Source organism: Marinobacter sp. LV10R520-4 (assembly GCF_002563815.1).
Classification (GTDB): Bacteria; Pseudomonadota; Gammaproteobacteria; order Pseudomonadales; family Oleiphilaceae; genus Marinobacter.
Map to the genome: position 1 here is coordinate 2,859,179 of NZ_PDJM01000001.1, position 115,343 is coordinate 2,974,521.

Annotated in this window: 100 protein-coding genes, 2 tRNA genes, 5 pseudogenes and 1 riboswitch (1 of these 108 cut by a window edge); of the genes and pseudogenes, 89 read left to right on the forward strand and 18 right to left on the reverse strand. The window is 52.2% G+C overall.

From position 1 onward, the window contains the following. Positions 1-62 precede the first annotated feature (62 nt). From ATG98_RS13960 to ATG98_RS13975, 4 genes are all read left to right on the forward strand, one after another. A complete protein-coding gene (locus tag ATG98_RS13960; RefSeq protein WP_228706146.1) occupies positions 63-650 on the forward strand; it encodes a virulence RhuM family protein in 588 nt (195 codons plus the stop codon). A 21-nt stretch (positions 651-671) separates the two neighbouring features. Then, the gene (gene tenA, locus ATG98_RS13965; RefSeq protein ID WP_098423511.1) at positions 672-1,340 is read left to right on the forward strand and encodes a thiaminase II; all 669 of its coding nucleotides are present in this window, start codon (positions 672-674) and stop codon (positions 1,338-1,340) included. A gap of 71 nt (positions 1,341-1,411) precedes the next feature. Continuing rightward, positions 1,412-1,897: an antitoxin Xre/MbcA/ParS toxin-binding domain-containing protein gene (locus ATG98_RS13970; RefSeq protein ID WP_179888157.1), complete on the forward strand. Its 486-nt coding sequence runs from the start codon at positions 1,412-1,414 to the stop codon at positions 1,895-1,897. After that, positions 1,897-2,373: an RES family NAD+ phosphorylase gene (locus tag ATG98_RS13975; protein ID WP_098423515.1), complete on the forward strand. Its 477-nt coding sequence runs from the start codon at positions 1,897-1,899 to the stop codon at positions 2,371-2,373. Before ATG98_RS13970 ends, ATG98_RS13975 begins: the two co-directional genes overlap by 1 nt. 59 nt (positions 2,374-2,432) lie before the next feature. Here the strand turns inward: ATG98_RS13975 and ATG98_RS13980 are convergent, their stop codons facing one another. Next, positions 2,433-4,019: a DUF4139 domain-containing protein gene (locus ATG98_RS13980; protein ID WP_098423517.1), complete on the reverse strand. Its 1,587-nt coding sequence runs from the start codon at positions 4,017-4,019 to the stop codon at positions 2,433-2,435. Between the two features lie 201 nt (positions 4,020-4,220). On the opposite strand from ATG98_RS13980, the gene ATG98_RS13985 reads away from it, so the two are divergent. From ATG98_RS13985 to ATG98_RS14005, 5 genes are all read left to right on the forward strand, one after another. After that, the gene (locus ATG98_RS13985; RefSeq protein WP_098417790.1) at positions 4,221-4,460 is read left to right on the forward strand and encodes a type II toxin-antitoxin system Phd/YefM family antitoxin; all 240 of its coding nucleotides are present in this window, start codon (positions 4,221-4,223) and stop codon (positions 4,458-4,460) included. 1 nt (position 4,461) lies between these two features. Next, on the forward strand, positions 4,462-4,857 hold the full coding sequence (locus tag ATG98_RS13990; RefSeq protein WP_098423519.1) for a type II toxin-antitoxin system VapC family toxin: 396 nt from the start codon (positions 4,462-4,464) through the stop codon (positions 4,855-4,857). A 206-nt stretch (positions 4,858-5,063) separates the two neighbouring features. Beyond that, positions 5,064-5,798: a glutamine amidotransferase-related protein gene (locus ATG98_RS13995; RefSeq protein ID WP_098424455.1), complete on the forward strand. Its 735-nt coding sequence runs from the start codon at positions 5,064-5,066 to the stop codon at positions 5,796-5,798. A gap of 118 nt (positions 5,799-5,916) precedes the next feature. Beyond that, on the forward strand, positions 5,917-7,266 hold the full coding sequence (locus ATG98_RS14000; protein ID WP_098423521.1) for a glutamine synthetase family protein: 1,350 nt from the start codon (positions 5,917-5,919) through the stop codon (positions 7,264-7,266). Beyond that, positions 7,266-8,576, forward strand: coding sequence for an NAD(P)/FAD-dependent oxidoreductase (locus ATG98_RS14005; RefSeq protein WP_098423523.1), 1,311 nt, complete (start codon positions 7,266-7,268; stop codon positions 8,574-8,576). Before ATG98_RS14000 ends, ATG98_RS14005 begins: the two co-directional genes overlap by 1 nt. Before the next feature lie 25 nt (positions 8,577-8,601). Here ATG98_RS14005 and ATG98_RS14010 read toward each other — a convergent pair whose 3' ends face one another. Beyond that, positions 8,602-9,204, reverse strand: a complete 603-nt coding sequence (locus tag ATG98_RS14010) for an iron-containing alcohol dehydrogenase (protein WP_228706148.1) — start codon at positions 9,202-9,204, stop codon at positions 8,602-8,604. 260 nt (positions 9,205-9,464) lie between these two features. Between ATG98_RS14010 and ATG98_RS14015 the strand changes: the two genes are divergently transcribed. Together ATG98_RS14015 and ATG98_RS14020 are read left to right on the forward strand one after the other, a co-directional pair. Further along, positions 9,465-11,483, forward strand: a complete 2,019-nt coding sequence (locus ATG98_RS14015; RefSeq protein WP_098423525.1) for a hypothetical protein — start codon at positions 9,465-9,467, stop codon at positions 11,481-11,483. A 40-nt stretch (positions 11,484-11,523) separates the two neighbouring features. Next, complete coding sequence (locus tag ATG98_RS14020) at positions 11,524-11,997, forward strand: LysR substrate-binding domain-containing protein (protein ID WP_267283842.1); 474 nt, start codon at positions 11,524-11,526, stop codon at positions 11,995-11,997. A 66-nt stretch (positions 11,998-12,063) separates the two neighbouring features. Here the strand turns inward: ATG98_RS14020 and ATG98_RS14025 are convergent, their stop codons facing one another. Continuing rightward, positions 12,064-12,252 (reverse strand): DUF2892 domain-containing protein, encoded by a 189-nt coding sequence (locus ATG98_RS14025; protein WP_098417796.1) that lies wholly within the window; start codon positions 12,250-12,252, stop codon positions 12,064-12,066. Positions 12,253-12,385: 133 nt separating this feature from the next. Between ATG98_RS14025 and ATG98_RS14030 the strand changes: the two genes are divergently transcribed. The 5 genes from ATG98_RS14030 to ATG98_RS14050 all read left to right on the forward strand — a co-directional run bounded on the left by ATG98_RS14030 (position 12,386) and on the right by ATG98_RS14050 (position 17,864). Further along, entirely contained in the window at positions 12,386-12,994 is a 609-nt protein-coding gene (locus tag ATG98_RS14030; protein ID WP_098417797.1) for a Crp/Fnr family transcriptional regulator, read from the forward strand. Between the two features lie 26 nt (positions 12,995-13,020). After that, positions 13,021-15,834 (forward strand): intermembrane phospholipid transport protein YdbH family protein, encoded by a 2,814-nt coding sequence (locus ATG98_RS14035; RefSeq protein WP_098423527.1) that lies wholly within the window; start codon positions 13,021-13,023, stop codon positions 15,832-15,834. Between the two features lie 24 nt (positions 15,835-15,858). Continuing rightward, entirely contained in the window at positions 15,859-16,074 is a 216-nt protein-coding gene (locus ATG98_RS14040) for a YnbE family lipoprotein (protein WP_098423528.1), read from the forward strand. Between the two features lie 113 nt (positions 16,075-16,187). After that, entirely contained in the window at positions 16,188-16,532 is a 345-nt protein-coding gene (locus tag ATG98_RS14045; protein WP_098423530.1) for a YdbL family protein, read from the forward strand. A gap of 96 nt (positions 16,533-16,628) precedes the next feature. After that, positions 16,629-17,864: a DUF5610 domain-containing protein gene (locus ATG98_RS14050; RefSeq protein ID WP_098417801.1), complete on the forward strand. Its 1,236-nt coding sequence runs from the start codon at positions 16,629-16,631 to the stop codon at positions 17,862-17,864. A 57-nt stretch (positions 17,865-17,921) separates the two neighbouring features. On the opposite strand, the gene ATG98_RS14055 is transcribed toward ATG98_RS14050, so the two are convergent. Further along, complete coding sequence (locus ATG98_RS14055) at positions 17,922-18,626, reverse strand: dienelactone hydrolase family protein (RefSeq protein WP_098417802.1); 705 nt, start codon at positions 18,624-18,626, stop codon at positions 17,922-17,924. A gap of 180 nt (positions 18,627-18,806) precedes the next feature. Here ATG98_RS14055 and ATG98_RS14060 point away from each other — a divergent pair, with 180 nt between their 5' ends. After that, positions 18,807-23,870, forward strand: coding sequence for an alpha-2-macroglobulin family protein (locus ATG98_RS14060; RefSeq protein WP_179888159.1), 5,064 nt, complete (start codon positions 18,807-18,809; stop codon positions 23,868-23,870). A gap of 79 nt (positions 23,871-23,949) precedes the next feature. After that, positions 23,950-25,914 (forward strand): transglycosylase domain-containing protein, encoded by a 1,965-nt coding sequence (locus ATG98_RS14065; protein ID WP_179888161.1) that lies wholly within the window; start codon positions 23,950-23,952, stop codon positions 25,912-25,914. A gap of 262 nt (positions 25,915-26,176) precedes the next feature. On the opposite strand, the gene ATG98_RS14070 is transcribed toward ATG98_RS14065, so the two are convergent. The 4 genes from ATG98_RS14070 to ATG98_RS14085 form a co-directional block, all read right to left on the reverse strand. Further along, a complete protein-coding gene (locus tag ATG98_RS14070; protein WP_098423535.1) occupies positions 26,177-26,848 on the reverse strand; it encodes a DUF1826 domain-containing protein in 672 nt (223 codons plus the stop codon). Further along, the gene (zigA, locus tag ATG98_RS14075) at positions 26,845-28,056 is read right to left on the reverse strand and encodes a zinc metallochaperone GTPase ZigA (RefSeq protein WP_098424456.1); all 1,212 of its coding nucleotides are present in this window, start codon (positions 28,054-28,056) and stop codon (positions 26,845-26,847) included. Before zigA ends, ATG98_RS14070 begins: the two co-directional genes overlap by 4 nt. Before the next feature lie 252 nt (positions 28,057-28,308). Continuing rightward, positions 28,309-29,541, reverse strand: a complete 1,233-nt coding sequence (locus ATG98_RS14080; protein ID WP_098417806.1) for a D-amino acid dehydrogenase — start codon at positions 29,539-29,541, stop codon at positions 28,309-28,311. Positions 29,542-29,704: 163 nt separating this feature from the next. After that, a riboswitch (glycine riboswitch) is annotated at positions 29,705-29,804 on the reverse strand. An 11-nt stretch (positions 29,805-29,815) separates the two neighbouring features. Continuing rightward, positions 29,816-30,100, reverse strand: coding sequence for a hypothetical protein (locus ATG98_RS14085; protein WP_098423536.1), 285 nt, complete (start codon positions 30,098-30,100; stop codon positions 29,816-29,818). Between the two features lie 170 nt (positions 30,101-30,270). Here ATG98_RS14085 and ATG98_RS14090 point away from each other — a divergent pair, with 170 nt between their 5' ends. From ATG98_RS14090 to betA, 3 genes are all read left to right on the forward strand, one after another. Beyond that, the gene (locus tag ATG98_RS14090) at positions 30,271-30,570 is read left to right on the forward strand and encodes an aldehyde dehydrogenase family protein (RefSeq protein ID WP_098417808.1); all 300 of its coding nucleotides are present in this window, start codon (positions 30,271-30,273) and stop codon (positions 30,568-30,570) included. 220 nt (positions 30,571-30,790) lie between these two features. Next, on the forward strand, positions 30,791-32,806 hold the full coding sequence (gene betT / locus ATG98_RS14095; RefSeq protein WP_098421595.1) for a choline BCCT transporter BetT: 2,016 nt from the start codon (positions 30,791-30,793) through the stop codon (positions 32,804-32,806). A gap of 148 nt (positions 32,807-32,954) precedes the next feature. Next, positions 32,955-34,661, forward strand: a complete 1,707-nt coding sequence (betA, locus tag ATG98_RS14100) for a choline dehydrogenase (protein ID WP_098423537.1) — start codon at positions 32,955-32,957, stop codon at positions 34,659-34,661. A gap of 386 nt (positions 34,662-35,047) precedes the next feature. On the opposite strand, the gene ATG98_RS14105 is transcribed toward betA, so the two are convergent. After that, complete coding sequence (locus ATG98_RS14105) at positions 35,048-35,656, reverse strand: site-specific integrase (RefSeq protein ID WP_098423539.1); 609 nt, start codon at positions 35,654-35,656, stop codon at positions 35,048-35,050. A 285-nt stretch (positions 35,657-35,941) separates the two neighbouring features. On the opposite strand from ATG98_RS14105, the gene ATG98_RS14110 reads away from it, so the two are divergent. Continuing rightward, positions 35,942-36,018 (forward strand) — tRNA-Met (locus tag ATG98_RS14110). Between the two features lie 105 nt (positions 36,019-36,123). Here the strand turns inward: ATG98_RS14110 and ATG98_RS14115 are convergent. Next, on the reverse strand, positions 36,124-37,971 hold the full coding sequence (locus ATG98_RS14115) for a GGDEF domain-containing phosphodiesterase (protein WP_143751473.1): 1,848 nt from the start codon (positions 37,969-37,971) through the stop codon (positions 36,124-36,126). A 98-nt stretch (positions 37,972-38,069) separates the two neighbouring features. Then, the gene (locus ATG98_RS14120) at positions 38,070-38,396 is read right to left on the reverse strand and encodes a hypothetical protein (RefSeq protein ID WP_143751475.1); all 327 of its coding nucleotides are present in this window, start codon (positions 38,394-38,396) and stop codon (positions 38,070-38,072) included. Between the two features lie 378 nt (positions 38,397-38,774). Between ATG98_RS14120 and ATG98_RS14125 the strand changes: the two genes are divergently transcribed. After that, the gene (locus ATG98_RS14125; RefSeq protein WP_098417813.1) at positions 38,775-40,859 is read left to right on the forward strand and encodes an EAL domain-containing protein; all 2,085 of its coding nucleotides are present in this window, start codon (positions 38,775-38,777) and stop codon (positions 40,857-40,859) included. A gap of 23 nt (positions 40,860-40,882) precedes the next feature. Beyond that, positions 40,883-41,173, forward strand: coding sequence for a hypothetical protein (locus ATG98_RS14130; RefSeq protein ID WP_098423545.1), 291 nt, complete (start codon positions 40,883-40,885; stop codon positions 41,171-41,173). 24 nt (positions 41,174-41,197) lie between these two features. Here ATG98_RS14130 and ATG98_RS14135 read toward each other — a convergent pair whose 3' ends face one another. Further along, positions 41,198-41,662: a helix-turn-helix domain-containing protein gene (locus ATG98_RS14135; RefSeq protein WP_098417815.1), complete on the reverse strand. Its 465-nt coding sequence runs from the start codon at positions 41,660-41,662 to the stop codon at positions 41,198-41,200. Positions 41,663-41,914: 252 nt separating this feature from the next. Between ATG98_RS14135 and ATG98_RS14140 the strand changes: the two genes are divergently transcribed. The 60 genes and pseudogenes from ATG98_RS14140 to wecA all read left to right on the forward strand — a co-directional run bounded on the left by ATG98_RS14140 (position 41,915) and on the right by wecA (position 101,520). Then, the gene (locus ATG98_RS14140) at positions 41,915-42,718 is read left to right on the forward strand and encodes a hypothetical protein (protein ID WP_098417816.1); all 804 of its coding nucleotides are present in this window, start codon (positions 41,915-41,917) and stop codon (positions 42,716-42,718) included. Between the two features lie 90 nt (positions 42,719-42,808). Next, positions 42,809-43,780: a hypothetical protein gene (locus ATG98_RS14145; protein WP_098423547.1), complete on the forward strand. Its 972-nt coding sequence runs from the start codon at positions 42,809-42,811 to the stop codon at positions 43,778-43,780. Further along, positions 43,777-44,136, forward strand: a complete 360-nt coding sequence (locus ATG98_RS14150; RefSeq protein WP_098423549.1) for a hypothetical protein — start codon at positions 43,777-43,779, stop codon at positions 44,134-44,136. The genes ATG98_RS14145 and ATG98_RS14150 overlap by 4 nt, the downstream gene beginning before the upstream one ends. A 163-nt stretch (positions 44,137-44,299) precedes the next feature. Next, positions 44,300-44,782: a transcription termination/antitermination NusG family protein gene (locus ATG98_RS14155; RefSeq protein WP_098423550.1), complete on the forward strand. Its 483-nt coding sequence runs from the start codon at positions 44,300-44,302 to the stop codon at positions 44,780-44,782. A gap of 186 nt (positions 44,783-44,968) precedes the next feature. Further along, the gene (locus ATG98_RS14160; protein WP_098423552.1) at positions 44,969-46,087 is read left to right on the forward strand and encodes a polysaccharide export protein; all 1,119 of its coding nucleotides are present in this window, start codon (positions 44,969-44,971) and stop codon (positions 46,085-46,087) included. Positions 46,088-46,089: 2 nt separating this feature from the next. Further along, on the forward strand, positions 46,090-46,548 hold the full coding sequence (locus tag ATG98_RS14165; protein WP_098423554.1) for a low molecular weight protein-tyrosine-phosphatase: 459 nt from the start codon (positions 46,090-46,092) through the stop codon (positions 46,546-46,548). Continuing rightward, a complete protein-coding gene (locus ATG98_RS14170; RefSeq protein ID WP_098423556.1) occupies positions 46,541-48,772 on the forward strand; it encodes a polysaccharide biosynthesis tyrosine autokinase in 2,232 nt (743 codons plus the stop codon). The genes ATG98_RS14165 and ATG98_RS14170 overlap by 8 nt, the downstream gene beginning before the upstream one ends. Positions 48,773-48,785: 13 nt before the next feature. Next, positions 48,786-49,850: a dTDP-glucose 4,6-dehydratase gene (gene rfbB / locus ATG98_RS14175; RefSeq protein WP_098423558.1), complete on the forward strand. Its 1,065-nt coding sequence runs from the start codon at positions 48,786-48,788 to the stop codon at positions 49,848-49,850. Further along, entirely contained in the window at positions 49,847-50,779 is a 933-nt protein-coding gene (gene rfbD, locus ATG98_RS14180; protein WP_098423560.1) for a dTDP-4-dehydrorhamnose reductase, read from the forward strand. Before rfbB ends, rfbD begins: the two co-directional genes overlap by 4 nt. Further along, the gene (locus ATG98_RS14185; RefSeq protein WP_098423562.1) at positions 50,773-52,581 is read left to right on the forward strand and encodes an ABC transporter ATP-binding protein; all 1,809 of its coding nucleotides are present in this window, start codon (positions 50,773-50,775) and stop codon (positions 52,579-52,581) included. Before rfbD ends, ATG98_RS14185 begins: the two co-directional genes overlap by 7 nt. A 37-nt stretch (positions 52,582-52,618) precedes the next feature. Next, positions 52,619-53,500 (forward strand): glucose-1-phosphate thymidylyltransferase RfbA, encoded by an 882-nt coding sequence (rfbA, locus tag ATG98_RS14190; RefSeq protein WP_098423564.1) that lies wholly within the window; start codon positions 52,619-52,621, stop codon positions 53,498-53,500. Further along, positions 53,497-54,597, forward strand: a complete 1,101-nt coding sequence (locus ATG98_RS14195; RefSeq protein WP_098423566.1) for a DegT/DnrJ/EryC1/StrS family aminotransferase — start codon at positions 53,497-53,499, stop codon at positions 54,595-54,597. Before rfbA ends, ATG98_RS14195 begins: the two co-directional genes overlap by 4 nt. Continuing rightward, entirely contained in the window at positions 54,594-55,283 is a 690-nt protein-coding gene (locus tag ATG98_RS14200) for a WbqC family protein (RefSeq protein ID WP_098423568.1), read from the forward strand. Before ATG98_RS14195 ends, ATG98_RS14200 begins: the two co-directional genes overlap by 4 nt. A gap of 41 nt (positions 55,284-55,324) precedes the next feature. Next, on the forward strand, positions 55,325-56,131 hold the full coding sequence (locus tag ATG98_RS21575; RefSeq protein ID WP_143751477.1) for a hypothetical protein: 807 nt from the start codon (positions 55,325-55,327) through the stop codon (positions 56,129-56,131). Positions 56,132-56,325: 194 nt separating this feature from the next. Continuing rightward, on the forward strand, positions 56,326-57,342 hold the full coding sequence (locus ATG98_RS14215; RefSeq protein ID WP_098423574.1) for a sulfotransferase: 1,017 nt from the start codon (positions 56,326-56,328) through the stop codon (positions 57,340-57,342). Positions 57,343-57,605: 263 nt separating this feature from the next. Further along, positions 57,606-58,778 carry a hypothetical protein gene (locus ATG98_RS14220; RefSeq protein WP_098423576.1) on the forward strand — a complete coding sequence of 391 codons (1,173 nt, stop codon included), beginning with the start codon at positions 57,606-57,608 and terminating at the stop codon, positions 58,776-58,778. Between the two features lie 288 nt (positions 58,779-59,066). Then, positions 59,067-60,257 (forward strand): UDP-N-acetylglucosamine 4,6-dehydratase, encoded by a 1,191-nt coding sequence (locus ATG98_RS14225; RefSeq protein ID WP_098423577.1) that lies wholly within the window; start codon positions 59,067-59,069, stop codon positions 60,255-60,257. 7 nt (positions 60,258-60,264) lie between these two features. Then, on the forward strand, positions 60,265-61,413 hold the full coding sequence (locus ATG98_RS14230; RefSeq protein ID WP_098423579.1) for a LegC family aminotransferase: 1,149 nt from the start codon (positions 60,265-60,267) through the stop codon (positions 61,411-61,413). Next, positions 61,413-62,048 carry an acetyltransferase gene (locus ATG98_RS14235; protein WP_098423581.1) on the forward strand — a complete coding sequence of 212 codons (636 nt, stop codon included), beginning with the start codon at positions 61,413-61,415 and terminating at the stop codon, positions 62,046-62,048. Before ATG98_RS14230 ends, ATG98_RS14235 begins: the two co-directional genes overlap by 1 nt. After that, on the forward strand, positions 62,045-63,046 hold the full coding sequence (gene neuB, locus ATG98_RS14240) for an N-acetylneuraminate synthase (RefSeq protein ID WP_098423583.1): 1,002 nt from the start codon (positions 62,045-62,047) through the stop codon (positions 63,044-63,046). Before ATG98_RS14235 ends, neuB begins: the two co-directional genes overlap by 4 nt. Next, positions 63,043-64,212: a UDP-N-acetylglucosamine 2-epimerase gene (gene neuC, locus ATG98_RS14245; protein ID WP_098423585.1), complete on the forward strand. Its 1,170-nt coding sequence runs from the start codon at positions 63,043-63,045 to the stop codon at positions 64,210-64,212. Before neuB ends, neuC begins: the two co-directional genes overlap by 4 nt. Positions 64,213-64,356: 144 nt before the next feature. After that, positions 64,357-65,412, forward strand: coding sequence for a nucleotidyltransferase family protein (locus ATG98_RS14250; RefSeq protein ID WP_098424457.1), 1,056 nt, complete (start codon positions 64,357-64,359; stop codon positions 65,410-65,412). Beyond that, the gene (locus ATG98_RS14255; protein ID WP_098424458.1) at positions 65,405-66,109 is read left to right on the forward strand and encodes a cytidylyltransferase domain-containing protein; all 705 of its coding nucleotides are present in this window, start codon (positions 65,405-65,407) and stop codon (positions 66,107-66,109) included. The genes ATG98_RS14250 and ATG98_RS14255 overlap by 8 nt, the downstream gene beginning before the upstream one ends. Before the next feature lie 120 nt (positions 66,110-66,229). After that, the gene (locus ATG98_RS14260) at positions 66,230-67,681 is read left to right on the forward strand and encodes a hypothetical protein (protein ID WP_098423586.1); all 1,452 of its coding nucleotides are present in this window, start codon (positions 66,230-66,232) and stop codon (positions 67,679-67,681) included. 32 nt (positions 67,682-67,713) lie between these two features. Beyond that, positions 67,714-68,280, forward strand: a complete 567-nt coding sequence (locus ATG98_RS14265) for an acyltransferase (RefSeq protein ID WP_098423588.1) — start codon at positions 67,714-67,716, stop codon at positions 68,278-68,280. A 279-nt stretch (positions 68,281-68,559) separates the two neighbouring features. Continuing rightward, positions 68,560-69,546: a glycosyltransferase family 52 gene (locus ATG98_RS14270; protein WP_098423590.1), complete on the forward strand. Its 987-nt coding sequence runs from the start codon at positions 68,560-68,562 to the stop codon at positions 69,544-69,546. A gap of 264 nt (positions 69,547-69,810) precedes the next feature. Next, complete coding sequence (locus tag ATG98_RS14275; protein WP_098423592.1) at positions 69,811-70,932, forward strand: glycosyltransferase; 1,122 nt, start codon at positions 69,811-69,813, stop codon at positions 70,930-70,932. A gap of 232 nt (positions 70,933-71,164) precedes the next feature. Then, positions 71,165-72,292 (forward strand): glycosyltransferase, encoded by a 1,128-nt coding sequence (locus ATG98_RS14280; protein ID WP_179888163.1) that lies wholly within the window; start codon positions 71,165-71,167, stop codon positions 72,290-72,292. A gap of 22 nt (positions 72,293-72,314) precedes the next feature. Next, positions 72,315-73,442: a glycosyltransferase gene (locus ATG98_RS14285; protein WP_098423596.1), complete on the forward strand. Its 1,128-nt coding sequence runs from the start codon at positions 72,315-72,317 to the stop codon at positions 73,440-73,442. Then, positions 73,439-73,582 (forward strand): hypothetical protein, encoded by a 144-nt coding sequence (locus tag ATG98_RS21870; RefSeq protein WP_179888165.1) that lies wholly within the window; start codon positions 73,439-73,441, stop codon positions 73,580-73,582. Before ATG98_RS14285 ends, ATG98_RS21870 begins: the two co-directional genes overlap by 4 nt. A gap of 67 nt (positions 73,583-73,649) precedes the next feature. Then, positions 73,650-75,608 carry an asparagine synthase (glutamine-hydrolyzing) gene (gene asnB, locus ATG98_RS14290; protein ID WP_098423598.1) on the forward strand — a complete coding sequence of 653 codons (1,959 nt, stop codon included), beginning with the start codon at positions 73,650-73,652 and terminating at the stop codon, positions 75,606-75,608. Between the two features lie 152 nt (positions 75,609-75,760). Beyond that, positions 75,761-76,816 (forward strand): EpsG family protein, encoded by a 1,056-nt coding sequence (locus tag ATG98_RS14295; protein ID WP_098423599.1) that lies wholly within the window; start codon positions 75,761-75,763, stop codon positions 76,814-76,816. A gap of 135 nt (positions 76,817-76,951) precedes the next feature. Beyond that, entirely contained in the window at positions 76,952-78,103 is a 1,152-nt protein-coding gene (locus tag ATG98_RS14300; RefSeq protein ID WP_098423601.1) for a glycosyltransferase family 4 protein, read from the forward strand. Between the two features lie 16 nt (positions 78,104-78,119). Further along, positions 78,120-79,385 carry a Vi polysaccharide biosynthesis UDP-N-acetylglucosamine C-6 dehydrogenase TviB gene (gene tviB / locus ATG98_RS14305; protein ID WP_098423602.1) on the forward strand — a complete coding sequence of 422 codons (1,266 nt, stop codon included), beginning with the start codon at positions 78,120-78,122 and terminating at the stop codon, positions 79,383-79,385. 173 nt (positions 79,386-79,558) lie between these two features. Then, positions 79,559-80,533, forward strand: a complete 975-nt coding sequence (locus tag ATG98_RS14310) for an Rpn family recombination-promoting nuclease/putative transposase (RefSeq protein WP_098423604.1) — start codon at positions 79,559-79,561, stop codon at positions 80,531-80,533. 136 nt (positions 80,534-80,669) lie between these two features. Then, positions 80,670-81,599 carry a hypothetical protein gene (locus ATG98_RS14315; RefSeq protein WP_098423606.1) on the forward strand — a complete coding sequence of 310 codons (930 nt, stop codon included), beginning with the start codon at positions 80,670-80,672 and terminating at the stop codon, positions 81,597-81,599. A gap of 76 nt (positions 81,600-81,675) precedes the next feature. Then, a complete protein-coding gene (locus ATG98_RS14320; protein WP_098423608.1) occupies positions 81,676-82,665 on the forward strand; it encodes a nucleotide sugar dehydrogenase in 990 nt (329 codons plus the stop codon). A gap of 453 nt (positions 82,666-83,118) precedes the next feature. Beyond that, positions 83,119-83,520 (forward strand): helix-turn-helix domain-containing protein, encoded by a 402-nt coding sequence (locus tag ATG98_RS14325; RefSeq protein ID WP_098423610.1) that lies wholly within the window; start codon positions 83,119-83,121, stop codon positions 83,518-83,520. Beyond that, positions 83,514-84,863, forward strand: coding sequence for a type II toxin-antitoxin system HipA family toxin (locus ATG98_RS14330; RefSeq protein WP_179888167.1), 1,350 nt, complete (start codon positions 83,514-83,516; stop codon positions 84,861-84,863). Before ATG98_RS14325 ends, ATG98_RS14330 begins: the two co-directional genes overlap by 7 nt. A 510-nt stretch (positions 84,864-85,373) precedes the next feature. Next, positions 85,374-86,336 (forward strand): DHH family phosphoesterase, encoded by a 963-nt coding sequence (locus ATG98_RS14335; RefSeq protein ID WP_098424460.1) that lies wholly within the window; start codon positions 85,374-85,376, stop codon positions 86,334-86,336. Between the two features lie 56 nt (positions 86,337-86,392). Beyond that, on the forward strand, positions 86,393-87,307 hold the full coding sequence (cysD, locus tag ATG98_RS14340) for a sulfate adenylyltransferase subunit CysD (protein ID WP_098423612.1): 915 nt from the start codon (positions 86,393-86,395) through the stop codon (positions 87,305-87,307). 9 nt (positions 87,308-87,316) lie between these two features. Beyond that, positions 87,317-88,729 (forward strand): sulfate adenylyltransferase subunit CysN, encoded by a 1,413-nt coding sequence (gene cysN / locus ATG98_RS14345; RefSeq protein WP_098423614.1) that lies wholly within the window; start codon positions 87,317-87,319, stop codon positions 88,727-88,729. Positions 88,730-88,747: 18 nt separating this feature from the next. After that, entirely contained in the window at positions 88,748-89,353 is a 606-nt protein-coding gene (gene cysC, locus ATG98_RS14350; RefSeq protein ID WP_098423616.1) for an adenylyl-sulfate kinase, read from the forward strand. Positions 89,354-89,357: 4 nt separating this feature from the next. Further along, positions 89,358-91,124, forward strand: a complete 1,767-nt coding sequence (locus tag ATG98_RS14355) for an SLC13 family permease (RefSeq protein WP_098423618.1) — start codon at positions 89,358-89,360, stop codon at positions 91,122-91,124. Between the two features lie 17 nt (positions 91,125-91,141). Further along, on the forward strand, positions 91,142-91,306 hold the full coding sequence (locus ATG98_RS21875) for a hypothetical protein (protein ID WP_179888168.1): 165 nt from the start codon (positions 91,142-91,144) through the stop codon (positions 91,304-91,306). A 60-nt stretch (positions 91,307-91,366) separates the two neighbouring features. Next, positions 91,367-91,711, forward strand: a complete 345-nt coding sequence (locus ATG98_RS14360; protein ID WP_098423620.1) for an ATP-binding protein — start codon at positions 91,367-91,369, stop codon at positions 91,709-91,711. A gap of 36 nt (positions 91,712-91,747) precedes the next feature. Continuing rightward, complete coding sequence (locus ATG98_RS14365; RefSeq protein WP_098423622.1) at positions 91,748-91,984, forward strand: hypothetical protein; 237 nt, start codon at positions 91,748-91,750, stop codon at positions 91,982-91,984. A gap of 41 nt (positions 91,985-92,025) precedes the next feature. Then, positions 92,026-92,745 (forward strand): annotated as a pseudogene (locus tag ATG98_RS14370) (nucleotide sugar dehydrogenase); the annotation flags it as partial. Positions 92,746-93,042: 297 nt separating this feature from the next. After that, a complete protein-coding gene (locus tag ATG98_RS14375) occupies positions 93,043-93,420 on the forward strand; it encodes a hypothetical protein (RefSeq protein WP_098417850.1) in 378 nt (125 codons plus the stop codon). Between the two features lie 2 nt (positions 93,421-93,422). Next, complete coding sequence (locus ATG98_RS14380) at positions 93,423-94,559, forward strand: hypothetical protein (protein WP_098417851.1); 1,137 nt, start codon at positions 93,423-93,425, stop codon at positions 94,557-94,559. Positions 94,560-94,632: 73 nt separating this feature from the next. After that, a pseudogene (locus ATG98_RS14385) lies at positions 94,633-95,216 on the forward strand (nucleotide sugar dehydrogenase); the annotation flags it as partial. Positions 95,217-95,483: 267 nt separating this feature from the next. Further along, the gene (locus ATG98_RS14390) at positions 95,484-95,903 is read left to right on the forward strand and encodes a DUF6088 family protein (RefSeq protein WP_218925867.1); all 420 of its coding nucleotides are present in this window, start codon (positions 95,484-95,486) and stop codon (positions 95,901-95,903) included. Next, a complete protein-coding gene (locus ATG98_RS22745; protein ID WP_267283843.1) occupies positions 95,900-96,031 on the forward strand; it encodes a hypothetical protein in 132 nt (43 codons plus the stop codon). The genes ATG98_RS14390 and ATG98_RS22745 overlap by 4 nt, the downstream gene beginning before the upstream one ends. Positions 96,032-96,042: 11 nt before the next feature. Next, entirely contained in the window at positions 96,043-96,258 is a 216-nt protein-coding gene (locus tag ATG98_RS14395) for a hypothetical protein (RefSeq protein WP_143751479.1), read from the forward strand. 666 nt (positions 96,259-96,924) lie between these two features. After that, positions 96,925-97,260, forward strand: a complete 336-nt coding sequence (locus tag ATG98_RS14400) for a DUF1778 domain-containing protein (RefSeq protein WP_098417853.1) — start codon at positions 96,925-96,927, stop codon at positions 97,258-97,260. Further along, entirely contained in the window at positions 97,211-97,744 is a 534-nt protein-coding gene (locus ATG98_RS14405) for a GNAT family N-acetyltransferase (RefSeq protein WP_018403292.1), read from the forward strand. Before ATG98_RS14400 ends, ATG98_RS14405 begins: the two co-directional genes overlap by 50 nt. Positions 97,745-97,812: 68 nt before the next feature. Further along, positions 97,813-98,376: pseudogene (locus ATG98_RS14410) on the forward strand (GDP-mannose 4,6-dehydratase); the annotation flags it as partial. A 93-nt stretch (positions 98,377-98,469) separates the two neighbouring features. Beyond that, positions 98,470-99,204, forward strand: coding sequence for a YdcF family protein (locus tag ATG98_RS14415; RefSeq protein ID WP_098424462.1), 735 nt, complete (start codon positions 98,470-98,472; stop codon positions 99,202-99,204). A 226-nt stretch (positions 99,205-99,430) separates the two neighbouring features. Continuing rightward, positions 99,431-100,474 (forward strand): SDR family oxidoreductase, encoded by a 1,044-nt coding sequence (locus ATG98_RS14420; protein ID WP_098424463.1) that lies wholly within the window; start codon positions 99,431-99,433, stop codon positions 100,472-100,474. A gap of 41 nt (positions 100,475-100,515) precedes the next feature. Further along, on the forward strand, positions 100,516-101,520 hold the full coding sequence (wecA, locus tag ATG98_RS14425; protein WP_179888170.1) for a UDP-N-acetylglucosamine--undecaprenyl-phosphate N-acetylglucosaminephosphotransferase: 1,005 nt from the start codon (positions 100,516-100,518) through the stop codon (positions 101,518-101,520). Positions 101,521-101,605: 85 nt separating this feature from the next. On the opposite strand, the pseudogene ATG98_RS14430 reads toward wecA, so the two are convergent. The 3 genes and pseudogenes from ATG98_RS14430 to ATG98_RS14445 all read right to left on the reverse strand — a co-directional run. Further along, positions 101,606-101,773: pseudogene (locus tag ATG98_RS14430) on the reverse strand (transposase); the annotation flags it as partial. Positions 101,774-102,154: 381 nt separating this feature from the next. After that, the gene (locus ATG98_RS14440) at positions 102,155-104,128 is read right to left on the reverse strand and encodes a diguanylate cyclase (RefSeq protein ID WP_098417858.1); all 1,974 of its coding nucleotides are present in this window, start codon (positions 104,126-104,128) and stop codon (positions 102,155-102,157) included. Continuing rightward, positions 104,125-106,701 (reverse strand): EAL domain-containing protein, encoded by a 2,577-nt coding sequence (locus ATG98_RS14445; protein WP_098423633.1) that lies wholly within the window; start codon positions 106,699-106,701, stop codon positions 104,125-104,127. Before ATG98_RS14445 ends, ATG98_RS14440 begins: the two co-directional genes overlap by 4 nt. Before the next feature lie 744 nt (positions 106,702-107,445). Here ATG98_RS14445 and ATG98_RS14450 point away from each other — a divergent pair. The 3 genes and pseudogenes from ATG98_RS14450 to ATG98_RS14460 all read left to right on the forward strand — a co-directional run. Beyond that, a pseudogene (locus tag ATG98_RS14450) lies at positions 107,446-107,589 on the forward strand (transposase); the annotation flags it as partial. After that, positions 107,564-109,441, forward strand: a complete 1,878-nt coding sequence (locus ATG98_RS14455; RefSeq protein WP_228706149.1) for a DUF6701 domain-containing protein — start codon at positions 107,564-107,566, stop codon at positions 109,439-109,441. The pseudogene ATG98_RS14450 and the gene ATG98_RS14455, both read left to right, overlap by 26 nt. After that, positions 109,432-109,944, forward strand: a complete 513-nt coding sequence (locus ATG98_RS14460) for a DUF6701 domain-containing protein (protein ID WP_323807760.1) — start codon at positions 109,432-109,434, stop codon at positions 109,942-109,944. The genes ATG98_RS14455 and ATG98_RS14460 overlap by 10 nt, the downstream gene beginning before the upstream one ends. A gap of 59 nt (positions 109,945-110,003) precedes the next feature. On the opposite strand, the gene ATG98_RS14465 is transcribed toward ATG98_RS14460, so the two are convergent. Then, positions 110,004-110,309 (reverse strand): BLUF domain-containing protein, encoded by a 306-nt coding sequence (locus ATG98_RS14465; RefSeq protein ID WP_098417862.1) that lies wholly within the window; start codon positions 110,307-110,309, stop codon positions 110,004-110,006. Positions 110,310-111,471: 1,162 nt separating this feature from the next. Between ATG98_RS14465 and ATG98_RS14475 the strand changes: the two genes are divergently transcribed. Then, positions 111,472-112,617, forward strand: a complete 1,146-nt coding sequence (locus ATG98_RS14475) for a hypothetical protein (protein WP_098417863.1) — start codon at positions 111,472-111,474, stop codon at positions 112,615-112,617. 332 nt (positions 112,618-112,949) lie between these two features. Here ATG98_RS14475 and ATG98_RS14485 read toward each other — a convergent pair. Beyond that, positions 112,950-113,026, reverse strand: a tRNA-Pro gene (locus ATG98_RS14485). A gap of 155 nt (positions 113,027-113,181) precedes the next feature. Further along, on the reverse strand, positions 113,182-113,469 hold the full coding sequence (locus tag ATG98_RS22990) for a hypothetical protein (RefSeq protein WP_416376578.1): 288 nt from the start codon (positions 113,467-113,469) through the stop codon (positions 113,182-113,184). A 409-nt stretch (positions 113,470-113,878) separates the two neighbouring features. Between ATG98_RS22990 and ATG98_RS14495 the strand changes: the two genes are divergently transcribed. Then, positions 113,879-115,343, forward strand: partial view of a BCCT family transporter gene (locus tag ATG98_RS14495; protein WP_098417865.1) — the 5' portion only. It continues 137 nt past the right edge of the window; the window shows 1,465 of its 1,602 coding nt (coding positions 1-1,465); its start codon is at positions 113,879-113,881; the stop codon falls past the right edge of the window.

Consider the following 115,343-nt stretch of genomic DNA (forward strand, 5'->3'; position numbering starts at 1 on the left):
AAAGCCTTCACCGGCGAACTGACGGCAAATAAGATGGGAAACGAGGCCAGGGAGGCTATGATATGACTACTAAAAACGCAACCCCGATTATTATCTACGAAAACGCCGATAATGCTGTTGAAGTGCGGCTGGACTTGAGCCACGAAACGCTCTGGCTGACTCAGGCACAGTTGAGCATGCTGTTTGATGTCAAACCGCAGAACATCACCATGCACCTTAAAAACATCTTTGCTGAGGGAGAACTCACAGAGGCGGCAACTTGTAAGGATTTCTTACAAGTTCAATCCGAAGGTGGCCGGAACGTTGAGCGCAAACGCAAACACTACAGTCTGGACGCCGTTATTTCAGTCGGCTACCGCATTAGTTCTGCCCGCGCGACTCAGTTCAGAATATGGGCCACTCGCATCCTCCGAGAACATCTCACCCAAGGATGGACCCTGAATCGCGACCGCTTTGAAACCAACGCTCGCGAACTGGAAGCGGCTCTGACACTGGTACGTAAAACCGCCCAAAGCCCCGAACTGGGCGTGGATGCCGGGCGCGGACTGGTAGATATTGTCGCGCGCTACGCCCAGACCTTTTTGCTGCTACAACGTTACGATGAAGGCTTACTGACCGAGCCGCAGGCCGGCGGCCGACTTCGCGCATAGGCAGATTAAACAGGAAACAAAATGCCCTACCAATTTGAAGATCTAAAAAACAGCTGCTCTGCCGAATGGCGCGCCTACATCGAACACGATTTTGTGCAGCAGCTGGGGGACGGGTCCCTTGCACCAGAGGCCTTTCAGCATTACCTGAAGCAGGATTATCTGTTTCTGATTCAGTTCGCCCGTGCCTATGGCCTGGCGGTTTACAAAAGCCCGACGTTGTCTGACCTGAAACAGGCCAAAGAAGGGTTGAAAGCGATTGTGGATATCGAGCTGGATTTGCACATTGGTTATTGCAAGGAGTGGGGCATTTCAGAGCAGGAGCTTGCTAACCTGCCGGAAGCTCGGGCAACACTGGCCTACACGCGTTATGTGCTGGATACCGGCAACCGCGGCGACCTGTTGGATCTGCACGTGGCGCTTTCGCCCTGCATGGTGGGTTACGGTGAAATCACCAACTGGTTGAACAGCCGGGCGGAAACGCTTCGAGGCGACAACAATCCATACGATGCCTGGATTGCCATGTACGAAAGCACCGAATTTCAGGACGCCATGCAGTCCGAGATACGTTGGCTGAACGAGAGGTTGGCCGATGTCTCCCCTGCCAGGTTCGATCAACTTACCCGTATATTCAGTGACGCTACCCGCCTTGAGATTGATTTTTGGCAGATGGGGCTGACGCAGAGCGATTAAATGGAACAGCGCAACTATGTGATTAATCGGATTGAGGCTATACTCACATCATAATGATGAGGAGTTTGATTATGCTTGCCCTTGAAAAATCGGATCCCGCTGCCAAAGCCTACAAGCCCAACTTGCAGAAAATTAGGGCCAGAAAATCTCCGGGAAAGATTTTTAACACGATCCCGAGCGAGATTTTTGAAAACAGCCAGTCAATGATCAACGCTTCAAAAGCCGGGGTTCCGGGGGCTTGGCTGAAGGGTGTTATTGACGCTGTGGGCTTACGCGACGTGTTTGTTTCTGCTTTTAATATCACTTCGCCAAATCTGAGCAGGATGTACCGCAGAGCTACCCTTGATAGGGAGGACTCCGAGGAGTTTCTGGATACTGTTCGTCTGTTGAAAAAATCTAACGAGGTCTGGGAAGACGAAAGCCTGAGTCTGGGCTGGCTGGATAGCCCTGTACCTGCGTTGGGCGGCCAGAAACCGAGAGAGTTAATAGACACTTTTGAAGGCCGTCGATGGGTAATGAAGGTGTTGAGCAAGATTGAGTACGGGGATTTCAGTTAATGCAGCTCTTTCGGATCACGAAAGAACAGTATCTGGAAAACCTTAGTGGGCTGGGTGGTAGTTATGAAGACGGTGCCAGGTGGAACCTTCCTGGCACTCCGGTGATTTATTTTGCGCTGTCAGCCGCTGTTGCGCAGCTGGAAATGGCTAATTACACCGTTAATCCAAGGATGGTCCCGAAGTCGTACCGGTTGGGTGTCTATCAGTTGGATGATGCTGTTGAGCTTGACCGGCTCGATCCAGACAGTTGGCCGAAGGGCTGGTATGAGTTCCCTTACCCAAAAATAACCCAGCAAATTGGTGATCAGTTTCTTGGAGCCAGGCATAGCCTTGGTTTGATTGTTCCAAGCTGCGCAATACCCGGTGGGCTAGGGGAGATAGTCGTTATTAACCCCTACCACGCCGACATTGAGAAAATCAGGCTTGTTGCCACTCACAAAAATATTTTCAACCCCCGCGCTTTTTTAGGGGTGTAACTCCGTCTTTTTAAGCCACCGATCGATCGCCAGAGTGGTAATGGGTGGTTCTTCTGCTTTTAAAGATCGGGCAGCTGTTTGCCCTGTGGCACGCGCACTTCAAATCCGGATTGCACGCTGACTGTTTCGCCAGCCGGTACGGTGCGGTTCCACGCTAATACGCCTTTTTTATCGTCCACGTTGCGTTCCACCGGTTCGCTTATTTGCAGCGGTTCTACGGTGAGGATGTCGATTTGCGACACCGGCATGCGGTCAAATATCCGCACGTTTACAGCCTCGTCGTGATGATTGGTGATTTCAAAGCGGTTTTGCCGGCGTTGTACCTGTTCGCTTTTCCAGATGCCTTCTTCGCCGGTGCGTTCAGTCTCGTTGATGACGGCAACCCGTATGGCTTCATCCACACCGAAGCCCAGGCGCAGTTCTTCGCCGTTGGTCATTTCAGGCAGGTAGGTACTGCCGACACTCTGGCCATCGCGGAACAGCTGCGCGGGGCCGGCGGGTATGGGGGCATCGGCGGTGAATATCCCCGTGGCGTGCACATAGCCTGTTGGGTCATACGCCGGTGCTGTCCATACTGCCATTTCCACCGCTACTGTGTGCTCGGCTACGATAAGGCGCTGGCCATTGCCGCCGCTTGGAACGCTGACAGGCTGCGCCAAGCGGTAGCTCTGGGTAAAGGTGCTTTGGCGCTCTACGCTGGCGCCGAAGTCTGCCTGGGATTCGGCCGTGGCGCTGCTGTTAAGCATGAGGGCGGAAGATTTCATCTGGCGCTCCAGCAAATCAGGCTGTGCCGGGCTAACCACCCAGGAATCCAGAGCTGGCATGTTGGTTCCACGCCGGGCATTGGCGGTTGATAGTTGCAGTTCAACGTTGCTCCAGTCATCACCGGTGGTCTGCTGCACAACGGCGAGATGTTGTAGCGTTAGTTCACCGCTTTTTTGGTCGCTGCCTTCCTGACCCGCTACCCGGGAGTTCAGTTGGGCGTTGTATTCGCTGCGCCAGCGCGCTTCGTTGCTTTGGAATTCCAGTGTGATGGTCAAATCGCCACCGGCAGGGGCGCGGTAATGAATCTGTGCTGTTTTGCTGGCCCGGGCGTTTTGCTGCGCTTGTGACAGTTCCCGTTCCAGGCGATCTTTCAGGGCTATGTCGTCACGCATTTGGGTGCGTATGCCGCGAATTTCTGCCAGTGCTTCCAATGTTGTCTGCTTCAAGGCGGCAGCCATGTCGCTCAATTGGGTGGCCGACAGTTCGTGCGGGTTCTCGGCGGCTTTGGTCATCAGGGTGACTTGCTGGTTCCAGGCTTGAATCGCGTCTTCTTGCGCCTGAAGTTGTTCTTGCACTTGGGTCAGCTCGTTACGCAACCGCTGGGTTTGTTCTGAGATGTACCCGGCTTGCTCAATGCGGCCAATCTCAATCTGCTGGATTTGCGCACCGGCGACTCCGCCCAGTGATACGCGCACACTTTGGTCCTGCAGGCTGACGGGCAGGCGGTCAATAGCAATAACGCCATTTCCCTGTTTCACCGTTTGAGTTTCTTGCCAGGTCAGGTCGCCATGGGAGGGGTAGAGGGTGGCCTGGGTGATTTCTGCCATGGCCGTGAGGGGCATGGCGGCGATGGCTAAAGCAAGAAGGTTTTTATTAATCATAATTCTCTACCATTAAGTGTGTGTTATTTGCATTCTTAATTTCTGCGTCTGCTGAAGAGATACTCATAGAATAGCTTGTAGCGCCAACCACGTGAGGTCATTACTTAAACTTATAATTACATGGACTTGAATGCGATAGAGGAAAGTTTTGCGAAACAGAGCTAAACTAAGGTTTAAGAACTAAGTTTAGTGAGGTGGCCTATGGAATCTGTAAATATGCATGAAGCTAAAACCCGTTTGTCCCAGTTGGTGGCAAGGGCGCAGAAAGGTGAAGCGTTTATCATCGCAAAAGCGGGCAAGCCTGTTGCACGAGTAACCGCGATTGATGCGCCCGAGTTCGCGCAACAGAAGCGTGTGGGCTTTCTGAAGGGACAGCTTAACATTCCTGATGATTTTGATCGTATGGGGCAGGATTGTATTGCCGAGATGTTTGGGGGCTGATGTGAATCTATTGCTCGATACCCACATTTTATTGTGGGCGGCTTCGGATGCGATGCAGCTTTCGCCAGAGGCTAAAGAATTAATACTTGATCAGGAAAATACGCTGTACTTTAGCGCGGCCAGTTTGTGGGAAGTTGTTATAAAAAATGGCCTGGGCCGTGAGGATTTTAAGGTAGATCCACACCTCTTACGTCGTGGCTTGGTTGAAAATGGGTATCGTGAACTGCCTATCACATCTCAGCATACCCTTGCGGTTGGTCATCTCCCTGATATACATAAAGATCCGTTTGATCGCATTCTTGTGGCTCAAGCTCAAGCCGAGGGCTTCCTGTTGCTAACGGCTGATGAGTTGGTTATGCGTTATCCAGGCCCAATTCGTTGTGTTCAAGAGACGTAGCTCTTAAAAAAATTAATTCAGTCGTAGATTTTGGATTTAATCAGTCAGCAGCCGGGTTTGCGATGCCCAAAATGAAGCTGCTGGTTTTGCCGGTGTTGGCGCTGACATCAGAGCCCTTTGTGAGCCAGCACAGCTATTATAACCCACACCCATTATGTGCCTTGAGCACGCCTGCCTGGCGGGCTTTGTGTCATTGGAGAACCCGGATGACCTTGAAAGTTGGCATTCTTGCCGCCGGTATTACGCCGGACAATCTGCTACCCGAATTCGGCTCTTACGCTGACATGTTCAAAGATCTGTTCAAACGGGCCGGCTATGAATTTGACTATGCAACGTTTGAGGTACGTGACGACGACTTTCCCGGCTCGGCCAGTGACTGCGATGCTTGGGTTATAACCGGCTCGAAGGCGAATGTTTATGAAGATCTGCCTTGGATGCGACGCCTGAAGTTGCTGATTCTGGACATTTACCAAGCCGACCGCCCCATGCTGGGTATCTGTTTTGGCCACCAGATTATTGCTGAGGCCTTCGGTGGCTCTGTGGATAAGTACTCTGAAGGTTGGGGCGCTGGCCTGCACCATTACGAGTTGCTTCCCGGGGTAAGCGCCGTGAAGCCGAATAGCAACGAATTTACCCTCAGTGCGATGCACCAGGACCAAGTGGTGGTGAAGCCCGATCAAGCCAATGTTCTGGCGTTTTCTGCGTTTTGTCCCTACGCGGCTCTGCAATACGACAATCGCATTTTAACCTTTCAGGCACACCCCGAATTCGATGTGACGTTTGAAACACGGCTTGTTCGTCATCTTCGAGGTCAGTCTTTGCCGGAAGGTGACGCTGACCAGGCGCTGGAGGAGCTGGTTGGGCCTTCCGCAGCCACGGACTCCCTGGCGATTGCAGACTGGATGGCGCGCTTCGTGATACGAAACCAGGAGAGTTTTTAGAGGTATCTGGCCATGGAAGCAGGTTCCGGCCGCCTGCAAGATGGCGCTCTTTAAAATAATGATATGAATATTTGAAAAGTGATATCACACTATTTAAAACGGTATTGAAAGGTGACGCATGTCTGACAATAAGGCCGAAATTTGGCTGGCACAGCATCCTGAGATTGATTCCATTTTTGCCTGCGTTTGCGATTTGAACGGCACCATGCGTGGCAAGCGTGTTCCGGTTGATCAGTTGTCCAAGGTCATAGAGGGCGGGCTACGGATGCCATTGTCGATTGTCGGCATGGATATCTGGGGCGAAGATGTCGAAAACAGTGAGCTGGTTTTCGAGACGGGCGATTCCGATGGCTTGTGCGATTTTACTGGCCGTCAATTGATGCCGATCACCTGGACCAGTCGCCCGACGGCGCTGGCGATGCTGTGGATGCGGCAAGAAAACGGCGAACCGTTTCCGGGCGATCCGCGCAGGGCTCTGGCGCGCGTTGCCGAGCAATACAAGGAGCGCGGACTGACGCCTGTGGTGGCGACCGAGCTGGAATTCTATCTGGTTGATCCCTCGGAAGATTATCCGCAGGCGCCGCGGTCCCCGGTCACCGGAAAACGTCTGGAATCCGACGGCGCGATGTCGCTGGATGAATTGCAGCATTTCGATGAATTTCTGAACGACGTTTACGATGCCTGCGAATTGCAGGGCATTCCTGCAGATGCTGCGATTTCGGAAAACGGGGCGGGTCAGTTTGAGATCAACATGCGCCACGTTGCCGACCCTTTGCGCGCTGCCGACGATGCCGTGCTGTTCAAGCGGCTCGTGCGCGGCATTGCCCGCAAGCACGAGCTTGCGGCTACCTTCATGGCGAAACCTTATGGCGACCTGTCTGGCAGCGGGTTTCACACGCATTTCTCATTGATCGATGAAAGCGGGATAAACGTCTTCGACAACGGCGGCGACGAGGGCACACCGCTGTTGCTGAACGCGGTGGCTGGATTGTTGGCCACGATGCAGCAAAACACGCTGACATTTGCGCCCCACGAAAATTCATACCGCCGCTTGCTGCCCGGCGCCCACGCGCCGACAAGCGTCTCTTGGGGCTATGAGAACAGAACCGCGGCTATTCGCATTCCCGGCGGTGATTCAAAAGCACGGCGTATAGAGCATCGCGTCGCTGGCGCCGATGCCAACCCCTACCTTGTGCTGGCCAGCATTCTGGGCGGAGCGCTCCTTGGCATCGAGAACGAGATGCAGCCGGCGGCACCCATCACCGGAAACGCGTATTCGATGAATCTGGACAATCTGCCGCTGGACTGGGCAACTGCCATTGACGCCTTTCGCAAGGGTGCCGATGTGCCGACCATCTTCTCCAAACGGCTGCAAACCATGTTGGTTGAATGCAAGATGCAGGAATTGCGTAAATTTGCCCGTTACGTAACCAAGTTCGAATATGACAGCTACCTGGAGATTGTGTGATGAATTCCCGGAATCACTCCTACGCCGGTGACGGCAGCCACACCTCAAGTTACTACGCCGCCTCGGCTAATGCCGCGCCGGAACGGCCGGAACTGGCCGGTGATCATCAAATCGACGTTTGCATCGTCGGCGCCGGATACAGCGGGCTCTCGACAGGGCTTTACCTTGCAGAAAAAGGCTACAAGGTTGCCATCATTGAGGGTGCGCGGGTTGGATGGGGCGCCTCGGGGCGCAATGGCGGGCAGATTGTCAACGGGCTGAACGCCAGTCTGCAAACGATCAAGAAGCGCTATGGGCAAGACACGGCCACATTCGTCGCCGGTCTGGTGCAGGAAGGTGGCGAAATTATCCGCGAACGAATCAGCACCTACGACATCCAATGCGATTTGAAAGAAAAGAACATCTTTACCGGTTTGACCAGCGTTCATATGGGCGAGCTGGAAGAACGGATGAAGCTTTGGGCCAGCTACGGCCTCAAAAATCAGGAGATGCTGGACAAGAACCAACTGCGCGAGCACGTGAATTCTGACCTCTACGCAGGCGGGCTGATCGACCATTCCGGCGGCCATATGCACCCGTTGAATCTGGCCCTGGGCGAGGCAGCGGCGTTTGAGCAGAACGGTGGAACGATCTATGAGATGTCGCCGGTGATCGACGTTGATCACGGGGCGGCTCAGCCAGTGGTTAGAACGGCCAAAGGCACCATGACCTGCAAGACGCTGGTTCTGTGCGGTAATGCTTATTTGGGCCACGTGGTGCCAACGCTCACTTCACGAGTGATGCCGGTGTCAACGCAGGTGATGGCGACCGAGCCTTTGGGCGAGGCCCGTGCGCGGGAGTTGATACCGACGGATGCCTGCGTCGAGGATATCCGCTATATCCTCGATTACTATCGCCTGTCTGGCGACAATCGCCTGCTGTTTGGCGGCGGCACGGTATATGGTGGCGCAGATCCCAGTGACATCAAAGCCAAGTTGCAGCGCAACATGGACAAGGTGTTCCCGCAGCTTAAAGGGGTCAGGATCGACTATGCTTGGAGCGGTAATTTCGCCCTCTCGTTCAGCCGCGTCCCCCAGATGGGCCGCATCGGCGGGAACACCTATTTCGCCCACGGCTACAGCGGCCATGGCGTTACCGGGTCGCACACCTTCGGGCGCATCCTGGCCGAGGCAATCCACGGCGACCTGACTCGGTTCGACGTGTTTGCCAAGGTACCCTGGTATCCGTTCCCTGGTGGGCGCATGTTCCGCGTTCCCTATTCGGTGATAGGTTCCTGGTGGTACGGGGTGCGCGACAAAATCGGTATCTGATCAAAAACCCGAAGGTTTTTGCAGTTTAACGCAGTGACCGCTGCAATACGCGGCGGCACATGTCGGGTGTTACGTCGCCGTTTTCACCCAATTTGTTCATGCCGTTTTTCTTCAGGCTGTCGATGAGTTCTTCAATGTGTTCTTCGCCCAGCTGGTAATCAACCAGGTGGGTTTTTACGCCCATGGATTCGAAGAACGTCTGGGTTTTGTCGATAGCGGCGTCGGCTTTTTGTTCCGCGCTGCCCTCAGTAATGTTCCAGACCCGTTCGGCGTATTGCACCAGTTTGTCCTGCTTCGCGGCTTTGCGTTCCCGCAGCATGGATGGCAGCACAATGGCCAGGGTTTGTGCGTGGTCCAGGTTATGCAGGGCGGTGAGCTCGTGGCCCAACATCTTGCGAGTAACCACTGCGCCCTGGTTCATTTCCGAACCGGTGGCTGGCAGGGTCAGTACCGCGCCAAACGGCAAGGCTTTATCTACGTTGTTGCCGCCTTGCAGCAAAATGTCCCACTCATCGCCTTCAAACAGCGCGGCAGCTGCAACAAATTTTGCGCCGTCGATAACCGACCCGCCACCTACCGCAAGCAGAAAATCAATCTTTTCATCGCGCACTTGGGTAACCGCACGCATCCGCGTAGGGTCATAAAGACTGTGCTGGTCACGCTGGACCTTGCAAAGTATTTCAGCTTTTGTAACCTGCTCACGGGTTTAATGTTCACTAGGGCCCTATACTGTTGTTTGATTCAAAAACCACGGAAGAATCAACGACCACACTCTTCCGAATGAAGTGGTGGATGCAAAAGGTTATGCCGGCTGCTTTGGTGTTTACCTCCCATCGACCGTTTCACGATGCATCACCGGGCCGGTAGCACGGCCCTGAGGAACTGGCTTTGAACGATTATCAATTGGACAGTACGGTTGTGGCTGTGAGTCTCGACAGACTGGTTGCCAAGCTGGACGATGCCATTCGGGCGCTGGAACAAAGCGAATCTCTGGCAAAGTTTGGCAAATTACCCAGGGTATTTGGTAGCGCCCGCCGGGTGCTGCTTCAGCCTGGTGGCTGTGAGGCCGTTGAGGCGCGGATTCAACGCCTGGAGCAGGCGGGGATTTTTAACGGCACGGATTGGGCCGAACCCGGTCTCTTGGTGCCGGCCCTGACCACTTATTCGCTGCAAAGCAAAAACGCCGATACGGTTGTGATTGAGGCGCTCAGTGAATTGCGATTACTGGCGGTGGTGCGCGAATTCTATTTACACCCGTCGGTGTCTGCTGATCAGGCCAGGCATTATCTGATTCAGGTGTTGGCGATTAACCTTGGTCTGCTGTTCGGTATGACCGGCGAAGCGGAACGCGAGCAGGGCGATCTGTCGTTAATCAGCGAAGCCGTGGTGCAGTATGTGGCCCAGAATATCGGCTACGAGCACGTGATTGAAAATCTGATTGAGGAAATCTGGCGCATCTTGCAGCAGCGGCCCATTCGTGTGTCGGGTGTTCGCAAGATGATCACCCAGATTGCCATTTGCCGCGCAGACCCGAATGTGGATTTGGGCGCAGCCGGCGGCGGTGCTGAACGTTTGATCAGTAGCCTGTATGGCCCCACGCGGGCGTGCAGTGAAGACCCGGGCATTGTTGTTTACGAGCAGCGCCTGCAGGCGATGGACGCGCAAAATCTGCAAAATGAAGCCACCAGTTTTGCCCGCTCGATGCACGATACGGGTCTTGTGTCGCCGTATCACGCCAGCTTTGTACGCTTTATTATGGATGATGGCCAGGACGCGCTGCTGAGCGCGGCTTTGGGGCTTTCCAGTACCGGTCGCGACTGTTTGTTGTGTTACCGGGAATTGGTGCACACGCTGATTACCGAAGGTATCTTCGCTGAGACCGCCCAGGGCCTTTACGGCATGGCGTTGCTATTGGAGCGTGGAGTTCTTTACCAGCCGCCGGTTGCGCCGGCGCTCTGGCGACAAGCCAAGCTATCGTTAAGCGCCGAGGCCCGGGAACGCCTGCAGCTGGCCTATGGCTATCAGCCCCAAGCCAATGCCTGGTTGATTCAGGGTGTGTTGAACATGTTGGGCCAGCCTTTGGGCGTGGGCCAAGGTAATAACCCGACCTGCCAATCGGCGCGGGCATTGTCTATGTGGGCCTATAACGACCCGGACTATCTGTTACAGATGGTGACCTGGGCTGCGCGGGATAACGAAATTGTTATGCACTTTGAAGGTGTGCCAGTGTCTTCGGCGCACAGTGGGGCCGGTTTGGCCACTGAGGTAACCTTTGATCTGGACCCCGTATCGCTGGTGGTGGTGCCCCATCTGGACCGTATCTATGTGGAGATGGGGCGCTTGTGCGTTGGCCGCGAAGGCGATCCCCACCGCTGGGTGAACCCCGAGTTTCACGGCTGGTCTGCAGGCCGCGGTTTTGCCATTAATGTGGATGTGGCGACCGGAAATCTGCATGAACTGGACGGTTTTTTAAGGCACTTTTACGCCAGTTATCACCCCTATTACAACGGCAATCAGCCGCTGATTCACCCCCAGCCAGCGGGCATAGCGGTAACCGACAGAGCCGGGCGCTTTATTGGCTGGCACGCGATTACGATTCTGCGGGTAGCGCTGGACCCGGAAGGGAAAATGCGGGCGTACTTCTACAATCCGAATAACGACAGCGGGCAAGACTGGGGCGACGGCGTGCTGGTGAGTACATCCGGCTGTGGTGAGCGTTTTGGTGAGGGTTCGCTGCCGTTCGAAGAGTTTGCATCGCGGCTGTATATTTTTCATTTCGATCCCCTGGAGCGGGGCGAACTGGCGGATGTAGACCAGGAAGAACTGCAGCGGGTAGTCGAGCGGATTTATCGTAGTTGGGGCGCGAGCCGTTTACCGGCGGCGCTGCAGGCCGAACCACCAGTTTAATATCAGCCTGCACGACGAAAACGCCCATTATGTGTGCCAGATGGTGGCTAGCGGCGAGGTGGACTTGGGTATTACCAGTTTGTGGCAAAACAGCGAAGAGCTGCACTACAGCCATTTGTTCGAGGACAAAATTGGCGTGGTGTGTCGCCGTGACCACGCCCTGGCCCAGCACAAAACCTTGGACTGGCAGCGCCTGCGCGGCGAAAAGCTGATTGGCAATGGTACCTCGCGGTTATTGATGAACACCGCGGCGGCCGAGTTGGTGGAGAACAGCGCCTTCTATATATCCAATATGATTTCTTTGCTGGCGATGCTTGAAGCCGGAGCCGGCGTAACCACCCTGGCGCGGTTGGCGTTCCCCGAGCAGAGCGCTAGCTTGTGTTTTATCCCGCTGCACAATCCGGACGTAGTGCGCCGCATTGGTCTGGTGAAATCTGCCAACCGCACCCTGGCGCCGGCGGCCCAGGCGATGGAGGCGTTTGTGCTGGAGCAGCTGCGGGCAGATGTGGTGTAGCGGGTAGGTAGGGGACAGATTTAAAATCCGTCCCCGGTTGTTCCATAGCTGTTTTACGCCTGGTGTTTAAGGCGTTTTGCAGGTTTTAATGCCTAGCAGTGAGTAGGCAGGGCAGTTACCGATCAACGCGGTGGCCAGCGGCACAATACCAATCCAGCCCCAAGGCGTTTGCGGGCCGACAAACACCAGCGCGAGCAGTACAATGCCGATGATTGCACGGATGATTCGATCTGCAGATCCCATATTAACGGTCATAGTCTGATCTCCTGTATTGAAATAGTGCGACCATGTGAATTTTAGACCTGCCGCCCTTGTAAGTCAGTGATAATGTCACAGTGGATGCGCCGGCCCGGCGTTGTGGTGAACGCCCAAAACCCAGGAAGGATTTATGTCGCAACACAGTATTCTGCACACTTTGGCGCCCCAGCTACGGAAACAGTTTGCAGAGCAGACCCAGGTGATGACATTCCCGTCCGGCCAGATTCTGTTCAATCCTGGTGAACGCTGCCAGGGCTTGCCACTGGTGCTCAGTGGTGTGGTGAAAGTGCAGATGACCGGCGCTTCCGGCAACAGCATTGTGCTTTACCGCATGGGCGCGAACGATATCTGCACCCTGTCTATCGGCTGCCTGATGACCGGTTTTGGCTACCGTGCAGAAGCCAATGTGGAAGACGAAGCCGAGGTGATCATGGTGCCGCGGCCTTTGTTCGACCTTTTGATGGACCAGTCTGACGGCTTTCGCCAGGGTATCATGGAGTCTTACGGCCGCCGCCTGGACGACCTGATGCTATTAGTGGAAGAGGTGGCCTTTCGCCGCATGGACGAACGCCTCGAAGAGTGGCTGCAGGCTCGGGCCGAGCGCAGCCCGCTGTTGATTACCCATCAGGACCTGGCCATTGAGCTGGGTACCGCGCGGGAGGTGGTTAGTCGCCTGTTGAAAGAACTGGAGCGCAAGAATCGGGTGCGCCTGGCGCGGGGCCGCATAGATATATTGTGAAAAAAATACGGGGGAAGGACTCCGCAATGGACACTGGGCGCAAACACAAAACCCGCTCGACGGTGGTTATTCTGTTGTTGATTGTGCTGCTGGCTTTGGTGGCCGGTGCTTTTTGGGTGAAGCACAGCTGGGAAGCAATACTGGCACAGAACAACATTGAGCAGGTTCAGTGGCAGGTTACCCGGTTGGGTTTGCACGGCGCGTCGGTCGGCGAACTGCGGGCTATTCAGCTAGGCCCTGAACGCCGTCTTATCATAGAGGCTCGCGATATCACTCTGGGCTGGCACTGGGGCGGTGGCGGTAAGTGGCAATGGCAAAACTGGTTGCCGCAGTTGAATACTCTGAACGCGCAGCAGCTGGAACTCGAGATTGTTGCCACCGAGCCTGAGTCAGCCGTTGATGACTCTTCTGTAACACCCGCTTTTTCGTTATTTGAACAAATTCCGCCGCGGCTCACTCTTCAGCAAACACATTGGCTGCCCTCACGCGTTCGTGTCCAGCAATTTCAGGCCACCCTTCCTTGCGCCAGCGGCCGTTGTTCGCTGCAAGGAGCTCTTGATATTCAACACAGCGCTCAAGGAACAGACAATGGTTTGCCTATAAACGCGAGTTTGCTGCTCGAGCACCAAGGGCACCGGGTCGATTTTGTTGCCACGCTCGCTTCGACGCAAGAAGGTGCTTGGACTGAAGGAAGTGCGTTGAGTGGCGGGGATAGTGCTGCACCCGGTGAGCAGGGATTGCAGATGTCAGCGACCGTCGATATCGACAGTACGCGCAACCTGACTCTGGAAACCTGTTACCGCCCGCTTGAGTCGAACACAGAAATGCACTGGCAAGGGTCCCTCTCCGTGCCGGAACTGCCCAACGCGGAGTGGTTGATTGCCTGGGTTCAGAGCTGGACGCCGTTGCCCCAGGAGGCGGGTTTTGCCCAGCCAGAGCAAGGCTCGGTGAATGTCCGTTGGGATTTGCAGGGGCCACGCCAGAGCTTTTTTACGAAGGCAACAGGCACGGTCAATGCCGAAGCCCGGGTGCCACAGCCCTGGCCGGTGCCGGGCCTGGGCAGTGTAAAGGGTGATTTGGCTTTGGCGTTGGCGCTCAACCAGGGCACTTGGCAACCTCAAACCTTAAGCGCAGACCTGATGCTAACGCAGCCGGCGCAGTGGGCTGCGGCATTGCCTGTGCAGTTGCGCCCGCAACAGCTAGAGCTGTCTTTACGCCCGGCCTCCGTTTTACCTGGAACGGCATCTGCCCAGGCTGGCGCCGATGAAACGAGTGCAAACGAAAACCCGGCGAATGCGCCTCTACCGTTGCAGGTCGCCCTGCGCAGCCGCGGCGCGACCGATATTAACCTTGACGCCCATTTGGCGATTTCTACGTCGGCGCCCTGGCAGGTGCAGCTGGCCGAAACCCGGCTTTCAGCAAACCTGGCCCGGCTGGATGTTGGCCAGTGGCGTATTGATAAGCCCGAACTGGCTCTGTTGATGAGCGGTGAACTGACATCGACAGAAGCGAATCTGACCTTTGCCCAATCATCTCTGGTTTCCGCTACTCGGATTAAATCTCTGGGCGGCAATGATGCCGAGGCGCTCGAGCTACAAAACCCGCAATTGGCGTTGGCGGGCAACAACCTGGCGGCAAGCTTCAACGCTGCCCCGGCGACCTTGGATAGCCTGACATTCAGCGGGCCTTTGGACGTAAGCGTCAAACAGATAAAATACCCGCAGTTGCTGACGCAAGGCTGGCAATTCAACGGCAAAACGAAAGCCGATATGAATGGGCTGCAACTGTCGGGAATAGCCAAAGCGAACAGCGGCACCTCCGCCAATATCAATCTTAAAGTTCCTTATGGCACCGCGGCCGCACAGGCCATTGTTGTCAACGCGCAAATGCGGGTGAGTGGCAAGCGGGAAATTGACGGCCTGGGGCGGGTGCTTGTGGCCTGGCCGGAACTGCTTGACGCCAGCGGCGGTACGGTAAGTGCCAATGTGAAGGCACAGTTGCTGCCGGGCCAGCCGTTGGTTGTGGATGGCAAGCTGGTGTTTCTGGACGTTGGCGGTACCTGGGATCGCACCTCATGGCGCAACATGAATGGCACGGTTGAAGCCACCTTGAAGTCTGACCAATTTCAGGTATCGACATCGCAGTTGACCCTGGATGAGATCAATCCCGGCATTCCACTCGGGCCCCTCGTCCTGGCCGGGGATTACCGTGGGCCAGCACAACAGCCAATGGCGGGCCAGCTTACCTTAACCCAGGCTAATGCTGGCGCCTTGGGTGGGCAGCTGAGCATTGCGCCGGGAAGCTGGAATTTTGCCGCAGCTCCGGTGACCGTGCCTTTGGAGCTGGATCGCCTGAGCTTGGCACAGCTGCTGCTGGTTTACCCGGCAGAAGGCTTGGCTGGCACCGGCATACTCAGCGGCACCATTCCTCTGCTGGTAGACCCTGCCACCGGCGTGCGGGTTGAGCGTGGCCGCCTGGTTGCGTTGGAACCGGGTGGCCAGTTGCAATTGAGTGCGGAACGGCTGCGCGCCCTGGGGCAAAAAAACCAAACCATGGAGTTAGTGTCGAAAGCTCTGGAGAACTTTCGTTATTCGGCTCTCAGCAGTGATATTGATTACGACGAAAACGGCACTTTGATGCTGGGCCTGCATTTGAAAGGCAGCAGCCCGGAGGTGGGTGATGGCCGTGCTGTGGTGTTGAATATTAATATCGAGGAGAATATCCCCGCCTTGCTGACCAGCTTGCAACTGAGCGGCCGGGTGACGGATGCGGTGGCCGAGCGGGTGAAAAAGCTGCTTAAAGAGCGCGAGCGCGAACCCGCGGAAGACCTGATATATTAAGGGGCAACAAAGGAGCATCTTATTATGACGTACGTTGGTTTGAATTTTTTTCGCCCGCTAACGGCGCTGTTTGCGGGTTTGTTGCTGGCCACGGTGGTGGCTGGTTGTACGCCCACGGTGCGAGTGCAGGCACCCCAAGAGCCGATTACGGTCAACCTGAACGTAAAAATTCAGCACGAAATTTACGTGAAGGTCGATAAGGATGTGGACGAGCTGTTCAGTGAAAAAGGCCTGTTCTGAGTTCGCAATCCTGTTAAAAGCACCCGACGATAACGGGCGCACGTACCAAACAATCAAGCGTGTGCGTACCTGAGAATAAAGAGTGTACGTATTCGATAATCAAGGAGTTGAATATGACTATTTACCAGCGCATCGCTGCCTTGCTGCTAACGATGAGCCTGAGCATTCCGGCGTTTGCCATGAGCCTCGACGAAGCAAAAAATGCTCTGGATTCTGCAAAAAGCCAGGGTTTGTTGGGTGAAACGCCGTCGGGTTACCTGGCTCCGGTGACGTCTGACGCCCGCGCCCGCGATATTGCAGAGGCCATCAATGATGCCCGTCGCGAAGCGTACACAGACATTGCCCAGAAGAACGGCATTGCAGTGTCAAAAGTGGAAGCTGTGGCGGGCCAGAAAGCGGTTGAGAAAACTGCGGCCGGGCAATACATCGAAATAGATGGCCGCTGGGTACAAAAATAAACCGGTTAAAGTTTGAGCGCCGCGCGCCGATACCCGTTGTAACTGGGTTGGCTGTTTGTGAATTGCAGCCCGTACGCTTGAACGAGGTTTGTTGCCATGGTTTCGCTTTTATACGGTCCGCTTTCGCCGTCATCACCACAGTCGCCTTCGCAATCACGGGTAACCAACGAGGCGCAGCCTCAGCGCCGTGATGCCCCGCTGCCCGGCCCGGGAGCTAGCGAAGCGAAAGCCACAGAATCTGCCAGCAAATCCCAGCGCCAGGTTATTCGCACGCCAGAAGATGCCATCAACGCGTTGCGCTCGCGTCTTCAGCAGCAAATGGAGCAAAGCCTGGGCAAGCTTGAAGACCCGGGCGCCGCTGCAGCCCGCAATCTTGGCAGTGGTTTTCAGCCGCCGTCTGCCGCGGACGTGGCGGGCACGGTGCTGGGCTTTATTCAGCTGCGGCTGGAACAGGAAGCGGCAGCCGGAGCAGACCCTGAACGCCTTGCCAACCTGATGGAGCAGGCCCGCGCCGGCATTGAAAAAGGCTACGGCGAAGCCCGCGAGCAAATTGAAGCCCTGGGGTTGATGAATCCCAAACTCGCCAGCGAGATTGATGACGGCTTCAACCGCATTCAGAACGGCCTGGACAAACTCGCCGAGCGCTTTTTGGGCCAGCCGGCGGTCGCCGATGGCGGAGTACCCGTTAGCAGAAGCGGTATGCAGGTTGAATCTGCTTCCCGCGGCGCTTTTCGCTTTGACGTAACTACCGCCGATGGCGACAAAGTGTCTATTCTGATGGAAGAGAGCCGCTATCTCGCAGTTCAAAGCCGTTCAACGGGCAGCGAGAGCGGTGAGTCGAATTCACTGACTGCAGTCAGTGCTTCTGCCGGGCGCTATTCTTTCAGTGTGGAAGGTGATCTGGACAGCGGCGAACGCGAAGCCATTGCCGGCCTGCTGGAGCAGGCGCAGGGCGTTGCCGGGCAGTTTTTCCGCGGCGATGTTCAGGGCGCGTTTGAATCCGCACGGGGCTTAAACCTGGGCGGCGAAGAACTGGCCAGTTTCAGCCTGAACCTGTCTTCCAGCCGCACGGTATCAACCACGGCCTATGAGTCCACATCTGGCCAACCGTCACTGGCCAGCCAGCTGCGCCCGTTGGCCGGGTTGGCTCAGAATGTTCGCGAGCTGGGGCAGGGTGGCATCGACAAGGGTCTCGATACCACCACGTTGAACGATTTGGTGCAGAGAATGCTGGATGACCAGCAGGATGCGATTAGCGAAAGCTCGAACAGCAATCGCCCGATGATGGACGAATTCATTGGCGCCATCCTCAACGGTTTGCAGCCAGGCTAATATCAGCCCAGCCCAGCCCAGCCCAGCCCAGCCCAGCCCAGTCCAGTCTAAATAAGCTCAGCCCGCCAGGTGCTGAGCCAGAAACACCAGCGTGCGGCCGCGGGCCAAAGCCGCCGCACGTTGGTTGTAAGCCGGTCGCCCCCAGCAATTGAAGCCGTGATCCACTCCGTCATAGGTGTGAATATTGGTGTGTTCCTGGCCTTCAAAAGCTTTGTGCACTTGGTCAACAGCGCTGGCCGGTATTAATCCATCCAGGCCGGCGTAATGGAACAATATGGGTTGGCTTATCTGCTCGGCCAGGTCCAGATGGTTTTGAATCCCGCCACCGTAATAGCTGACAGCGGCGTCTGGCATGCCGCTGGCGGCAGCCCGATAGGCCAGCTGCCCGCCCATGCAAAAACCAAGCACGCCCACCTTGCCAGACACTTGCGACAATCCCCGTAGATGTTCAATGGCGGTCACAACGTCTTCTGCCGCCTGGGTGAAGTCGGTGCCCTTCATCAGCTCAAACGCTTCGGCGGTGCCCGCTTCGGTATAGTCCAGATTGGTTCGGGTTTGTTGGCGCCAGAACACATCCGGTGCCAGCACCACAAAGCCGTCCAGCGCATACTGCTCGGCAACGGCACGAATGTGATCGTTTACGCCCCATATTTCCTGAATCAGCACTAGGCCAGGGCCTGTTCCAGCCGGTGGCAATGCCAGGTAGCCGGAAAACGTGTTTTTATCGGCGGGTGAAATCGTAATCCATTTTTCTGATGTCATTTCGATGCCTTTCAATAGATGCCGGTTAACATTAGGCGCCTGTAAACAGATGCCTGTGAAATATGGCGAAATGTGGCGTTCGAGTGAATTATTCTGCGAATACCTTGGTCACCATGGCTGGCGTCGCAGTGTTCGTCCATCATTACAGATATTCGACATCCGATGGAACAGGATTCCGCTATGGGTTATTTATGGTTTGTGGTTGCGCTTTGCATGTGTTTGGCCGCGCCTTTGTCAGCAGAGGGCCAGCAAGCCCCTTGCTCTGATCCAGACTGTGAAGACACAGCGCAGTCTTCGTCAGCCCGGAAAAAGCTGGCGGGCAAGCCGGTTGTGGACGAGTACGCCCAGGCCCGTGGCCGCGCTGAAATACGTTTTCCACTGCTGACCCAACCCGATTTGAGCGCAGACCTGCGGCCCTATATCCAGGTAAAAGATGCCGAAAGCGGCTCTTCTGTGCCTTTCGGCGTGCTCACCCGCGAAAAGCAGTTGCTGATCACCGGGCTTGAGCCAGTTACGGCCTACACGATCAGGTTCCGCAAAGGGCTGCCGTTAAGCACGGGCTCGCTGGCACAAGCGCAGACCCTAACAGCAACCACGCCCAAGCTGAAAAATAGCCTGACCATTACCAATGGCAGCGGCGTGGTGTTAGTACCTGCCGGCAGTGCGCCGTCTTTGCAGGTGCAGGCGATAGGCCATCAGCGGGTTCAGGTTACCGTGCAGGCCCTTTTGCCGGCGGTTGCCCGTCGCTTGCTGGAATCAGAGCAGCTTAGCGAAAAAGGGTATTTCGACACTAACGAAAGCAAGCTGTTGCACCAGCAAGTGATTGCGCTGCAACCGAACGTTTATGGCGAAGCCAGCCTGAATATTGATTTGAGCAAAGCGGACCTGCCCGCGGGTGCTGCGTATTTGGCTCGGGTGTCGCCCTGTCGCGATGCAGACTGCGAGCTAACCCGCTATCGCAGTTATGACGATCAGCAAGTGGTGGTACTGCATTCGCGCTACGCGCTTTCAGCCTTGGTGGCCGATAGCGAAACCCTGGTGTCGATGCGGGATTTTGACAGCGGCGAACTGATTGCCCGCGGCAGCATCGAACTGCTGGCTAAAAACTCCGAATCCTTGGGCAGCTTCGCCATTCGTGGCGATGGCTACGCCCGAATTCCCAACGCGCTGATGCGCGGTCAGAACGGCTCGGCGCCCGCCTTGTTGATCAACGAAAACAATCGCGCCCTGAGCTATCTATCGCTGAATGAATCGCCTTTGTCGCTGGCGCAATTGCCGGTGGATGGCGCTGACACCGCGGTGTTGGGTGATGGCTATTTGCGTACCGAGCGCGGCGTGTATCGCGGTGGTGAAAGCGTGTATTTCAGCGCCATCGCCCGCGCTGACGATCTGGTGCCCATGGCCGGGCAGAATCTCACCCTCAAAATCATCCGCCCGGACTCCAAAGTATTGACCAGCCAGCCTGTTACTAGCGACAGCAACGGGTTGCTCAGCACCGAAATAACCCTTGGTGCCACGGCCCATAAAGGTCGATACCGCGCGCAATTGCTGCTGGGTGATACCCAGCTGGCCAGCACCGGTTTTCAGGTGGAAGATTTTGTACCAGAAACCATGGAAGTGAACATCACCGGGTTACCGGAGTTCGCGGCTATTGATCAAACGCTGGCCTTTTCAACCGAAAGCCTGTTTCTGTTTGGCGCGCCGGGTGCCGACAGGCCCATTTCTGCCCAGCTGCGGGCAAACCCCACGCGCCAACCCTTCGACGTATTCGACGGTTTTAAATTTGGTGGGCTGGATGAAAACCATCAGCAGCAAGCTCTGCTGGACTCGCAAACCCTGCAAACCTCGGAGGCAGGCCGGGCGGATTTCGAATTCAGCGCCAGTGCGTTTGAATCCATCGCCAACAGCGAACTGCCCCAGCGCGTAACGGTCGCTGTGGAGCTGGAAGAAGTATCCGGCCGGGTAACCCGCCAAAAAGAATCGGTGTTTGTGGCGACCCAGCCGAGCTGGATAGGTGTAAAACCCGCTGACGCCCAGAGCGGGTATGGCAGCGGCAGTACACCCGAATTTTTGCTGACCAGTGTTAATGCGCGCAGCGGCCAGGCTAACTCGGAAACCGTGCGCTGGCGGCTGATTGAGGAAGAGTGGGACTATTACTGGACCCGCAGCGGCGAAGGCTGGGATTACCGCATCGAGTATTACGAGCAGGGCGTTCGCGCCAGCGGTACGGTTGAGGTGAACGCAGCCAGCAACCTTGCCCAGGCGACCCTGACCTTGCCGGCTTTGAGTAACGGCCGTTACAAACTGGAGCTGCTACCGGAAACCGGCCAACCCACCCAGACCCGCCTACAAGTAGGCTGGTGGAGCACTTCCGGCGCCAGCGCAGCGGTGCCCGACGTGCTGGACGTTGCGGTGTCTGACCTGCAACCGAATGCCGGCGACACGGTGACCGTGTCTATAGATGCACCGTTTAACGGCACCGCGGAAATCATGCTGGTGACCGATAGTGTTCTTAGCGTTCATCAGGTTGTATTGGCCGATCGCAAAGCCAGCGTGGATGTAAAAGCTCCGGCCGGTGCCAGCCAGGCCTACGTGCTGGTGAAAGCCTATCGCCAGGCGCCTGCCGGTTCGGCTGGCGCTGCCCGTGCGGTTGGCGTGGCTCATCTTTCCATCGAGCCGGAGCGCTTTCGCCGCCAGGCATCTATGGATTTGCCTGAGTTTGTGCGCCCAAACCAGACCGTGAGCCTGACGGTGAATGTGTCGGATGCAGCCGACGGCGCCAGCCTGGTGGTTTCAGCGGTGGATATTGGCATTCTGAACCTGACTAATCACCCCCAGGCCACGGCGTTTGACTGGTTCACCCGCAAGCGGAGCTTTAGTGCGGACCTGTTCGACCCATATGGTTTGGTGTCGCGCCTGAGTGATGACATTGGCGGCACCAATCTGGTGGTGGGTGGCGACGAAGCCGCCGCTGAACAGCCCAGTCGCAAAACCTTCTTCGAGACCATTGCCCTGCAAACCGGTGTGGTGAAGGTGCGTAACGGCAAAGCCGAGTTTGCGCTTGATATTGGCCAGATCAACGGCCGCCTGCGCTTGGACGTAACCGGCTCTGATGGCCGCCGTTCCATACAGTTTAGCGACGAACTGATTGTGCGCGAGCGCGTAGCCGTAAATTCATCGGTGCCGCGTACCGTTACCCGGGGTGATCGCTTTCAGGCCGGAGCCTCGCTGACGCTGACCGAAGGCGAGGCGCAAACGGCCGCTTTGGAGTGGTCGGTGACTGGGCCGTTTGAGCTGGGAGCCTTTGAGCGGGGACAGTCCGAAGGACAGTCCCCTCAATCCCAGCCGTCCGGCGAAGCCCGGGGACAGTCCGAAGGACAGTCCCCTCAGTCTGGCCAAGCCCGGGGACTGACCTCTGGTCTGTCCCCTAAGTCTCAGTCCCGGGGACTGACCTCTGGTCTGTCCCCGCAGTTAACCACCAAGATAACCTGGACAGCCTCCGGCCAGACCCGCGAAGTATCCGTACCGGTGAAGGTAACCGCCAACGGTCAGGGCAGCATTGGCCTGCGCGTTACACTGGCAGATGGCCACGAACAATCGTACCAATGGCCGCTGCTGTCACGCCCCGGCGGCTCGTTGATTACCCTGACCGAAACCCGGGAAGTAGCGCCTGGCGCCACAACCGCGGTACCACTGGACCTGCTGGCAGTGTTAGATGACGGCCGCGCCAGCCTGTCGGTCAGCCGCTTCCCGTTGCCAGACCGCACCGCATTGGCGGCGAGCTTATCGCGCTACCCCTACGGTTGCCTGGAGCAAACGGTGTCCCGGGCGTTTCCCCTGATTGTGATGGATCAGCAGTTGGCCGAGCGCGGCAATTTCACCGAAGCGCGTGAGCACCTGGGCAAAAGCTACCGCCGCATAGCCGATCTGCAACGTTCCTCCGGCATGTTCAGTATGTGGAGTGACGGTGGCGATTCGGAAGAATGGCTCAGCATGTACGCCTATGAATTTCTGCTGCATCCGTTGCCCGAAGGCGTGTTTGAGCCCGACGAAGCCCGAAGTCTTGATCGCCTGCGTCAGCAAATGCTGACGGACATGGCGCCCAATTTGCCGCGGTTGATGGGCTCCAACAACGCCGAGGTAAAGATTTATGCGCTGCTGCTAGCTGCTCGGCAGGGCAACGCGGATGTGGGCGAAATGCGGTATTTGCTGAGCCAAGCTGACGGACTGGCCATGACCAGCGCGTCTCAGCTGGCCATGGCGTTCAGCCTGCTGGGCGACAAGCCCCGCGCCGAGCAGGCTTTCGCCATCGCCGCTCGGGCGGATATCGAAAGTTACCGGTATTCTACCTACGCTACGCCGGTTCGCCACAGAGCAGCACTGGCCCGTTACAGCGCCGAAGCCAAATCGGATAAGGCGGAAAGCGCGCTGGCCGCGATGACGACCGCGGTAAACAGTGACCCGTGGCTGAACACCCAGGAAAAAGCCTGGGCTTACCTGGCCACAGAAGCCGCCCATGCCAGTGCAATGCCAAAAGACGGTGCCTGGTCACTGAACCGCCCGGTAAACGAGTTGAATCTGAGCGAAGCGGACAAAGGCCTTACGCTGACCAATCATTTCGACGAAGCTCTGCACCTGACCCTGGTGGCAACGGGCAATCGTGCCGAACGCGGCTCTGAAGAGAATGCCGGAAATGAGCCTGCTAAAAACTTGCCGCCATCCATTGCAAAACTGTTGCAGGGTGATACCGAAGGCAAACCCGCCGATGTCAGCCTAATCCAAGGTTTCGCCATTGTTGGTACTGATATGAAGCCCCGTGAGGCTAGCCTTAAAGACGGCATCATTGAACTGCAACAGGGTGAGCTTCTGGTGAGCACCGTGGCCGGAAAAATCACTCTTGAGCGGGCGGATGGTGAGTGGTTGATTGAGCAAAAAGCCGCCGGCGGGCTTGAGATCGAGAATCCGAATCTTGGCGGCATAAGCGTAGAAACTCTATTTGAACTGCTGGGTTTTCCTTGGCAGCCAAAAGATAGCGCGCACTCGCTCTATCTGGACGACCGCTTTACCCAAGTGATTAGGCCGCGTTATCGGTTTGGTAAAAACGACCGCCTGGAATCCGTGTCGGTGTGGCGCGCTGTTACGCCTGGAAACTACCGTATGCCGGCGACCTACATGGAAAATATGCTGAACCCATCGTTGAATGCCTCCACCGAGGGTGTTCGCATCCATGTTACGGCGAACTAGTTTTGACGGTAGTCATAAGCCTGGTCTCAAACCGGGTTTTCACAGAAACGTAAAAAGAGACGCTGTAAAAAGCCGCTGGTTGAAGCTGTTCGCCGCGACATTCATTGTTGCGGGTTTGCTGGCTCAGCCGCTGGTGCAGTGGGCGGCGCTGCCGATGGAACGCTTGGATCAGCAAAGCCTTGTGTTGGCGGACAATCAGGGCGAATGGCTGCACGTGCGGCTGCTGGGCGAAAGCTACCGGTTGCAGCCCCAAGGGGAAGTCAGTCAGGCCTATATCAATCTGCTGCTGGCCTACGAAGACCGGCGCTTTTACCAGCATCCGGGTGTAGACCCGCTGGCCATTGTGCGGGCCACCATCAACAACGTGAGCCACGGAAGAGTGGTATCGGGTGCGTCGACTATTTCCATGCAGGTCAGCCGTTTATTGCGGCCCCATACGCGTACGCTGGCGGGCAAAGTGCGCCAGGCAATGGGCGCGCTGTGGCTGGAGGCTCATTATTCCAAGCAGGAAGTTCTTAATGCCTACCTCACGCTGGCCCCTTTTGGTGCAAACGTGGAAGGCATCGAAATGGCCAGCCGCTATTGGTTCGACAAATCGCCGGTGGCACTGACCCACGCCGAAGCCGCGCTGCTGGTAGCGCTGCCCCAGCGCCCGGCGAAACATCGGCCGGACCGGTTTCCAGAAATAGCCCGTGCGGCTCGGGACCGGGTGCTGCGCAAAGGCTTTGAAAGCGGCCTGTTGACCCTTGCCGAATACACCGACGCCACCTTAAGCCCGCTGCCAGTTAATTCCGTGAGTTTCGCCCAGTTAGACCACCACCTGGCAGATCGGGCCATGGCGAAGGGCTTGTCTGGCTTGAATGCCACAACCTTGAACCGCACCACCCAGCGCAACCTGAACGCCATGAGTGCGAATTGGGCTTTGCCCCCTGGCGTCAATGTGTCAGCGCTGGTGCTAGATACCAACGGTGCAATGGTCGCGCACCTGGGTTCCCAGGACTATTTCAACGCTCGCTCCAGTGGCGCTGTTGATTTCAGCGTGCAAGCGCGTTCGCCAGGTTCGGCCCTGAAACCGCTGATTTACGCCTACGCCGAAACCGCCGGCGTACTGCGATTTGAAGAGATTTACACCGACCAGCACACCGATTTTGGCGGCTACACGCCGGATAACTTTGACCATAGTGAAAAAGGCCAGCAAACCTTTGGCGATGCGCTCACCCGTTCCCATAACCGCGCAGCGGTGGAAGCCCTGCAACGTTTGTCGCCCGCGGCCTTTGAGTCTGAACTCCGCGCCCGCGGCGCCACTCTTTATGGCGATATTGGTCTGCCTATTGCCGTTGGTGGTATTGGTCTTACCCTGCAAGATCTGGCGGGTTTGTACACCGGATTGGCCCAAGGCCAGCACAGCTCAAAAGCGCACTGGCTAAAAAGCGCCGAAGCCGTAACGCGACCAATGAATGACCGCAGTGCGGCCCGCACCACTCATCATTTGCGGCGGGTGGCGTTACCGGAAAACCGCGCGCGCACGTCTACACTGAATAATTTCGCCCTGAAAACCGGCACCGGCCCCCGCGGCAGCGATGCCTTGTCTGTGGTGTATACCCGCGATCACGTTATAGCGGTGTGGGTTGGCAGCCCGGATAACGCCGAATTGCCCAGCCACACCGGCCTGCAAACCGCCGCGCCCATTGCGCTGGCGATACTGGATGCCCTGGGGCCCGGGCGGCCACCCTTGTCACTGGCCTCTGGCCCAGCCATAAAACCTGATTCTTGGCGTCAGCAGAGTATGAAAGTGGTGTTCCCCTGCAATGGCCTGGAGCTGGCCTTTCCACCGGGACGAGACGCCATACGCCCGCGCCTGACCGGGGCCGAGTACCCGGTGAGTGTGGTGTTGAACGGCCAGCAACTGGTAACCCTGGAGTCGCCGCGGGATACGCTGCGCTTTCCAACCGCCGGATTCTGGACGCTGGACATTCAGGACGCCCGCTCGCAGCATGCAAGTCTTGCGCTGCGGGTAATGGGGCAGAGTGGGAGTGAGCAGTAAACAGGCAGGTTCAAAAAATCTGGACTAAAGTGCTAATCACTGCCAACGAGGATGGACTCATTTTGAAGAAAAGCGCGTTACCTATTCTGTTAGCGGCGGAATTGCTGTCAACACTGCGCAACCGTTACTCGTTAAAGCCGAAGATTTTGGTTTGGCTGGCGGTATAGAGGCTCTGCGTGAAATAGCAGGTCTAACCTCTATAGCCACTGCCGTGCCGGTAACGGCGAATTTGGTGTTCCGGGTTAATAAATAGCATCAATGTTCATGGATTAGCTGGCGAAAGAAAATCAAAAGACAGCAGCAATCGACGCTCGTCGGGATTCATAGAAGGCGAACGATGAACCATGCCCGCGCCCTCGTTACCCTCCCACAGCTCGCCTTTTAATAAAGCGACGTCCCCGGGTAACAGCGTTTTGATATGATTTTCCGAGGGGTACAGGCCGCTTTCTTCATCGTTCAACCCGCCGTTGCCGGCGCCAAGCTTGCTGCGATTGACGCTTTGATGGGGGAGCCAGTCCGTGCCTGTGCCCAGATAGGTGGTAATCAGGCGACAAGGTATTCGATCAACATGGAACCTCGGGCACATGGCATGGGTCAGCGTCGCAAAGCGAAGGCCAATCATGTTGAGTTCAAACAGGCAGCCAAACATATCAACCAAAAAGCCGATATCTTTTTGCAGGTGAGGATAGGCCTCCAGATGGGGCAGGGCCTCTTCAACATTAGGCGTGTTTGCTGCGGACATTATGGTTCGATGACTGCTGATCCCTTTTTTCTGGCTCAGGGCCTGAGCTTCCGAAATTAACTCGGCGCCCATGGAACGCCGCCAAACAGCCATGTTGACATCGTCTCGATAGATTTCTGCAAGGACATCGGGCAAGTCCCCAAAAACAGCTTGCCGCGCTCGCGATAGATTTTGTGATGCCTTTGACATCATGCCTCAGCCTCCCAGATCGGAAACGGATCGGCCAGGTGTTGCCACTGAGTCGGCCCGGCCAGCAGTTCATCGTCGTTCAGCAAGCAGTCGTTGAGCGCTTGGTTAAATTGCGACTGGTCGAGATTCTGGCCTATAAACACCAGTTCTTGCCGCATATCGCCGAAGGGGTCTTGCCAGTTTTTTTGAATCTCGTTAAGGGAGTCTTCATCTTCCGGCCACTGGTCTTTTGGCACCGCCTTCCAGAACATACCGGCAAAGCCGTGGCGAGCCATGCCGCCTGCCTGGCTCCAGTGTCCGGCGAAATCGGGCCGGCTGGCGAGCCAAAAGTAGCCTTTGGAGCGAATCAGTTTGCCTTTGATACCGTTACCGTGCAGGAAGTCGTAAAACCTTTGGGGATGGAAGGGTCGGCGTGCGGTGTAGGTAAAGCTGCCGATGCCGTATTCTTCGGTTTCCGGCACGTGCTCGCCACGCATTTCCTTTAGCCACCCGGGGGCCTGCTGAGCGCGCTCGAAACTGAACTTACCTGTGCCCAACACTTGGTCGACATCTACCTGTCCGTTCTGGATAGGCACTATTTCCGCTTCGGTATTCAGTGCTTTCAGTATGGCGATCAAGCGCTGCAATGTGCCTTCGTCAACCAGATCGGTCTTGCTGATCAGGATAACGTCGGCAAACTCCACTTGATCCACCAGTAAATCGGTAACGCTGCGTTCATCCTCTTCGCCCAGATGTTCACCGGTTTCCTGCAAGTCTTTGGCCTCGTCGTAATCTCCCATGAAATTCAAGGCATCCACAACCGTCACCATGGTGTCCAGCTGGGCGATATCAGACAGACTATTGCCGTCTTCATCGGCAAAAGTGAAGGTTTCCGCGACAGGCAACGGTTCGGAGATGCCGGTAGATTCAATCAATAAATAATCAAATCGACCCTCATCAGCTAGCTTGCGTACCTCCAGCAACAAGTCTTCACGCAAGGTGCAACAGATGCAGCCGTTGCTCATTTCAATGAGTTTTTCCTCGCTACGATTTAATTGCACCTCGTTTTTCACGTCACTGGCGTCAATGTTGATTTCGCTCATGTCGTTGACAATAACTGCCACCCGACGGCCCTCTCGATTATTCAACAGGTGGCTCAAAACTGTGGTTTTGCCAGCACCAAGAAAGCCCGATAGCACGGTGACGGGTAGTTTTTTGCCAGTATTTTTCATAAATTTCCGCTGCTTCTGATAAGAATTAAAAATGTTATAACATATCATAAGTCAGAGGCGAGAATAGGACAACTCCTGTTTTAACAATACTTTTGATGGGGAATAAGGCTTCGCCTACCGAGTCGGTAGGCGAACTCGTACTTCTGCGTTCATTTACAAAAGTGCGTTATTCCGGCGTAACCTGGGTGAGGTGATTGCCCTGCACATCGCTTCATATCAAGACTGAAAAACCGCCCGGGATCGAATGTTGTTTCAGCGCTTCTGGTAAGCAGGCGCCGTTTCAACGGCCTCAGCCAGCATCTCGGCGGTAATGGCTGACAGGGTCCAACCCAAATGGCCGTGACCAGTATTGTAGAACACCGTCGGCAGGCGACCCGGGCCAACGCGCGGCATCATAGTGGGAAGCATAGGGCGCAGACCTGCCCATGGCACAACGCGCCGGGTACTGACACCGGGGAAGCATTGCTCAACCCAACGGGTGAGCGGGCGAATACGGTCATCCCGGATGTTGCGATTGTAGCCGTTGAATTCCGCCGTACCCGCAATGCGGAAACGATCATCGCCCAACCGGCTGGTGACCAGTTTGGTAGCATCGTCCAGCAGGCTGACGGTTGGTGCCGCTTGCCGAGACGCTTCGTCGTCCAGTTCAACCGTGATGGAATAGCCCTTCACCGGATAAATGTTAACGCGGTCGCCCAGCTTCGCCGCCAGCTCCTTGCTGCCGACGCCAGCGCAAACCACGACACCGTCGAAGGTGTTACGAATCTGTTGTTCGCCATCAAAAGACGTTACCCAGGCATGGGATTGATCTGCGCTCAGCTCGGTAACCGTGTGGCCGTAACACGTTTTGACGCCGCGGCGCTGGATGGCATCGGCCAGGCCGCTGGTAAACTTGTGAATATCACCCGTGGAATCGCTTTCAGTGAAAAAGCCACCGTAGTAGGTGCCAGCCAGGGTGGGTTCGATGGCCTTCATTTCATCGGGGGTGACGGCCCGGCGTTCCAGACCTCCTGCTGCCAGCAATTTCGAGACCTTTGCCGCGTGGTCAAAGCCGGCCTTGTCGCGATAGATATGCAGAATGCCCTGTTCCTTTAAGTCGAAATCAATACCTTCTTCTTTTGCCCATGAAAACAGATGCTCACGGGCAGCGATCGCCATGCGGGTGGTTTCAGTGGTGTTTTTCTCGTACTGGGGAATGGCCGCGATAAACTCGGCAAACCAGCTCATCTTGTGCCAGGAGGGCTTGGGATTCACCAGCAGCGGGGCATCGCTGTGGAACATCCATTTCATGCCTTTGATCACGGTCTGCCAGTTGTTCCAGACTTCGGCATTGGACGCCGAGAGTTGTCCGCCGTTCGCGAAAGACGTTTCCATAGCCGCATAACGATGCTTTTCATAGACGGTGACGTCGAAGCCGCGCTTCGTTAAAGAATAAGCGGTGGTGATGCCGGTGATGCCACCGCCAATAACTGCAATATGTTTCATAACAATCTCCAGAGAGCGCCCAGGGTTGGCTGCCTACCCAAAATGGTAGAAGCACCCCTTCCGTCTCTGGACCTGAGAGATTCACGAGCCGTTTCAGTAAAACCGGCCGCTTGCTCCTTCGGTGTGCCAAGTGACGCAGTCATCGGCAGCTCTTCGGAAAGTTATCGTGTTAGCGGTCCCTTTTGCCTGAGAGTTTCCGGGGCAGTTGCTCCTTCGGCGCCGGCCACACAGCTGTGTGGCACAGTCTCTCCCGCTAACACCTATAATCTGCAGTTTACGTCAGTTTGATGCGCAATAAAAAGAGCAGGCTCGTTTTGCGCATCGGTTGCAGCAAGAGACGATGCTGCTTCATGAATTTATCTATTACAAGCCCCATTTGCGCCTGACAGTAGACAGCGTCAACTAGCTTGGCTATTGCCGGCAGGCGTTCAACGCCTTCGAGACCAAGCAGTGACCAATCAGGAGGACGCCGCTTGAATGTGATCAGGAATCGTCGTTCTGATTCTGTTAATGATGAATTGACAAGATAAACAAGGCGATCCACGACACCCAGATCCATAGTCACACCACGAAAACCTTATTCTCTCGTGTTTGTGGGCATGACGTGACTGGTGCCTGGCCCTTCTTAGCTCGATCGACCTTAAAATAAATCTTTCCCGGGCTTTGTAGAAATGGCGAAATAGTAGCCTATACTTTTTGCGTGAGGTACGTTCTTACAGGAGGTGCACCATGGGCAAAATAGAACGCCGTGGATTGTGGATCGCCGGAGAATCCGTCAGCGGGGAGCAGTCCCGATGGTTCGCCACGATGAATCCGGCAACGAATGAGGTCATCTGCGAGGTGGCCGAAGCCGGCGATGAGGATGTGGATTCCGGGGCAGACTGCCTCAAGTACTGCGCAGGCCAGGCCTCGTCTCTGCAGGGCGAGTACCAGCAACTCAACGGCGCCTTTTTCTATACCCGCCCCAAGCCTCTTGGCGTCTGCGCCGGTATAGGCGCCTGGAATTATCCCATTCAGATTGCCTGCTGATATCACTCCCGTCGAGATGCCTTTCGGCGGACACTGGAGCATTACATACGGCTGAAAAGCGTTTACGTTGCAACCGAAGACGTGGACTCACCTTATTGACGCATTCTATAGAAGGACCTGGCCATTATGGTCATGGGGCGGGCCCGGAATGTTTGCCTGAGAGTTCGGAGGAAAACTCCGGTGCCGTCTCTGAACGGAGTGCGCAATAGTGAAGCAGCAAATGAAGGAATCTGGTGATCGGCTCAACCCGGTGGTCTTCTTCGGGTCCTCAATCCTCATCGTGGTGTTCGCCTTGTGGACGATGTTTTTCACCGAGAATGCCGAGGGTCTGATCAACACGCTTCTCGGCTGGGTCTCGGACACCTTCGGGTGGTACTACTTTCTGACCGTGGTGGCCTACCTGGTTTTCGTGATTTTCATCGCGGCATCGCGCTTCGGTGACATCCGCCTGGGCCCGGATCACTCCAAGCCCGAGTTCAACCTGGTCTCTTGGGCATCCATGCTATTTGCCGCGGGTATCGGGATTGATCTGTTGTTTTTCTGTATTTCCGAACCGGTCTCACAGTTCCTCAATCCGCCTCAGGGTGAGGGTGGTACGGTGGAGGCAGCACGCCATGCGATGGAACTGACGTTTCTGCACTGGGGCATTTCCGGCTGGGGCATCTACACCCTGGTGGGCATGTCACTGGCCTACTTCAGTTACCGGCACAAGCTGCCACTGACCATCCGGTCTGCGCTCTACCCCGTTTTCGGCGAGCGTATTTATGGGCCGATCGGACATGCGGTGGACATTGCCGCAGTGCTTGGCACCGTGTTCGGGATTGCCACCAGTCTCGGTATTGGCGTCATCCAGCTCAACTATGGCCTGTCTACAATGTTCGGCCTTCCCGAAAGCACCTGGATCCAGGCACTGCTGGTGACCATGATCGTGGTGTTCGCCACGTTATCAGCCGTCAGTGGCGTGGAGCGGGGAATCCGGCGCCTGTCGGAGTTCAACATGCTGTTGGCCACTGCCCTGATGATCTTCGTGCTGTTTGCGGGGCCGACTCTGTTCCTGCTGAATGCCTTTGTTCTGAACGTGGGGGATTATGTCAGCAATTTTATCAGCCTGTCCTTTAATACCTACGCCCATGACCAACCCGAGGATTGGCTGAATGCCTGGACGCTCTTCTTCTGGGCGTGGTGGATCGCTTGGGGGCCATTCGTTGGCCTGTTCCTGGCGCGCATTTCCCGGGGACGGACCATCCGCCAGTTCACCATAGGGACACTGATACTACCGCTGACATTCATGATGATCTGGATGTCGATCATGGGCAACAGTGCCATTGACATGGTGATGAAAGGTGCCCAGGAATTCGGTGAGCTCGCTGTCGAAACGCCGGCCTCGTCGATCTACATATTCATGCAGAGCCTGCCCTGGGCCGGGGTCACCACTATTGTGGTATCCATCCTGGCTCTTGTCTTCTTCGTCACTTCCGGCGATTCGGGGGCGCTGGTGCTGTCCAACTTAACCTCCATCCTTACGGATGTGAACCATGACGCCCCGATCTGGATGCGCATCCTCTGGGCGGTGATCATCGGCCTGCTGACCCTGGCACTGCTGATGGCCGGCGGGCTGGGCGCCCTTCAGGGCACGGTGGTCATTATGGGGCTGCCATTCTCGGTGGTGCTGTTCTTCATGATGTTTGGCCTGTTCAGGGCTCTCAAGACCGAATCACTCAAGCACGGCATGAGTCCCATGCACGGGATGCCCACGGCCGCCGAAGGCAAATCGCTGTCCTGGCGCCAGCGGCTTGCCCGGGCCATGAGCTTTCCGGATCGGAAGGGCGCCCTCAAGTTCATGGATGAGACGGTGCGCCCGGCCATGGAGGAGATCCGTGACGAGCTTCGAAACAAGGGCGTGGCGGCGGATATTCAACGGGACAAGGATGAGCCCCATCTTTCGCTGGACGTAGACCTTGGCAACGATGGCCACTTCACCTATCAGGTTTGGCCACGGTCAGTTCCAATGCCCGCGTTCGCCATTCGACCACATTCCGAGACCAGCACTTATTACCGGTTGGAAGTACACCTGATTAATGGCGGCCAGGGTTACGACCTAATGGACTACGGTCGCTCCCAGATCATCGAGGATATTCTCGATCAGTATGAGCGTCATCTGGCCTATCTGCAGCGCCTCCGAGAAGCGCCGGGCGATGTCTCCATGCCGGGTCTGGGCGATCCTGTAAAAGAGTGAAAGCATGTGCCGAACGCCAAATGACCTTCAACGATCAGAAAAGGAGTTTGCACATGCGTAATACACGAGTCGATGCGGCAGGTGTTGACCAGGCAACAAGGCTCTGGGCACATCCTTTTTCAGGCCAAGCACAGGGGAGTATTGTCACGTGACTGATGAAAGTTTCGACCGGACAGCCGACTATGTCATCATCGGAGCCGGTTCGGCCGGCTCTGTTCTGGCCAACCGACTGAGTGCCGATGGCAACAGCAACGTTTTGGTGCTGGAATTCGGTGGCAGGGACAACTCGATCTATATCCAGATGCCGCTGGCATTCTCCATTCCGCTGAACAAGCCCCGCTTTGACTGGCAACTGCATACGGAACCCGAACCCGGACTTAACCACCGCTCCCTGCACCAGGCCCGCGGTAAAGTTATCGGAGGCTCCTCGTCCATCAATGGTATGGCCTACGTCCGGGGCTCGGCGGGCGACTTCGAGGAATGGGAGTCCCTGGGTGCCGAAGGATGGGGGTATGCTGATGTACTGCCATACTTTCGCAGGGCCGAGGATTGTGTCTATGGAGCGGATGCCTACCGGGATACCGATGGGCCAGTGGGGGTGTGTAATGGCAACAACATGCGCAACCCGCTCTATCGGGCGTTCATCCAGGCCGGGGATGAAGCTGGCTACGGCCGCACCGAGGACTACAACGGCTACCGTCAGGAGGGCTTCGGCCGCATGGACATGAGTGTCCGGAACGGTGTGCGATCATCCACCGCCAACGCCTACCTGAAACCGGCCCTCAAACGCAGCAACCTGTCGCTGGAGATGCATGCCCTGACACGGCGGATCATCATGGAAGGAAAGCGAGCCGTGGGGGTGGAGTACCAGCAGAAGGGCCAAATTTTCCGGGTGGCGGCACGGAAGGAAGTGCTGGTTTGTGCCAGCGCCTTCAATTCCCCCAAGCTACTGATGCTCTCCGGCATCGGGCCTGCGGAACAGCTTCGCGAACATGGCATTGAGGTGGTCCATGACCTGCCCGGGGTGGGGGAGAATCTCCACGATCATCTCGAAGTCTGGGTCCAGCACCGCTGCACCCAGAAAATCACGCTCAATGGCTGGTTGAATCCATTGGCTCAGGCCTGGATCGGCGCCCGCTGGCTGTTGACTCGCACGGGCCTGGGGGCGAGCAACCAGTTCGAATCCAATGGCTACATACGCAGCCGGCCGGGCCTCCGCTACCCCGACCTGCAGTATCATTTCCTGGCTGGGGCGATCGCCTATGATGGCTCCAGTGCCGTGAAAGGGCACGGCTTCCAAGTACATCTGGGCGCCAACAAGCCAAAAAGCCGGGGCTGGGTGAGATTGCGCTCTGCTGATCCGGAAGATCCGCCACGGATATTCTTCAATTATCTCTCGGATGAGGCCGACAGACAGGCGTACCGGGATGGTCTCCGCCTTACCCGTGAGCTATTCGCCCAACCGGCTTTCGATCCCTTCCGCGGAGAAGAGGTTTCTCCGGGGTCGGACGTAACAACAGACGACGAGATTGATGACTGGGTTGCCGGCAGCGCCGAGACCGCCTACCACCCCTGCGGCACCTGCCGCATGGGCACTGACGAGCTGGCGGTGGTCGACACCGAGTGCCGGGTACACGGTGTGGAAAACCTGCGGGTTGTGGATTCCTCAATCATGCCCGCAGTAACCAACGGCAATATCAATGCCCCCACAATCATGATCGGCGAAAAGGCCGCCGATCACATACTCGGAAAAGGGCTCCTAGAACTGTCCGGGTCCGCTTCATACGCAGCCCCGGACGGGGGTACGAAACAGCGCGAAGGAACACCGCGGCGGCGGGCTGACGAGGTGGAGTAACAGCCCGGCATGCCCTGGTGAAAAGTCATGTCCTGATGGACTTTCTGGCAGAAGCCGTTTGCTCGCTACCTATTCCCAAGCATTCCGATAAAATAAGAAGCAACGGAAGCGGAAGTGTTTGGGTGCAGAAATGCTGCACGTCAAAATATCGTTAACTGACTCGATGCGAATCAGAGGGCGATGGTGGGTTTATGTACCCGACCTGTACCCAGCCAGAAACGAAAAAGGGCACACCCGAAGATGTGCCCTAAGTCTTGAAGTATGGTCGGGACGGTAGGATTTGAACCTACTATAGACATCTCACCGTCCTCTCTCGCACAGTAAATCAAACGGTTACGTGCGTAGAGGTGCGGTACTAAGGTCAGATTGGGACAAGTTTTGGGACATCACTTTTTTTCCAAGGTGAGCTTCAACTTTTCCATTTCACGATAACTTTCTTCGCCATTCAACCACTTGGCGTATGTGGTCAACAGAACGATAATGCTGTGCCCGAGTTGGTTCGCTACGAAGGCGGGCGCCATCCCGGCCATTAGACATTGCGTGGCATAAGTGTGGCGCGTGTTATAGGTTCTCCTGTGTCGCATGCCTAATGCCTGTAGAGCGGCGGTGAAGACCACTCGTGGTGGCTTGTCGGTGAGCCATGCGTCGCCTGTCCTCGGGCTTCGGAAAATCTCTTCGCCGAGCTGACAGGTAAGTTTCTTCGCCTCTTGTAATGCTTCTTGCGCGCGATCATTCAGTAAGACCTCACGATTTTTTTTGGTTTTTGTTTGAAGGTTGAGCTTACCGTCAGTGCGTGTTTTGCTCACCATTGCTACACCTCGATTCCAGTCAATATCCTTCCAGGTCAGAGCTAACATCTCAGAAGTTCGCATTCCAGTCCAGAATGCAAATTGGATGTACGTGGCGTAAATCTTCTCATTTGCATTATATTTATTGTAAAGGTAGTCAATTGTTTTTTCAGCCTCTTTAATTGTAAATGGATCGTAACTATTCAGCTCAAATTTTCTAAAAAAGTTCTTGACAGGGTTTTGACTTCAATTCCGAGAACTTTGGCCGCACTCAGTGCGAGGCCATAAAGTCGTGCGCAGAACCTCCACCATCCTCTCGGTGCAGTCTTGTGCTGTCGCTCATCCCTTGGGCGCAGTGGCCTTGAAAAAGTCGCTCAAATCCGCGCTCAGGACGAAAAATTCGACCTGAAAAAGTCGTGCGATAATAACATTGTGGACAACTGGGTTGAAAATCACCGCTAACGGCGTACTCATAGTATAAAGTTCTCACAGCGCGGGGTGGAGCAGTCTGGTAGCTCGTCGGGCTCATAACCCGAAGGTTGTAGGTTCGAATCCTGCCCCCGCTACCATATTTAAAAAGCAGATCAGTAAATTACTGATCTGCTTTTTTTCTTGCCAAAATCCCGTCTTGCCTTCAGCTTGCGACTGGCTGCTCTATGTTGCTATTGGATAGACTAGCCTGTGATCAGTTTCTCAACTGCTATGTCATGGGCTTTCTCTACCATTAACAGGTGGTGGAACAGTTTGGCTTCCATTGGCATGTAATAGTAAAAGCCCTGAACGTAGTCAGCGCCGTGCCGGATGGCAATATCACCTTGCTCGCGAGTTTCGATACCCTCAACAATGGTTTGCACACCCATTTTACTGGCAATGCTAATAATTCCCGCCAAAAATTGGCTTTTTTTGGCGTTTGTCTCGATGTCGGCCACAAAACAACGATCAATCTTAAGCTTGTTAATTTCCAATCGATGCAGATACTCAAGCGATGAATATCCGGTTCCGAAGTCATCCAGCGCGAATTGGATGCCCATGCCACGAATTTTTTGGATCACGGGAACGCTTCGCTTGAAATCGATAGCAGCATTGTCTTCAGTGACCTCAAGGCATATCTGACGGGCTGGAATGTGACGACTGAGCAAATGTGCTTTAAGAATATCCGGCAGTTGCTCACAAATCATGGACGGGTTCAGATTGATCGATAAAAATCCGTTAAAATTCATTGTTGAGAATAAATGTGCAGACTCCAAAGCTGCTTGACGCAAAATCCAGATCCCCAAGTCCTTGCCCAGGCCGTTTTGCTCACAAATATTGACAATCTGATTGGGCGGGATGTCAATTTCATCATTTAAGCGGCCCCGCAGAAGAACTTCAGCACCGGCAATCCGGGTACTGAACATCGCCGTCACGATGGGCTGATACACAAGCCAGAGTTTCAAGTCGCCCTTGTTGTGACGAAGCAGTTTGACCAATCCCCGCAAAATTTTTGCCCTGGTATTAAATGCTAAGCGCATTTCGTCGTCGCTTATACGGTAGTTGATCTGTTTTTCAAGGGCATAGTTAAGCGCTCTGAGAGCGTTACGGTGGCGCGTATGCCAGTGTCGAGTTGTATGTTTGTCGCAAACAGCAGAGTCCACGCCCGCAACGAAGCGTATAGGAACCTTGGTATTGCCTATCGTCCATTCAAAATTAGCTCTATCTATCAGTTGATCGATAATCGGTCCACAGTTATTCGGTGAGCTATTTTTCTTAACAATGACAAACTCGCAGTAAGACGTATGAATCAGTAAATCGTGCTTTTGAATGCTGTTGCTTAACCGCTCCGCGCAGAGTCGAACTAACGTATCAGCCTCTGCGCCGCCGTGTTCTGTCAGGATTTGCTGGGAGTTTTTAATCTCCACGGCAATGTAAGTGTCTGATTCGTTGACAACACATTTACGCTGCAGGTAGTTGCGGTTATAAGTTCGCGTAATTGAATCCATTACGAATTTTTTACGTATATGAATCAAAGCAAAGGCGCAATAGACAAGCACACCCCAGAGCATGACTAGCAACCCTACTTTTATAATCCGGATTTGGTTCAGGTCTCTGTCAAGCTGCTCGGTTATATTGCCACTTTCACCGTCTATTAAATTTTTGATTACCATCTGTCTGATGTCCACGTTGATGCCATCCCATCGTTCATGGATAAGCGCCAGCGTGGCAGCGTCTGAGGTGCCGCCAGCAATGTCCGCGACTGGCTGGCTCAGTTGATTAAACCGGGTATAAAGATCTTCAATACTCTCTGTATTAGAGTCGACGCGCCGAAGCACAGATGCCTCGACGCTATTTAAAAGATAAGTAAAGCGATTCCACAAAATGTCATAGTGGATCGTCAGCGATAACGGGTTTGCAAGCTCTGAATCTACCAGCAACAGATATCTGTCAAACATGCTGGCTTCATTGCGGAGCTGTGCTAGGTTCAACGAGGCTAAATGGATATCCTGCAACGACACGTAGTTGCGTTCGCGAGCGTTCAGATTCATAAAACTGGATGCAACAAACAACAGTGCTAGGCAAACGAGAACGCCGATCGTTATTTTGTAGGAAAACAGCCGGTGTAAAACGCTAGAGCCCGACCAGATCACTGCGACTCTCCAATAATAATATCGCTGAGTTGCCAACTCATTAGTCGATAAAAATCTTCGTTTTCCAGGTCTGGCCTCTTGATCAGCGGGAAAATGATCCAGAACGGCCCGCGATCCCTGATCGACATCGGAAGATCGTTTTTTCTTGTCGCCACGATGGCGTCGGCGTGTTTTAGCTTGCCGAACGTGGTTTGAGTGGAATAGTTGTTGAGCGCAACAAGTTTTAGAGGCGTACTTTGAAAAAATACCCCGAGTACGTCAGAAAATGCAGTTAAATTTCCTTTGCAGTTTTTGATGAGTGTAGGCGTTTTCATGTGGCTCACTCTAACCTCCCTCCTTGAATACTAAAAATTTATAGGAACATTACATTAAAATAGTACGTTTTTCTCGTCTATTCGATCCAGAATCGAAAATTCCAAATTCCAAATTTCAAACCGTTTTTTATCGATATAAACTCTAATTATTAGATAATAATCAAAAGGTTAGTTTTTATTTCGATGTTTCAGAGTGATTTTTTAGCCATGATTTTAGGTCGATTAAAAAATTTCAAGAATAGAATTTTGTCAGATTTTTTTCTGTTTTGAAATTTTTTATTCATTAATAGTAATATAAAGTCCAAATATTATTGACAATATAGGTTTAGAAACACTACATTTTCACTATAAAAAGGCCTCACAAAAAGTTGGCGTGAAAATGCAGCTATGATGTTGATCAAAGGTGGCAAGAAGTCTGTTGATACAGGTCGGCCAGTTTCGACAAAGGGGCCGAGTGCCCCTATGTTCTATTCGCAGGTTTTTTACGAGTTGCCTATCCCGGGTTTCATTGTAGATGTCGAAGCCGGTAGCAAGATCGTCGATGCCAACTGGGCCGCAGTCGATGCGTTCGACACAATGCCGTCAAAAATTATTGGTTTTGCATTTGCTGAGTTGTTTGTTGTTAATTCCCCGGACAGTTGTCTCGACTACGACCAGTTGCCTTCAATTGGTAGCGAATTTACATGCCATTTCATGGAATCAGGTTCACAGTCTTCCATCGAAGTTTCGGGTGTCTCACGCTTTGATATTGACGGGAAAACGTTCGCCACTATACTTTTCCGCCTCAAAAAACTGTCCGACAGGGTTCAGGCAGACCTGCAAGAGCGAATGTTTCTGGATATTCAATCAGGCTTGCCGAATGGCTTCGCGGCAAAGCGCAAGCTGGAAATGTTTGGCCAGACAGGCTTAAGGCAGTCCAGAATTTATGCGGTCGCCATTTTTTCACTTGAAAACTGGCAGCAAACCAAGGTGCTGCCAGAGGTCAAAGTTGCTGCCATCATTTTAAAGTTGGCGCTGCGTATAAAACTTTGGGAGGAGCGCGGCGTTTTCTTGTCGCGTCACGAAAAAAATGGTTTTCTTATTATTTTGCAAGACAGGGCAGACTATAAAAAAATCCTGGAAAATATTTTTGGCGACTTGTCAGAGCCCGTGGTGTTAGAAGGCAATATCTACACTTTTCCGGTAAATGCGGGCGTTTATGTCTGGAGCGTTTGGGAGCCCCCCGTGGCGCTCGAAATGCTGACCAAGGCCCGCGAGGCCCATTACCAGTCACTACTGATTGGCCCAAACAGGTGGTGTTTTTACAGCGAGGGCAAAAATCGCAAAGACTGGCAAAAAATTGAAGGCCGGCGCATTACCGATGCATTTCGCCGCGGGAACTTCTGTCTGTACTTCCAGCCGTTGGTGCAATTTAACTCTGCAGTTCCCCATAGTGCAGAAGCGTTGCTGCGCTGGAATGACCCAGGCAAAGGCATTAAAGAGCCTGTTGAGTTTTTGGCCAAATTAAAAAGCCTACCTATTTATGACGATATCAGCCTTTGGGTATTGGACCTGGCGCTCATCACGCTAGAGCGTTGGTACAAGTCCGGTCATTACACAAAGCTGTGCATCAATATTGAAGCAGTGCAGTTGGCGAAACCTGAGTTCGTTGAGCGAATGTTGAATGTCATGAATGGGTTTTCGTCCAGAGCCTTCAGTTTTCTCAGTATTGATATTGTAAATAGTAGCAAGCTAGATGATTGTGGTGCCCTGGTGTCTTCACTTCGAGCGCTTGGCGCTTACGGCGTGGATTTCTCAGTTGATGATTTTGTTTTCAGCGATGCTCGGCTGTTGGAAGCCAAACCGGTTTCGGTACGGTCGTTAAAGATAGCCCGCCACTGTGTGAAAAACCTGGAACACAATCTAACCGACATGCGTTTGGTGCGAAACGTGGTTTGCTTGGCCGCTCGGCACGGAGTAACCGTGTATGCCAAAGGCGTCGAGCGTTCCGCCCAACATAACGTATTGAAGGCTTTGGGGTGTGACGGTGTGCAGGGTTATTTGCAGTCGGGCCCCTTGGTGGAAGCCGACTTTTTGAGTTACTTGGCGACATGTGATCAACCAGAAAATGCGGCGGAAGACGCTGAGTATCTGAAAGGTTTCTCAGAGGCTTTGTCTAATGCCCGTCGTACGCTTCAGGATCAACTTTGGGCCTGCCTTAATACCTGCAATGTTCAACTAATTTCAGAATCTGTGCTGCAATCGTTACTGATCACAATGAGTGACATTGAAGCGCGAGAGTGTTTGACGGAAAAAGGAATCAGCAAGGTTAAAACAGCCGAACAAGCTGCGCGTCACATACTGAAATTGACCAGCAAAGCAACAACGCTGCCTTCTACTGAAGACGATGAGAAGAAGAGAGATAGGCTGCTGCTCAGAATTCTTGTTTCGCTTAGTGACCTGGTTGTTGCTCTTGACAGCATTATTGAGTAAGACGCAAGGGGTGGGGTGATCATATGCAAAACAGGTACAATCAGGCGTCGACGCTGCTAGGCCTTGCTATTTTATTGTTATGTTGCGCTTTGTACGTTCTTTTTCTTGAAAAGCTTTATGTTCTCGCCGTTTTTCTTTTACTACTGGATTTGCTGGTAGTGTACCTGGCGTTAAGCCTTATCAAACAATTTGCCAAGGATGACACCGGAAAAAATAAATTTTATCCGGTGAGGGCCAGTAATAAAGACATTGTTTTGAGTGTGAAAGTAGCTAAAGACGAATTGCTAATCAGAGCAGAACGCCCTTTTTATTAACGTTGTACCCAGCGAAATCACGCATCAGGCCGTCTTCTTGCTCGGCATGCTGCCTTCGCTTTCCTGGTTGTCGAAAAACTGTGCCTGTAGGGTTTCGAATCGGTGCTCCAGCGCACGCAACCGTTGCCGGTGTGCTGCCTCGCTTAGAATATCTTCTAAATCTTCGTGGGGTAAGCTCTCAAGAATTTCGTAAATCTGCATTCGTATGACCGAATCTTCACCCGTTGCGTTGGGATTAAAGGTGGCGGGGCTGGCTGATTTGTCGCGCATCATGTGGCCTTCGCCATACAGAAGCCAGTCTAAAGAAGCACCTTTGGTTTTCGCGCACTCTGCGCACAGCGCGTAAGGAACCGCTGCGCGTTGCCTCCAGGAGCTTAGCGTTTGTGGACTGATCGCGAGCGCTCGCGCTAGGTCAGCGTCCCGTTCGACGCCAAAAATCTTCTTCATCCTCGAAAGTACGGTATCTACCTCAGAGCTCATACTGTTCATACGTGCCTCTTTTAAATCGTCATAATTATTGACAGTTCCGGCAGTGCAATACTAATATTGCGTACGAGTGCAAAGGGGAGCCTGTCATTACACATTTACTCTAACGCGTTCGCCTGCTGAAAATCAAAACGGTGTCACAATTTTGTCATATACATAATTATATTAATATTTTGTAAATTTCATCCGGTTCGTTGCACCAGTTGTATTTGGGATTTTCGTTTGTTTTAGAGTCTTATAAAAAGAGGGTAGCATATGTTACGCAATACAAGGCTGAACAAAAAGCAACCATGCTGCGGTACAACTTTGGATTCTGCGTATTCTGCTTACGAAAGCACCCTCAAAGGCATTGCGGTTTACAGTCGCAGAACGGATTTGGTCGGATTCGCGTTTGCCTTGCAGGGGGCAGGGTGTTGTGAAGAGTGTAGTAGAGAGCACAGTGAGCCTGGCCGCGAAGCGCTGTCGGTTGCCAGCCTGAACGAGGCGGTTGCCAGTTTGGAACGAGTATTGGCAAGCTGCACTTCTGCTAACAGCCTGTCGGGGCCATCGGGTTTATTTCGGTACGCACAGATCATACTTAAAATTAATGTACGTTTGCTACTCGTTGAACGTTTCTGCCGCTTGCTGGTAGAGGCTTCAGAAACGCTTACCCTGGCTGGTTACAACCTTTCAATTGCGGTTGACAGTAACAATCTCTTGTTTGTGCGTGAATATCGAGAGCTGCGGCAGATTATGTTCTCGTTGGCCGATGTGGGTGTCGACTTCACTCTTGAAAACCCGGCGCATGAAGCAGGCTTACCGGCGCAGATGACGGCCTTGGAAGGCGCTTTTTCTTCCGTGTCGGTAACCCCGCAGTGGTTGGGCATTCATCAGTCGGAAGACGAGCTGGACTTGTCGCATTACATGGCGGCCGTAAGTCGGCTGAGTGTTCTGATTCATGAAAAAGGCAAACACGTCATTTACGATGGTGTTTCAAACAACTGGCAGCGCTCGTTTGTGACGGCGCTCCCGGTCAGGCTGTACACAAGCCCTGGCAGCTCAGATGACATTTGTGTTTGATGGCAAACCAGGCTGTGCCTGCAGTGAGGCAGAGCCCGAAACGCTCGGAATCTTTGAAGCTTTCGATCCCCAAACCCAGGAGTTTTTTTGATGCACCAAGCGCTTAGAAACGAGGCGGAAACATCCGTGGCGCAAACGGGTTCTGCAGAAGGCATTGCTGTATTACTGGGGCGACCCCCCCGCCGTGCGACCAGTGGTAAGCGGTGCCTTCTGCAGATTTTAGTTGCCGCACTGGTGTTGCCAGCGTCGCTGGCCCAGGGGCAAAACGCACTGTCAGAACAAGAGTTTTTGGACTACCTGCGTAGCCTATCTCAGCCTGCCGACAACTCAGAGCCGTCTGCGGCCCTGCAGCGGCAAGTGTCCACCTTTGCACTGGGCATGATGGCGCTGCCGCCGCCCAACGTGTCCACGTTTGGCATCAACAGCGGTTTTGGCCTGCCCGGGGGTTCCATGTTTGCCGCCGGCGCCATAACCGACGTGCGTGACCGCGTTCAGGGCTCCAGCGTGGACGGTTCAGGCGCCGTGGGCTTGGGTTTCGGCGATGCCAGTCAATCGATAGGTGCAGATTTAAGCGTGGGTATTCTAAGTGTAGACCCAGACGACTTTGGCGAAGACGGCAACGTCAGCGCCCGGGTGTTTCGCCAGCTACCAGGATTTGGCAGCAGCGGCATCAGCAGTGTCGCCCTGGGTGTGGCTAACGCGGCAAACTGGGGCTCTGCCAAAAACATCGACAGCAACTACTTCATTGCCGGCTCTACCATTATCGACATCAGCCCGAACGCCTCCGGTTACCTGCCGCTGATGCTCAGCGCCGGTTATGGCACCGGCGTAAAAAATCTGGAACGCGACCCGGCTGGCTTTTTTGGCGCCGGCATCGGCTTCACCTCACGCTTCTCTGCCAGCACATCCTGGAGCGGCGACGAGGTCATGGTAGGCCTGGGTATTCGCCCATTCCTTCGCTACAGCAGCCAAATAACCCTCGGCATGGGCGATGTCACCAACCGGCTGGATGGCCGCCGCTGGATTATCACCGGATACTGGTTTTGGGAGGACGTATTTTGAAACCGAATCAGGCGTTACACATCGTCATTCTGTTGGTACTGGCCTTTGGCGCCGGGCCTGCTCACAGCGGGGAAGTATCGGTTATTCCACCGACCGCCATCATAACTCCGCCAATGACCATAACCCCGCCAACGATTGTTATTCTGCCAGTCAGCCCGCCCTCGGCTGCCGCAGCTCTGCAGCGCCTGCAGGCAGTTATTGCTGCATTCCCGCTCAGTGCTATGAGCACCCAGGGCCTGCAGCAGGCCGCCAACTTAGTAAAACAGGCGCAAGCGGCCGGCACCCTAACGCCGGCGGAACAAAGCGCGTTGGCTGATTTGGCAAATAATATTCAAGACGAGTTGTCCGGCCGTTAGCCGGTTGGCAGAAATCCTTAATATGAATACTAATGCTACAAAAAAACACAAAAATCCGATTTTTGTTACTTGTATCGAGTATTTTCACCGGTATACTTTGTACTTCATTTGAGGCTAAAGAGGCTTCAACAGGAACTACACAGCGCAACAGCGGGGCACGGGCATGGCTTGGTACGTGGTTCAGTACAAACCGCTGGAAGGCGACAGAGCATTCGTTAATTTATCGCAACAAGGTATCGAATCCTTTTTCCCGAAAATTACCGTGCAGCGCATTCGCAACCTTAAGCGTACCTGGGTTGAAGAGCCACTGTTCAAAGGTTACCTGTTCATCAACATGCAAACGCAAGATCCGCTTTGGTCAAAAATACGCTCAACCCGTGGCGTTAGCCGCATAGTCATTTTTGGTGGGCGCCCGGCCGTGCTGGCAGACACCGTAATGCAGGAAATACAGAAAACCCTGGACGGCATCAATAACCAGGATGGCCTTCAAAAGGGCCAGGAGTTGAAGCTCGAAGGTGGCCCGTTTAGCGGTATCAATGCCATTTTTCAAAGTTACGACGGCGATGAAAGAGCCATCGTGCTGATCACCTTTATGCAGAAGCAACAAAGGGTAAAAGTGCCGCTGTCGGCCGTAGCGTCGGCCTAGTACAGGCCTAGTACAGGCCTAGCGTCGCTCAGCCGGTAAACACATTGCAGTAGTGAATTTTTGAGCAAAAACCAGCGATTGCGCCGGTTTGCATTTTCTTGATGGAATCTTTTTTGTACTAGGCCGGTGAAAACCGTGCGGTAGCGTGCCCAGTCAAAATTTTCAACCAGTCGGAAATATTCCTTAATGATACGAAATTTTGTGATCGGCTTATTTGCGTGTGTCGTGCTGTCGGCTTGCACCATCATACCGGGCAGCCATTTGTCAGTACCGGCGCCCGAAAATACCGGCATCGATCAAGACCTAAGCCAGCAAGTAGACGTCTACGCCATTACCCAGCAGCTGGTGGCCTCCATGGTAAAAACCGGCAGCTACCAACCCATAGTAGACAACGGGCTGAGCAAGCAAATAAAACAGTACGATTACATTGTGCGCCCTGGCGATACCCTGAAAATAACACTGCACAGCCACTCACAGATCAGTAGCGGACAAAGCGCAGAAGGCGATGCCGCGGCCAGTGGTTACTACGTCCACCACGACGGCAACATTATTTACCCTTACCTGGGCGTCGTACCCGTGGCCGGGTTAACCACCATAGAAGTCCGCCAAGAGCTGACGGAAAAACTGCTGCAATACTTACAAAAGCCGGTGCTAGACGTAACCGTGACCAACTTCCGCTCCAGCAGCGTGTACATCACCGGTGCGGTGGGTAGCCCCGGCAAGCAGTACCTGTCTAACGAAGCCATGACCCTGTTCGAAGCCGTCACCCTGGCTGGCGGGCTTAGCAACAACGCTGACTGGACCAACGTAACGCTGATTCGTGACGGGCAATCCATACGCTATTCCCTGCGCCAGCTCTATGAAAATGGCGATAGCCGTCAAAACGTATTGCTGCGCCCCAACGACGCAATACACATCGCCACAGACGACACCGCCAAAGTGTTTGTGCTGGGCGAAGTGGGTAAGCCGCAAACCATCAACCTGGGCCGCACCGGCTTGACCCTGGCCGACGCACTCGCCCAAGCCGGCGGCTTCAGCCAAACCACCGCCGACGCCAGTGGCATCTTTGTGGTCCGCCGCGCCGCGCCTGACAGCGGCAAACTGGCTCAGGTGTTTCAACTCAATGCCAAAAACGCCATCGCTCTGGTGTTGGCAGATCAGTTTATGTTGGAAAAACGTGACATTGTTTACGTAACCGCTGCGCCGGTGGCGCGCTGGAACCGGATTATTTCCCAGCTGCTGCCAACCGTTCAGCCGCTTTTCCTGATCAACGAAATTAACGACCAATTTATCGAGAACAACTGATAATGCACTTTAAAACCGTGCTAATGGTGTGCGTCGGCAACGTTTGCCGCAGCCCCCTGGCGGAACACCTGCTGCGCTCAAAGCTCAGCCTTGGCAGCGGCGTTACCGTGGCATCCGCCGGTCTGCGCCCGCCCATAGGCTCGCCGGTGCATCCGATTGTGGAAGAACAATTGCAAAGCCGCGGATTAACCGCCGCAGGCCATCGCGCCCGCCAGGTGAACTCGGAGCTGCTGCTGCAGCACGATGTGGTACTGGTGATGGAACCTGCCCACATAGACATGTTGCACACCATAGAACCGCTGGCCCGCGGCCGTATATTTCTGCTGGACCACTGGGGCGAACAGCAACCCATACCCGACCCAGTACGCCAGCAGCGCGAAGCGTTTGATCACGTTGAACAATTGATTGACCAGGCCACCGGCGCCTGGCTTAGCTACCTGGACACCCCCGTTAATGAGTGAACAACCCAACACCACGGCGCCCGAAGACCAACAAGTCGATTTACTGGCCCTGCTAGGCCTGCTATGGGACAGCCGCTACTGGATTATCGCCATCGCGGCATTGGGCGCCGGCATTGCGGCCATGAACGCCAGAAGTCAAACCCCGATCTACAGCGCCAACGCGCTGATTCAGGTAGAACCCGGCAACTCCGGTGTGCTGTCGGTGCAAGATATAGGCAGCCTGCGCGGCTCCGGTGCCGCCGCTGAAATAGCCTTGATTGAAAGCCGCTTCGTACTGGGGCAGGTGGTAGACGAGCTCAGCCTGAACGTATTTTCTGCCAAACATTATTACCCCTATATCGGCAAATTCATGGCCTCGCGCTTTAGTGGCCCCGCCGGCACCCTGGCCAAGCCCCTGTACGGCGAAGGCTACGCCTGGGGTGGCGAACAGCTGGAACTGGCACGCTTTAACGTACCACCACAGGCGGTGGGCGGCGCTTTAACCTTACAGGCGCAAAGCGCAAACACTTGGGCTTTGTACCCCGGCAGCCCCGACAACTTTGACAGCGGCACCGCCGGCGCACCGCTGTTAACCGGCACCGTGGGCGAACTGGCCGAAAACAACGGCTTTAGCACCTTGGTGCAAACCCTGGTGGCTCACCCCGGCACCTTATTCCAAGTGCAAAGCCAACGGCGCCATAACGCCATTTTAGGCCTGCAAGGCCGCCTCAAAATTGCCCCGGGGCGAGAAGGGTCCGGCATGCTGCGGTTGTTCCTGGAACACCCAGACCCCGCCGTGGCCGAATCCATCCTGAACGCCGTGGCCGCCCTCTACGTTAAACAAAACATCGAGCGCAGCAGCGCGCCCATCGTACAATCGCTGAACTTCCTGCGCGACACACTGCCGGGTGTCAGAAAAGACCTGGAAGCCGCTGAAAAACGCCTGAATAACTATCAAATTCGCAACGGCATCATCGATATCAGCGCCGAAGCCGGCGTGGTGTTCAGCGAATCCGTGCGCCTGCAACAACAACTCACCGAACTAAACTTCCAGCGCCGCGACATTCAGGGCCGATTCCAGCCCGATCACCCAGCCTATCAAGACTGGTTGTTCCGCATCGCCGAAACAGAAGCCCGTCAGCAAGAGCTTGAAAAAGACATCGCCCGGCTGCCACAAACCCAGCAGGAACTCATTCGCCTGCGCCGCAACGTGGCACTGGGTAACGACATTTACCTGCAAATGCTGTCAAAAATTCAGCAGCTAGACATCGCCAAAGCTGGCGCCGTAGGCAACACCCGCGTAATAGACCAAGCCGTATCCAGCTCGGGCCCGATCAAACCCCGTAAATCGATGATCACCCTGATCGGCCTGGTGGCGGGCATTATCGCCGGCTGCTTACTCGTACTGGGCCGTGCCGCCTTTAACCGCGGTGTAGAAAACCCCGAAGTCATCGAAAAAATGGGCCTGCCGGTCTACTCCGGCGTGCCGTTTTCGACCGCCCAGCAAAAACTGACATCCAAACGCCGCAAAAAATCCGACCACGGCGACGAGAAATCCCAGCTGCTAGCGCTGATCAACCCGGCCGACCCAGCGGTTGAAGCCCTGCGCAGCCTGCGCACCAGCCTGCATTTTGCCATGCTGGGGGCCAGCAACAACGTACTGATGATCACCGGGCCGAGCACCAACGTGGGCAAAACCTTCTTATCCACTAACCTGGCGGTGGTGATGGCGCAAAGCGGCCAAAAAGTCTTGCTGATAGACGCCGACCTGCGCCGCGGCACCTCCCACATCACGATGGGCGTGCCCAACGGCAAAGGCCTGTCGGCCGTACTGCTGGGCAACGCCAGCCTGGACCAAGTAGTGCGCAACACCGGCGCCAACACCCTGAACTTTATCTCCCGTGGCTCGGCCCCGGTCAGCCCCTCGGAGCTGTTAATGGGTAAAGGCTTTGCGGATCTGTTAGAGCAGGCCTCCAAGCAGTACGACCTGGTGATCATAGACACTCCCCCCGTACTGGCGGTAACCGACGCCTCCATCGTCGGCAAATACGCCGGCACCACCATGCTGGTCACTCGCTTTGGGTTAAACCCGGCCAAAGAAATCGACCTGGCGCGCAAACGTTTTGAGCTTAACGGCGTCACCATAAAAGGCGTGGTGTTCAATGCCATCGTCAAAAAAGCCTCGGCTTACGGTTATGGCAGCTACCGCTACTATAACTACAACTATAAATCCGAAAAAAACTAAGTAAGAAAACACTATGAACATACTGGTAACAGGCGGCGCCGGCTTTATCGGCTCCGCGGTGGTGCGGCACATCATCCGCAACACCAATCACACGGTCGTGAACGTGGATGCACTGACGTACGCCGGTAACTTAGACAGCCTGGCCGACACCGTGCACAGCGAACGTTACCGCTTCGAACACCACAACATCTGCGACCGCGCGGCCATGGACACAGTGCTGAATACCCATCAGCCCGACCTGATCATGCACCTGGCGGCAGAAAGCCACGTTGACCGCTCTATCGACGGCCCGGCGGAATTCATCGGCACCAACATCGTTGGCACCTACACCCTGCTGGAAGCCACCCGCCAGTACTACAACACCCTGAACGGCGACAAAAAATCCGGGTTCCGCTTTCATCACATCAGCACCGATGAAGTCTACGGCGACCTGGAAGGCACCACCGACCTGTTCACTGAAACCACCCCTTACGCACCCAGCAGTCCGTACTCGGCCAGCAAAGCCAGTTCAGACCACCTGGTACGCGCCTGGCACCGCACCTACGGCCTGCCGGTGGTGATCAGCAACTGCTCCAACAATTACGGGCCCTATCATTTTCCGGAAAAACTCATTCCGTTGATGATTTTGAACGCCTTGGAAGGCAAGCCCCTCCCGGTGTACGGCCAGGGCGAACAAGTGCGCGACTGGCTGTATGTGGAAGACCACGCTCGTGCCCTGTATAAAGTCGTCACCGAAGGCCGAGTGGGCGAAACCTACAACATCGGCGGCCACAACGAAAAACGCAACCTAGACGTAGTACACACCCTGTGTGACCTGCTAGAACAACTGGCCCCTGTAAAACCCAAAGGCATAAATCACTACCGCGACCTGATCACCCACGTCACCGACCGCCCGGGGCATGATTTACGCTACGCCATAGACGCTAGCAAAATTGAGCAACAACTGGATTGGGTGCCAGAAGAAACGTTTGAAACCGGCCTGCTCAAAACCGTGCAGTGGTACCTGAACAACACCGAATGGTGCCAGCGCATCGCTAACGGCAGCTACCAGCGTGAACGCTTAGGGGCCAGCGCATGAACATCCTGCTACTGGGCAAAAACGGCCAGGTAGGCTGGGAACTGCAGCGCGCACTTGCACCCCTGGGCACGCTGGTGGCATTGGGCCGTGAAACGGAAGACGGCCTCTGCGGTGATTTAGCCAACCCCGAAGGCCTACAGCAAACCATTCAAACACTGCGCCCCAGCGTGATTGTAAACGCCGCCGCCTACACAGCAGTCGACGCCGCCGAGCAGAATCCAGAGCTGGCCCACCGCATAAACGCCACCGCCCCCGGTGTACTGGCCGAAGCCGCCAAAGCCGTAGGTGCCTTGCTGGTGCATTACTCCACCGACTATGTGTTTAACGGCACCGGCGACTTGCCCTGGCAAGAACACCACAGCACCCAACCGCTAAACACCTACGGCACCAGCAAACTGGCCGGTGAACACGCCATACAACAGGTCGGCGGCCACCACATGATTTTTCGCACCAGCTGGGTGTACGCCCGCCAAGGCCGTAATTTTGTCAACACCATGGCCAACCTGGTGCAGCAAAAGCCTAGCTTGAACATAGTGGGGGACCAAATTGGCGCGCCCACCTCGGCCGAACTGATTGCCGACATCACCGCCCACTGCCTGCGCGCCTGCCGCCCGGACATGGTCGACAATGGCGTTTACCACCTGGCAGCCAGCGGCGACACCAGCTGGTGTGATTACGCCCGCTACATCGCCGAAACCCTGCAAGCCCTCGGCGCCCCGGTCACCGCAACGCCGCAATCCATACTGCCGATTGCCAGCGAACATTACCCCACGCCGGCCCAACGCCCGCTGAATTCGCGCCTGAACACGCAAAAACTGCAAACCCGTTTTGGCCTAACCTTGCCCTATTGGAAGTTAGGGGTGAAGCGGGCACTGATGGAGGCACGGATGGACGCACTGAAGGACAAGGCGAAACACCCCATATGCTGAAACAACTGCTAGAACTCTACCGCCTGCTTACCAAACAACAGCGCAAAAAGCTGATCAAGCTTCAGCTGTTAGTGGTACTGATGGCCTTTGCCGAAATTGCCGGTGTAGTGTCCATCGGGCCCTTTATGGCCCTAGTCGGCGACATGAGCCAACTGCAAGGCGATGGCAGCCTGGCGCAGATTTATAACGCTACCGGCGCCAGTTCACCAGAGCAGTTTTTGTTTTGGACGGGTATTGGAGTCATGGGCCTGCTGACACTGGCGGCGATTGTTTCAACGGTGACCACCTGGCGCCTGTCGATGTACGGCGCCAAAATCGGCGCAGAAATGAGCACCCGCTTGTATCGCCATTATATGCATCAGCCCTGGTTGTTTCATGCCAGTGGCAGCAGCAGTGAACTCACCAAGCAAATTACGGGTGAGTGCTCACGGGTAACCGGCGGAATCATCAATCCGTTAATGCAGATGAACGCCAGAGTAGTGATGGCAACGCTGATGGCCATCGGCATATTTTTGTACAACCCCGCCGTGGCGCTCACCGGCATTGCTATTTTTTCCACGGCTTACTGGTTGTTATTCCGCATCGTGCGTAAGCGATTAACAGCCAACGGCCAAACCATCAGCCGCACCCAGCAAGCTCGTTTCAAACTGATGGCAGAAGGCTTTGGCGGCATAAAAGACACGCTGCTATTAGGCCGACAGTCAAACTTTATCAGCCGTTTCGACAAAGCCAGCAGCCAGTTTGCCCACGCCCAAGGCACCAATGGGGTGATGAGCCAAGTTCCGCGCTTCGCCATGGAGCTGGTGGCCTTTGGTTGTGTGATCTTTTTGATTCTGTATTTGCTGACCAGCCACCAAGGCAACGTGGGTACCATCTTGCCGGTGTTGTCGGTGTACGCCCTGGCGGGTTTCAAACTACTGCCGGCGTTTCAGCAGATTTACAGCGGTCTGTCTGCAATTCGAGGCAATATGTCAGCCTTCGAAGCCATAAAAGGCGACCTGCAAGCCAGCGCAATCAACGAATCCGCTGAAGCGAAAACGGCTCAACAAACAAGCAATACGCACCTGGTTCCTAAAACCTCCATTCAGCTCAAAAACGTGACTTTCGCCTACCCAGGCAAGAAAAAACCCGCGCTGAAAAACTTGGACATAACGATCTTCGCTAACAGCGTGATTGGCCTGGTGGGTTCTTCCGGCTCTGGCAAATCCACGGCTATTGATTTGGTGCTGGGCTTGATGCAGCCCGAACAAGGCCAGTTATTAGTAGATGGAAAACCGATTACCCAAGACAACCTACGCGCCTGGCAGAACACCCTGGGCTTTGTACCGCAATCCATCTTCCTGGCCGACAGCAGCATCCGCGAAAACATCGCCTTTGGCCTGCCTGAAAATGAAATAGACGACCAAAAGGTCCGCCGTGCCACCAAAATGGCCCACCTGGAAGAACTGGTCCAGGAACTGTCAGACGGCTTGAGCACCCGAGTAGGGGAGCGCGGTGTGCAACTGTCCGGCGGCCAGCGCCAGCGTATCGGCATAGCTCGCGCCCTATACCACGATGCCGAAGTGCTGATTCTAGACGAAGCCACCAGCGCCCTGGATGGCATTACCGAAAAACTGATCATGGACGCCATCCACGATTTCGCCGGCCAAAAAACCATCATCATGATTGCCCATCGCTTGGCTACGGTAAAACAGTGCGACACCATTTATTTATTAGGTAACGGCAGCGTTGTGGACTCTGGCACCTACACCGAACTGACGGAAAGAAACCACATCTTCAAACGCATGGCACAGCACGCGTAACCGCACCGCACCTGCAAATAACCACCCAGGAAAATTCATGAAAGGCATCATTCTGGCCGGCGGCTCAGGCAGCCGCCTGTACCCCATCACCCGCGCTATCTCCAAACAACTGCTGCCGGTGTACGACAAGCCGATGGTTTACTATCCGCTGTCTGTACTGATGCTGGCGGGCATTCGCGAGGTGTTGATTATTACCACCGCCGAAGACCAGGCCGGCTTCATACGCCTGTTAGGTGATGGCACACAGTTTGGCGTGAATATCCGCTACGCCGTTCAGCCAAGCCCAGACGGCCTGGCCCAAGCATTTATTATCGGTGAAGAATTTATAGGGCAAAGCAGCGTGTGTCTGGCATTGGGCGATAACATTTTTTACGGTCATGGTTTCACACCAAAGCTTAAACAGGCTGTTGAAAACGCAAAGAGCGGTAAAGGCGCAACGATATTCGGTTACCAAGTGAAAGATCCTGAGCGGTTTGGTGTTGTTGAGTTTGACGAGAACAAGCGTGCTATATCGGTAGAAGAAAAGCCAATAAAACCGAAATCTCATTATGCGATAACCGGATTGTACTTCTACGACAATTCGGTAATCGACATTGCAAAAAATGTTGCGCCCAGTGACCGTGGTGAACTCGAAATCACCTGCGTAAATCGCGCCTACTTGGAGCAGGGTAACCTTAATGTTGAGCTGTTGGGCCGAGGCTTTGCGTGGTTGGATACAGGCACCCACGAAAGTCTTCTTGAGGCGTCCCAATATGTAGAAACGATTGAAAAACGCCAAGGCTATAAAATTGCCTGTTTAGAAGAAATTGCTTTCAACCAAAAATGGTTAACAAAAGAACAGCTACTCGAACAAGCTGGCAAACTCAACAAAAGTAGTTACAGCAAATACCTGAGAGAATTGGGCGAGGAATACGCATGATACCAGTCACCAAACCTTATCTACCCAATCGGGAAAAACTTAACAAATACATCGACGGAATTTACGAGCGACAATGGTTGACGAATAACGGCGTACTTGTCCAAGAGCTTACCCGGCGCCTTGAAGAATACTTAGGCGTTGAAAACCTATTACTGGTCAGCAACGGCACCTTAGCGCTGCAAATCGCCTACCGAGCACTGGGCGTGAGTGGTGCGGCCCCCGGTGAGCAACCTGAAGCTATAACTACGCCGTTTACGTTCATTGCAACCGCAAGCTCGCTAAAATGGGACGGTATAGAGCCTGTATTCGTAGACATAGACCCTGAAACTTGGTGCCTGGCGCCCGGTAACATAGAAGCGGCTATTACCCCAAATACCCGTGCCATTGTCCCCGTGCATGTATTTGGCAACGCTTGCGATGTAGAAGCAATTGATATCATCGCTAAAAAGCACGACTTAAAGGTGATTTACGATGGCTGCCATGCCTTCGGTGTGAAGTACAAAGGCGAAAGTCTGCTCAAGCACGGCGACGCCGCCACGTTGAGTTTTCACGCCACAAAGTTATTCCATACGGCTGAAGGCGGCGCCATTATTTTCAAGCGTAAAGAAGACCTTGAGCGCGCCAGAAAGATGATCAATTTTGGCATCACCGGGCCGGAAAAGATCGAAGAGATCGGCATCAACGCCAAGTTGAATGAATTTCAGGCGGCGATGGGACTGTGTGTGCTAAATGAGATGGAACAAAACCTGGAAGCACGAGCAGAAGTTTGGCAACGGTACGAGAAAGCCCTAGGCCAAACCCTCCGACTCCAGGCGAAGCATCAGGCGCTTGACTACAATTATGCTTATTTTCCGGTGGTTTTTGACAGCGAAGAAAAGGCAGTGCGAGTGGCGACGGCGCTCAAAGAAAATGGGGTGCTGGCAAGGAGATATTTTTACCCGTCGCTGGAATCCGTAGATTGCCTAGATGCCAAAGTAGAGCAACCCGTCTCAAAAGACATAGCTAGCCGAATATTATGCTTGCCCATTTTTGATCAGCTTGCCCAATCAGATCAGAGTATGATCATTACGGTGATTGAGGCGGAGCTAAAGGCATGAAAATCGCAGTCATGCAGCCGTATCTGTTCCCCTATATCGGCTATTTTCAACTCATTTACGCAGCAGATTTATTCTTGATTTACGATGACGTCTCGTACATCAAACAGGGCTATATAAACCGGAATAGCTTGCTCTCTCCGAATGGAGCGACACGATTCACTGTGCCCGTGCCGGGTGCCTCCTCAAATAAACTCATATCCGATTTACAGTTCTCAATGGATGTGACTAAAGTGCTGAAAACTATTAAACAAAGTTACTCTAAGGCACCCTATTTTGAGACGGTTTTTCCACTAATTCACGAGATTCTGGAACATGAAGACCGCTCTATCGCTTCAGTGTGCATGAAGAGCTACGAAACTATTTTTTCGTACCTGAGGCTAGATAAGCAGTTCAAGAAAACTAGTGAAATCGAGTATGACCGATCCGACTCGGCACGAGATCGATTGATTGCTTTGTGTCATAAATTTAAGGCTGATTGCTACATCAACGCACCTGGGGGCCGGTCGCTTTACGCCACGTCGGATTTTGCTGAGCACGGGGTAGAGCTAAAGTTCATCGACTCATTGCCGGTGGAGTACGATCAAGGTGGCGGTGAGTTTGTGCCGAACCTGTCCATTATTGATGTTCTTATGCATTGCACACCGGGAAAAGCGGCTAGTCTGGTTACACGGTATGAACTTAGTTAATTGCATTGCGGCCCTTCAAAATACAAGCGGGAAGTTTTTTAATGGAAGCTCAATCAGATAAAGCGATTGGTGGCTACCACGGGCTTGAGCTTCCATTTTTGGACTCAAAGCTGGATCAATCTACGGTGAGAACGAACTCCGCAAGGTCAGCGATCAAAGTCATATTAAAAGCCATTAATGCTAAAAAAGTTTGGTTGCCAGCATATACTTGCGATGCTGTTGTTGAGGCAGTAAAAAATCTGGATATTGCTTTTGAGCATTACCAGATTAGCCCGACCTTCGATGTAGATGCTGCTGTGCGACTCGGCAAAGGCGAGTACATACTGATAGTTGATTACTTTGGTACTTCTGGTGATGCGGTAAAACGGAGTCTCAAAAGATTTGGTTATGTCAATACGATAGTTGATTGTTCCCAGGCCTACTTCTCTGAACATACCGGTGCTTTAGCCACTGTCTGGTCACCAAGAAAATTCTTCGGCCTCCCCGATGGTGGGTTGCTTTATTCAGATGACCCCCGAATCAAGCAACCGGAGGGTCGAGACAACACTTCAGAAACCCGGATGGGCCACTTGATCAGCGGGCTCACCAACAGCCCGGAAAAGGCCTATCAGAAATACTTGGAAGCCGAGCAGGCAATAGTAGATTTGCCAGTGCTTGGGATGTCTGAATTGACTGAACGCTTAATGCATTCTGTCGATTTTGAAGCCGCAAAATTTGCACGAGGTCGGAATGCTCGTCATCTTCACAACTATCTGGGCAAGTATAATCGATTAAATCTGAATTTTGACGACATTACAGCACACAGCACCGCTGTGCTACCCGTTCCTTCCGAATGTAAACACAGCTAGAAGGGCAGATCTGATCAAAAAAAGAGTGTTTATTCCCAGCTATTGGCCCGAGGTGATGACCAGAGTGGGCGAGGGTAGCTTTGAGTGGGATTTGGTGACGAATGGCCTCTTCCTGCCGTGCGATCAGCGGTACACCGAACATGATATGGATAGACTCGTCCATTTGTTGGCAATCAAGTAAAAGGTTTTAATGCATGACCTCCCCTGAAAATCGGACAGAAAAGTACGCACGTGTTTCAGCGCTTGAAATGCTGTTGGAAGACATCAACGGCAACCTGGCGAGTGCGAACGAAAATTACCTAGAGAACTCAGCCGAACGTTTCTCCAAAATCTTTGTGATGGGCCCTCTTCGTTCGGGAACAACGCTGTTTACCCAATGGCTCGCAAGTAGCGGCTTGGTAGCTTACCCAACCAATTTGCTATCGCGCTTTTTCGGCGCTCCGTTGGTCGGCGCAAAGATCCAGCAACTGCTTACAGATCCTCAGTACAGTTTCCGGAACGAAATTCTGGACTTTAATTCCGAGATTAACTTCAGCTCCAACAACGGCAAAACCAAAGGCGCGTTGGCACCGAACGAATTCTGGTATTTCTGGCGGCGTTTCCTGCCCTTTGACGAGCTGGATTACATGCCCCCTGATGAACTGCGGCAAAAGGCTAGTCTTCCCAGGTTCCGGGACGAACTGAATGCTCTGGCGAATATCTTCGAAAAACCGTTCGCCATGAAAGCCATGATCATGAACCAGAACATCCCGGAGCTGGCTGAGCAGTTTGAAAAGCCCCTGTTCATCTGGATTCGCCGTGATCCGATCTTCAACATACAGTCTGCCCTGGAAGCTCGCAAGCGGCAGTACGGCGACATCAACACCTGGTACTCATTCAAGATCAAGGAGTACCAGGAGCTGAACGGTCTAGACCCGCTGGAGTCGGTAGCAGGTCAGATTGCGGCGATCAACCGCTCTGTCAAAGAAGGCATCTCCAAACTGCCGGAGAACCAAAAGCTGGTTGTTCAGTATGAAGATTTCTGCCAACGACCAGAGCATTACTTCAATGAGATTGCCCGCCGGTTGGTTGAGCAGGGTGGGGTAAATGGAGCTGATGTTCCCGAATACTCAGGAGAGGAACGCTTTTTCAACACTAATAGCTGGCGATTAACAGAGTACAGCCAAGCGGAGGCCGAGCGGGTGTATCAATCGACGCCGTTTGGTGATTGATGAGCAGGCGGGTGTTGAGGCGAGTAAAAAACCGTGGCGTTAGGCAATCCACGCTATCAATCATGCCGCGAGTGCAGCTAACCCGGCTCGCTGGAGCGCGAAGACTCGCAATTTACGCAGATAGAAACCGTCTCGCTCAACCTGGGACGTGAGCTTCAGATCATTACGGCTAAGCCAAGAAAATGGACAGGATGAAGAGTGCTTATAGGCGACATCACCCTTGACCACTACCGGTATTAATTTTTATAAATAACAGGTGATTTTTGAATTATTTCTTGCTTAGTGCAAAGTCTATTCATTCTTATTTATTCGTTTTTTATTTAATAAAAAAGTGTGGCATTGCTGGTGATAGATTGGCGATAGTATTTTTTGATGCCAACTCATCTGCAGATCTTTTGATGGATTTTCCCGTAGATGACGTGAAGATATATTTTAAAAGTGAAGCCTATAGCAAGGAGACTTATAGAAATGTAAAGTCAGTTACAGTGAGCTCTTTGCAGCCTAACAATGCTGAAGCGATTGTTAGATGTGTCGGTAGTGGGTATTTTTCTTATGAAAATATTTTGATAAGAATAACTGATGATGAGGTTGACAGATGGCAAAAATCTTACTGCCAGACAGGAAAGTTGGTTGAAGATAAATCTATGCTAATTGACGGTAATGTTGTAAGTGTTTTAAACCGGGTGTCAAGGTTTTTATGTTTGTACCAACCTTGGGGAAAAGCTTTACAAAAAATGCTTGGAAAGAAATTAGATATTGTTAATGTTTTAGTTGATGCAAATAAGTTTTCTGACGTTGAGGTTGAGACTTGCTATTATGAAAAAATTCAACCAAGTGTGCGTTCACAATTAGAAAAAAGTAGAGCTTTGAGAGTAATGCTCTTTACTAAGCCAAAGCCTTCGGGGCCGACTTTCTCCTATCTTTTTTCTTTTCTTTTGCTATTGTTGACTAAATCTGATGCTTTAAGGAGTAGTGTCAGATATATTGAGATATATTATTGGGCGCCGTCCTTTTTTAGGCATCCATTACACGCGCTGCTAGTTTTTTGCATAAATCTCTTTTCAAAATTTAGCGGATTAAATGTGAAAACTATTAAACTTTCAGGTATGCCTCCAACTTTGTACTATTCATTTTTATCCTCTTGCCACGTTCTAATAGCTCAAGATCGGGGTGGGCTGGGTGCAATCAATGAGTTTTTTAAGTCTGGCGGTAAGGTAGCTGTAAACTCGAACTCTCTTAACTACCAAGTTTTCAGTGGGTTGGAGGGGTTGAAGTTTATTAGCTCGGGAAAAAAAACAAACTTGTTGTTTTATTCAATTATGAGTTTTAAAGAAGATGATTTTGAAGCGTGGTCCGAAAGGTCTAAAGAAGCAAAAGAATTTTTTAAAAAACATGATGCTGTGGCAAAGAAAGAGTTTTTAAAGATATATACGTAGCTTTATGGCTACGTTTAGGGATTATGTTTATAAAAATTTTAATCACCAGCGCCGGCGGCTTCATCGGCTTCCACCTGCTTGACTGAACTAAAGGTGAAACGAATTTTTAAGGCGGCATCCGGCGCAAACAGAAGAAAGCGGCACTGGATGAAAACTACCTTGCCGCGATTCTTGCGGTGTGAAATGTTTCATGCGTTTTCCCTGGGGGGAAGTCAAGGAAAGAAACCAGATCTTCAAGCGCATGGCACAGCACGCTTGATGACATTAAAGTCGCCGTAGAGACTATTTATGAAACCAACTCTTGACCTCATAGGTCGAAAAAAAGAACTGTTCACTAAAGATGTTAAAGATTGCGAAATAGCACTGACTGAGACTGTCAAAAGCTCCCGCTTCCTTGTTCTTGGCGGCGCTGGCTCAATCGGACAAGCAGTAACAAAAGAAATCTTCAAGCGAAATCCTGCAAAACTCCACGTTGTCGACATTAGCGAAAATAACCTCGTCGAATTAGTCCGAGATATTCGTAGCAGCTACGGTTATATAGACGGTGATTTCCAAACTTTCGCGCTGGATATTGGTTCTATCGAGTATGACGCATTTTTTAAAGCGGATGGCCAATACGACTATATTTTGAATTTGTCGGCTTTAAAGCATGTACGCAGTGAAAAAGATCCTTACACGTTAATGCGTATGATTGATGTCAACGTCTTTAATACAGACAAAACACTGCGACAGGCAATCGACGCGGGAGTAAAGAAGTACTTTTGTGTTTCAACGGACAAAGCGGCTAATCCGGTTAATATGATGGGTGCGTCAAAGCGGATTATGGAAATGTTTCTGATGCGCCGAAGCCTAGACATTGAGATTTCGACGGCTCGCTTTGCTAACGTTGCATTTTCCGACGGTTCGCTTTTATATGGATTCGGCCAGCGTGTGGAAAAAGCACAGCCAATAGTCGCGCCAAATGATGTTAGGCGTTATTTTGTAACACCAAAAGAATCTGGTGAGCTTTGTTTGATGTCGTGCATTTTTGGTGAAAACCGTGACATTTTCTTTCCAAAGCTTAGCGAAGAATTGCACTTGGTATCGTTTGCGGATATTGCGGTTAAGTATCTTCAGCAAAAAGGCTTTGAACCAGTAATTTGTGCGGATGAGGAAGAAGCTCGGTCTTTGGTACATACGCTCCCTAAGCAAGGGAAATGGCCCTGCCTGTTTACAGGCAGCGACACTACTGGTGAGAAAGACTTTGAAGAATTTTTCACCTCTGCAGAAACGCTTGATATGGAACGGTTTCTGAATCTTGGAATTATTAAGAATAATGCGGAATTCGATGAGGCTCTTTTATCGGAGTTTGAATCCAGTATTCACTCGTTAAAAAACAATCTCGCCTGGACTAAAGAGGATCTTCTCGCCCTATTTTTCAAAATGATTCCAGATTTCGGGCACAAAGAAACCGGTAAATATCTCGACGGCAAAATGTGAGGCTAATGTGAGCGAGCAACTGATCAGTTTTATTCGTGACTATTTTCGCTCTGAAGAATTTATCCCACTTCATGCGCCGGTTTTTAGCGGAAAAGAAAACGCTTACGTCGCAGATACAATTACTTCGACGTTTGTGTCTAGCGTTGGCGCTTACGTTGATCGGTTTGAACAGGATGTTGCGAGTTACACCGATGCGCCCCGCGCCATAGCGACAGTCAATGGTACCGCGGCCTTGCATATAGCGCTGAAACTGGCGGGCGTTAAACCCGGTGATTTAGTGATTACTCAGCCGCTGACCTTTGTCGCCACCTGTAACGCCATTGCGTATTGTGGCGCCGAGCCACTCTTTATAGACGTTGACTTACACACGCTTGGCTTGTCGCCCACGGCACTTGAAAGCTGGCTTAGCGAAAACGCCCAGCTAGATTGCGAGGGTGTGTGTCGCACCAAAGAAGACCATCAAGCCATTCGTGCGTGTGTGCCCATGCACACATTTGGGCACCCCGCCGACCTGGATGGGCTAGTGTCGATCAGCAAACGCTGGAACCTGGCTCTGGTTGAGGACGCGGCCGAATCTTTAGGGAGTTTCTATAAGGGCCAACACACAGGCACGTTTGGCGAACTGGGCACGCTCAGCTTCAATGGCAACAAAATAATGACAACCGGCGGCGGCGGAATGATTTTGGCGAACCAGGAGCTCGGGGCTCAAGCCAAACATTTAACCACCACAGCTAAAAAGCCCCATGCCTACGAGTATATTCACGATCAGGTGGGCTACAACTACCGGATGCCGAATTTAAACGCTGCATTAGGTTGTGCGCAGCTTGAACAGCTAGAGCAATTTATAGCGGCAAAGCGTGTATTAGCGGAGAGCTACCGCGACTTTTTTCACGGAAGCGACCTTCAGTTTTTTACCGAGCCTGAACATTGTCGTTCGAATTACTGGTTGAACGCCGTTATTTGTCAAGACAAAGTCCAGCGCGATGCGCTTTTGAAAAGCACAAATGACAAAGGAGTCATGACTCGGCCAGTCTGGGCGCTGATGAATAACCTGGCTATGTATCAGGGTTGTCGTAGGGGTGACTTAAGTAATTCAGAATGGTTAGAGGAAAGAGTAGTTAATTTGCCTAGTAGCGTTTTGCAAGGAACTGCTTAATGGATAAGGTCGGAATATTTGGTGCCGCAGGTATGGCCAGTGAAGCCGGAGATGTCGCCTGGGCATTAGGCTTAGAGCCCTTTTATATTGTTTATGACGAAGTCGAGCGATTCAAATATCTTCACCTTGGTAACGTCATTCTTGAGAGTGAGATTTATCAATATGAGCACTTACCGTTCGTAATTGGTATTGGCGACAATTCGATTCGCAAGACAATAGCTGAACGTTTTTTTGGTCGCTTAGAATTTATGAACCTGATTCACCCAAGTGCAACATTCGGCCGTAATCAGCGCGAATCTCTTGAGAAATGTAAGGGTACTGTTGTAGCAGCCGGAACTCGCCTCACAAATAATATAAAAATAGGCAACTTTGTAATTTTTAATCAAAATAGTACGCTCGCCCATAATTGTACTGTCGAAGATTTTGTTCATGTAGCCCCTGGTGCCAATGTGTCTGGAAATGTTCATTTAGAAACCGGGTGCTGGCTGGGGGCAGGCAGCGTTGTTAATCAGGGTAGCGACGTTCGGAAACTGAAAATTGGCAATAATACAATGATAGGTTCAGGCGCTGTAGTAGTCAGTGACTGTGAATCAAACGCTGTTTATGCCGGTATTCCTGCGAAGAGGATTAAATGAAAACACTCATAATTGCTGAAGCCGGCGTCAATCATAACGGTGATTTGAATCTAGCCAAAAAGTTAATAGCCGTTGCGGCAGAAGCCGGCGCAGACTTGGTAAAGTTTCAAACGTTTGTTGCTAAAAATATGATTTCAAAAAGTGCACCGAAAGCAGAGTATCAGAAGGTTGCGACGGACCCAGAAGAGTCGCAGCAAGATATGGTGCGCAAGTTTGAGCTTTCTAAAGATGATCATTTGGAACTAATCGCTGAATGCGAAAAAAGGAGCATTGGCTTTTTCTCTACGGCCTTTGATCAGCAGAGCATTGAGTTATTGGAAAAATTTGATTTTGGCCTAGTTAAAGTACCCTCCGGTGAACTCACTAATCTTCCATATTTACGACACCTCACCCGGAAAAGTGTTCCTGTATTGTTATCGACCGGTATGGCAAACCTTGGCGAAATAGAAGCCGCTATAGACGCCATCGAAAAAGCGGGAACGCCCAGAAGTCTTATTACGGTATTGCATTGCACCACAGAATATCCTACGCCCATGGAAGATGTGAATCTTCGGGCGATGGTGAATATTGGCAAGGCGTTGGGCGTCAAGGTAGGTTATTCAGATCATACCCCGGGTATTGAAGTGGCGATTGCTGCAGTTGCGTTAGGTGCGACCGTTATTGAAAAACATTTTACTCTAGACCGAAACTTACCAGGTCCAGATCATCGCGCAAGCTTGAAACCCGATGAGCTAAAAGCCATGGTTGCCGGCATCCGTAACATTGAGTTGGCGATGGGTGATGGCGTCAAGCGGCCAAGCGCTAGCGAACTAAAGAACAAGCCTATTGCACGAAAATCTCTGGTGGCCTTGCGGGCTATTAAGGCGGGTGAGGTGTTCACAGAGAATAACCTGACCGCCAAGCGACCAGGCACTGGGCTTTCGCCGATGCGATGGGACGAGATTATTGGCCGAACTGCCCCTAGGGATTTTATCAGCGACGAGTTGATCGAATTATGAGCCGCAAAATTTGTGTGGTCACGGGCACACGCGCTGAGTTCGGACTACTGAAATACCTAATGCATGAAATTCAGAGCCAAGACCAACTGACGCTCCAGGTAATAGCAACAGGAATGCACTTGTCACCGGAGTTTGGTTCTACCCATACCGAAATTGAACAAGCCGGTTTTAACATTGATTGCCGTGTAGAAATGCTGCTGAGCGCAGACACAAAAACGGCGGTTACAAAGTCAATGGGGCTTGGCTTAATCGGCTTTGCTGATGCCTACGAGCGTTTACAGCCCGATATCATCGTGGTGCTTGGCGATCGGTTCGAAATATTTGCGGCTGCGGCGGCTGCGTTGATTGCAGGTATACCGATAGCACACATACACGGTGGTGAAACCACAGAAGGCGCTTTCGACGAAGCAATTCGCCACTCTATTACAAAAATGGCTCACTTACATTTTGTCGCAGCAGAAGACTATAAACGCCGGGTTATACAGCTAGGAGAGCAACCAGCGCGGGTGTTCAACGTGGGCGGAATGGGCATAGACGCGATAAAGCGAATCACCTTGCTCAACCGGGGAGAACTTGAACTGTCTATGGATTTTGCGTTTTTGAAAAAAAATCTGTTGTTGACCTTTCACCCCGTTACCTTGGAAACAGAAGCTAGTAGCACTGAACAAATAGAGCAGTTACTGGCAGCATTAGCAGAGCTGAGTGATACGGGTTTGATTTTTACGATGCCCAACGCGGATACCGGTGGGCGTGAGCTGGGTGCAATGGTTCGTGCATTTGTAAAAAGTCATGCGAACGCGTGTGTTTTTACCTCCTTGGGTCAATTACGCTATCTCTCTTGCTTGGCGCAGGTAGATGCCGTTGTCGGTAACTCTTCTAGTGGGCTGGCAGAGGCTCCTTCATTTGGTATTGGCACTATCAACATAGGTGACCGCCAAAAAGGCCGTTTAAAAGCTGACAGCGTGATTGACTGCGTGCCCAGTAAAGAAGGAATTGCCAAAGCGTTAGGGCAGTTGTATTCGCCTCGCTTCAAGAAAGATGTAACCACTGTCAGTAATCCTTATGGTGAGGGTGGTGCCAGCGAAGCTATTGTAAAAGTCCTTATGGATTATCCATTAGAGTCAATTTTAAAAAAGAGTTTTTTTGATTTACCCACCCCTATCTGATAATTAAAAAACTATAAATTAAGAGAGTAAATTACACACCGCTCTCTGAAGCTATCCCCATCTGAATTACCTAAGCAGTTAAGCATCGAGCGTATGGATTCGCCTGCGCTTACGGCCGTCTTTTTTTTATACCCGGAGCACTTAGTGAAATCTTGGCATAATGCCGTTGTAAATGCGGGCGCCTCTCTAGAGCAGGCAATCAAAGTGTTGGACCAAGCCTCTTTGCGCATTGCGCTGGTAGTTGATGATGAGGGAAGGTTGCAGGGAACGTTAACGGATGGGGATGTGCGCCGGGCGCTCCTAAAACATCTCCCATTGGATACTGGCGTGATGCACGTGATGAATTCCAAGCCAATAACTGCCGAGCGGGGCTGGACTAAAATGCGAACGCTGGCGCTAATGGAACGCTATGATCTGTTGCAGTTGCCCGTAGTCACCGAAGATGGGCGAGTAGTAGATTTAGTGAGCTTACCTGATTTAATGAATAAGCATCGCTATAATAACCCAGTATTTTTAATGGCTGGTGGGTTCGGTACCCGCTTGCGACCACTAACAAATAACTGCCCGAAACCCATGTTAAAAGTGGGCGACAAACCAATTCTCGAACAGATTTTGATTAATTTCATAGACTCAGGTTTTCATCGGTTCTACATTTCTACTCATTACTTGCCAGAAGTGATCCGGGATTACTTTGGAAATGGTGAGAAATGGGGCGTATCGATACAGTATATACATGAGAAAGAACCGCTTGGAACTGGCGGTGCACTGGGTTTGCTACCCCACAGCGAAATTACTCTTCCCATGATCGTGATGAACGGCGATTTATTAACGTCGATGAACTTTAGAAGCTTCCTTGAATTTCATAGATCCCACAAAAGCATTGCAACAATGTGTGTTCGTGAATACGAACATCAAGTGCCTTACGGTGTCATTTCCAGCGAAGGTATTCGAATCAAATCGATGATTGAAAAGCCGGTGCATCGGTTTTTTGTAAATGCCGGAATTTATCTGCTTGAACCCAGTTTAGTGAAAAGTGTGAAGCCAGGGACTCAGGTAGACATGCCAACGTTGTTAGAGCAAGAAATTAACGATGGCGAAGTCGTCAACACTTTTCCGGTTCACGAATACTGGTTAGACATTGGGCGAATGGATGATTTTCAGAAAGCTCAGACTGAAGTTTATGGGTTACCAAATGCGTGAACCTGGAGAATTGTTAATCATTATCCCGGCCCGCGGAGGAAGCAAGCGTTTACCCCGTAAAAATGTTCTAGACCTTGCGGGAAAACCTCTGATTTGTTGGACTATTGATGCTGCATTAGAGGCCGGATTGAACGCCCGTATTGTAGTGAGTAGCGATTCAGATGAAATACTATCAATCGCACAAAATTATGAAAAACAAGGCATTACTTCTCAAAAGCGCCCTGGCGAGTTAGCGAGTGACAATGCGTCAACTAAGGATGTTGTAACTGATATTGTTAATTCAGAGCAAAATGCTGGTCGATATCCTAAGATAATTATTTTGTTACAACCTACATCGCCACTGCGTGCGGCCATTGATATAAGGTCCGCCTTGAGAATTTATAAAGAAAGTCAGTCTGAAGAGACTGTGGTATCTGTTTGTGAAGTGGATCACCCAAAAGCGTGGATGGGTACCCTTGATGAAAATTTTTTTATTGAGGGTATAGATTTTTCCGGAAAACGCTCGCAAGATTTTCAAAAGGAATACCGATTGAATGGTGCGGTCTATGTTATTAGCGTAGAGAAATTAATGACTAAAAATAAATTTTTTACCGAAAACGTCAAAGCCTCGATAATGCCTAGAGAACGATCAATCGATATTGATGAGGGAATTGATTTTCAGTTGTGTGAAAAAATTATTTCGTGTTGGAGTTATTAACGTCCAAAATCAAGTTAACTGATCTTTGTCGAGCTTAAAAGCGACTCAGCAAAAATTAGGATTTTACCGATCAAGATTTTCTTGAATTCACGAGTTAAGGATTAAATACGTAGATATATTATGCAAGATAAAAAATCAAATCCGGAATTCACGCAGATAAGAAAAAATCAAAGTAAAACGGCTGTTCTTCTTCCTAGTTCATTGACAGAGTCATTTGAAATAGTTTTAGCAAGAGTTGTTGATCTAGTAAACTCCGGGGCCGAGGTTGAGGTTATTCAGTGCGAAGGTGCCGTGAAGGGTTGTGTTGCGAATCCGTTCAATATTCCTTTTGCTTGCCGGCATTGCAAATCAGTGCGAGATAGAGCTCTTACTAGCCTCGCACTGCCTGTTAAAAAAATCAGCTTTAATTATGAATGTAATAAAAAAGTTGAAGAAATAATTGCTAACGAAAAAGATGATGGCGATTTGTTGATTAGTGTTAATTCTACCGTGCTAACTTTTTACAGGCGAAAAAAAGAATCTTTCAAAAAATATGATCCTAGAAGCTATCTAATCTCAGTATTATATGACAGGTACCTAGAGTATTCTAGGAAAGCATACACTGATACCTGCCAAATCATTCGTGAATCAAAAATTAAAAAGTTAGAGTTTTTTAATGGAAGAATCGTACCAGGCTATGCTGTACTAAAAGCAGCAAAAGATGAAGCGATCGAATTCTCAATAATTGAAGTGGCTGGGGTTAAGCGGGAGCTGTTAGCTGTAAATAATGAAGTTATTCATGATTTTGAATATAGGCAAAAAGCTCTGAAAGATTTTATAAAATTTGGTAGGGCTGATGAGAATGTTGGAATAAATTTTTTTGAGTCAAGACGTTCTGGAAAGGTAACCGATACAGTTTCATTTACCAGCGGTCAAAAGTTTGGGGATATCGAATTTTCAGATAAACCCATTTTGTCAATATTCACAAGTAGTACGGATGAGTTTGAGTTTCTCGGTGAGCAATGGTTTACCAAGAGTAGTAAAGACCCTCTCACTTTTGTTGAAAAGTTGAGTAATTTGATTAGTCATGATTATCGCATAGTCGTAAGGATGCACCCGAATCAGTCGGGAGACTACACAGGTGCGGCAAAAAAAATGGAGCAGGGTTTTAGGGCATTGGAGTCAGTAGAGTTAATTGCGCCTAAAGATTCCCAGTCTACTTATGAGCTAATCGATAAATCTGCCTTTGTATTATGTTTTGGCTCGTCTGTGGGTGTGGAAGCTACTTACGCAAAAAAACCTTCAATTCTTGTAGGTAAAGCTGTCTGGGATTTTCTAAATATCGCTTATTTATCTGTAACTCCTGAAGACGTTTATGCGTTGTTGAAAGGTAGAATACAAAGAAAACCCCAGAAAGATGCTATTGCTGTTGGTTCTTACTACATGATTGGCGATGGTAAACCTGGCGCACTTAGCTGGGATGTCGAAAATAAACTTTTTTCAGTAAATGGGCAAAATTTTTTGAACAGGAAACGTTTATCACCAAGTTATTATTTGTGCAGGGTTTTTGATAGACTACTTCGGTTGAAATAGCATCTAAAACGTCACGAGATTGTGGAGTAGGCATGGGTATTGCTGTAATTAAACTAAAAAGGTTTGTGAATAAAATAAGAAATAGTGTGAAAAATACCATTTTTTCTAGAAGTGATTTTTCTTATTGCGGTGATAATGTTTTCATTCATGATGGTGTGGAGATTCATAATCCAGAGTGTCTGGAAATCAAAGGTGAGGTTTATATTGGGCCGATGGCAAAGATTTTTTCTGCAGGAGGCATAAGTGTAGGGACCGGATGTGTGATTGGCGAAGGTGTTCAAGTAATGAGTTCCAATCACGAGTATGACTCTCCTTCTCAAAGCATGCTTCCTTTCAATAATAATAATATAAAGAAATATACTGTTCTTTCTGATTACTGTTGGATAGGAAACAATGCTATTGTTTTGCCAGGTGTCAAAGTTGGTAAATTTTGTGTGATTGGTGCCGGAGCTGTGGTTACAAAAAATACTGAAGAATTTGGCATTTATGGTGGAAATCCTGCTCAATTATTAAAATACAGGTCGAATCGAGATGTGTGTACTATAAAAAACACGTGGGTTGAATCAAAGAATAAAGACTCTATATATTTTGTAAAGTAAAAGCTGTCAAAGACCTAGATCCGCTAGTATCGGAGATTTTTAGCGGTCTGCCATAAGTTAGCAGTGCGTCTTTAACATAGATGAATTTAGTAAATGCGAAGTTTCAGAAGAGCTCTAGCCACTTACCTAATGGGTCAGGTGTAGCACTCGGTTATTTCGAGCGATAATAGATTCGATCAAATTTTTAAATATAGATCGGGTGGTAAATAATCATTATTGGTCGGGCTATCATTTTTATAGCTGAGCCGTTATAGAATCTTTCTAATATTGTAGGTTTATATGGCTAGTGTGTCCGGTGATTGTAAGAATGTTTTGCTTCTGGTTCGAACTCCGTTTCAGGCTTGGCTTGCAAACAAAATAATTGATCACATCGATTTGTCTTGCTTTGATCTGGTCTACTTTACTTATGATGACTCAAAAAAAGATCGGTTCTATTTTTCGCTCCTTTCTTCGCGATCGCGACGGTCTGCTTATGTAAATGTTAGAGGCCGGCGTCGTGTTGCCATTCATCATGCGTTTATTTATTTAAGGTCTTTTTTTGGTCGAGGATATTCTGGCTACAATTTGGTTCTCTTGGCCAGTTTTGATGTTTATTTATTTAGAATGCTTGCGCGCCGACAACACGGAGCAGACATAAGAACGTTTGACGATGGCGCGGCGAATATTTACCCTGAAAGCTCCTACTATAGTGATAAATCTAGCCGTTTCACATGGCTTTATGACTTTTTACTTTCCGCAGGGTCCAAAGAGAGATTTAAGAAAGATATAAAAAAACACTACACGATTTATCCGTTGTTTGAAAATATTGTTGAGAAAGACAGAGTAGAGGCGATTGATCCTTGGCAGAAAAACGATTCTAGCAACCCGAGTGATGATAAAGAAGTCATTTTTTTTATTGGCCAGCCTTTTGATGAGGTTGTTTCGTTAGGTTTATTTGATCGTGGCGACTTGATACGTCTTGAGCAGTTTGTTAAGTCGCTTGGAGTTGATTACTATTTGCAGCACCCAAGGGAAATGCAGCCACTAAGTGTGGGTGGTGTTTTGGTTAGTGACGCAAATAGGATTGCTGAGGAACTGATCCCCGAGCTTTGTGACGGAAAGAGGCCAGTAGTATACGGTTGGTTTTCTACAGTTTTGTTCAATTTGCCCACTGAAAAAGTAAAAAAAATATATCTTTCTGTAGGTAAACAGGAACATGAAAGCCTTCGCGTCGAAATGTGTATTAAAGTGGGTTGTGAGATACAGAAAATATCTGATCTCGCGTAAATCGCTATGAGTTTTAAAGTCATTATGGGCGTATTTTAAGATATCTTTCTATTGACTCTTGTCTTATGATAAATGTCGCCATTTGAGAAATGTTTTCTTTCAGAAGTCGATTGGTTTTCATGTGAATAAATATTCAATAACTGCTATAAAATTATTCCGCGAAGAAGTGTTTCGTTGAACACTAAAAAATGAGTCGCGCATCTAGGTTTGGTTGCACGATTGTTTTGAATAATGACTTAAATCTGGAAGGTTAAATATACCTCAATGAGTAATTCCACGGTTTTTAAGTTTACTTACAGCCCCCGGGGGGGGAAATCGGCAGGAAGAGAAATGCTTGCTGATACTAATTCGAAAATCATCAACGAAATTTTTGGGTCTGATGTATGTAATGTTGTCGCTAAGCCAATGGGCAATAGTTCATTGTTAGGGAAATTTAAATCACTGATTGGTTGGCTAGATGGGCTTGACCCAACCGTGGCCCAGAACTGTATTAACAAGATTAGCGACAACAAATCTGACATAGTATATATAGAAGGCTCAAATTATGGACGGTTAGTAAAGCTAGCTAAGAAAAAAGTTCCTTCTTGCAAAATAGTTGTTTTTTTTCACAATGTTGAATCTCGTTTTTTTTGGGGTGCATTTAAAAAAAAACCAAGCCTTCATGCATTAGGTGTTTTACTGGCAAACTTCTTAGCAGAGCGCCTCGCTGTTATCCATAGTGATGCTATAATTTGTTTAACAGATCGAGACAGCAAATTGCTTTATCGTATTTATGGTAGATCTGGTGATTACATTGTCCCTATTTCAGTTTTTAATGATCCTCGATGTGATACAAAATTATCTGGCAAAGTTCCCGCACTTGGCCAAGATTTCGGTATATTCGTTGGCGGGGCTTTCTATGCCAATGTCGAGGCTGTTCGATGGCTCGCAAAATATGTTGCAGAAGATTTATCTTGCCAAATTTATATATTGGGAAGAGGTTTTGAAGATTATTTGGATGAGTTTTCGGATTGTAAAAATATAGCTGTAATTGGTGAAGTTGATTCATTGAATGAGTGGTATCGCAGAGCTAAGTTCTCAATAGCGCCAATATTTGATGGTTCGGGCATGAAGACAAAAGTTGCTGAATCTCTAATGTTTGGCCGACCGATACTGGCCACATCAGAAGCTTTTGTCGGATATGATGATGTGCATGGTAAAGCGGGTCTTGTTTGTAATCATGCCCAGGAATTCGTTAAATCAATTCGTGATATAATAAATGGAAGCGTTACCTTTGACGAAGAATTCCTGAAATCGCTATACAAAAAGAACTATTCCTATGAGGCGGCCAGAGAGAAAATGAGGTTTATTTTTAGTGAGGTTGCCAGCGAAAATTTGTTAAGTTAATTTCCATAGTAATGGTGATCATCCTGCATGTATTCTTTCACAGGACTATCTGATTCTCCTTTTAAGCAGCACGCTGACTGAGTTTGGCCATGGTAAGGTCAGATTTTTGCTCAGAAAAATTCGTCTGTCGAAATATATGAAAGGTGAAATTTTTCATATATTTAGAGTAATAGTTAAAGGCCATCAAAGTATAGAATAGCAACTGTAGCTATGAGTCAATCGCAGGCAGGGGTTGCTTCGTAAAATAATGACCTATTTATTTGGTTTTAATATGAAAAGTATATCTTTGTTTTTTGATGGTCCTCAGATGGGCGGCATTGGTGCAAGAAATATAGACTTAGCTAATGAGTTTATTCGCCAAGGATATCGGGTTACTTTATTAATGCTTACAATGGATGGTCCCAGGAAAAACCAGTTGCCAAAAGCAGCTATAATAAAAGAGATAGGCTTGGTTGGAAGTATTGGGATAATTAGATTTCTTATAGATCATTTCAAAAAAGACAAGCCAGACTTTGTAATTGTTAGCAACGTTATGCCAGGAGCTATTGCGTCTATAGCCAAAAGCTTGGCAAGGGGGCATTTCGGTCTTGGTGTTATTAATCGTGTTGATTTTGAAAGAGTTTCTGAGTCCTATAAAACAACCTTAAAGGGTAGAGTTTTATACTTCATAGCACCCTTATTTTTAAGAAAATATGCAAAATTAATTGCGCTTTCACATGCTGCACGTCAAGGCTTAGCGAAATATTCGAAATGCGCGTTAGCGGATATAGCTGTGATAAACGACCCGATTAGATTGAATGATGAGGTGTCAGGCGATTTTGAGAAAGAAATCTTGAAATGGTGGTGTGCTAGTGGCATTAAAATTCTTTCGGTTGGTAGGCTTGATAAACTTAAAAATATTGAGTCAATAATAGTTGCAGTCAAGCACCTCCTTGATCTTGACCCTAAACTTTTGATTGTAGGTGGCGGTCCTGAGAAAGAGAGTTTGGAAAAACTTGTAGAAAGATATGGATTGCAAGAAAATGTTTTATTTTGCGGCTATGTACAAGCGCCTGCTGTATTTTTTAAAAATTCGGATTTTTTTATTTCGGCATCATTATCAGAAGCTTTTCCGAATTCAGTCGTCGAGGCGGTGTGCGCCGGTTGTCAAGTAGTGTCTGCGGACTGTAATTACGGCCCGCGCGAGATTTTAGGCGATGATGAGTATGGAAAACTGGTGCCTTTGAAAGACCCTAAGGCAATTGCCCAAGCTGTTAGATATCTTCATAAAAACCCAGTTCCGGCTCAGAAGCTATTAGCTAGGAGTAAGGAATATGACCCGGAATTTATAGCTAATAATATAATCAATATTTTGAAGTAAAGACTTGGAGCTTGGCGGTAATATGAGAATCTTGTTTACAATTACCAGTTTGGGTGTTGGCGGCGCTGAGCGTTTATTAGTCAGTCTTGCGGATTGCTACGTTGCATTGGGGCATGAGGTTACTCTCGTTTACTTTCATGGTGAAGCTGAACTTAGGCCCAGCGACCCAAAAGTTAAAATTTGTAATCTTGAAATGCATCGGAGCCCGCTGAGTGTCATAAACGCCATGTGGCGATTACGGCAGTTGATACGTGAGTATAAACCAGATGTTGTAAATAGCCATCTGGTGCATGCCAATATCCTCACGCGGTTGCTTCGGGTTGTGAACCCGATGCCCCGGTTGGTATCCAGCGCGCACAATACCAATGAGGAAGGGCGAATGCGTTTTTTGGCCTACCGGCTAACGGACCGACTAGCGGACATGTCCACCAATGTCTCTGATGAGGCTGTGAAGGCATTCGAGCAACAGGGCGCCCTGCGGTCGGGACGTATGGTGACCATCCAAAATGGCATTGACACTGCGGCCTTGACTTTTGTTTCCGACGCTCGGGCGCGGGTGCTTACGGAACTAAGTTTGAATGAGGCCACCCCCTTGCTGCTGGCTGTGGGGCGTCTTTGGGAGCAGAAGGATTACCCCAACCTTCTTCGAGCTTTTTCACATCTTGCGATTTCGCCGGAACTCCCGCACCTGGTCATCGTCGGCGACGGCCCCTTACGTGGCGAGCTAGTTGAGATGGCCGAGTCGTTAGGAATTGCAGATCGTCTGCATTTTCTTGGCTTGCGGCATGACGTTGCAGACTTGCTTTCGGCCTGTGATTTTTATGTTATGTCTTCTGCTTGGGAAGGGCTGCCGATGGTGATACTTGAGGCGATGGCGTGTCAGTGTTTCGTTGTAGCTACAGATTGTGGTGGGATTCGTTCAGTCTTGGGTGAAACTGGCTTCGTAGTTCCGACGCAGAATAGTGAGGCATTAGCCTCAGCCCTTGAACGATCACTGCAACTGCCTAGCGACGAACGTAAGAATATGGGCAGGGCGGCCCGTGAGAGGGTGGTGAAGCACTTTTCCCTGAAGACCACCGCAGAGCGCTATCTGTCCGTGTATCGAGGCGATGGCCCGATCGATCAAAAACACGAGCAAGGAGCGGAATGAAGATACTTGGGACAGGTAGCGCTGGCTATAATGGCTCGCATGCCATCATGGCGCTGCCGCAGGTAGGGCAAGAGTTGGTGGTGTTTGGCCACGGTTTACGGGCGAGCGCCATCCACTGCCGTCGCACGAAGTGTTGTTGATGGGAGAGCCGACCAAGGCCCGTGCGGCGCTCCGCTGGCAGCAGACCAATCTGCAAGGATATGACTGATGTGCGGGATCACAGGTTTTTGGGGGCAAGAAGCTCCCAGTTCTGCCATTGCCAAAGAGATGGCCGCTCAAATTCTTCACCGCGGCCCGGACGATTCCGGTGTGTGGGTGGAGGGTGATACCGGACTGGCGCTAGGGCATAGGCGCCTTGCCATTGTAGATTTGTCCGCTGCTGGTCACCAGCCTATGCATTCAGCCTGCGAGCGTTTTGTGATTGCGTTCAATGGCGAGATCTACAACCACCTGGATTTGCGCAAACAGCTTGACCAGTCATCTGTTGCCCCGGTTTGGCGCGGCCATGCGGATACGGAAACCCTGCTGGCTGCGTTTTCGGCCTGGGGTATTGAGCGCACGCTGGAAGCCGCCAACGGTATGTTTGCCATTGCCCTATGGGACCGGCAGCTGAAAACCTTAACCCTGGCGCGGGATCGGTTTGGTGAAAAGCCGCTGTATTACGGCTTGGTTGGCAAGCGGCCTGCGTTGGTGTTTGGCTCTGAATTGAAGGCGTTGGCTGCACACCCGGACTGGCAGCCGACGTTGAACCAGAACGTGCTGGATGAATATTTGCGTTTTGGCTGCGTACGCGGTGCGGCCAGTATTTATCAGGGCATACACAAGCTGTTGCCAGGCAGTTACGTTCAGTTTACTCAGAGTGACATTGCCAATGGCCAGTTGCCAGAGGTCACTCAGTGGTGGTCGCCGGTGACGGCGGCCTTAGCCGCAAAGCAAGCACCGGTGATTGCAAACCCGGATGATGCGGTGGAGCAAACCCGCCAAGCCATGATGACGTCGGTGGGTCAGCGCATGATGGCGGATGTTCCGCTGGGGGCGTTTTTATCCGGTGGGGTGGACAGTTCACTGGTGGTGGCGCTGATGCAGGCGCAGTCCAGCAAACCGGTGCGCACCTTTTCAGTGGGGTTTGACGACGCCCGTTACGACGAATCCAGCCACGCAGCGGCGGTGGCGGCTCATCTAGGTACTGATCACACCACCTTAAAAGCCACCTCGCAGATGGCGCTGGACACCATTCCGCAACTTGCGGATATGTACGACGAGCCTTTTGCCGATTCCAGCCAAATACCCACCGCCTTGATTGCTAGCCTTACCCGGCAGCACGTCACCGTGGCTTTGTCTGGCGATGGGGGTGATGAGCTGTTTGGCGGCTATAACCGCCATGTGTGGGTGCCGCAGATTTGGAGCAAACTGAACCGCTTGCCGGTGGCAGTCAGAAAAACTCTGGCGTTGTCACTAAGATCGATTCCCGTGGGCGCTTACGACGGCGTGATGAACATCGCTGGGCGTGTTTTGCCGAAGCGATTACACGTTCGTACCTTTGGCGAAAAACTGCACAAGTTGGCTGCCGTGCTGGAAAGCCCATCGCAGCAGGCGTTGTTTGCTGGCGTGTCATCCATGAATCGGCAACCTGGTAATCTGTTGAACGCCGGTGTTCCCACCACGCCTTTAGAAAACCTGTACCCCGCCTTACAGCAATTTGACGCGGTTGAATGGATGCTGCTGATGGATACCATGAATTTTATGGTAGACGACGCACTGGTCAAGGTAGACCGCGCCAGCATGGCTAGCACACTTGAGGTACGAGTGCCGTTTCTGGACCCGAATGTTTTTCACACAGCTTGGCGTATTCCAGCTTCACTGCGCATCAAAAATGGCCAGGGCAAGTGGCCTTTGCGCGAAACGCTCTATCAACATGTTCCCGCAGCCTTGATTGATCGTCCCAAGATGGGTTTTGCTATTCCGCTGGATGAATGGCTACGTGGTCCTTTGCGGGAGTGGGCTGAAGATTTGTTGCAGCCGGCGAGTTTGGTGGAGTTGCCTATGTTGAATGTTAAAGCTGTCGGGGCAATGTGGAAAAACCATGTTAATGGCAAAGGGCATTATGCCCAGCAACTGTGGGCGGTGTTGCAGCTTTTGGCCTGGCAGCGGCGCTGGCGATGTTAAGGAACCGGTGCTAGGGGACGGATTTAAAATCCGTCCCCGGTCTGCTTGGTTTGCTTCAAAAAACACCGAAGCATTATCAATATCCAAGCCTTCGTCAAGAGTCAGGAACAAGCGGCCTGACAGCCGCATATCACGCGAGTAATTAATCGATTATGTTGCCTTACTGGATTCTGTTTTCAATCCCCGCCTTTGCCATGCTGGCGCCTTCGATGCTTCGCCCGCAAAGCCAGCGCGTTGTGCTGTGGTTTGTGGGTGGTGTGTTTGCCCTGGCGATTGGTTTGCGATTTCAGGTGGGAGGAGATTGGGGAACTTATCTACACCACTTTAATAAAAGCGCATTCTTGTCTTTTTTAGATGTTTTCCAAGGAGGTGATCCAGGCTATTACTTGGTGAATTGGCTAGTGTGGAACCTAGGTGGAAATATTTACTGGGTTAACCTGATTTGCGGCGCCGTCGTGATGGCAGGGGTGATCCGCTTCTCGTTGCGCCAGCCGCTACCTTGGTTGGCCGTTCTGGTCGCTGTACCTTATTTGTTAGTGGTGGTGGCGATGGGTTATACGCGCCAAGCTACAGCACTGGGATTTATGATGCTGGGGCTTGTCGCTCTTGGTGATAAAAATCTGCGTTGGTTTGTGATTTGGGTGTTGGTTGGGGCGGCTTTTCATAAGTCGGCGGTGTTGATGATTCCTGTCGCGGCTTTGGCTTCCGGTGGCAACCGCTGGTGGACCGGGTTCTGGGTTGGTCTGATGGCGCTGTTGGGCGGCTATCTGTTTTTGTTCGATTCAGTGGATGCGCTTTGGGAAAACTACGTTGAAGCAGATTACCAATCCGCCGGCGGCTTGATTCGGGTCTTGATGAACTCAGTACCTGCATTTTTGTTTTTATTACTGAATAAACGTATGCAGCTAACCTCGGCAGAGCAGCGCTTGTGGTGGTGGATTTCGGTGCTGTGCTTGGTGTGTATTCCTCTGGTGGTGCTGTCATCGACCGCAACGGATCGTGTGGCGCTCTATCTGATTCCCGTTCAGTTGTTTGTTTTCTCCCGCTTGCACCAAATTACCGACGATGCTTTCTGGCGCTCTATGATTGTGTTGGGCGTGGTGTGTTATTACGGGCTGGTGCAGTTTGTGTGGCTAAATTATGCCGTTCATGCGAATTACTGGCTTCCTTATCAACTGATTTGGTTGGTTGATCAGCCGATTTATTGATGTCGACATGAGCTGGGAAGGGGACGGATTTAAAATCCGTCCTCTAAGTGGGGACAGATTTCAAATCTGTCCCCGGTTTTACGTTCCCAGTTCAGCACTGATATTTTCTCTTCCTTCCTCTTTAAGTCTATCTTTATGTCTCATCTGAACGCTGTTCCGGAACCATCCCGGGGCCTAGTGGTGCTTGTGTCTAACACCTCCTGGTACCTATATAACTTTCGCCGCGGAACCATCTGTGCGTTGCGGGCAGCGGGTTTTTCTGTGGTGGCGTTGTCGCCTACCGATCCGTTCTCTCAGCGTTTGGAAGATGAGTTGGGCGTTCGCCATCAGCATCTGAATCTGGACGGCAAAGGCACCAGCGTGTTGGGGGAAGGGCGCAGCTTTGTTGGGCTAGCCCTGACGCTGCGCCGTATGAAGCCGGCGTTTGTGTTCAATTTCACCGTTAAGGCCAATATCTATTCTGGCCTGGCGTGCCGCGCTTTGGGCATTGCTTACGCTAACAATGTATCGGGCTTGGGTACCGCGTTTCTTCACGACAGCTGGCTGTTTCGCCGGGTGCGAGCGCTTTACGGCTTTGCCAATCGCGGCGCCCGGCGGGTGTTTTTTCAGAATCAGGAAGACCACCGTCTGTTTCACGCCCATGGGTTGTTAAAGGCCACGCCAACCACCGTGTTGCCGGGCTCTGGTATGGATTTGACCCGCTTTGCGTTTTCACCCTTGCCGGATGGCCCGCTGACCTTTGTGATGGTGGCCCGCTTACTGGGTGATAAGGGCGTGCGTGAATACGCCAGTGCCGCCGCGCAGGTGCGCAAGGCTCATCCGGATGTTCGTTGCCTGTTAGTGGGCCCGCTGGGCATTTCCAACCGCACTGCCATCACCGCCGACGAAGTGACCGCTTGGGTCAACGCCGGCCAGCTGGAATACGCCGGTGAAACCGACGACATACAGCCGTTTATTCGCCAAGCCCACGTGTTGGTGTTGCCGTCCTATCGCGAGGGCATGCCGCGCACGGTATTGGAAGCCGCTGCCATGGGCCGCCCGGCGATAGTGTCGGACGTGCCCGGTTGCCGCCATGCCATACGCGCAGATGAAACCGGCTGGCTGTGCGAGGTGCGCAATGCTGATTCTTTGGCGCAACAGATGCTGATCGCTGTAAAGCGCCCCCGCGAACAATTAGCCGAGGCCGGAATAGAGGCGCGGGCGTTGATGGAAGCCGAGTTTGATGAAGCCATTGTGATACGGGCGTATGTGTCCTGCCTGGACGCCGTTGGCGAACCTGTTCTTTAACAATTGGAGAAGTGTGATGTCGCAAACCATAGCTGTAATTGGCCTGGGTTACGTCGGTCTGCCGTTGGCCGCCGCGTTTGGAATGAAGCGCCGGGTGATCGGTTTTGATATCAACGCCACCCGCGTACAACAGCTGCGCGACGGTGTGGATGTTACCCAGGAAGTCTCCAGCGAAGAGCTGGCGGAGGTGTCGCAGTTATCCTTCACCACTGAGTTGGAAGACTTGCGTGAGTGCTCGGTGTTCATCATCACCGTGCCCACGCCCATCGACCAGTTCAAAGCCCCGGATTTAACGCCGCTGATCAAAGCCAGTGAAACCGTGGGCCAGGTGTTAAAAGCCGGCGACATTGTAATTTACGAATCCACGGTTTACCCCGGTGCAACAGAAGAAGTGTGCGTGCCGATACTGGCGCGAGTTTCTGGCTTAGTATTTAACAAGGATTTCTTTGCCGGTTACAGCCCGGAGCGCATCAACCCGGGTGACAAAGAACACCGGGTAACCACCATCAAGAAAGTCACTGCCGGCTCTACGCCCGAGATTGCCGACATCGTAGACCAACTGTATGCCGGTGTGATCACCGCTGGTACTTTCAAAGCCAGCTCTATTCGCGTGGCCGAAGCCGCCAAGGTGATTGAAAACACCCAGCGGGATGTGAACATCGCGCTGATGAACGAACTGGCGATGATCTTCAAGCGCATGAACATCGACACCCACGAAGTACTGGCCGCCGCCGGCACCAAGTGGAACTTCCTGCCGTTTAAACCTGGCCTGGTGGGTGGGCACTGTATTGGGGTAGACCCCTACTACCTGACCCACAAAGCCCAGGCTGTAGGTTACCACCCCGAAATCATCCTGGCCGGGCGCCGCATCAACGACGGCATGGCCGCCTACTCCGCCGCTGAATTAGTCAAAGCCATGATCCGCAACCGCCAAACCATCTCCGGCTCCCGCGTGTTGATCATGGGCCTGACCTTCAAAGAAAACTGCCCAGACCTGCGCAACACCAAAGTGGTGGACCTAATCAAAGAGCTGGGTGAATTCGGCTGCCAGGTAGACGTCACCGACAGCTGGGCCAGCAGTGCCGAAGCTGAACGGGAATATGGGCTGAGTTTGGTGGAACAGCCGCAGCCTGGGACCTATAACGCATTGGTGATTGCGGTGGCGCATAAGCAATACACCTGCCTTGCGGAAGCAGACTTCCGCGCGCTGCTGCAGCCGGGTGGGGTGTTGTTTGATTTGAAGGGAGTGTTGGCGTTGGGGTGTTCGGATTTGCGGTTGTAGGAAAGGGGACGGATTTGAAATCCGTCCCCGGTCTCGCGGTTATGCAGGGGGACAGATTTGAAATCTGTCCCCGTTTTAGCCATCCCTAGTTTGCCACAACACCCAATCCATCGCCTTCTCCTATGCATGATCTGTACGTGGTAAAGTAAATTGCCGCTTGATAAGGAGATCACATGGCCACGAATCATCACGACACCGGTTACAAGGAGCTGTTCAGCTATCCGGAATTTGTCCAGCAGTTGGTTGAAGGCTTTGCGCCGACTGAGATTGCGCAGCTGATGGACTTTAGTACGCTCAAGAACCACAGTGGCAACTATATTACGCCGCTGTTCGAGGAAAAATTCGAAGACGTTGTCTGGTCGGTGGAGGTGACTTGGGAAGGCGTTACCCAGCAGATTTTTCTCTATATCCTGCTGGAGTTCCAATCCAAAGTGGACAGCGCCATGCCGCTTCGTTTGATGCACTATGTTGCGTGTTTTTACGATCATTTGCTAAAAAACCGGGAAACAGCGCTCAGCAAAGGCCTGCCACCGGTTTTCCCGATGGTTTTGTACAACGGTTCCCAGCGCTGGTCAGCCCGTCAGGATATTTACGACATGGTGCAGCCGGAACCACCGGAGTTCCTGCGAGCGTATCAGCCGCACCTTCGCTATTATCTGATTGACGAAGGGCGCTGTACTGATGAAGAATTGATCAATAAGAAAACGCTGCTAAGTGGCGTCTTCGGTGTTGAAAACGCCGGCCACAGCTGGGAAGCCCTGCAGCAGGCGGTGGATCGAGTTGTTAAGATCATTGAAGCCGATCCGAACAAAGAGCGGGTGGACAGAATCATCACCCGCTGGATCAAGCGCCACTTGAGCCGCTTGGGCGCAGAAGTAGGGTTAGAGCGGCTAAATAGTCTGGTGGAGGACAGAGATATGTTGGCAGAGAACTTGGAGAATCTGGTTAAGAAAGAGCGATTAGAGGGGATACAGGAAGGTCTTCAGACAGGTCGTAATGAAGGTCGTCAGGAAGGGGGTGAAGCAGTGAAGCAGGAAGTAGCTCGTAACTTGATTGCACGAACAGAAATGAATGACCAAATGATCGCAGAGGTTGCCGGTCTTGAGGTGGCTGAAGTGAGTGATATGCGCTCGCAGGTTAAGCACTGATTCAGAGTGATGGATCGCCAGATATGAAAAAGTCAGCCCGCGGGCTGTTTTTTGTATTTTGGGGCTGTGTGTTGAGGCTCAAACCGGGGACGGATTTCAAATCTGTCCCTGGTTGCTACTTTAAAAAGGAAAACTGATGAAATTCTCTGCTTCCCGATTGAAGAGCTATGACTTATTCGTAACACATGAGATTGTGTTGGTGTCTGGTAGGCCTGTTTTTAAGCGAGTAAAAAAGTCAAAAAGTTCCGAGAGCCCAAGCGTCTATGTTTGGGCCTCTTTACGTCGGGATGCTGATGAGTATGAAGTTTTATACGTTGGCAAAGCGGGTAAAGGCATTGATCAGCGCTGTTCACAGCACCAGGGTGGTTTTACAAACAGCGGTACGGGCAGAAAAAATGCGGAAGCTTTAAAAGCCATTCTAGACGTTGAGGGTGCAGAAATTCATGTTTTTTCACGCGAGTCCAAAACGACTGAAATATTTGGTCAAAAAATTTCGCTTTACTCTGTAGAAGAAGATGCGTTGTGTGCGGTGTTAAACCCAAGGCTTAATCGCGCGGGTTTCCCTGTAGTGGGTGAAGTAACGGTCACGGCAGCTCTTTTAGAGGCTGAAGCCGCTGAAATGTCCGCCATCTACGCAATCAAGGGCCTTATCGATCGTCGATTTGTTGAGCATGAGCAAGGCGCACTTGATGACATGATGGCTCAGATTGAAAGCTACGATTCTGTGCGTCAAAATACGTTGTTGGATATTCTAAAATCTATTGAAACGCAGATACTCTTTGTAGGCCATGGTTCAAAGCTCGTCAGAGGATATTCCAGCCAATTAGAAGGCCTAAACGGCATTACGCTTTTGGGGTATGGTTTTATTGATGGCAATGGCCGAATGCTTCCGGGCAAGTGGGTAGCGCGGGTATTTTTTGCCGAAGAACCGAGGATAGTTTTCCCGATCACAAAGTTGTGTGTGGGAGCACGTGACCTCGTTGAGTCGAATGAAAGAACATTTTCGCCGTTGAATATCGCAGAGTTTTTAGATGATCCCAAAAAGTTCTTGCGGTTGGAGGCTTAGAGCAACAAAGCAAATACGGTAAACGCCAAGCAGCTCACATGCTAGGCCAACTGGTGGCGAGTGGCTTGGTAAGGGAATGAAGCGCCGTGTAATCGGTTTTGATATCAACACTACCCGCGTACAACAGCTGCGCGACGGTGTGGATGTGACCCAGGAAGTCTCCCTCGAAGAACTGGCGGAGGTGTCGCAATTATCGTTCACCACTGAGTTGGAAGGCTTGTGTGAGTGCTCGGTGTTCATCATCACCGTGCCCACGCCCATTGACGAATTCAAAGCCCCGGATTTAACGCCGCTGATCAAAGCCAGTAAAACCGTGGGCCAGGTATTAAAAGCCGGCGACATCGTGATAGGGGACGGATTTCAAATCCGTCCCCGGTTTGCCAGCTCCATTCGCGTGGCCGAAGCCGCCAAGGTGATAGAGAACACCCAGCGGGATGTGAACATTGCGCTGATGAACGAACTGGCGATGATTTTCCGGCGCATGAACATCGACACCCACGAAGTACTGGCCGCGGCCGGCACCAAGTGGAACTTCCTGCCGTTTAAACCTGGCCTGGTGGGTGGGCACTGTATTGGGGTAGACCCGTACTATTTGACGCACAAGGCGCAAGCCATTGGCTACCACCCGGAAATCATCCTGGCCGGTCGCCGGGTGAACGATGGCATGGGGCCGCACGTCGCCGCTGAGCTGGTTAAAAAGATGATCAAAGCGGGCCACACCGTCGCCCACGCCCGGGTGTTGGTGTTGGGTTTCACCTTCAAGGAGAACTGCCCGGATTTGCGCAATACCCGGGTGATTGACGTGGTGCGGGAGCTGAAAGAGTTTGGCTGTTCGGTGGATGTGTCAGACCCGTGGGTAAGCAGTGAAGAAACCGAGCGCGAGTACGGCGTTGCGCTGACTGAGGCTGCGAGCAATGGGGACTACGATGCGCTGATACTGGCGGTGCCTCACCGCGAGTACCTGGGTATGACGACTGGCGATTTCCGCGCTTATCTGAAACAGGGCGGCGTTCTGTTTGACCTTAAGGGCGTGTTGCCATTGGGCGCGGCGGATTTGAGGTTGTAGCGGGAAGGGGACGGATTTGAAATCTGTCCCCGGTTTAGGCACAACGTAAAAGGACAGATTTTCAATCTTTGTCTGTGTTGCCAAAAAGCGTGTCGGCGTCAACTATTCTGTCCGGTCGGCTGCACAAGGAAAGAGAGCCGAGTTTCAAGCGCAGACTGCGTTTTACCCGATGCCTTGTCTGTTCAAACTTCTCCACACAAAGCACACTTTTTTTACAGAACCGGAGGGATGTCGAACTTTTTCTACACCGTTGTGACAGAAGTGGTTAGGCGCAAGCCAATATAGAATATAAGTGAAAGCTTTGTTTCAAATAGTTGCATTATACCCAGTATTCTGAAAAAATGCTTTCGTTGTATGGGGCTTTTCATTGCTCTATACCCTTTGTGAAACGTTTCTTGCAAAATTAAGATGAATTGAGCATTTTCTGAAAAATATTTTTCAGTTGGAGCAGCTATGGATCCTTACGCGCTATCAGACGATGCCTGGTGTAAAGAAATAGGAAGCCGGCTCGATCTGCTCCGCCAGTCGCGGGGGATGAGTCGTGAGTACCTCGGCTCGGAGATGGGCGTCAGCCAGCCCACCTTGCGCAAGCTTCTTGACGAAGGCGCCGGTAAGCTCTCTTATCTGGTCGCGGCTCTTCGGACCATGGAGGCGATGGATAAGCTGGAACTCTTTATTGCTCCGGAGCCGATAAACCCGGCGGTTTTATGGCGCGGAATCCGCAAAGATCTCAGTGTTTCCGCAAGAGGTCGTTCGTCGTCGGTTTATGTAAAGCAGCGGAGATTCGAGGAAGAAGAATCCTCTGAGCCGACAAAACTCCCAAAAGACCGCAGTAAGGACAAACTCGAATGGTAGTGCGTAAGCGTCACCGCTCAGGCCTTGACCCAGAAGACACCGCAGAGGTCATGCTCTGGGGGAAGGCTGTTGGTGCACTCATGTACGACCGCCAACAAGGCGTTTATCGCTTTGGTTACGATCCTGACTGGCACAGCCATGGCTTGGACATTGCGCCTCTTACAATGCCTCTTAATGGCCTTCGTAGCGTCTTCGAGTTCACCTCCCTGAACCCGGAGACTTACAAGGGCCTGCCCGGCTGCTTTGCCGACACCCTGCCCGACGATTTCGGCAACGCCGTTATTAACGCCTGGATCGCTCGCCAGGGTCGTGATCCTAAGAACTTCTCAGCCGTTGAGCGGCTTCTGTACACCGGCACCCGAGGCATGGGAGCGCTGGAGTTTCTGCCTGTCATGTTCGGCGCTAATACCGGCTCAAGTGAGTCTCTTGAGCTTGATACCCTAGTCAGGACGGCTCAAAAGGTTCTTGATGAACGAGCTCGGGCCGGCGGCGAAATCGCTCCGGAAAACAACAGCGGGATTGGGTCCATCTTTCAGGTAGGCTCCTCCGCCGGTGGCGCCCGCCCCAAAGCCGTCGTTGCTCTCAATAAAAACCGAACCGATATCCGTTCAGGCCAGATGGATGCCCCCGTGGGCTATGAACACTACCTTCTCAAATTTGATGGAGTGACCGAACACCGCTCAGGCAGTGAGATCTTTGGCGATCCCATGGGCTTCGGCCTAATGGAGTACACTTACTACCAGATGGCGACCTTGGCCGGCATCCGCATGGAGCCTTCTGAGATTCTCCTGGACGGGCCCCGGGCGCACTTTCTGACCCGCCGGTTTGACCGTAAGGGCAATGACAAGATCCACATGCAAACGCTCTGTGCTATGGCTCATGCGGACTACAAGAAGCCTGGGCAGTTCAGTTACGAGGAATTGTTTCAGGTGGCTCGCCGCTTGCGGCTCTCTAGGGTCGAGGCATTAGAGCTGTATCGCCGGATGGTGTTCAACGTTGTTGCCCGTAACCAGGACGACCACACCAAGAACTTCTCGTTCCTCATGAGCAAAGAGGGAGTCTGGTCTTTGGCACCGGCTTATGACATTGCTTACAGCTATCGACCGGGGTCTTTCTGGGTCGAGCAGCACAACATCTCTCTCAACGGCCGGCGTTCGGAGTTTACACAGGCGGACTTGCTGGCGGTGGCCTCTCAGATTGGCAACTTCCCCGTGAGCGATGCACTGGAGATTATCCGAGAATGTACCCATGCAGTCTCTCAATGGCGACCCCTGGCCTCCAGGAACAACGTTCCCAAGTCACTGATCGATGAGATTGAGGGAAATCTTCGACTCGATCTTTAAAGGCTTTGCGCCGACTGAGATTGCGCAGCTGATGAATTTTAGTACCCTCAAGAACCACAGTGGCAACTACGTGTGTTTTGACGCTGAGGTAGACGCCTAAACCGGGGACGGATTTGAAATCTTTCCCCAGACTGGGACTGAGGGGACTAAAATCCATTGTGGTTATGCCGCTGAGAACCTCGCGAGAGTGCGTCATATCGCGTTGAATTATCTAAAAGGTGAAACGAATTTTAAAGGCGGCATCCGGCGCAAACAGAAGCAAGCGGCACTGGATGAAAACTACCTTGCCGCGATTCTCGCGGCGTGAAATGTTTCATGCGTTTTCCCTAGTGTTTCGAGCGATGTTATGCAGTGGCCTGATTGGTTGATGTTCTTGTTTTTTTTGCGGTATTTTTTGGTTATAGCTGGGCGTTAGGGCGTGTTTGGCGGTTGTTGGTGATACTTCAGAGTACGAGTACGGTGGGGTAACAACACTAATTTAGTTATGTAGGGCGTAAATAGATGGATTGTATGGCTTATTTTGATGTGTTTAATGGGGACGCCGACGGTATCTGTGCCTTGATTCAGTGGCGCCTGGCGAAGCCGGTGGAGAGTACGCTGATTACAGGCGTTAAGCGGGATATAGCTCTGGCGAAGAGAGTGCCTTTAAGTGGCATGGCGAGAGTTAACATTTTTGATATCAGCCTTGATAAGAACCGTGAGGCTGTTGATGCACTGCTCGATGCTGGAGGCTCAGTGTTCTACGTAGACCATCACTTCCCCGGCGAATCCTTACCGACCGCCCCTGGTTTTACCTCGCTGATTGATACCCATCCTACTACTTGCACCAGTTTGCTTATAGACGAGCACTTGGGTGGCCGTTTTCACAACTGGGCTATTACTGCTGCGTTTGGCGATAATTTGAACGCTGTGGCTGAAGGCTTGGCAGAAGGGGCTGGGCTGTCTGTAGAGCAGACCGAGTCCCTGAAAACGCTCGGAGTGTGCATTAACTACAACGGCTACGGCAACACAGTGGACGACCTGCACTTCCATCCCGCGGATCTTTACCGTGAATTTGTAAAATTTTCGGACCCGCTCGAACTGATCGCTTCCCAGCCGCCGGCCTGGCAGAAACTGCGTGACGGCTATAAGGCCGACATGGCCAGTGGCCTTGCGGCCCCGGTGCTCACTGAGAACAATAGCTCGCTGGTGGTAAAACTCCCGGACGAGCCCTGGGCCCGCCGGGTGAGTGGTGTGTTGGGCAATGAGTTGGCAAACCGCAACCCGGATAAAGCCTGCGGCATTGTTACCGAAAGCGCCAACGGCGGTTATCTGGTGAGTATTCGTGCCCCGTTGAATAACCGCACCGGCGCCGATGAGCTGGCACGCAAGTTTCCAACGGGGGGCGGTCGAAAGGCGGCGGCCGGGATTAATGAATTACCGGCTGAACACTTGGAAACATTTTTAAGTGTAATGGCGAACTTCTGGAATTAAGACCCTCTCCCGCGAGCGGATATAAGGTTTCAACTTTTGTTATACGGGCAATCACTATGACGTCAACCCCCCCTAAGAAAACCCACCTCAAACAGCTTGAGGCCGAGTCGATCCACATCATCCGCGAAGTGGCGGCCGAATTTGATAACCCGGTGATGCTGTATTCCGTTGGCAAAGATTCAGCGGTCATGCTGCACCTGGCGATAAAGGCCTTCGCCCCGGGTAAACTGCCGTTTCCACTGATGCACATAGACACCACGTGGAAGTTCCGCGAGATGATCAAATTCCGGGACGAACTGGCACAGCGACTGGGCTTGAAGTTGATTGTGCACACCAATCAGGAAGGCGTAGCGCAAGGTGTGGGGCCATTTACCCATGGCAGCGCCAAACATACCGATGTGATGAAGACTCAGGCGCTCAAACAGGCGCTGGAAAAGCACGGGTTTGATGCCGCTTTCGGCGGTGCTCGCCGCGATGAAGAAAAATCCCGTGCCAAGGAGCGAGTCTATTCGTTCCGGGATAAGTTCCACCGGTGGGATCCCAAAAACCAGCGCCCAGAACTTTGGAACCTGTATAACGGCAAGGTCAACAAAGGCGAAAGCATTCGCGTATTCCCTTTGTCTAACTGGACCGAGCTGGATATCTGGCAATATATCTACCTGGAGAACATCGATATTGTCCCGCTGTACCTGGCTGCCAAGCGCCCGGTTGTTGAGCGTGACGGCACTCTGATTATGGTAGACGACGACAGAATGCCCATGGCACCCGGTGAAACCCCGGAGATGAAGATGGTTCGCTTCCGCACTCTGGGCTGCTACCCACTGACCGGCGCCGTAGAATCTGATGCGACCACCCTGCCGGAGATTATTCAGGAGATGCTTCTGACCAAAACATCGGAACGCCAGGGCCGTGTGATTGACCACGATTCTTCGGCGTCCATGGAGCAAAAAAAACGCGAAGGGTACTTCTAAGGAGCTGTTATGTCACACGCATCTGAATTGATTGAATCCGACATCCTCGCGTACCTGGATCAACACGAGAACAAAGACCTGCTGCGTTTTCTGACCTGCGGCAGCGTAGACGATGGCAAGTCGACGCTAATCGGTCGTCTGTTGTTCGATTCCAAACTGATTTTTGAAGATCACCTTGCCTCACTTCACAAAGACAATGAACGCCAAGGCAATGCCGGTGAAGCGCTTGATTTGGCGTTGCTGGTAGACGGTCTTGCGTCAGAGCGCGAGCAAGGTATTACCATTGATGTCGCCTATCGGTATTTTTCCACCGACAAGCGCAAGTTCATTATTGGTGACTGCCCGGGGCACGAGCAATACACCCGTAATATGGTAACGGGAGCATCCACCTGTGATCTCGCCGTGGTGATTATTGATGCTCGTAAAGGGGTGCTTACTCAATCCCGCCGGCACAGCTTCATTGTCAGTCTGCTGGGCCTGAAGCACATCGTTGTCGCCATCAATAAGATGGATCTGGTGGATTACTCCGAAGACGTGTTCCATAAAATCCGCGCCGAGTACGAGAAACTCGCGGCACAACTGGGCCTGAAAGACGTTTACTACGTGCCCATCTCTGCCCTGAACGGGGATAACGTGGTTAATCGGAGCGAAGGCATGCCCTGGTATCACGGCGAGACGTTGATGAACATTCTGGAGCAGGTAGAGCTGCGTGAAGACCACAACGTAACCGACTTGCGTTTCCCTGTGCAGTATGTAAACCGCCCTAACCTCAATTTCCGTGGCTACTGCGGCACCGTGGCCAGTGGTGTGGTGCATAAAGGTGACGTATTAGCCGTATTGCCCTCGGGCAGGAGCTCCCGAGTAAAGAGCATTCAAACTTATGAAGGCGAAATTGAGATTGCATGGCCGGGTGATGCGATCACCCTCACTCTGGAAGATGAAATCGATATTTCCCGGGGTGATTTGCTGGTACACGCCGGTCAGGAACCTGCCATGGGCGAGCGCTTTGCCGCCCATTTGGTCTGGATGAACGAGAGAGCGCTGGTGCCGGGGCGTGAATACGGAATAAAAATAGGCACCAAAGTGACCAGTTGTTTCGTCAATGAGGTGCTGGAGGAAGTCGACATAAACACGCTTGAGCGCCATAAGCAGATTGCCGGCGGGTTGGAGTTGAACGCCATCGGCTTGTGTGATTTGCAGTTGACGGAGCCGGTGGTGATGGAAAACTACCAGAGCCATCCGGGCACCGGCGCTTTCATCCTGATTGACCGGCTTACCAACGTAACCGTAGCAGCGGGTATGGTGGAGCGTGCGTTGGATGGCGCGGGTGACTTATCAGCGCGGGAGTATAATGAAGCAGAGCGTAACCTCAACAGTTTCATCCGTGAAAACTACCCCGAGTGGGCCTGTAAATCTGTTTGATTCAAGAGGGATTCTGTTTTGGCAGACGATATTGTTTGGCACGATCACAAAGTGGTCCGTTCTCAGCGCGCCGAGAACAAGAACCAAAAGCCTTGCTTGCTGTGGTTTACGGGGTTGAGCGGCTCTGGCAAGTCCACCATTGCCAATGCGCTGGACGTGGCATTGCATAACCGGGGTTATCATACGTTTTTGCTGGATGGGGACAACGTTCGCCACGGCTTGTGCAAAGATTTGGCCTTTTCAGACCACGACCGGGAAGAAAACATTCGCCGGGTGGGCGAGGTGTGTAAGTTGTTTGCAGACGCTGGCCTGATTGTCATGAGTGCGTTCATCTCGCCCTTCACCAGTGATCGGCGCTTGGTGCGTAAGCTTTTCCCGGCGGGTGAGTTTATCGAGGTGTTCATGAATACACCTATCGAGACCTGCGAATCCCGTGATCCAAAGGGGCTGTATCAAAAAGCACGTTCTGGTCAAATCAAGGACTTTACCGGTATCAATTCCCCCTACGAACGGCCTCCCCATCCGGAGCTATGCCTGGACACATCTCGCATGTCAGTCGTTGATTGCGTGGAAGGTCTTATCGCCTACCTGCTTGAGCGGGAAATGATAGCCCGCAAGGATTAGTTCCATGGAGTGGCAAGGCATCGTTACTTTGATAACACTGTTTTCGGTGTTGTCGGCTCTGGCGCTTACTCGTGTTTCTGCCGACCTGGTTCTGATGGCAGCTTTGGCGTTTTTGTTGATAACAGGCATTCTGGGGCCGGCGGAGGCGTTGGCAGGCTTCGGCAATCCCGGGGTGATTACAATTGCCACGTTGTATGTGGTGGCTGCCGGGCTTAAAGAAACGGGCGCCGTGCAGTGGATTGCGCGCCTGCTGCTGGGCCACCCTAAAACGGAAAAAGGGGCGCAACTGAGGATGATTTTGCCGACGGGTATTCTCAGTGGTTTTATGAATAACACCGCCGTGGTGGCAATGTTCATTCCCGCAATTCAGGCTTGGGCGCAGCGCTTAGGTATCCCTGCTTCCAAGCTGCTGCTCCCTTTGAGCTATGCGGCCATTCTTGGCGGTACCTGCACGTTGATCGGGACCAGCACCAACTTGGTTGTGGATGGCATGTTGCAGAGCAACCTTGGCATTCATTTGGGGTTGTTTGAGTTAGCCTGGGTTGGGGTTCCTTTATTTTTTGTTGGGGGCACTTTTTTAGTTCTGTTTGCTTCCCGAATTCTTCCAGACCGAGGTGGCGTTGCGGAAGAGCTCGATCTTGTGCGGGAGTACGGCGTTGAGGTTGAAGTAGTGGGTCCCGGGCCACTGGTCGGCAAGACTATCTCAGAAGCCGGTTTGCGCGCTCTGAGCTACGGCTATCTTACTGAAATTGATCGTGGTGGGCGCCTTATAACCGCTGTAGAGCCTGACCGGATGCTGCAGTCGGGCGATCGTCTTTATTTTGTGGGCGCTCCGGAATGCGCCAGTGAACTACGCCGAATTCAAGGTCTGAAACCGGCCAATGGCAGTGTTCATAAGATGGATGTGGCTAATCATCAGCGGTGCCTAGTAGAAGTCGTATTGGGGCCTGAATTCCCGGCTTTGAGTAAGACGATTCGTGATAGTCAGTTTCGTACCCGTTTCAGTGCAGTGATTCTGTCCCTGTCCCGCGACGGTAAGCGGGTACCCGGCAAGCTTGGCGATATTACCTTCCGGTTAGGGGACACTCTTTTACTTGAAGCGAGTCATCAGTTTGTAGAGCATTACCGGTTCCGTAGGGATTTTTTACTGGTTAGTGCGCTCAACGATTCAACCCCGCCGGATTTTCACAAAGCCCCCAGAGCGCTGGCAATACTTGGGCTGATGGTGCTGGCCAGTGCATCCGGTTTATTGCAGATTATGGAGGCTGCATTTCTGGCCGCTGGTGCGATGATTGTTTCAGGTTGCATCACCGCTAGCCGGGCACGGCGCAGTGTGGATCTGCCAGTACTGGTGGTGATTGCGGCGTCGTTTGCGCTGGGCAATGCAATGACCGTCACGGGCGCTGCTGCATGGGTTGCGGGCGGTCTCCTGGGGTTTGGTGAGCTAAGTCCCTGGGTTGCCCTGGCGTTGATTTATTTTCTGACAGCGGCGTTTACCGAAATGATCACCAACAATGCGGCTGCTGTATTAATGTTTCCCATAGCGTTGGCGGTTTCACAACAACTTGGCGTTAACTTTCTGCCTTACGCTGTAGCCGTAATGTTTGCCGCTTCGGCTTCTTTTATTACTCCGCTTGGTTATCAAACCAACCTTATGGTGTTCGGCCCGGGACGGTATCGTTTCGGGGATTATGTTCGTATCGGCCTTCCGCTCAGCCTGCTGGCGGGTGCGGTCGTTTTATCTTTAGTGCCTTTGTTTTGGGAGTTTTAATTTGAAACAGCCTACTAATGCCCCGCAGCTATTCATCCCTCTCGCCCTCAGGCTTCGAAACCCTCGCAACCGACATACTCTCGGCGGTGCACTCGGTAGCTTTTGAGCGTTGCGGTGAAGAGCCAGACGGCGGTATTGATTGCAAGCACGTAACCGCAGACGGGGATGTTTGGGTAAGCTAGGCAAAACGCTACAAAAACATAGCCGCTCTATCGCAGGCGCGGCCAAGAAAGCAGCAGAAAGTGCAGGTGCCTCCCAAGCGGTACTTTTTGGTGACCGCTTGTTCACTCAAATCCTACAACAAAGACACCGTTTTGCAGGCTATGCAGCCATTTATTCGTGCCACCGCGGATATTTACGGCGCGAATGAGCTAGACGCTTTACTGGCCCAGCACCCGGCGATTTACCGTAAAAATTGTGGCTTGTGGCTGCATAACATTGAGCAACTGGCCATTCACCACTGCTGCCTGATTGTGGGCAGCCCAGGCATGGGCAAGAGCACTACCGCCGGGCAAATCGCCCTGCAGCCGCAGATTCAAACACCCAGCGTCGAACTTATTTGGGTAGATGGCCGTAATTTTGACTAGGCACTGTTGTTTGGGGCTAAACACGACTCTGGCAACATGTTTCCAACCGCCAAAGCCCAGAAGCGCAAACACTCCTGTGCCCTTGCTGACAATTACGCCAACGGCACCGAGTTAAAACGGGCATCCGACACTGTATACCCGCAAATACAAGGGCGAATGGCACCGCTTGATGCTGGTGAAAGTGAAAAAGACAGAGCAGAGAACTCCGATCAGCTGGAAGGCATATTAGCCGACTTTTACCGCATTGAAGATGCCTTGGAGGCTGCGGCTTAAGAATTGAGCATAGGCGACAGATAATTTGACAGTTGCCGCTCAAAGCCAGCCCTATTCGCGTGGCCGAAGCCGCCAAGGTGATTGAAAACACCCAGCGGGATGTGAACATCGCGCTGATGAACGAACTGGCGATGATTTTCCGGCGCATGAACATCGACACCCACGAAGTACTGGCCGCCGCTGGCACCAAGTGGAACTTCCTGCCGTTCAAACCCGGCCTGGTGGGTGGGCACTGTATTGGGGTAGACCCCTACTACCTGACCCACAAAGTCCAGGCTGTGGGTTACCACCCCGGAATCATCCTGGCCGGGCGCCGCATCAACGACGGCATGGAGGATAGGGGACAGATTTGAAATCTGTCCCCGGTGTGGGCCCCATGATCCGCAACGGCCAAACCATCTCCGGCTCCCGCGTGTTGATCATGGGCCTGACCTTCAAAGAAAACTGCCCAGACCTGCGCAACACCAAAGTGGTGGACCTGATCAAAGAGCTGGGTGAGTTCGGCTGCCAGGTAGACGTGACCGACAGCTGGGCCAACAACGAAGATAGGGGACGGATTTGAAATCCGTCCCCTGTTTGCTGGCCTGACGTTGGTAGAACAGCCACAGCCTGGCACCTATAACGCATTGGTGATTGCGGTGGCTCATAAACAATATACCTGCCTTTCAGAAACCGACTTCCGCGCGCTGCTGCAGCCGGGTGGGGTGCTGTTTGATTTGAAGGGAGTGTTGGCGTTGGGTGCTTCGGATTTGCGGTTGTAGAGCGGAGGATAGGGGACGGATTTCAAATCCGTCCCCGGTCTGGCGGTGATGTAGGGGGCAGATTTAGAATCTGTCCCCCTGGCTGGGCGTGATGCGGGTTGGCTGTTTTAGATTTACAGTTGTAAGGCTATACGTGAGATAAAATCATGAAATTATTACCTTTCGGTAGCGGCGCAGCGGATTTTTGAGAGAATTGGGTTTCCGCCAAGATTGGCTCGTGTTTCTTGACGTTATAAGCAATTTGCGACGACAATCAATTTATTAAAATCATATAACTTAAAATGGAACATTAAAGGCATGACAGGCTTTCCTGAAAACTGGCCAGAAAGCTGCCCACCAGCAGATGCTGAGCAGGCGCTTGGTGAGGTGTATCGTGTTTGCCGGCAAGATCCTCCGGCACTCAGCGACTTTCAAACACACGCTGAGCTGAATAAGCCTTCGACAGGCAATCAGTGCATACGCCACGGTTTGTCGGTGTTCCGCAACCCGTCTGAAGCAAGGCACATAACAACGCTCTTTCCAAAACTGGGTAAACTGGTTTTTTGTGGAGAGCTGACCGCAGATCAGGGTAAGATCAAAGCCACACCAACCAAAATACGGCCATCGCACTTAACTTGGTGGCCATTCGAAGGTGTAGAGCGCGCCGTTACCTTCACGTTAAGCAGTGAGTGTTAACAATGGACTGGAACATAAAAGGTCTGGCCTGTAGCTCCAGCGATTTTGACGGGTTTGAGATTCAAAGTGTTTTGATTGATGTTGATGGGCCTCGTCTATTCTCCGCTCAAACGCGATTGTGCACCGCGCTTTTCATGTTGGTGGACGAAAATGAAAGCAGCATGCGTTTTGTTGTTGTGCCGACAGACGATCGTATGCTGGCTAAGCTTGAAAGCGGTTCGCTTACCGTTAGAGCCGCACTCGATCAGCCGCTTTTATGGGTACTTGAAACTAGCCATTCTTTTTGTCCAAAAAATGCTTGGCGAACGACACTTGCGGAATTGCCAGAGTCTATACTGCCAGAGAAGGGGCGAATGCTTTGGGCCCATCTTCAACCTGCTTTTCGTTTGCGGGCTATTGGTGAAGGTTTGTCAGCTGGAACCGTACCTGCCAGCGTGATCAGGCAGGTGGTTGAGGGTGCCAGCACCGCTTTAAGGAAAACGGCCGCCCATGTATTCAAAGAACCTGGCAAGCAAGGCCGTGCTAGTAACTCCAGAAGGCGGCTGTATGATTTACCTGTGCAGCATTTTGCCTACAATAGTTTTGAAGTGGCGTTCAGCTTGCCCAATACGCAGCAGGAAAGACTACTTCAAGATGAAGACGATGCCGAAATGCTTCTAATTGGCAACACGTTGGCCGATGCAATTACCAGGTCTACTGGAATAAAGGACGGTGACATCACACTGGAAACACTCGATATCGAGCTGCTGGAAGCTTTGGAAAAACTGGTGCCTCCGCTTTCCGGCACGGTGACAGAGTTCGAGGTAGGTGGAACCATACTGGGCCAAGCCGATAAAAGCTTCCGACTCGATCGTGATGCATCGAAACACGTTAAAAGAGCGCTTCAGTCGGTGAGAAACAAGGAAGAAAAAATAACCACCCTTGAAGGCCTTGTGTCTCAGATGGATCGAGATAATTTGTCGTTCACGCTTCGGCAAACATCGGATAACAGGGATCATGTTTGTGCTTTTTCTTCAGAAATTTTTGACGAAGTAATGGATGCCTTTGTGTATGAAAATCGTGTAGCGATAAGTGGGCGGGAAACACTGAAAAACGGCAATATTGATGTGTCTATTTTCAATAAAGTAAATGCTGACTAATTTCCTAGACGCAACCTTTTCACCAAACGCCTCAGAGCAGACAGAAGAAGACCGCGGCGAGTGTGCTTCTTAGCGCCGGGTGATCAGCTTTGACATCAACACTACCCGCGTGCAACAGCTGCGCGATGGAATGGATGTGACCCAGGAGGTGTCCCGCGAGGAATTGGCGGAGGTGTCGCTGTTATCGTTCACCACCGAGTTGGAAGACTTGCGTGAGTGCTCGGTGTTCATCATCACCGTGCCCACGCCGATTGACCAGTTCAAAGCCCCGGATTTAACGCCGCTGATCAAAGCCAGTGAAACCGTGGGCAAGGTATTGAAAGCCGGCGACATCGTGGTAGGGGACGGATTTCAAATCCGTCCCCGGTTTGCAGCTCTATTCGCGTGGCCGAAGCCGCCAAGGTGACTGAAAACACCCAGCGGGATGTGAACATCGCGCTGATGAACGAACTGGCGATGATTTTCCGGCGCATGAACATCGACACCCACGAAGTACTGGCCGCCGCTGGCACCAAGTGGAACTTCCTGCCGTTCAAACCCGGCCTGGTGGATGGACACTGTATTGGGGTAGATCCCTACTACCTGACCCACAAAGCCCAGGCTATTGGCTATTACCCAGAAATCATTCTGGCCGAGCGCCGCATCAACGACGGCATGGAGGATAGGGGACGGATTTCAAATCTGTCTCCGGTCTGGGTCTCGGTTTGCCAACCAGTAAATCATGCTGGCCGGCGGCCCTGGTAGCCACCTGTACCCCATTCATTTCCCGTATTTGCGGCGTTTTTTTCTTCGATAACGGTCTATTTAGTAATTTAAAACAAATAGTTATGATCTAATATAGATATTCTAGTGTCGTATTTTTTTAACAGATTTACTGTTATTGGTTATAAGTGGATAAAGTCATGAACCGCCTGGGGCGTCACGATGATGCGCACACCTACTCTTGAATTCAGAATTCGCGAGAAAATCCGGAAAAGTCGGCGAATCGTGTTCCTAAGGTCCGACTTTAAAGCTTTAGGCGCCTACGATCAGATTGGCCGCGCTTTGAGGGGGCTCGAAGCACGAGGGCGACTCGCTCGAATTGGCCAGGGTCTCTACGCAAAGGCGCGCCCTAACCGGATTACGGGCAAAACAATGCTGGCGGCTCCCGGCGGCTTTGATCAGGTCTCTAAGGAAGCCTTAAGTCGTTTGGGCGTTCGCTGGGAGCCGACCGGGGCCGAGCGGGACTACCAATCTGGGTCTACCCAGATTCCGGCGCGGGTAACTGTTCGCGTTTACGGCGACTTCAGTCGCAGCATTTTTTACGGAAAGTATCGCCTAATGGTTGAGACGGTCGCTGCATGAGTTTAGATACATCGCTGTTGGCGGATGTTGCAGACGCGCTTGGTATTGAACGGCCTGCAATTGTTGAGAAAGACTATTATGCGGTTCAATTGCTGAAGCTCTTGGAGTTGGAGACCGCCAGTCGTTGATTCAAATAGTGATGAAAACAGACGCTGAGCATTTAGGGCGTCAGCATGAGGAATTTCTGACTGACCCTAGGGCCGAGATGCTGCATGGGCTGGCGTGCTTACAGAGAGAGCCCATCCACAAAGAACGATACGAAGAGTTCATTGGGCCTCTGGTTTATCACGAATCGCCCGTGCAGTGGGACGAAGCGTTGCAGACGTTGACGGACCTGACCCATCAAGTGTTGTAGGTAGAAGCCAACCCCGGGGACAGATTTAAAATCTGTCCCCGGGGTTGGACGTGATGCCGAAAGGGGACGGATTTCAAATCCGTCCCCGGTTTAGCCCCGATGTGGCCGTGACAATAGAGGGGCAGATTTCAAATCTGCCCCTACTTGTATAAACCGGAACAGATTTCAATTCGAGTGTGTGCACCCTGTTGTTATTCACTCTCTGGGCCAAGCCCAGGAAAAAGCACCGACGTAGACAAACCCCGTAACTTGGCAAAGAGCGTTACGGTGGAGTGATCCGTTAAATCGTAGTTTGGGCTATTGTGGCGTGATAATAAAGTTGGTAACAAGGTAATAAAGTTGGTAACTAATGGGGTAAGCCACTGATCTGCTGTCGATAAGGAGTGTAATGCTGGGACAAAGTTACCAACTTTATTTTTTAGCGCCTTCCACAGAAAATTGCAGGCGCTTCCAATTAATTTAACGCACCAGAGCAACACACCTGGTCGTTGAAGGCCGAAGGCTGGACCTCTTCAAGTCCATAGCCCCAAACCCTGTGTGCCGTTTTGTCACACAAATTGACATAGATGAGAACTCTTGTTATCATCGTTTCCGACACTGACCAATAATGGCCATTTAAGAAAAAACGCTCGGTCGGGAAGTCATCTAAATACTGGGAGTAATGGAATGAAAACTCAGACTAATCAGGCGGGTAAAGATCCCCGTCTCGTCGCACGAGTGGATACACAAACGCAGCAATTTATCGCGCAAGCTGCTGAGCTATCTGGGATGACAATGAGCCAGTTTCTCATTGATTCAGCCCGCTCAAAAGCTGAAGAAGTGGTGGATCGGATTACCCGCATTCGGGTTTCTATTGAAACAGGAAATAGGATGCTGGAAATCTTGGATCGGAAACCTCGGAAGCCATCGAGCAAGCTCATGCAGGATGCGCTCGACTACAAGGAATCCGTAAATGACACTAACGCAACAAACGAGGCTCACGCCGATCCAGAAACGCCATAACCGCAAGGCTTTTGATTGCGGTTATGCTGACCTGAATGAATTCCTGGCTCACAGCGCCAGAGCTTCATCTGACAAGCGAATAACCCGAACATTCGTGATAGAAGCCCCCTCCGATCCAAACACGATCATGGCGTACATCACGCTAACCTACACAACCGTTGACCTACCCGTTGAGTGCAAGCCTGCGCGGAAACTGAAAAATCCTGTCCCTGCCTTACTCCTTGCAAAAATGGCCGTCGACAATCGATACAAGGGCTCCAGCTACGGAAAGCGCCTTCTCACCTTTGCGATCAAAGAAGCATCAGAGACCTCCAAAAGAGTCGGGGGTGTCGGCTTGGTGATTGACGCAAAAGACAATGACGCGAAGGCGTTTTACCTTAGCCGGGGCGGTGATGATTTCGAGATTATCGATGAGAGCGGCCTAAAGCTTTGGCTTCCCATTGATATCTGCGATGCCATCGCACAGACACTAGGTGATCCGTAAGTCAAGGATGTCGTTTCCATTGCTAACGCGTTTCGCCACCGGGAATGCCCTGAAACGCATGTGCGTAGGGTTCTGTTCCACGCTCTATTAACGACCCCATTGCCACCAATGCTGCCAACGTTTCCGGTTTTCTTAATATGCTGGTGGTGGCGGCGCGGGATGCCGGGGTCCAGAGTTTTACTTATGCCGCATCCAGCTCTACCTATGGCGATCACTCCGCCTTGCCCAAGGTAGAGGGTGTGATTGGTAAGCCGCTGTCGCCCTACGCGGTGACCAAGTATGTGAATGGCGATAGCGAAACCAGTCGGGATTTTTGTTTTATCGAGAACGCGGTGCAGGCGAATCTTTTGGCGGCGACTGCACCCGAGGCTGCAAGGGGCGAGGTTTACAACGTTGTTTTTGGTGACCGAACCACGCTGAATATTTTGTTTGAATCTCTCGCACGCGCACTGACAATTCTTGGGCGCCCTTACGAAAAACAGCCGGTGTATCGGGAGTTTCGGGCGGGTGATGTTCGGCACTCTCAGGCCAGTATTGAAAAAGCTAAAGACAACTTGGGATATGCACCCGAATTTCCGATTCAAGAGGGCATAACCAAAGCGATGCCCTGGTACCGCGCCAACGTCGATTGACGAATTTAAATACCCGGATTTGACACCGCTGATTAAGGGCAGAGTGAACCGATTCATTCCTCCGTATAGCTATCGGGTACCCGTATGTTTTTTATGTCAAAACTCGTCATATTTTTAATTTCCCCACTGGGCAGTGCGTTGCTCCTGGGAAGCTTTGCTTTGCTGTGTTCGGCTTTGCGTTTCCGTCGCCTGGCGATGGCGTGCGGGTTATTTGCATTGTTGTGGCTGTGGGGCTGGTCTTTACCGGTGGTGAGTTTGTGGGCGCAGCAACATCTGGAGGCGCCTTACCCTGCGTTGACGATGGAGCAGTTGCCCAGTGCTGCAGCAGCTGTGGTGTTGGGTGGGGGCGTTCGCCCTGCGAGTTACCAAGAGAACTATCCGGACCTAGGGAGCAGTGCCGACCGGGTGTGGCATGCGGCCAGGCTTTTTCATGCGGGTAAGGTGCCATTGTTGGTGCTGGCGGGTGGCAGCGACGATCGGTTTAGTCGCATGTCAGAGGCAGAGGCGATGCGCATTCTGTTGACGGATTTTGGAGTGCCTGCTTCGGCAATGGTGTTGGAGGAACGCAGCCGCACCACGGGCCAGAATGCCGTGTTTGTACGCGAGATTTTGGCAAAACGGCAGATTGATCGGGTGCTGCTGGTGACCTCGGCTTTGCATATGTCCCGCGCGTTGGCGCTGTTTCAGGGGGTGGGGTTAGAGGTGATCGCCGTAGCGACGGACCACAGTGCCTATCCGGCACCGCGCTGGCGGCTATGGTTGCCGTCGGCTAGGGCGCTGGATGACAGCGGTTCGGCGCTGAAGGAGTGGGTTGGGCGCCTGATATAAAACGGGGACAGATTTATTTTTTAAAAGGGGACAGATTTGGAATCTGTCCCCTTTTTTTTCCTTTTTTCTTTTTTCCTCTCTGCCATTAATTTGGCGGCATTTTTTTGCCTAAAAAGTACTTGAAACGAGTAATTGTCGCAATGTATTCTACTCATAATGAATTTATGTATTCTTTTTTAGGTTTATAAGCCGATGTCGACTGCATTTTGATAAGGATGATCTGATGATGAATGCGTTTTTAATCCGCCGTAACCACCTTAGGGAGAACCCTAAGGTGTGGTTAGTGACTGGCGTAGCCGGTTTTATTGGCTCTCATTTGCTGCAGTGGCTGCTGGAGAATGGCCAGTCTGTGGTGGGACTGGACAACTACGCAACCGGGCACCCGAAAAATCTGGCCGAGGTGCGGAATCTGGTTGAGCCGATGCAATGGAAAAATTTCCTGTTTATTGAAGGTGACATCTGCGATTTGCAGACCTGCAAAGACGCGGTGAATGGTGTGGACCATGTTCTGCACCAGGCGGCGCTGGGTTCGGTGCCGCGCTCCCTGGCGGATCCTATTAATACCCATAACGCCAACATCAATGGCTTTTTGAATGTGTTGGTGGCTGCCCAAGAGGAAGGCGTATCGAGTTTTACCTACGCCGCGTCTAGCTCCACCTATGGTGATCATCCGGCGTTGCCAAAAGTCGAAGACCAGATTGGTCAGCCTTTGTCGCCTTACGCAGTGACCAAACTGGTTAACGAGCAGTACGCGGCGGTATTTGCGCGCAGTTACAAATTTAATTGCATAGGGCTGCGGTATTTCAATGTGTTCGGCCCGCGCCAAGATCCCAATGGCCCGTATGCGGCGGTTATCCCAAAGTGGACAGACGCCATGCTGGCGGATAATCCAGTGAATATTTATGGTGACGGTGAAACGTCTCGCGATTTCTGTTTTGTGGCCAACGCGGTGCAGGCCAATATTTTGGCCGCTACAGCGGAAGAAAGTTGTAAAAACGAGGTTTATAACGTTGCCATTGGCGATTGCACGTCGTTGATCGAGCTCTTCAATGGTATTGCCAGCGTGTTGGCAATTAACGGCATTCATTACAAGCAAAAACCGGTTTACAACGACTTCCGCGCCGGCGATGTGCGCCATTCGCAGGCGGATACCTCCAAAATTTCCCGCTGTCTGGGATACAAGCCTAGCCACAACATTTTTACCGGTCTGGCTGTGGCCGTGCCCTGGTATATGGCCAGGCACTCGCAACGTTTGGTCGTTGCGCTATGAATACGCTTTTTTTTCTTTCGACAGCGATAGGTGTTGCGTTTTTGGCATTGATGGTATTTAAAGCGCTTGCGCCCGCGATGGATTTATTAGACACGCCTTGCGAGCGTAAACAGCACGTTGGCGCAGTTCCGCTTGTTGGCGGAATCAGTGTGTTCGTCGGTTTGCTGTCGGCGTGGTTTTTGTGGATGCCGCTGATGTCTGAATACGTGGTGTTCTGGCTGTGCGCGCTGTTGCTGGTGGTAGTGGGTGCTCTGGACGATGCGCGTGAACTGTCGGCGCGGTTCCGCCTGCTGATTCAAGTGGTATTGGGCGCTGTGCTGGTGATTTACTCGGGGGTGCACATTACGCATCTTGGGGATTTGGTTGGGTTTGGGATGATTGAGTTGGGGTGGGTGGGGCCATTTTTGACCATTGCCGCGATTATTGGTGCCACCAACGCGTTTAATATGACCGACGGCATTGACGGCCTGGCGGGTAGTTTGACGCTGATAACACTGATTTCTTTGATTGCATTGTACGCTGCCAACAGTGGTACGTTGGTGGAAACTATGTTCGCGGCGGGTCTGGCGCTGGCGATGGTGCCTTACCTAATGGCAAATTTGCGCATAGGACCTTGGCGTTGCAAGGTTTTTATGGGTGATGCGGGTTCGATGTTCATCGGCTTTTCCGTTGTGTGGTTGTTGGCTCAGGGCGTTAGCCAAGATGCCCCGGCCATTCGCCCGGTAACGGCACTGTGGATTATTGCGGTACCGTTGATGGACATGGTGGCGGTGATGATTCGCCGCTTAAGCCGCGGGCAGTCCGTGATGACAGCAGGCCGTGACCATCTGCATCATATTTTTTTACGTGCCGGGTTGAGCGACAAAGAAACTCTAATTTTAATCACACTTCTGGCGACGATAATGGCCTTTGTCGGTTTGATTGGTGAACTGTATAAGGTTCCGGAAGTGTTGATGTTGCTAGCGTTTTTGATGGTGTTTGTGGTGTACGAATCGGTACTAAGAAGCGCCTGGCGCTCCTTCTCGGCCTTACTAGGCAAGGAGTGACGGTGGACAGGGGACGGATTTGAAATCCGTCCCCGCTTTAGCCCTGCAGTACTAGGGACGGATTTCAAATCCGTCCCTGCCTTAGCTGGCCCGCGCGCTCGCTTTTCAGTTTTTGAACCCATTTGTCGAGCGTGGATTTACCAACACCCATAGCTTGTGCGGCGTCTCGAACTGAGTAACCCTGATCGACGACGAGTTGAGCACATTCGACTTTAAATTCAGGGCTGGAGCGAGGTCTCACTTTTCTGGTCATTATTGAATCACCGGTCATCTTTGAGTGCATTTTAGCACCTCAAATCACGTGACCAAATTCACTATGCCACTACAATGATTCCGGGCACCAATCAAGGTGGTAATATTGCCGCCTTACGCGAGGTGTCTGGTGACCGGGAAACGACGTTCCTTTTCTCCGGAGTTCAAGCAGGAAGCTGGCAGTTTGACCAAGAATACACAATTGCGCAGGCCAATATGTCCTGGGGTGCGGGTGAAAGTGCCCTGCGGAGATAAGCTCAAAAACTGGCTGACGAGCGTGAAGGGGTAACGCCACAAGGAAAACCATTGCTCCCATCTATGGGCACGACCCCCCGGTTATTAACTTCAGTTCGCGTTGCGTCGGAATTCTGTAGGATGGCACTCAACCGCCAGATAAGTGTACACGGTTACGCCCCTTTTTCTTTGCCTCATAAAGCTTTTGATCGGCGCGTTTTATGGCCGGTTTCAGTGACCCCGCTTCAGGATGGACAGCCGTCACGCCAAGTGACGCGGTGTATGCCACCTGCCCACCGTCGACCAGATCGGCTCCGATATCAACGGGGGTCGTTTCTACTGCCTGGCGCAGGCGTTCGGCAATCATGCCGGCCTGTTCCATATTGGTGTCAGGGAGCAGTACGGTGAATTCTTCGCCGCCCATCCGGCACAGTACATCTCCATCCCGTAACTGCTCTTGTGCGGTTTGTGCGAAGGCCTGCAGAACCAGATCACCCACATCGTGACCATAGCGGTCGTTAATGCGCTTGAAGCGGTCAAGATCAATGGCGATCAGGCACAGGGGTTTGCCGTTTCGCCGGGCCCGGGCCATTTCCATGTCCGCCTGGTTTTCCAGGTACCTTCGGTTACCGAGCCCCGTCAGCGGGTCGGTCATGGACTGTTGGATCAGCAGGTCTTCCAGCTGCTTTCGTTCGGTGCGGTCGAACACCATGGCTCGACTGTACTGAAAGCCGTCAGAAGTTGTCTGTGCGGTGGCTTCGATCGCGACTGGGAGGGTGCTGCCATCACGGCACATCAGTTCGCACTCCGCCGAGCCTTTATGATTGTCCCCCAAAACTTGCCGGAAGGCTTCATCAAAAGCGTCCCGGGTTTCTGAGGTAACCAGTTCACGATACAGCTGTTTGCCAATGAGTTCGTCAGCGCTGTAGCCCAGCCATTGCAGTTCGGTACGGTTGATCTTGAGGATCACTCCGTGTTCATTCAGGGAGTGGTATCCGCAGGGCGCGTGTTCGTAGAGATCGAAGAGTTCCCGGGCGTAATCTCTTGTTTCCAGAGACAATTGCTGCGCACCGGCCCTCAGAATTCGCTGGTGGTGATTGGTCAGTACCCAGCCAATACCAAAGGCAATCGCCAGCACATAAGCGAGTACCACCAACGCTCCGTTCCACGGGCTTTCAGCCAGTAGGTAGGTGAGGCCTGGGCTCGGAACGATGATTCCGAGACGCCATGGCTGAGTGCCCGGCAGCCCCAAGACTTGCCCGGCTTGGCTGCGGAAATGGTGAGTGCGGATGTCATGGGTACGGAAAAAAATCAGGTGATCACCGAGAAGCGCCTCTCCCCGGTTGGAGGAACTCATAGCCTGCCAGGCATCCGGCCACTGTATCGGCAGGGAACTGCCAAAGGGAATGGCGCCGCTCCCGGTCGGCAACAGCGAGGTGCCCTGGGCATTAACAAGCAGTGCCTGGGCCTGCGAATACGTGCCCACGGCGTGCGGCAAGCGGCTGGCCAGATAGTGCCAGTCCAGTGTGAGCAGCAGTACCCCCAGGCGTTCACCGTCCTGCCCGAACACGGGCGCGGTAATATCCACCACCGCCGTGGTGATTTCCGGGCCGTCAGCTGCTGGCCCAAGATGGGGAGGTGAGACATAGAGACTGCGCGCCTTCAGTGTCATGGCCTCCCGGAAGTACAGGGCATCTGCATGGCCCGGATCAGCTGCTGGTGACATGGAACTCTGTGTGGGGAAGTGTTCATTGCCGTTTGTGTCAATCAGGGCCAGGCGGGTATAGCGGCCGAAGTGGGTCAACAGGCTGTTGAAAATCGCCCCCAACTGGTCCCGATTCTGTTTTAGCAGGCGTTCCTGATAGGGCGATTGGGTTTCTTGCGCATTGCTGAGGTACTGCACCACAGAGGGAAACTCTGCAATGGCCAAAGAGTGATTCAGGCTCTCGTTCATTCCTTGAAGGAGCACATCGTATTCAGTCTCCAGCAGCGTTTGAGCTGTGATGCGGGCAGCCTCCACTCGATTCTCAATATTCGACCAAAAAACCAGGGCCAGTGTCGAGGTGATCAGCAGCGCAGGTATAAGCGTAGCGAGGGCCAGGCGTTTACTCAGTCTTTTCACGTCGCAGGACCCACCGGCAAGAGGTCAGGCAGCTTTTTCAACTCGGCCAGAGGCATCGGCCGGGCAAACAGGTACCCCTGCAGGATATCGCAGTGCCGGCGGGCCAGGTCTTCCTGCTGCTCCCGGGTTTCTATCCCTTCCGCAACCACCATCATGTCCATGTGGTGGCTCATGGTGATCACGGCCTGAACGATGGCGGCCATCCGGTGATCTGTTGTGGTTTTCTCCACAAAGCTGCGGTCAAGTTTCACTTTGTAAATGGGCAGATCCCGAAGATAACTCAGGCTGGAATAGCCAGTCCCGAAATCATCCAGGACCATGCGTACGCCCAGTGTTTTCAGGGTTTCCATCAGTTCGATCACTGGCTTGACTCCGTCCAGCAAGACGCTTTCAGTTACTTCCATTTCCAACAGTTGTGGCGGCAGGCCGGTTTCGTTGAGCACCCGGCGGACGTCGTCAAGGAAGCCGTCACGAACAAACTGCAGGGATGATATGTTGACGGCAACCCGCAATGCCCGCTCCCGGCAGGCATTGAAGTCTGCCATTTCTGTGCAGGCCTGCTTGAGTATCCAGAGGCCCAGGGGCACGATCTGGCCGGTTTGCTCGGCCAGTGGAATGAATTCACCGGGGGAGACCATTCCCCGGGTAGGGTGATGCCACCGCACCAAAGCTTCCACACTGCGCATGCGCCCGGTAACGGCGTCCACCAGAGGCTGGTAATAGATTTCAAACTGCTTTTCCTCCAGCGCGGCGTGAAGATCATGCCTCGTGTTCACGTTGTGCCGGCTGCGCTCGGCTTTATGACCGCTGTGCCATTGCCAGGTGTTTCTGCCCTGCCGCTTGGCCCGCTCCAGGGCAAGATCGGCAAACTGGAGCAGTTCATGGGGGGCGTCCAAAGGCGTGCTGTTACAGGCAATCCCGATACTGGCACTGATGTGAACAATCTGGCCGTCCACGTCGATCGGCTGTGCAAGGTGTACTAATATGCGCTCGGCAAGTTGGATGACCTCGTTCCGGTTCGTGTAGCCGGGTATCAGCAGGCCAAATTTATCCCCAACCAACCGGGCAACGGTCGCCTCAGGCGCCGTCAGATCTGTCAGTCGCCGGGCAGTGGTTATGAGTACCTGGTTGCCGACATGGTGTCCCAGTTCGTCAATGATGGGCTTGAACCCGTCCAAGTCCACATACATGGCGGCCAACGATCCACGCTCACCATCCGCAGTCAGTGCGTCACGCAGTTTCTGTTGAAACGAGGCCTCGTCAGGTAAGCCGGTTAGCAGGTCATGGGTTGCCTGGTAGGTAATCTGAGCTTGCTGCTCTTTTTGGTGGCTAATATCCTGCTGGTTGCTGATGAAGTGAGTGCAGAGGTCGTCATTATCAAACACCGGGCTGATCCGCAGGTGGTTCCAGAAAGGCGTGCCATCCTTTCGGTAGTTAATCAGTTCGACGTTGACCTCGGTTTGATGGCGCAGCCCATGCCGTATGGCTTCGAGGGTTTCCGGGGCCGTGTTTTCGCCATGAAGAAAGCGACGGTTGTGTCCGATAAGGTCGTTGTGGGTATAGCCGGTCATATCTGCGTACGCCGGGTTGGCATAGACCGCCGGCATGTCTGGACTGCGTGCGTCTGCGATGAGCATACCGTTGGGGCTTGCCTCAATGCCACGCTTGAGCAGGCGCAGCTCCGTATCCTGATCTTTGCGATCGGTAATGTCCCGGCAGATACCGTAGACGCCCACAATCTCACCCTGGATGGTGACCGGGAAGTTGGTGACCTCCAGAAAGTAGGGGTGGCCAGCTACGTGGTTGCCCATGGTTTCGTAGGTGAGGGCCTCACCGTTTCGGGCTCTGTCAAACGCCTTCTGGGTTAGTGCGCGGTATGCGGGTTCAACAAAGCGATTGAAGTGTAGGCCATACAAGCGATCTGCCGTATAGCCGGTAATGCGTTCCATCGCCGTGTTACAGCTCTGGAAGTGGCCATCCAGATCAAAGGTGTAGACACCATACGGATGGTTATTGAACAAGGCTTGGTGCCACTCGGAAAGGGCCAGATGGTCTTCAGCATCTCGTTGGCGCAGAATGGCCAGGGCAACCAGGGCAGCGCCCCGGGTGAGATTGCGCTGAGCTTCCGCGGTCGGGGTGGCCGGGGCGTGGTGGTAGGTGGCGAAGGTGCCCAGAAGCTCTTTTTTCGAGGTTAGAATTGGCATTGACCAGCAGGCAATCACTCCCTCTGCCTCGGCAATGTCATGGTAACCGTCCCAGCGGGGGTCCTTCTGAATATTTTCAGTAATAACCAGGTTTTTGGTGAAGGCCGCCGTGCCGCAGGTGCCCATGTTCTCAGCCACTGGAATATCCTGCATGGCCCGGAAAAAATCATCAGAAAACCGGCTGGTGGGCATCAGGCTCAGACTGTTGGTGTCCGGATGAAACCGCATGATGGAAACCAGCGCACCGGGCATCATGCTACCGACCCAGTCGGCTATCGCGTCCAGGGTCTGTTCCAGCGGGCGTTGCTGTGCGATCAATTCATGGATTTCCTGCTGCGCTTCCAGCACAAAAAATTCAATGTCGCTCATGATGCTGCACTCCGTTCTGAAGTGGGTACAAACCTCTCTCCTTAAATACTAAAAATTTTATAGACACAGTACATTAAAATAGTATGTTTTTCTCTTCTATTCGATCCAGAATCGAAAATTTATAATTTTATAATTTTAAAAATTTGAAACCGTTTTTATCAGTATAAACTCTAATTATTAGATAATAATCAGCAGGTTATTTTTTATTTCGGTTTTTCAGAGTGATTTCGTAGCCATGATTTTAGGTCGATTAAAAAATTTCAAGAATCGAATTTTGTCAGTTTTTTTCTGTTTTAAAATTATTTACGCATTGATAGTAATATTAAATCCAAATATTATCGACAATACAGGTTTAGAAACACTACATTTGCACTGTGAAAAGGCCTCAGAAAAAGTTGGCGTGAAAATGCAGCTATGATGTTGATCAAAGGTGGCAAGAAGTCTGTTGATACAGGTCGGCCAGTTTCGACAAAGGGGCCGAGAGCGCCTATGTTTTATTTGCGGGTTTTTTACGAGTTGGCTATCCCGGGTTTCATCGTAGATGTCGAAGCCGGTAGCAAGATCGTCGATGCCAACTGGGCTGCCATCGATGCGCTCGACACAATGCCGTCAAAAATTATTGGTGTTGCATTTGCTGAGTTGTTTGTTGTTAATTCCCCGGACAGTTGTCTCGACTACGACCAGTTGCCTTCAATTGGTAGCGAATTTACATGCCATTTCATGGAATCAGGTTCACAGTCTCGGTTATATCGCCACCGTCATTTGGTGGAAAATGCGTTTGCACGCTTGAAACATTTTCGTGGGCTGGCGACGCGCTATGACAAATTGAAACGCAACTATCAGAGCGGCGTCGCCATGGCTTGTGGGTTTTTATGGTTGCCGATGTAATGAAACGTCAACAGACCCTAGCAAAACCCTCACGTTTGATGGTGGAGGCGTGGATAGCCATTGGCTTATTAATAGCGACTCATACATTACCTTTGGCGCCAGCACAAACATAGTGTTGAAAAATGTAACCCCCAACAGCACGATTACCTGGAATGCAAAGGGCTACACGTCTGTAGGCGCAAGCGCAAATCTGATAGGCACTTTTTTGGCAGGTACCTATATCTCAACCGGAGCAAACACCACACTAAGAGGTATTGGTGGTGCTTGTGGGGGTCTGTACGCCACTGGGTACGTCACATTAGGCGCAGATAACTCAATTGGAGCGGCTGGTTGTGGGGCTCCATCAGCCGTAGACACAGACATAGACCACTATCAAATCATTCACGATGGCAAGGGTCTGACCTGCGATCCAGAAACCGTCACCATCAACGCCTGTACCAATGCCTATGACGGTTCTTGCACACTCAGCAGTGAAACCGTAACGCTAGACGTTACTGCAACGGGTTCTGGTTCGGTCACTGATCGTATCCGCTTTACCGGCACAGGCACTGCCCGCATTCCCTATACCTTCGCTGAGTCAGCCATTTTGTCGCTAGCAAATGCATCCATAGCCGCAGCGAACCCAACCGTCTGTTTTAATGGCAGTATAATCAGTTGCGACTTGGTTTTTGCTGAATCCGGCTTCTCTCTGACTATTTCGAATCATATTTCTGGCCAGGAGGTTCAAGCGTCGATTCTGGCTGTTAAAACCGGTGAAGAGGATCCTGGCCAGTGCGTGCCAGCGTTTACCGGTAAAAAAGACATCGAGTTCAACACTGTGCACCAGAACCCGTCAACAGGAACGCTAGCGGTTGAAAGCGGCGGCGATTTGCTAAGCGGCCATAGGCTGGCACTGGATTTTGATAGCACAGGCGCAGCCCGTTTTCCGATTCAGTACAAAGATGTGGGCCGTGTTTTGCTGAAGGCTCGGTACGAGGGTGCCGGTGAAGACGCGGGGCTGGTGATGCTCGGTGAAGGTACTTTTGTGGCTCGCCCGGATCATTTCGAGCTAGCCATACCGGGGAACAAGGCCGCAACTTCCGTGCAGGATGGCACTGCTTTTGTGGCTGCCGGTCAGGATTTTGAAATTCGGGTATCGTCAATCAACGCTCTTGGCGATGTGACGGCCAATTTTGGCCGGGAAACCTTGGCTGAATCTGTCCAGCGGAAGACAGCGCTGGTGGCCCCTGCCGATGGCGGCTCGCCGCCGTTAGCCGGTGCGTTTGGTGCGTTCGGTGAGGATTGCAGCGGTAATGCGGCCAGCGGGGGCAGGGCCTGCGGCCAGTTTCAGTGGCCCGAGGTGGGTATTGTCAGCATTATGCCATCGCTCCTGAGCGGCCGTTATCTGGGCACTGCCGATGTAGTCGGAGACCAGGTTGCGCACGTGGGCCGTTTTATCCCAGACTGGTTCAATATTGTGGTTGCTGAACACGGTGAGGTAGAGCCTTATTGCACGGCTTCCACGGCTTTTGCTTACATGGGACAGAATCTGCACTGGAAAACAGGCGTGCAACCGATGTTGACATTGGAAGCCTGGAACGCCAGCGGCGACGTGACCCGCAATTACACACTGGGCAATTTTCAACGCTTGTTGGCCACTGATCTGGTGCGCACTGCGGGGAGCTCGGATGTTACGGCCTTTGATGCTGCGGGCAATCTTTTCCCGGTATCTACAACTCTGGAACTGGGGGGGTGTCAGTCATTGGCCGCGGCCGGTTACAGTATCTATTTTCGCTCGATGACGAGATCACCTACAGCAAAACCACCCAATCCCGTGTCCTGCCACTGGCTCCGGACTATCGCATTGAGTTGACCGGGCTGGCAGATGCCGACGACGTCTCTTCGCCGCAACTGTCCGTGGCGATTGCCCCAAAGTTTCCGCTTGAAATGCGCTATGGCCGCTTGCAGATGGAAAATGTCTACGGACTGGAAACTTCCGACCTGAAAATGCCATTCCAGGCCGAGTTCTACACCTCCAGTGGCTTTATCATCAATAGCGCGGATGGGTGCTGGTCTTACAACACGGCGGCGGATGTCGCGTTAGACCAGAGTAATCTCAGCGGCGGCAACACATCTGTAATCGGAACATCCGGAACCCTCCTGGCAGGTGCTGCAGAGGAAGATGAGCAACTCATTCTGAAGGCGCCGGGCGCCAACAACCAGGGCGATGTGATTGCTACCTTCGCGGTGCCGCTGTGGCTACAGGGCGACTGGAATCAGGATGGCTTTCTGGAAAATCCCCAAGCCACCGCCACCTTCGGCGTCTACCGAGGTAACGACCGCGTTATCTACTGGCGCGAAGTGCTGAACAACTGAAGATAAGCGACCCTAACCCAGGGGACGGATTTGAAATCCGTCCCCTGTTTTCCCGTTCTTTATGTTGACTGCAATTCCAAATCGGCGCAGCAGGCTTGCACGAATCTGAGCACGGTTGCAGCGTCAAAGTGCGCAGCGGGCAGGCCCGGGAGATAGCCTATTTCTTCGAAGCGACGGCTGTCGATCTTGCTTTGCAGCCGCAACGCCATCCACTGGTCGGGAAATAGCCGGGTCTGCACCCGGGAAACAGCACGCAGCTGCACGTCCTCGTGCCGTGGGTCGGCGGCAATGATCGCAAAGCGTTCCTGCACTCGAAACGGTTCGCCTTCGAGTACCTGCACGAAATAGCCGTCCAGGAACAGCAGTGCTTACGAAAAGACGATGCGGAGGCGTTCCTGAGTCAGCTGCACCAGAGGTTGGATCGCTTTGGACTGTCGCTCAACGAGGACAAGACGAAGCTCATCCGCTTTGGACGCTTTGCCCGGAAGGACTGTGCGACAGCAGGGCTACCAAAGCCTGAGTCGTTCGATTTTCTGGGGTTCACGCACAGCTGTGCAGTCCTGCGTGATAGACGGACGTTCATGTTGCTGCGGCAAACATCTGTGAGCCGCACGCGACGAACGCTGCATAGCGTCAAGGACTGGTTATACCGAAACAGGCATCGGCCGGTTGGCGAGCAGAAACGCTGGCTGGCTGCAGTGATGCGGGGTCACCTGAACTACTTTGCCGTTCCAGGCAACGTCATCAGGGTGAGCCGCTTTCACACGGAACTTGGAAAGCTCTGGATGAAGGCGTTACGGCGCCGCAGCCAGCGCTACCGTCTCGTGTGGGCGCGCTTCAGTCAGTTCTTGCGAGACGCGCTGTCACAACCCAGAGTTGTGCATCCTTGGCCAAACAAACGATTTGACGGTATACACTCAAGATAGGAGCCGTGTGCGTGAGTAGCGCACGTACGGATCTGTGCAGGGGGTGCCGGGTGACCGGCATTCCTACTGCGACCGGTGTCTCGTCAGCGTGGGTGACGGCGTGTCGTAGAAGGACGTTTCTCAGCGCATCAACCGGTGGCTGTGAGTGCACTTTGCTCTGCTTGCTGGCCAGTTCAAAAGAGTCAGCATTGATAACTACTTGATGAGAAGCGTTCCTCTGGCCGCCGGCACCTGGTTGGACGCAGTAACAATTGTGCACGCCCCCGAACGGAGGTGGTTCATGGCGTGCTGCCAGTGTTTTTAAGGCACCGCTGGCTGGCCGTGCATTTTCAACTAGCATACAGAAAAAGTTCAGCGTACCAAGCTTGCCAAGACTGCAGATGTTCGGAATCTTGCGTCTATGCAAATTGCGGTACAAACGATATTCATTCCAGCTACTTCTTTTTTTATTTCTACAGTATGTAATTAATTACAAAATAATTACGCAAATATCGTAATTTCTTCCTGATAGAGTAGTCGGTGATGAAAAAGAACTCACAGGAGTAATAAATGACTTCGAAAAACAGCTATTCCGGCACCGAGACAGAGCAAGCAGCTAATTATGCACGCGCTTGACTCATCCAAGCGGATGACAAAACAGCGTTTAGCACACTACCTAGATGTTGCGCCCCCACGCATTTCCGAGGGTCTGCGCGGGGCATGGCGATTGAATGAAGATTTGAAGCAGAAGTTAATCGATAATTTCGGGCAACCCCGAGGTATCCCGGGTCGATATGTTCAGGCGGAGGTATCTGGTTCAATCTCTGAGTTTCTTGCCGAGGAAGCCGAGTTGTCTCGAAAGCGGCATCTTCAAACCGTTTTGAGTACGCTCTTTGATAGGGATTTTCTCCAGCGCCTCGCTGAGAGTGTTACTCCATGGCCAGAAGGAACTTATTCGCCACCTGTGTTGGCACCAAGACAAACCACCGAAATGTTGTCCAAGCTAGAGCGGTTCCTGTTGAGTCCAAAGTTTGCCGAGTGGTTCCACGCTTTGCGGCAGGGACATGAGAGGCTAAATAATGAGAAGGGTTCCTCGTATGACCTAGAGAGTTTTTTCTGGGCTTCAACCTATTACGACATTGAACTGATTGAAGAAATTTCGATTCCGGTGGGTAGCCCAGACCTTCCAAGTACTAATGGGCTACGAGAACATGCTAAGGCAGAGGGGCTAGCTTTTGAGAAAATTAACGCTTTAGATCTGGCGTCTGTCGGTGCTGCGCTTCTGGCGTTGCGTGAGGAAAAACACTACCGATCTGCCGGGCTTAATAAACCAGTCTCTCTGACCCAGTCATCCAAGCACAGGAGATGTGTTGAGGTAGAGGAATTTGTTCTCACCGGTAATCTAATTTGGACAGAAGAGAGTCAGTTTAAAAGCGCAAAGCGTGGTTTACCATTCGCTGAAAACGCGATTTTCCGAGTTTCAGGTAATCAGTTTCAAAAAACGATTTCGCCAACGTTTGAGAGGGATCGGCGTCTGGAGTTTCCCAGCTTGAAAGGACAGGCAAACTGGGATGTAGATTGCTGGAACACCTACCGTGTTGAATTGTTCCTTAGGCGTGATTGCAATTATAGCCTCGTAATAGAACTAGGCAATGATCAGTTGTCCTCGGTGCCTAATGGCTATCACTTCCCCCTGCGTAAAGTCGTTATTCCAAGCATCACTGGCCACTGTTCGGCGTCAACTATCCTGTCCGGTCGGACAGGATAGTTGACGCCGAACAGTCAACGGACTGCTGCTAATGTTCATTGGAGCATCCTTTTGGGGCTGGCTGGCGGATTACGGATTACCTGCCAACATACTGCTTGGTATCGGTGCCCTGACACTGGTTTTCGATATCCGTGACTATTCGCTGGATCCAAAGCCCAAATCGCTGCTCCTTGGCGGGATGGTGCTGCCTGTATGGCCGTTATTTAGATTCTGGGTAAGATCAGCGTGATGTTCGTAGAGGTGTGCTGGTGGTGAAGAATTAAAAAATTGGGACAATTTTGGGACATAAAAAAATCAGCCACCGTTAAGTGACTGATTCTTTTATACGAATATGGTCGGGACGGTAGGATTTGAACCTACGACCCCTTGCACCCCATGCAAGTGCGCTACCAAGCTGCGCTACGCCCCGATTTGCTAATTTATGCCTATCCAAAACGATATTTTGGTGGCACAGGCCAATGAGACTTAAAGAGGAATCTCAGTGGCTTAGCGGGAGCGAATATTACACGAGCAAATTCCAAAAAGAAACACCAACCGACGAAATTGTGCGGGTTTTGGCGCGCGTTAACGTAATTTGGTTTCCCGCAGTTTGCGCACGAATTCGGATGGAGCGAAGCTGTCCGGATCGGATACTCCCCAGTACTTGTCGGATACGGTCAGGCCGGTGTCGCCTTTTATAAGCTCAAGCGGCGCCGCTCGGGTTCCATCTTCGCCGCCATCCACGACGATAAAGTCAGGTCGCCTTCCGGTTTTCAGCATGGCTTTTACAAAGACACTGGCGTTGTAAGGCTTTTTGCAGGCCTTGCCGATCAGGATACGGAAATCACTGCTTTTGATATCGCCGGACGCCATGGAGTGATTCATCCATTCGAATCCTTACCATACATTTCAAGCTGGGAGCCATGCGGTTGCTTATCCAGAATATTCTTGGCCCGCTGATCCCGTGAGGGCAGTGAAAAACGCCATTGACGTGTAGATCAGAGATAACGGAAGCGACATGAAAAAGGTCACAACACAAAGAATGTAGACGGTGTAACGAACAGGTACCGGGTTCGTTAACTTGGGCATTAAGCGTGCCTCCTTAGGCGAGCGGAGGGTTGGGAGGTTGATTTACGCTCTCTATGGGCAGGGAGGTGACTTTGATATATGAAGCACAAAACTATAAACTGGTTTTTTCGCAAATCTTGAGAGTACCGATTTAACCGCACAAACTGACGAAGTTCAATGATGTTTAAAGTAGTTCAACGAAGGAGGCTCCACTGTGGGCAACATTGTTAAAGACGATTATCAAACCGACTATGTGGTAGGACAAGACAACATCGAGAAGTTTGGTTTTGACATACACAACGTTGTGTTCCCGGTGACAGCGCTGCTTATCGTCCTGTTTGTCGTAGGAACACTGATTTTCCCCACAGCGTCAGGGGAGTTGCTTGCTAGCGCCAAAAACGGTGCTATCGCAACTTTCGACTGGGTCTTTCTGCTCAGCGCAAACTTTTTCGTTCTTCTGTGTCTCGCTCTGATCGTCATGCCGGTCAGTAAAATCCGTATAGGCGGTCAGGACGCCAAGCCGGAATTCTCCCGGATCTCCTGGTTTTCGATGCTGTTTGCGGCCGGCATGGGCATTGGCCTGATGTACTGGGCCGTGGCCGAGCCGGTGGCTTACCTCACCGACTGGTATGGCACCCCGCTGGGCGTTGAGCCCAATACGCCGGAAGCCGCGAGGTTGGCCATGGGTGCGACCATGTACCACTGGGGCATGCATCCCTGGGCAATCTACGCCATCGTAGGTCTTTCCCTGGCATTCTTCACCTATAACAAGGGCTTTCCCCTGACGATCCGTTCGGCTTTCTTCCCGATCCTGGGTGACCGTGTCTGGGGCTGGCCTGGCAACGTCATCGATATCATTGCGGTTCTGTCAACCATCTTCGGTCTTGCCACCTCCCTTGGTTTTGGTGCCCAGCAAGCAGCAGCCGGTCTGGCCTTTTTGTTTCCCGAAGCGATCGAGGGCGGTCTCAACGTTCAGGTTGGCATCATTGCCGGTGTTACGGCCGTTGCTACCCTTTCCGTCATTCGCGGTATTGACGGCGGCGTAAAGCTGTTGAGTAACATCAATATGATCATTGCTGGCCTATTGCTGACGTTTGTCTTCTTCGCAGGTGCAACCCTCGGAATCATAGAGCAGATGTGGATCACTACTGCGTCCTACGTTGGCAACATGCTGCCCCTGAGCAACCCCTTCGGTCGTGAAGAAGATACCACCTGGTTCCATGGCTGGACGGTGTTCTACTGGGCATGGTGGATCTCCTGGTCACCCTTCGTCGGTATGTTTATCGCCCGGGTCTCCAAGGGGCGCACGGTTCGCGAGTTCGTAATTTCGGTTTTGTTGGTCCCCACCGTGATCACTATTGTCTGGATGAGCACCTTTGGTGGCAGCGCCCTGGCGCAAATTGAGGCAGGCGTGGGTACGCTTGCGAGCGAAGGCTTGACTGACGTGTCTTTGGCCATGTTTCAGATGCTTGAAAATATCCCCTTTACCGCGATTACTTCCTTCATGGCCATAATGCTGGTTCTGGTGTTTTTCGTGACATCATCGGACTCAGGTTCGCTGGTTATCGACAGTATCACCTCTGGCGGTAGAATCGATGCCCCCAAAACCCAGCGTATTTTCTGGGCGGTTACGGAGGGCATGATTGCAGGTGTATTGCTGTTTGTGGGCGGCGCAGATG

Excerpts from the sequence above, each read along its gene's own strand:
- ATG98_RS13960 (WP_228706146.1), top strand. The coding sequence starts at position 63 with ATGACTACTAAAAACGCAACCCCGATTATTATCTACGAAAACGCCGAT.
- tenA (WP_098423511.1), top strand. The coding sequence starts at position 672 with ATGCCCTACCAATTTGAAGATCTAAAAAACAGCTGCTCTGCCGAATGG.
- ATG98_RS13970 (WP_179888157.1), top strand. The coding sequence starts at position 1,412 with ATGCTTGCCCTTGAAAAATCGGATCCCGCTGCCAAAGCCTACAAGCCC.
- ATG98_RS13975 (WP_098423515.1), top strand. The coding sequence starts at position 1,897 with ATGCAGCTCTTTCGGATCACGAAAGAACAGTATCTGGAAAACCTTAGT.
- ATG98_RS13980 (WP_098423517.1), bottom strand. The coding sequence starts at position 4,019 with ATGATTAATAAAAACCTTCTTGCTTTAGCCATCGCCGCCATGCCCCTC.
- ATG98_RS13985 (WP_098417790.1), top strand. The coding sequence starts at position 4,221 with ATGGAATCTGTAAATATGCATGAAGCTAAAACCCGTTTGTCCCAGTTG.
- ATG98_RS13995 (WP_098424455.1), top strand. The coding sequence starts at position 5,064 with ATGACCTTGAAAGTTGGCATTCTTGCCGCCGGTATTACGCCGGACAAT.
- ATG98_RS14000 (WP_098423521.1), top strand. The coding sequence starts at position 5,917 with ATGTCTGACAATAAGGCCGAAATTTGGCTGGCACAGCATCCTGAGATT.
- ATG98_RS14005 (WP_098423523.1), top strand. The coding sequence starts at position 7,266 with ATGAATTCCCGGAATCACTCCTACGCCGGTGACGGCAGCCACACCTCA.
- ATG98_RS14010 (WP_228706148.1), bottom strand. The coding sequence starts at position 9,204 with ATGCGTGCGGTTACCCAAGTGCGCGATGAAAAGATTGATTTTCTGCTT.
- ATG98_RS14020 (WP_267283842.1), top strand. The coding sequence starts at position 11,524 with ATGGTGGCTAGCGGCGAGGTGGACTTGGGTATTACCAGTTTGTGGCAA.
- ATG98_RS14025 (WP_098417796.1), bottom strand. The coding sequence starts at position 12,252 with ATGACCGTTAATATGGGATCTGCAGATCGAATCATCCGTGCAATCATC.
- ATG98_RS14030 (WP_098417797.1), top strand. The coding sequence starts at position 12,386 with ATGTCGCAACACAGTATTCTGCACACTTTGGCGCCCCAGCTACGGAAA.
- ATG98_RS14035 (WP_098423527.1), top strand. The coding sequence starts at position 13,021 with ATGGACACTGGGCGCAAACACAAAACCCGCTCGACGGTGGTTATTCTG.
- ATG98_RS14040 (WP_098423528.1), top strand. The coding sequence starts at position 15,859 with ATGACGTACGTTGGTTTGAATTTTTTTCGCCCGCTAACGGCGCTGTTT.
- ATG98_RS14045 (WP_098423530.1), top strand. The coding sequence starts at position 16,188 with ATGACTATTTACCAGCGCATCGCTGCCTTGCTGCTAACGATGAGCCTG.
- ATG98_RS14050 (WP_098417801.1), top strand. The coding sequence starts at position 16,629 with ATGGTTTCGCTTTTATACGGTCCGCTTTCGCCGTCATCACCACAGTCG.
- ATG98_RS14055 (WP_098417802.1), bottom strand. The coding sequence starts at position 18,626 with ATGACATCAGAAAAATGGATTACGATTTCACCCGCCGATAAAAACACG.
- ATG98_RS14060 (WP_179888159.1), top strand. The coding sequence starts at position 18,807 with ATGGGTTATTTATGGTTTGTGGTTGCGCTTTGCATGTGTTTGGCCGCG.
- ATG98_RS14070 (WP_098423535.1), bottom strand. The coding sequence starts at position 26,848 with ATGATGTCAAAGGCATCACAAAATCTATCGCGAGCGCGGCAAGCTGTT.
- zigA (WP_098424456.1), bottom strand. The coding sequence starts at position 28,056 with ATGAAAAATACTGGCAAAAAACTACCCGTCACCGTGCTATCGGGCTTT.
- ATG98_RS14080 (WP_098417806.1), bottom strand. The coding sequence starts at position 29,541 with ATGAAACATATTGCAGTTATTGGCGGTGGCATCACCGGCATCACCACC.
- ATG98_RS14085 (WP_098423536.1), bottom strand. The coding sequence starts at position 30,100 with ATGGATCTGGGTGTCGTGGATCGCCTTGTTTATCTTGTCAATTCATCA.
- ATG98_RS14090 (WP_098417808.1), top strand. The coding sequence starts at position 30,271 with ATGGGCAAAATAGAACGCCGTGGATTGTGGATCGCCGGAGAATCCGTC.
- betT (WP_098421595.1), top strand. The coding sequence starts at position 30,791 with ATGAAGGAATCTGGTGATCGGCTCAACCCGGTGGTCTTCTTCGGGTCC.
- ATG98_RS14115 (WP_143751473.1), bottom strand. The coding sequence starts at position 37,971 with ATGAATCTGAACGCTCGCGAACGCAACTACGTGTCGTTGCAGGATATC.
- ATG98_RS14125 (WP_098417813.1), top strand. The coding sequence starts at position 38,775 with ATGATGTTGATCAAAGGTGGCAAGAAGTCTGTTGATACAGGTCGGCCA.
- ATG98_RS14130 (WP_098423545.1), top strand. The coding sequence starts at position 40,883 with ATGCAAAACAGGTACAATCAGGCGTCGACGCTGCTAGGCCTTGCTATT.
- ATG98_RS14135 (WP_098417815.1), bottom strand. The coding sequence starts at position 41,662 with ATGAACAGTATGAGCTCTGAGGTAGATACCGTACTTTCGAGGATGAAG.
- ATG98_RS14140 (WP_098417816.1), top strand. The coding sequence starts at position 41,915 with ATGTTACGCAATACAAGGCTGAACAAAAAGCAACCATGCTGCGGTACA.
- ATG98_RS14145 (WP_098423547.1), top strand. The coding sequence starts at position 42,809 with ATGCACCAAGCGCTTAGAAACGAGGCGGAAACATCCGTGGCGCAAACG.
- ATG98_RS14155 (WP_098423550.1), top strand. The coding sequence starts at position 44,300 with ATGGCTTGGTACGTGGTTCAGTACAAACCGCTGGAAGGCGACAGAGCA.
- ATG98_RS14160 (WP_098423552.1), top strand. The coding sequence starts at position 44,969 with ATGATACGAAATTTTGTGATCGGCTTATTTGCGTGTGTCGTGCTGTCG.
- ATG98_RS14165 (WP_098423554.1), top strand. The coding sequence starts at position 46,090 with ATGCACTTTAAAACCGTGCTAATGGTGTGCGTCGGCAACGTTTGCCGC.
- ATG98_RS14170 (WP_098423556.1), top strand. The coding sequence starts at position 46,541 with ATGAGTGAACAACCCAACACCACGGCGCCCGAAGACCAACAAGTCGAT.
- rfbB (WP_098423558.1), top strand. The coding sequence starts at position 48,786 with ATGAACATACTGGTAACAGGCGGCGCCGGCTTTATCGGCTCCGCGGTG.
- rfbD (WP_098423560.1), top strand. The coding sequence starts at position 49,847 with ATGAACATCCTGCTACTGGGCAAAAACGGCCAGGTAGGCTGGGAACTG.
- ATG98_RS14185 (WP_098423562.1), top strand. The coding sequence starts at position 50,773 with ATGCTGAAACAACTGCTAGAACTCTACCGCCTGCTTACCAAACAACAG.
- rfbA (WP_098423564.1), top strand. The coding sequence starts at position 52,619 with ATGAAAGGCATCATTCTGGCCGGCGGCTCAGGCAGCCGCCTGTACCCC.
- ATG98_RS14195 (WP_098423566.1), top strand. The coding sequence starts at position 53,497 with ATGATACCAGTCACCAAACCTTATCTACCCAATCGGGAAAAACTTAAC.
- ATG98_RS14200 (WP_098423568.1), top strand. The coding sequence starts at position 54,594 with ATGAAAATCGCAGTCATGCAGCCGTATCTGTTCCCCTATATCGGCTAT.
- ATG98_RS21575 (WP_143751477.1), top strand. The coding sequence starts at position 55,325 with ATGGAAGCTCAATCAGATAAAGCGATTGGTGGCTACCACGGGCTTGAG.
- ATG98_RS14215 (WP_098423574.1), top strand. The coding sequence starts at position 56,326 with ATGACCTCCCCTGAAAATCGGACAGAAAAGTACGCACGTGTTTCAGCG.
- ATG98_RS14225 (WP_098423577.1), top strand. The coding sequence starts at position 59,067 with ATGAAACCAACTCTTGACCTCATAGGTCGAAAAAAAGAACTGTTCACT.
- ATG98_RS14235 (WP_098423581.1), top strand. The coding sequence starts at position 61,413 with ATGGATAAGGTCGGAATATTTGGTGCCGCAGGTATGGCCAGTGAAGCC.
- neuB (WP_098423583.1), top strand. The coding sequence starts at position 62,045 with ATGAAAACACTCATAATTGCTGAAGCCGGCGTCAATCATAACGGTGAT.
- neuC (WP_098423585.1), top strand. The coding sequence starts at position 63,043 with ATGAGCCGCAAAATTTGTGTGGTCACGGGCACACGCGCTGAGTTCGGA.
- ATG98_RS14255 (WP_098424458.1), top strand. The coding sequence starts at position 65,405 with ATGCGTGAACCTGGAGAATTGTTAATCATTATCCCGGCCCGCGGAGGA.
- ATG98_RS14260 (WP_098423586.1), top strand. The coding sequence starts at position 66,230 with ATGCAAGATAAAAAATCAAATCCGGAATTCACGCAGATAAGAAAAAAT.
- ATG98_RS14265 (WP_098423588.1), top strand. The coding sequence starts at position 67,714 with ATGGGTATTGCTGTAATTAAACTAAAAAGGTTTGTGAATAAAATAAGA.
- ATG98_RS14270 (WP_098423590.1), top strand. The coding sequence starts at position 68,560 with ATGGCTAGTGTGTCCGGTGATTGTAAGAATGTTTTGCTTCTGGTTCGA.
- ATG98_RS14275 (WP_098423592.1), top strand. The coding sequence starts at position 69,811 with ATGAGTAATTCCACGGTTTTTAAGTTTACTTACAGCCCCCGGGGGGGG.
- ATG98_RS14285 (WP_098423596.1), top strand. The coding sequence starts at position 72,315 with ATGAGAATCTTGTTTACAATTACCAGTTTGGGTGTTGGCGGCGCTGAG.
- ATG98_RS21870 (WP_179888165.1), top strand. The coding sequence starts at position 73,439 with ATGAAGATACTTGGGACAGGTAGCGCTGGCTATAATGGCTCGCATGCC.
- asnB (WP_098423598.1), top strand. The coding sequence starts at position 73,650 with ATGTGCGGGATCACAGGTTTTTGGGGGCAAGAAGCTCCCAGTTCTGCC.
- ATG98_RS14295 (WP_098423599.1), top strand. The coding sequence starts at position 75,761 with ATGTTGCCTTACTGGATTCTGTTTTCAATCCCCGCCTTTGCCATGCTG.
- ATG98_RS14300 (WP_098423601.1), top strand. The coding sequence starts at position 76,952 with ATGTCTCATCTGAACGCTGTTCCGGAACCATCCCGGGGCCTAGTGGTG.
- tviB (WP_098423602.1), top strand. The coding sequence starts at position 78,120 with ATGTCGCAAACCATAGCTGTAATTGGCCTGGGTTACGTCGGTCTGCCG.
- ATG98_RS14310 (WP_098423604.1), top strand. The coding sequence starts at position 79,559 with ATGGCCACGAATCATCACGACACCGGTTACAAGGAGCTGTTCAGCTAT.
- ATG98_RS14315 (WP_098423606.1), top strand. The coding sequence starts at position 80,670 with ATGAAATTCTCTGCTTCCCGATTGAAGAGCTATGACTTATTCGTAACA.
- ATG98_RS14320 (WP_098423608.1), top strand. The coding sequence starts at position 81,676 with ATGAAGCGCCGTGTAATCGGTTTTGATATCAACACTACCCGCGTACAA.
- ATG98_RS14325 (WP_098423610.1), top strand. The coding sequence starts at position 83,119 with ATGGATCCTTACGCGCTATCAGACGATGCCTGGTGTAAAGAAATAGGA.
- ATG98_RS14330 (WP_179888167.1), top strand. The coding sequence starts at position 83,514 with ATGGTAGTGCGTAAGCGTCACCGCTCAGGCCTTGACCCAGAAGACACC.
- ATG98_RS14335 (WP_098424460.1), top strand. The coding sequence starts at position 85,374 with ATGGCTTATTTTGATGTGTTTAATGGGGACGCCGACGGTATCTGTGCC.
- cysD (WP_098423612.1), top strand. The coding sequence starts at position 86,393 with ATGACGTCAACCCCCCCTAAGAAAACCCACCTCAAACAGCTTGAGGCC.
- cysN (WP_098423614.1), top strand. The coding sequence starts at position 87,317 with ATGTCACACGCATCTGAATTGATTGAATCCGACATCCTCGCGTACCTG.
- ATG98_RS14355 (WP_098423618.1), top strand. The coding sequence starts at position 89,358 with ATGGAGTGGCAAGGCATCGTTACTTTGATAACACTGTTTTCGGTGTTG.
- ATG98_RS21875 (WP_179888168.1), top strand. The coding sequence starts at position 91,142 with ATGCCCCGCAGCTATTCATCCCTCTCGCCCTCAGGCTTCGAAACCCTC.
- ATG98_RS14365 (WP_098423622.1), top strand. The coding sequence starts at position 91,748 with ATGTTTCCAACCGCCAAAGCCCAGAAGCGCAAACACTCCTGTGCCCTT.
- ATG98_RS14375 (WP_098417850.1), top strand. The coding sequence starts at position 93,043 with ATGACAGGCTTTCCTGAAAACTGGCCAGAAAGCTGCCCACCAGCAGAT.
- ATG98_RS14380 (WP_098417851.1), top strand. The coding sequence starts at position 93,423 with ATGGACTGGAACATAAAAGGTCTGGCCTGTAGCTCCAGCGATTTTGAC.
- ATG98_RS14390 (WP_218925867.1), top strand. The coding sequence starts at position 95,484 with ATGATGCGCACACCTACTCTTGAATTCAGAATTCGCGAGAAAATCCGG.
- ATG98_RS22745 (WP_267283843.1), top strand. The coding sequence starts at position 95,900 with ATGAGTTTAGATACATCGCTGTTGGCGGATGTTGCAGACGCGCTTGGT.
- ATG98_RS14395 (WP_143751479.1), top strand. The coding sequence starts at position 96,043 with ATGAAAACAGACGCTGAGCATTTAGGGCGTCAGCATGAGGAATTTCTG.
- ATG98_RS14400 (WP_098417853.1), top strand. The coding sequence starts at position 96,925 with ATGAAAACTCAGACTAATCAGGCGGGTAAAGATCCCCGTCTCGTCGCA.
- ATG98_RS14405 (WP_018403292.1), top strand. The coding sequence starts at position 97,211 with ATGACACTAACGCAACAAACGAGGCTCACGCCGATCCAGAAACGCCAT.
- ATG98_RS14415 (WP_098424462.1), top strand. The coding sequence starts at position 98,470 with ATGTCAAAACTCGTCATATTTTTAATTTCCCCACTGGGCAGTGCGTTG.
- ATG98_RS14420 (WP_098424463.1), top strand. The coding sequence starts at position 99,431 with ATGAATGCGTTTTTAATCCGCCGTAACCACCTTAGGGAGAACCCTAAG.
- ATG98_RS14445 (WP_098423633.1), bottom strand. The coding sequence starts at position 106,701 with ATGAGCGACATTGAATTTTTTGTGCTGGAAGCGCAGCAGGAAATCCAT.
- ATG98_RS14475 (WP_098417863.1), top strand. The coding sequence starts at position 111,472 with ATGCACGCGCTTGACTCATCCAAGCGGATGACAAAACAGCGTTTAGCA.
- ATG98_RS22990 (WP_416376578.1), bottom strand. The coding sequence starts at position 113,469 with ATGGCGTCCGGCGATATCAAAAGCAGTGATTTCCGTATCCTGATCGGC.